This is a genomic window from Micromonospora sp. NPDC005305, from assembly GCF_040607315.1.
Classification (GTDB): Bacteria; Actinomycetota; Actinomycetes; order Mycobacteriales; family Micromonosporaceae; genus Micromonospora.
In genome coordinates this window covers 164,093-253,742 of record NZ_JBEXGL010000010.1, presented here as the reverse complement: position 1 = coordinate 253,742, position 89,650 = coordinate 164,093, and the positions used below count along the sequence as shown (strand labels likewise).

General features: G+C 69.9%; 67 protein-coding genes, 1 tRNA gene and 2 pseudogenes. 38 read left to right on the top strand and 32 right to left on the bottom strand.

Annotated elements, in window-relative coordinates; genetic code table 11:
• Positions 1–77: 77 nt before the first annotated feature.
• On the bottom strand, positions 78–935 hold the full coding sequence (locus tag ABZS80_RS19440; RefSeq protein ID WP_355057617.1) for a helix-turn-helix transcriptional regulator: 858 nt from the start codon (positions 933–935) through the stop codon (positions 78–80).
• A gap of 484 nt (positions 936–1,419) precedes the next feature.
• Here ABZS80_RS19440 and ABZS80_RS19435 point away from each other — a divergent pair.
• Positions 1,420–1,678: pseudogene (locus ABZS80_RS19435) on the top strand (hypothetical protein).
• Between the two features lie 1,026 nt (positions 1,679–2,704).
• Positions 2,705–6,433 (top strand): hypothetical protein, encoded by a 3,729-nt coding sequence (locus tag ABZS80_RS19430; RefSeq protein WP_355057615.1) that lies wholly within the window; start codon positions 2,705–2,707, stop codon positions 6,431–6,433.
• A 376-nt stretch (positions 6,434–6,809) separates the two neighbouring features.
• Here the strand turns inward: ABZS80_RS19430 and ABZS80_RS19425 are convergent, their stop codons facing one another.
• The 7 genes from ABZS80_RS19425 to ABZS80_RS19395 form a co-directional block, all read right to left on the bottom strand.
• On the bottom strand, positions 6,810–7,022 hold the full coding sequence (locus ABZS80_RS19425) for a DoxX family protein (RefSeq protein WP_355057613.1): 213 nt from the start codon (positions 7,020–7,022) through the stop codon (positions 6,810–6,812).
• A 79-nt stretch (positions 7,023–7,101) separates the two neighbouring features.
• Complete coding sequence (locus ABZS80_RS19420) at positions 7,102–8,565, bottom strand: tyrosine-type recombinase/integrase (protein WP_355057611.1); 1,464 nt, start codon at positions 8,563–8,565, stop codon at positions 7,102–7,104.
• A gap of 122 nt (positions 8,566–8,687) precedes the next feature.
• Positions 8,688–8,996, bottom strand: coding sequence for a helix-turn-helix domain-containing protein (locus ABZS80_RS19415; protein ID WP_355057609.1), 309 nt, complete (start codon positions 8,994–8,996; stop codon positions 8,688–8,690).
• Positions 8,997–9,087: 91 nt separating this feature from the next.
• Entirely contained in the window at positions 9,088–9,498 is a 411-nt protein-coding gene (locus ABZS80_RS19410) for a hypothetical protein (protein WP_355057607.1), read from the bottom strand.
• A gap of 352 nt (positions 9,499–9,850) precedes the next feature.
• Complete coding sequence (locus tag ABZS80_RS19405; protein WP_355057605.1) at positions 9,851–10,423, bottom strand: DNA cytosine methyltransferase; 573 nt, start codon at positions 10,421–10,423, stop codon at positions 9,851–9,853.
• A complete protein-coding gene (locus ABZS80_RS19400; protein WP_355057633.1) occupies positions 10,396–11,346 on the bottom strand; it encodes a DNA methyltransferase in 951 nt (316 codons plus the stop codon). Before ABZS80_RS19400 ends, ABZS80_RS19405 begins: the two co-directional genes overlap by 28 nt.
• Before the next feature lie 43 nt (positions 11,347–11,389).
• Complete coding sequence (locus ABZS80_RS19395) at positions 11,390–12,346, bottom strand: hypothetical protein (RefSeq protein ID WP_355057604.1); 957 nt, start codon at positions 12,344–12,346, stop codon at positions 11,390–11,392.
• A gap of 861 nt (positions 12,347–13,207) precedes the next feature.
• On the opposite strand from ABZS80_RS19395, the gene ABZS80_RS19390 reads away from it, so the two are divergent.
• Positions 13,208–14,071: a hypothetical protein gene (locus ABZS80_RS19390; protein WP_355057602.1), complete on the top strand. Its 864-nt coding sequence runs from the start codon at positions 13,208–13,210 to the stop codon at positions 14,069–14,071.
• A 301-nt stretch (positions 14,072–14,372) separates the two neighbouring features.
• Here the strand turns inward: ABZS80_RS19390 and ABZS80_RS19385 are convergent, their stop codons facing one another.
• The gene (locus tag ABZS80_RS19385; protein ID WP_355057600.1) at positions 14,373–15,116 is read right to left on the bottom strand and encodes an SDR family NAD(P)-dependent oxidoreductase; all 744 of its coding nucleotides are present in this window, start codon (positions 15,114–15,116) and stop codon (positions 14,373–14,375) included.
• A gap of 103 nt (positions 15,117–15,219) precedes the next feature.
• Between ABZS80_RS19385 and ABZS80_RS19380 the strand changes: the two genes are divergently transcribed.
• Positions 15,220–16,035 (top strand): helix-turn-helix transcriptional regulator, encoded by an 816-nt coding sequence (locus tag ABZS80_RS19380; RefSeq protein ID WP_355057598.1) that lies wholly within the window; start codon positions 15,220–15,222, stop codon positions 16,033–16,035.
• A gap of 204 nt (positions 16,036–16,239) precedes the next feature.
• Here ABZS80_RS19380 and ABZS80_RS19375 read toward each other — a convergent pair whose 3' ends face one another.
• A complete protein-coding gene (locus tag ABZS80_RS19375; protein WP_355057596.1) occupies positions 16,240–16,800 on the bottom strand; it encodes a GNAT family N-acetyltransferase in 561 nt (186 codons plus the stop codon).
• A gap of 669 nt (positions 16,801–17,469) precedes the next feature.
• The gene (locus ABZS80_RS19370) at positions 17,470–18,189 is read right to left on the bottom strand and encodes an AAA family ATPase (RefSeq protein ID WP_355057594.1); all 720 of its coding nucleotides are present in this window, start codon (positions 18,187–18,189) and stop codon (positions 17,470–17,472) included.
• Positions 18,190–18,893: 704 nt separating this feature from the next.
• Here ABZS80_RS19370 and ABZS80_RS19365 point away from each other — a divergent pair.
• Genes ABZS80_RS19365 through ABZS80_RS19345 form a run of 5 tightly spaced genes read left to right on the top strand, consistent with a single transcriptional unit; the run spans position 18,894 to position 25,498 of the window.
• Positions 18,894–19,277: a pilin gene (locus tag ABZS80_RS19365; RefSeq protein WP_355057592.1), complete on the top strand. Its 384-nt coding sequence runs from the start codon at positions 18,894–18,896 to the stop codon at positions 19,275–19,277.
• Positions 19,278–19,279: 2 nt separating this feature from the next.
• On the top strand, positions 19,280–20,200 hold the full coding sequence (locus tag ABZS80_RS19360) for a hypothetical protein (protein WP_355057590.1): 921 nt from the start codon (positions 19,280–19,282) through the stop codon (positions 20,198–20,200).
• On the top strand, positions 20,197–21,153 hold the full coding sequence (locus ABZS80_RS19355) for a PrgI family protein (RefSeq protein ID WP_355057588.1): 957 nt from the start codon (positions 20,197–20,199) through the stop codon (positions 21,151–21,153). The genes ABZS80_RS19360 and ABZS80_RS19355 overlap by 4 nt, the downstream gene beginning before the upstream one ends.
• Positions 21,150–22,952 (top strand): DUF87 domain-containing protein, encoded by a 1,803-nt coding sequence (locus ABZS80_RS19350; RefSeq protein WP_355057586.1) that lies wholly within the window; start codon positions 21,150–21,152, stop codon positions 22,950–22,952. The genes ABZS80_RS19355 and ABZS80_RS19350 overlap by 4 nt, the downstream gene beginning before the upstream one ends.
• Positions 22,949–25,498: a DUF87 domain-containing protein gene (locus ABZS80_RS19345; RefSeq protein ID WP_355057584.1), complete on the top strand. Its 2,550-nt coding sequence runs from the start codon at positions 22,949–22,951 to the stop codon at positions 25,496–25,498. Before ABZS80_RS19350 ends, ABZS80_RS19345 begins: the two co-directional genes overlap by 4 nt.
• 219 nt (positions 25,499–25,717) lie before the next feature.
• Here ABZS80_RS19345 and ABZS80_RS19340 read toward each other — a convergent pair whose 3' ends face one another.
• From ABZS80_RS19340 to ABZS80_RS19330, 3 genes are all read right to left on the bottom strand, one after another.
• Complete coding sequence (locus ABZS80_RS19340; RefSeq protein WP_355057582.1) at positions 25,718–26,155, bottom strand: hypothetical protein; 438 nt, start codon at positions 26,153–26,155, stop codon at positions 25,718–25,720.
• Entirely contained in the window at positions 26,148–27,155 is a 1,008-nt protein-coding gene (locus ABZS80_RS19335; RefSeq protein ID WP_355057580.1) for a hypothetical protein, read from the bottom strand. Before ABZS80_RS19335 ends, ABZS80_RS19340 begins: the two co-directional genes overlap by 8 nt.
• Before the next feature lie 346 nt (positions 27,156–27,501).
• A complete protein-coding gene (locus tag ABZS80_RS19330; protein ID WP_355057578.1) occupies positions 27,502–28,284 on the bottom strand; it encodes a hypothetical protein in 783 nt (260 codons plus the stop codon).
• Between the two features lie 486 nt (positions 28,285–28,770).
• Here ABZS80_RS19330 and ABZS80_RS19325 point away from each other — a divergent pair, with 486 nt between their 5' ends.
• The 16 genes from ABZS80_RS19325 (at position 28,771) to ABZS80_RS19250 (ending at position 44,691) form a co-directional block, all read left to right on the top strand.
• Positions 28,771–29,682: a replication-relaxation family protein gene (locus tag ABZS80_RS19325; RefSeq protein WP_355057576.1), complete on the top strand. Its 912-nt coding sequence runs from the start codon at positions 28,771–28,773 to the stop codon at positions 29,680–29,682.
• 485 nt (positions 29,683–30,167) lie between these two features.
• Positions 30,168–30,995 (top strand): hypothetical protein, encoded by an 828-nt coding sequence (locus tag ABZS80_RS19320; RefSeq protein ID WP_355057574.1) that lies wholly within the window; start codon positions 30,168–30,170, stop codon positions 30,993–30,995.
• Positions 30,996–31,486: 491 nt separating this feature from the next.
• On the top strand, positions 31,487–32,299 hold the full coding sequence (locus ABZS80_RS19315) for a MarR family transcriptional regulator (RefSeq protein WP_355057572.1): 813 nt from the start codon (positions 31,487–31,489) through the stop codon (positions 32,297–32,299).
• Between the two features lie 91 nt (positions 32,300–32,390).
• Entirely contained in the window at positions 32,391–33,029 is a 639-nt protein-coding gene (locus ABZS80_RS19310) for a GGDEF domain-containing protein (RefSeq protein ID WP_355057570.1), read from the top strand.
• A 105-nt stretch (positions 33,030–33,134) separates the two neighbouring features.
• The gene (locus tag ABZS80_RS19305) at positions 33,135–33,974 is read left to right on the top strand and encodes a hypothetical protein (protein WP_355057569.1); all 840 of its coding nucleotides are present in this window, start codon (positions 33,135–33,137) and stop codon (positions 33,972–33,974) included.
• Positions 33,971–34,753, top strand: a complete 783-nt coding sequence (locus ABZS80_RS19300) for a DUF6283 family protein (RefSeq protein ID WP_355057567.1) — start codon at positions 33,971–33,973, stop codon at positions 34,751–34,753. The genes ABZS80_RS19305 and ABZS80_RS19300 overlap by 4 nt, the downstream gene beginning before the upstream one ends.
• Before the next feature lie 141 nt (positions 34,754–34,894).
• Positions 34,895–35,362 carry a hypothetical protein gene (locus tag ABZS80_RS19295; RefSeq protein ID WP_355057565.1) on the top strand — a complete coding sequence of 156 codons (468 nt, stop codon included), beginning with the start codon at positions 34,895–34,897 and terminating at the stop codon, positions 35,360–35,362.
• Complete coding sequence (locus ABZS80_RS19290; protein ID WP_355057563.1) at positions 35,359–36,474, top strand: C40 family peptidase; 1,116 nt, start codon at positions 35,359–35,361, stop codon at positions 36,472–36,474. The genes ABZS80_RS19295 and ABZS80_RS19290 overlap by 4 nt, the downstream gene beginning before the upstream one ends.
• Positions 36,475–36,683: 209 nt before the next feature.
• A complete protein-coding gene (locus ABZS80_RS19285; protein ID WP_355057561.1) occupies positions 36,684–37,775 on the top strand; it encodes a DUF4314 domain-containing protein in 1,092 nt (363 codons plus the stop codon).
• 47 nt (positions 37,776–37,822) lie between these two features.
• Positions 37,823–38,125: a hypothetical protein gene (locus ABZS80_RS19280; RefSeq protein WP_355057559.1), complete on the top strand. Its 303-nt coding sequence runs from the start codon at positions 37,823–37,825 to the stop codon at positions 38,123–38,125.
• Positions 38,126–38,397: 272 nt separating this feature from the next.
• Positions 38,398–39,531, top strand: a complete 1,134-nt coding sequence (locus ABZS80_RS19275; RefSeq protein ID WP_355057557.1) for an AAA family ATPase — start codon at positions 38,398–38,400, stop codon at positions 39,529–39,531.
• Between the two features lie 26 nt (positions 39,532–39,557).
• Positions 39,558–41,156: a VWA domain-containing protein gene (locus tag ABZS80_RS19270; RefSeq protein ID WP_355057555.1), complete on the top strand. Its 1,599-nt coding sequence runs from the start codon at positions 39,558–39,560 to the stop codon at positions 41,154–41,156.
• Positions 41,157–41,353: 197 nt separating this feature from the next.
• Complete coding sequence (locus ABZS80_RS19265) at positions 41,354–42,352, top strand: DUF4192 domain-containing protein (protein ID WP_355057553.1); 999 nt, start codon at positions 41,354–41,356, stop codon at positions 42,350–42,352.
• Between the two features lie 25 nt (positions 42,353–42,377).
• Positions 42,378–42,869: a hypothetical protein gene (locus tag ABZS80_RS19260; RefSeq protein ID WP_355057551.1), complete on the top strand. Its 492-nt coding sequence runs from the start codon at positions 42,378–42,380 to the stop codon at positions 42,867–42,869.
• Complete coding sequence (locus ABZS80_RS19255; RefSeq protein ID WP_355057549.1) at positions 42,869–43,393, top strand: hypothetical protein; 525 nt, start codon at positions 42,869–42,871, stop codon at positions 43,391–43,393. Before ABZS80_RS19260 ends, ABZS80_RS19255 begins: the two co-directional genes overlap by 1 nt.
• 980 nt (positions 43,394–44,373) lie before the next feature.
• On the top strand, positions 44,374–44,691 hold the full coding sequence (locus tag ABZS80_RS19250) for a hypothetical protein (RefSeq protein WP_355057547.1): 318 nt from the start codon (positions 44,374–44,376) through the stop codon (positions 44,689–44,691).
• A gap of 225 nt (positions 44,692–44,916) precedes the next feature.
• On the opposite strand, the gene ABZS80_RS19245 is transcribed toward ABZS80_RS19250, so the two are convergent.
• Positions 44,917–47,361, bottom strand: coding sequence for an NB-ARC domain-containing protein (locus ABZS80_RS19245; protein WP_355057632.1), 2,445 nt, complete (start codon positions 47,359–47,361; stop codon positions 44,917–44,919).
• A gap of 1,066 nt (positions 47,362–48,427) precedes the next feature.
• Here ABZS80_RS19245 and ABZS80_RS19240 point away from each other — a divergent pair.
• A complete protein-coding gene (locus ABZS80_RS19240; protein ID WP_355057545.1) occupies positions 48,428–48,889 on the top strand; it encodes a DUF4262 domain-containing protein in 462 nt (153 codons plus the stop codon).
• Positions 48,890–49,048: 159 nt separating this feature from the next.
• Here the strand turns inward: ABZS80_RS19240 and ABZS80_RS19235 are convergent, their stop codons facing one another.
• Positions 49,049–49,933: a DUF2637 domain-containing protein gene (locus ABZS80_RS19235; RefSeq protein WP_355057630.1), complete on the bottom strand. Its 885-nt coding sequence runs from the start codon at positions 49,931–49,933 to the stop codon at positions 49,049–49,051.
• Between the two features lie 62 nt (positions 49,934–49,995).
• Complete coding sequence (locus tag ABZS80_RS19230) at positions 49,996–52,953, bottom strand: BTAD domain-containing putative transcriptional regulator (protein ID WP_355057543.1); 2,958 nt, start codon at positions 52,951–52,953, stop codon at positions 49,996–49,998.
• A gap of 901 nt (positions 52,954–53,854) precedes the next feature.
• Between ABZS80_RS19230 and ABZS80_RS19225 the strand changes: the two genes are divergently transcribed.
• Positions 53,855–54,019 (top strand): hypothetical protein, encoded by a 165-nt coding sequence (locus ABZS80_RS19225; RefSeq protein ID WP_355057541.1) that lies wholly within the window; start codon positions 53,855–53,857, stop codon positions 54,017–54,019.
• Positions 54,020–54,425: 406 nt separating this feature from the next.
• Here ABZS80_RS19225 and ABZS80_RS19220 read toward each other — a convergent pair whose 3' ends face one another.
• Positions 54,426–56,495: a BTAD domain-containing putative transcriptional regulator gene (locus ABZS80_RS19220; protein WP_355057539.1), complete on the bottom strand. Its 2,070-nt coding sequence runs from the start codon at positions 56,493–56,495 to the stop codon at positions 54,426–54,428.
• Between the two features lies 1 nt (position 56,496).
• The gene (locus ABZS80_RS19215) at positions 56,497–58,416 is read right to left on the bottom strand and encodes an Hsp70 family protein (protein ID WP_355057537.1); all 1,920 of its coding nucleotides are present in this window, start codon (positions 58,414–58,416) and stop codon (positions 56,497–56,499) included.
• Positions 58,417–58,627: 211 nt separating this feature from the next.
• Here ABZS80_RS19215 and ABZS80_RS19210 point away from each other — a divergent pair.
• Positions 58,628–58,719, top strand: a tRNA-Ala gene (locus ABZS80_RS19210).
• 71 nt (positions 58,720–58,790) lie between these two features.
• Positions 58,791–59,738, top strand: a complete 948-nt coding sequence (locus ABZS80_RS19205; RefSeq protein ID WP_355057535.1) for a hypothetical protein — start codon at positions 58,791–58,793, stop codon at positions 59,736–59,738.
• 408 nt (positions 59,739–60,146) lie between these two features.
• Here the strand turns inward: ABZS80_RS19205 and ABZS80_RS19200 are convergent, their stop codons facing one another.
• Positions 60,147–60,671 carry a hypothetical protein gene (locus tag ABZS80_RS19200; protein ID WP_355057533.1) on the bottom strand — a complete coding sequence of 175 codons (525 nt, stop codon included), beginning with the start codon at positions 60,669–60,671 and terminating at the stop codon, positions 60,147–60,149.
• A 90-nt stretch (positions 60,672–60,761) separates the two neighbouring features.
• Entirely contained in the window at positions 60,762–61,028 is a 267-nt protein-coding gene (locus ABZS80_RS19195) for a transposase (RefSeq protein WP_355057531.1), read from the bottom strand.
• Positions 61,029–62,079: 1,051 nt separating this feature from the next.
• Between ABZS80_RS19195 and ABZS80_RS19190 the strand changes: the two genes are divergently transcribed.
• Both ABZS80_RS19190 and ABZS80_RS19185 read left to right on the top strand, forming a co-directional pair.
• Positions 62,080–62,490 (top strand): hypothetical protein, encoded by a 411-nt coding sequence (locus ABZS80_RS19190; protein ID WP_355057529.1) that lies wholly within the window; start codon positions 62,080–62,082, stop codon positions 62,488–62,490.
• 129 nt (positions 62,491–62,619) lie between these two features.
• The gene (locus tag ABZS80_RS19185; protein ID WP_355057527.1) at positions 62,620–63,429 is read left to right on the top strand and encodes a hypothetical protein; all 810 of its coding nucleotides are present in this window, start codon (positions 62,620–62,622) and stop codon (positions 63,427–63,429) included.
• 145 nt (positions 63,430–63,574) lie between these two features.
• On the opposite strand, the gene ABZS80_RS19180 is transcribed toward ABZS80_RS19185, so the two are convergent.
• Positions 63,575–64,138 (bottom strand): hypothetical protein, encoded by a 564-nt coding sequence (locus ABZS80_RS19180; RefSeq protein WP_355057525.1) that lies wholly within the window; start codon positions 64,136–64,138, stop codon positions 63,575–63,577.
• A gap of 739 nt (positions 64,139–64,877) precedes the next feature.
• Complete coding sequence (locus tag ABZS80_RS19175; RefSeq protein WP_355057523.1) at positions 64,878–66,530, bottom strand: hypothetical protein; 1,653 nt, start codon at positions 66,528–66,530, stop codon at positions 64,878–64,880.
• A 633-nt stretch (positions 66,531–67,163) separates the two neighbouring features.
• Here ABZS80_RS19175 and ABZS80_RS19170 point away from each other — a divergent pair.
• Together ABZS80_RS19170 and ABZS80_RS19165 are read left to right on the top strand one after the other, a co-directional pair.
• A complete protein-coding gene (locus tag ABZS80_RS19170) occupies positions 67,164–69,140 on the top strand; it encodes a hypothetical protein (RefSeq protein ID WP_355057521.1) in 1,977 nt (658 codons plus the stop codon).
• 116 nt (positions 69,141–69,256) lie between these two features.
• Positions 69,257–70,843 carry a hypothetical protein gene (locus ABZS80_RS19165; protein WP_355057519.1) on the top strand — a complete coding sequence of 529 codons (1,587 nt, stop codon included), beginning with the start codon at positions 69,257–69,259 and terminating at the stop codon, positions 70,841–70,843.
• A gap of 286 nt (positions 70,844–71,129) precedes the next feature.
• On the opposite strand, the gene ABZS80_RS19160 is transcribed toward ABZS80_RS19165, so the two are convergent.
• Positions 71,130–71,813: a hypothetical protein gene (locus ABZS80_RS19160; RefSeq protein ID WP_355057517.1), complete on the bottom strand. Its 684-nt coding sequence runs from the start codon at positions 71,811–71,813 to the stop codon at positions 71,130–71,132.
• A complete protein-coding gene (locus tag ABZS80_RS19155) occupies positions 71,806–75,975 on the bottom strand; it encodes a CHAT domain-containing protein (RefSeq protein WP_355057515.1) in 4,170 nt (1,389 codons plus the stop codon). The genes ABZS80_RS19160 and ABZS80_RS19155 overlap by 8 nt, the downstream gene beginning before the upstream one ends.
• Positions 75,976–76,080: 105 nt before the next feature.
• Between ABZS80_RS19155 and ABZS80_RS19150 the strand changes: the two genes are divergently transcribed.
• Both ABZS80_RS19150 and ABZS80_RS19145 read left to right on the top strand, forming a co-directional pair.
• Positions 76,081–77,262 carry a toll/interleukin-1 receptor domain-containing protein gene (locus ABZS80_RS19150; protein WP_355057513.1) on the top strand — a complete coding sequence of 394 codons (1,182 nt, stop codon included), beginning with the start codon at positions 76,081–76,083 and terminating at the stop codon, positions 77,260–77,262.
• A gap of 290 nt (positions 77,263–77,552) precedes the next feature.
• Entirely contained in the window at positions 77,553–79,898 is a 2,346-nt protein-coding gene (locus tag ABZS80_RS19145) for a hypothetical protein (protein WP_355057511.1), read from the top strand.
• 335 nt (positions 79,899–80,233) lie between these two features.
• On the opposite strand, the gene ABZS80_RS19140 is transcribed toward ABZS80_RS19145, so the two are convergent.
• The gene (locus ABZS80_RS19140) at positions 80,234–81,409 is read right to left on the bottom strand and encodes a metallophosphoesterase (protein ID WP_355057509.1); all 1,176 of its coding nucleotides are present in this window, start codon (positions 81,407–81,409) and stop codon (positions 80,234–80,236) included.
• Positions 81,410–81,535: 126 nt separating this feature from the next.
• Here ABZS80_RS19140 and ABZS80_RS19135 point away from each other — a divergent pair, with 126 nt between their 5' ends.
• The 3 genes and pseudogenes from ABZS80_RS19135 to ABZS80_RS19125 all read left to right on the top strand — a co-directional run bounded on the left by ABZS80_RS19135 (position 81,536) and on the right by ABZS80_RS19125 (position 84,555).
• Positions 81,536–82,084 carry a hypothetical protein gene (locus ABZS80_RS19135; RefSeq protein WP_355057507.1) on the top strand — a complete coding sequence of 183 codons (549 nt, stop codon included), beginning with the start codon at positions 81,536–81,538 and terminating at the stop codon, positions 82,082–82,084.
• A 754-nt stretch (positions 82,085–82,838) separates the two neighbouring features.
• A pseudogene (locus tag ABZS80_RS19130) lies at positions 82,839–83,025 on the top strand (IS5/IS1182 family transposase); the annotation flags it as partial.
• Between the two features lie 87 nt (positions 83,026–83,112).
• Positions 83,113–84,555: a Rieske 2Fe-2S domain-containing protein gene (locus ABZS80_RS19125; RefSeq protein ID WP_355057505.1), complete on the top strand. Its 1,443-nt coding sequence runs from the start codon at positions 83,113–83,115 to the stop codon at positions 84,553–84,555.
• Between the two features lie 12 nt (positions 84,556–84,567).
• Here the strand turns inward: ABZS80_RS19125 and ABZS80_RS19120 are convergent, their stop codons facing one another.
• The 6 genes from ABZS80_RS19120 to ABZS80_RS19095 all read right to left on the bottom strand — a co-directional run bounded on the left by ABZS80_RS19120 (position 84,568) and on the right by ABZS80_RS19095 (position 89,537).
• Complete coding sequence (locus ABZS80_RS19120) at positions 84,568–85,788, bottom strand: MFS transporter (protein ID WP_355057503.1); 1,221 nt, start codon at positions 85,786–85,788, stop codon at positions 84,568–84,570.
• Entirely contained in the window at positions 85,785–87,041 is a 1,257-nt protein-coding gene (locus tag ABZS80_RS19115) for an ATP-grasp domain-containing protein (RefSeq protein ID WP_355057501.1), read from the bottom strand. Before ABZS80_RS19115 ends, ABZS80_RS19120 begins: the two co-directional genes overlap by 4 nt.
• A gap of 97 nt (positions 87,042–87,138) precedes the next feature.
• Positions 87,139–87,738, bottom strand: coding sequence for a GTP cyclohydrolase I (folE, locus tag ABZS80_RS19110; RefSeq protein ID WP_355057499.1), 600 nt, complete (start codon positions 87,736–87,738; stop codon positions 87,139–87,141).
• Positions 87,738–88,463 carry a 7-carboxy-7-deazaguanine synthase QueE gene (locus tag ABZS80_RS19105; protein WP_355057497.1) on the bottom strand — a complete coding sequence of 242 codons (726 nt, stop codon included), beginning with the start codon at positions 88,461–88,463 and terminating at the stop codon, positions 87,738–87,740. The genes folE and ABZS80_RS19105 overlap by 1 nt, the downstream gene beginning before the upstream one ends.
• Positions 88,464–88,503: 40 nt before the next feature.
• Positions 88,504–88,866: a 6-carboxytetrahydropterin synthase QueD gene (gene queD / locus ABZS80_RS19100; RefSeq protein WP_355057495.1), complete on the bottom strand. Its 363-nt coding sequence runs from the start codon at positions 88,864–88,866 to the stop codon at positions 88,504–88,506.
• The gene (locus ABZS80_RS19095; RefSeq protein WP_355057493.1) at positions 88,863–89,537 is read right to left on the bottom strand and encodes a 7-cyano-7-deazaguanine synthase; all 675 of its coding nucleotides are present in this window, start codon (positions 89,535–89,537) and stop codon (positions 88,863–88,865) included. Before ABZS80_RS19095 ends, queD begins: the two co-directional genes overlap by 4 nt.
• Positions 89,538–89,650: the final 113 nt, after the last annotated feature.

Genomic DNA, 89,650 nt, shown 5'->3' with positions numbered 1-89,650 from the left:
CTCGCGACCTGGACCGGCGCCTGCATCACCTGCCACCAACGCGTGAAACCGCTACACCTCAACAAACGCCGCCGAACCTAACAAAGCACTACTAGGTACAGCGCACCCGTCAGCGTGTCGACGTAGACCATCCGCTCCTCGGCGGCGTCAGGGTAGGGCTCGGGAATCGGCGGGAAGTCGAGGATCACGAAGCTCCCGTCGAAGCCAACTCCGGCGGAGTACGGAAGGAGCTGGATCTGGACGTTGCTCTTGGTCGAGGCCTCGATCAAGCGGTTGAGTTGCCTGTGCAGCACCTCGGGCCCGCCGACCATCCGTCGAGCTGCTCCCTCGTCGATGACCACTCGCAGCAGAGGCGGATCGTCACCAGACAGGATGGCCTGCCTCTCCATCCGCAGCGCGACTTGACGCTCTACCTCGTCGTCGCGCATCGGGACCGGCGCACCCTCAAACGCGGCCCGCGCGTACTCCTCGGTCTGCAACAGGCCAGGCACCATCTGGCATTCATAGGTGCGGATGACCGACGCCTCGGACTCCATCCCGACGTACGCGGCGAACCAGTCCGGCAAGACGTCGCTGTAGCGCTGCCACCAACCGCGCTGCTTCGCCTGGCGCGCTACCGCGATAACGGCTTCCGCTTGGTCGCCTTCCACTCCGTACAGCGCCAGTAGCGCCCGCACGTCGTTGGGATGGGGCCGTACCTCTGCCGTCTCGATACGACTGAGCCAGCTCGCATCGTGGTCCACCCGTCTGGCCGCTTCGGCCGAGGTGATGCCAGCCCTGTCACGGAGCTGCCGCAGGGTCAGCGCCAGTCGTCGGCGCCTGACGGTAGGGCTTTGGCGTTGAGGCACCTGGTCATCTTGCCATGCGGAAGACCCGACTTCCGTTCGCAGGCGCGCGGAACGCAGGACAGGAATCCGCATATTGCGGATCGCCATGATGCATGGCAACGTGTTTGCCGGGTGTGGTGGTCGGATGACCGAGCGTGGCCCGGCTGCCATGCCCCCTATGCGAGAGGGGTCACGGTGGGCAGGCAGGTCTCCTACGACCAGTATGTGATCGCAGTCGCCCTGACCTTGGCGCGTCGACATCGGCCGGTGTGGTCATGGAGGAGAGCCCGGAGGATTTGTCGCTGCGGCGGCGAGCTGCCGTGCCGATCGAGACACCGCATCCCCATAGGCCGCCGGCATTGGCCAGGGGAGACGGGATGACATCTCACGCGCCTGTTCTGCCTATTTGGAGTTGCGGCGGGTGCGGTGCCCCTTGGCCGTGCCGCACCCGGAGGCAGGAGCTGCAAGCCGAGTACGAAGACGCGCCCATATCCCTAGCTCTATACATGGGGTCGTGCCTGGTGGCAGCGAGCCAGGACATGGGTTGGGCCCCGGCCGGGCTCCTCCATCGCCGGTTCCTCGGGTGGGTGCGGTGACCGCACCCCGCTCCGGTGACCTTCTCTACGTGACCCGATCGGCCAGCGTGCAGTTCATCAACCCGATCTTCTTCCGGGCTCGGCTGGCGGACATACGACGGGTGGCTCTGGCTCGAGGGCTACCAACTCAACATGAAGGGCGATGCTGTCGCTCGACGAGCAATATTCGTGCAGCAGGGCGGGCTGCGATCCGGTGAGACATCTGGGGCTGCCGGCCAAGCCCGTCAGGTAGGGCAGAGGGCGACAGCGGGGTGAGGGCGACCAGGGCTTCAGGTTCGAAGGGAACACAATAATCCGCACTATTGCCACATCATGCTCAGCTTTCGGTCGCCGGACGCTCAAGGGGCCGCGTCATCATCTCTTCTCTGGCCGGCCTGCTGCTCGGCATCGCGAGGCTGGACCTTGGGCTGGCCGAATTTAGGAGCCCGATCAGGTGTCGGGGTGGCGCTCGGCGTCGAGCCATCCGGTGTGGTTCCAAACCGGGCATTGCCCCGCCCGGGCGGATGACGTCACCCCGCGCCCCCGGTTCACGCGACCATGCTCGGCACATGCGGCGGCAGAGTCATGGCACCAGCTACAACTCGTCCCGGGACTATCGTGTAGTTGGGTTCGACTCGTGCCAGGGCGGCCTGCGCGTCGCCCCCCTCGGTGCCTAATCGCCACATCCGCTACGGTCGGCCGACCTCCGTCGTCCCTACGGCTGTGGGCCTTCCAGCCGGCACCCGAAGGTGTCCACCTTCGGGACGGACGTTCGGGGTAGCGGATCGGCCGGGCTGGACGGACCGCAGCGGCCTCCCCGGACCGGATCCGGCAGGCCACAATGGCGGGATGAGTGCGCGACGGGTTGTGGTTCTGGGCACCGGGGTGGTGCTGGCGGCGCTGGCCGGGGTGTTCGTGGTCGTCGGGTGGGATCGGGCCATTCGGATCTCCACGGTGGTTTCGGCCTTGGCCGCCGTCGCGGCTGTGGGGGTGGCTGTCTGGGCAGCCTGGCCCGTGGTCAGGTCGAGGTCCGACCTGTCACGACGGCCACGGTCAGAGCCGGAGTTGACGGTCCGGGTTTCCGGCTCTGGGACGGCCACGGCCCGAGGTCACGGCTCGTCGGTCAGTGGGGCCTCCGGCCCTGCCACGTCGGCGCCAAACCGGGTCGAAGCGGTGAAAACCGGGGATGCGGACGCCTCCGGCGGCGGGGACGCCACCTCCGGAATCCGGTGGACGTGAGCGTGTGGCCCGGAACGCTAGTCCCGTGCGGCGCATGCACCGTCGCCGCCTGGGGGCGGCCTCGTGGTCAGTGATCGGCTGCATCGCTGGCAGCTCAAGGTTCGTGACACCGGCACCGCCATCGCCACCGGTGGCGGCGTCGCGGTCAGTGGCGTCGTTCTCGGCGACATCATCACGAACGTCGCGCCGGTGCCGCGATCGGATTATTTGTCGCAGGTCGTGCCGCAGATCGCCCCTGAGGAACTGGTGGGCCGGGACCCGGAGCTGGCGGCGCTGGCGGCCTTCTGCACCGCCCCAGACTCGCAGCCGGACGGTGCCGCGACGGTGTACCAGTATTGGCGCGCTCCGGCGTGGGCAGGCAAAACTTCACTACTGTCGTGGTTCGTGCTGCACCCGCCGGACAGGGTGCAACCGGTGGCGTTCTTCGTCACCGCCCGCCACGCAGACCAGAACGACCGGCGCGCATTCACCGACGTGGTCCTTGAACAGCTGGCCGAACTGCTCGGCGAGCCGCTGCCGCCGCTGCTGACCGACGCCACCCGCGACGCCCACCTGCGTGGCGCGCTGAACCGCGCCGCAGCCCACTGCCATGAACAGGGCACACGGCTGGTGCTGGTCATCGATGGGCTGGACGAGGACCGCGGGGTGACGGCCGGCCCGGATGGGCACAGCATCGCGGCGCTGCTGCCCGCCCGGCCACCGCACGGCATGCGGGTGGTCGTGTCGGGGCGACCAAGTCCGCCGATCCCGGACGATGTGCCAGACGATCATCCGCTGCGGGATCCGCGCGTGGTGCGGGGGCTGTCCCAGTCGGCGCAGGCGCGGGTGGTGAAACAGGACGCGCGGCGAGAGCTACGGCGCCTACGGTACGGAAGCGCGGTGGAGCAGGACTTGCTGGGTCTGCTTACCGCCTCTGGCGGTGGCCTGTCAGCCGCCGACCTGGCTGCCCTGACCGGCCTGTCGGAGGTGGACGTCGGCGAGCAGCTGGCCGCCGTGTCGTCTCGCACCTACCTGCAGCGGGTTGGACGCTGGCGACCAGACACGACAATGTACATCCTGGGTCACGAGGAGCTGCAACAGCAGGCCGTCCGCTCGCTCGGCCCGGGCCGGCTCGCTGACTACCGAATGCGGCTGCACGCCTGGGCCGACCGCTACAGAGACCAGGGCTGGCCACTGGACACCCCGGACTATCTACTGCGCGCTTACTTTCGGCTGTTGCACGACACCGGTGACCTGTTGCGGATGTTGGCCTGCGCCACCGACACGGACCGGCACAACGGAATGCTGAACATCACCGGGGGTGACACCGCTGCCCTCGCCGAGGTCACCGCGGCTGCCGCACAGGTTCTTCATGCTGACCGCCCTGACTTCTCTGCGGTTGGCCGCCTTGCCGTGCACTACGAAGCCCTCACCCGGCGCAATAGATACGTCCCACCCGACATTCCGGTGGCCTGGGTACGGCTCGGCCGCCCCGACCGGGCGGAGGCCCTGGCCAGCTCGATCATGGACCCAGGCGTGCGCGCGACGGCGTTGATTCACGTTGCCGCCGCTCTAGCCACTACGGGAGACACAGACCGGGCCGAGGCCCTGGCCCAGGCGCATCCCGACCTCGCCCAGTCGTCGCTTGGCCTGGACCAGGAGGCGCTGGCCGCCGTCGTCCACGTCCTGGCCCAATCCGGCGACCTGGACCGTGCCGAAGCTGTCGCCCGGTCGATCGCCCGCCCGGACCAACGAGTGGCGGCGCTAATCGACGCCACGTATGCGGCGTGCCGGGCCGGGGACCCTGTCCGCGGTCAGTCGCTGGCCGCGCAGGCCGCGGCCGCAATCGCCAATCCCGACTCTGAGCTGGATCACCAGATGCGGGCCGACTGGCCGGAGACCAGTTCAATCGCGCTGGCCGCCGCGTTCGCCCGGGCCGGTGCCCCGGATGCTGCCGAAGCCATGGCCCGATCCCTGACCGACCCGGACCAGCAGGTCGACGCCCTCGTCGGGATCGCCCGCGCGGTGTCCCAGGCAGGGGACCCGAGCCGCGGCCGGGCGCTGGCCGCGCAGGCGGAGGCGGTGGCCCGCACGATACCGACGGTCGCATGGCAGCCGTATGCATTGGCCAGCGTCGCCGCAGCGGTGGCGGCGGCAGGCGATTCCGGTGGCGCACGGCGCCTGGCATGCTCAATCACCAATCCAGGCATGCGGGCAAAGGCCCTGGTGCAGGTGGTCAAAGCGCTGGCCGCCGCCGGAGACTGGCGCAACGCCCAGGCGGTGGCCTACTCGATCGATGGCGCGTACCGGCGCGCCGAAGCGCTCGCCAGCGTCGCCGGTGCTCTGGCCGGTGCCGGGGAGTTGCCCCGCGCCGAGGGCCTGGCGTGGCTGATCACCGATCCGTTCCAGCGGGCCCGCGCTCTGGTGAGCGTCGCGACGGCACTTGCCGCCACCGGCGACCGCGACCATGGTCGGGCTGTGGCGGCACAGGCCGAGGCGGTAGCTCGCACGATCAACGCGGTCGACCCACAGGCGGAAATACTGGCCGCGATCGCCGAGGTCCAGGCTTTCGCCGGCGCCCCGGACCGCGCCGTGTTCTTGGCACATTCGCTGATCAGCGCGGGCTGGCAGATGAAGGCACTCACCGCCATCGCCCAGGCTCTCGCCGACGCCGGGAACCTGGACCGCGGGCGGGCCGTGGCCGCGCAGGCGGAGACGGTGGCCCGCTCGGTCACCGATACTGATTGGCAAGCCCGGATGCTGCGTGCCGCCGTTGATGCCCTCATCACGATCGGCGACCTGAACCGGGCCGAGTCCGCGGCACGCTTGATCACGGAGACCGTCTGGCAGGCGTCCGCGCTGTCGACAGTCTCCGAGGCCATGATGCTGGCCGGTGAGCTGGCCCGGGCGGAGACCGTCGCCGGATCGATAGCCGATCCGGCGTTCCAGGTGCGAGCGCTGGCCGAGCTCGTGCCCGCCTTAGTCGGGTTAGGCGAACCGGAACGTGGCCACGCCGTCGCCACGCGCGCCGAAGCCGCGGCCCGGTCGATCTCGGATCCCGAGGAGCGGGTGGAGGCGTTGGCAAGGGTGGCCAGCGCCTTCGTCAAGGTGGGACAGGGGGATCATGGCCATGCCCTAGCGGCGGAAGCCGCAGCGGGGGCGCGAACGGTCGACCTTGTATGGCGGGAGGCAGCGGTGTCCCGGGCCGCGATCGACCTGGCGGGCGCCGGGTACGCCGACGTCGCCGACGCGCTCGCTGCATCCCTCACCGAGCCGAGCCAGGCCGCGCCAGCGCTGCGGGCTGTCGCCGAGGCCTTGTCCATAGGCGGTAACGCCGACCGTAGTCAGGCTGCCGCCAGGCAGGCCGACGCGATGGACCGCCGCGTCCTCGACGGCGGCCAGCCAGCGCAGTCGCTGGCCGAGCTCGCCCGCACACTCGCTGAGAAGGGTGACGTCAATGCTGCGGTGGCGGTCACCCACACCAGTACGGACCCAGAGCAGCGGGCGTGGGCGCTCACCATGGTCTCCGCCGTCCTTGCAGCGCGCGGCAATCTGGACCGCAGCAGAATCCTGGCTGAGCAGGCGGAGGCGGCGGCAGACGCGATCATCGCAGCGAACGTGCGGGCCCGAGTCCTGCTGGTGCTGTCCACGGTCGTCGGGCCACCGGACGCGACGCGACTGTGCGCCGAAGCGTTGTGGCTTGACTGCGCTGAGGTATTGCCCACCGTGGCGGAGGACCACCCGGCTGCGGGCGCAGCGATCATCGATGCCTTGTTGCGGGAGTTTCGCGCGGAGCCGCCGGGCCATTGGTAGGCGGCCCTTATGGACACGCCGGCCGCTGCGGCGCCATTGTCTACCGTGGCCTGGCCCCCTGCCGGCGACCTGGTCGGAGCCGTGGAACCGCCGGAGCCGCTGCGGCGCACCTGCATCGGCGACAGCTTCGGCGCGTGCGGCGGGTCGTCAGCCGGGTTCCGGAACGGTGAGCGTGCGGATTACTGCCCCCTGTGCACCCAGCGCTACCCGGTGACCTTGCCCAGTCGCAGTGATCCGGCCCAGGCCACGAGTCCGGTGATCGCCAGGAGAGACAGGGCGCTCAGCGGTGAGGTGCGGAGTAGGAAGAGGTTCGTGACGACAGCTCCGGCCAGCAGTGTCAGAAGGCCGAGCGCCGCATACCGGGCGAGCCGGGGATTTAGGGCCCGATTCCGCCAGCGACCTCCAGGGCATCGACGAAGTAGCCGAACCAGTGGCCGGTGTCGATGTCGTCGAACATTCGTATCATGGCCGGCTCGCCACCGAGCTTGGCCGAGCCGGCGCCGAGCATCGCAAGCGCCAGAGCCACCTGCGGGATCCACCACACGTGGCGGAGGCGGCGATGCGGCCTGCTGGTTGCGGTGATTGTCATGATCATCGTTTCGACGACGATGACTTCTCTGGGTATGTCGGAGCAGAGACGCCGTAGCGGACCCCGTTGTGGGGGCGTATCAGGCGGTATGGCCTCGCTTGTTCTTGATTTTGTCGGCGACGGCGGTTGCGGCTTCGTGGTGCAGCCGCTTGACGACGCTTTGGTAGGTGTCGCGGGTGAGTGTGGTGGTGGAGTGGCCGAGTTGGTCGGCAACGACTTTGATGTCGACACCGGCGTCGAGGGCGAGGGTGGCGGCGCCGTGGCGCAGGTCGTGCAGACGGATGGGTGGCAGGCATGCTCGTGCGACGAGTCGGCGGAAGCGTTGGGTGACCGAGTTGGGGTGCCATGCTCTGCCGTCGGGACGGACGAAGAACAGCCCGGTGTCGGGCCAGTCCTTCCCGGCGGCGAGACGCCAGGCGGCGCGGCGGGCCTTGTAGGCGGTGAGGACGGCGACGGTGTCGGGGTCGAGGATGACCTCGCGGTTGCCGGCGTCGCTCTTGGGCCGTTTCTGGTGGGTTTCGTAGCCGTGGGTGGCGATCTGGTTGACGATGCTGACCTCGCCTTTGGCGAGGCGGACTTCGGCGTCGAGGAGTCCGCAGGCTTCGCCGCGGCGGGGTCCGCGGTAGGCCATGAGGTGCAGCAGGGGGTGCAGGTCCGGGGCGTGCTCGGCGGCGTAGTCCAGGAACTGGATGAGAAGGTCGTCGGTCCAGACCATGACCGGGCCGGGGACCTTCCCGGTGGCCTTCCACCGGTCGACGCGTTCCGGTTCCCACACGATTGGTTTGGCTCGAGCGTTGGGGGTCTTGACGAGGGTGGCGGGGTTCGTGACGCCGCTGACCACTTCTCGGGCGAGGGCGTCGTTGAACGCCTTGCGGAGGGTGGCGCGGATGCGGGCGATGGTGGCGGGTCCGGTGGGTCGCATCCCTCGGACGCTGGCGCGGGTGTCGGGGTCGGGGCTGGCTTTCGCGGTGGCGATGTCGGCGTTGCGTTGTTTGATGTTGTCGATGAGGTCTTCGATGTGGTGGGGGCGCAGTTTGTCCAGGACGACGTCGCCGATGTGGGGGATGAGGTGGACGCGGACGTGGGATTCGTAGCCGCGGCGAGTGTTGTCGTCGACGGTGAGCCGGTGCAGCCAGGTGGTCAGCCAGTCAGCGAGGGTGGGCACCCCGACCAGTGGGGTGTCGGTGCGGAGCCGGTTGCGGACGGTGTCGATGTCGGGCAGGGTGCCGCCGGCGCGGAGGGTGGCTTGCAGCAGGTCGCCGATCTCGGTGCGTTGGCGGCGGTTGCGTCCGGCGAGGTCGAGCAACTGTCGGGCGCGGTCGAGTTCGTCGGCGGCTTGTTTGTGGGTGTCGAAGCCGGTGGGGCGTAGCTGTCGGCGGCGGCCGTCGGCGGTGGGTGGGAGTTCGAGTTGGTAGGCCCAGTGGCCGTGGTCGGGGTTCCAGGACCGGTTGGCGCGTCGGAGTTTCGGGCAGTGGTTGCCGAGGGGTTTGCGGGTGCGCGGGTCGCGGCATCCGCAGCGTTTGAAGATCGATCCGTGCGACATGGGCGGGTTCTCCGGGTGGGTTGGGGTGGTGGCTGTCGGGGCAGCGGTTTTGTCGATCGACATGCACGCTCGACTGCCCGCGACGATCAAGTCGTCGCGGGCAGTCGCCGCTCGGTGGGTGTCTACGGTGCGGGTGGGTGCGGGTCGTCGCCGTCGGGTGTTGCCGGGGTGGTGAGGTGCAGGGCGGTGAGGAGGCCGGCGACGGGTATCCGGTACTGGTGGCCGGCCTGGATGACCGGGACGGGGAAGGTTCCGGCGCGGGCGAGGCGGTAGGCGGTGTTGCGGGACAGTCCGAGGATCTGTCCGGCGGTGACGACGTCGGTGGTCACGCCCAGCGCGCGGACATCCGCCTCGGTCCAGCGGGGTGTGGCCGTGGGTTCGGCTGGTGGCGGGTTGTATGAGGCGGTGCGGGTGCGTCGCCGGTCGCTCATGACGCGGCACCCTTCGTGGCGACGTGAGCAGTCCTGCTCGCCGGTGAGGGCCGGTGGCCCTGCCGGGGGTGGCACGGTGGGGTGCGGCTGGTCACGTCGTCACCTGCCAGCGTCTGGGGCAGAGCAGCAGCTGGAGCGCTGCCGCTGCTTGTTGGGGGACGACGCCGTTGCCGAGCACGCGGAGTGCGGCGGTGCGGGGCAGGTCGAGGTCGGTGACCCAGCCTCGTTCGAGGCCCATGAGCCATTGCACGAACGGTGGCGCGAGGACGGGTTTGCCGTTGCGGCCGGTCTGGGTCGGTTCGGGGACGGGCTGGGCGAGCAGGAGTTCCCATCGGGCGATCGCGGCGGCATACGGCCCCCAGCGGGTGTCGTCGCGCGCTCCGAGTTCGCCGGGGAGGCCGGCGATGGTGGTGCGCAGGTCCGCGCCGCCGGCGCCGTGGGCGCCGGGGCCGCGCCCGTCGGACGCGCGTGGTGTGGGCAGCGTCCGGGCGGGGACCTGCACCGCTGCAGACGGCAGGGTCAGGTCACCGTGAGAGCCGCGCTGTCCGGGGCAGCCTTTGACGCCGTCGGTTGCCCTGGGGGTGGGGAGCAGGACCTGTGACAGGGGCGGCCGGAACGCTTGTCCGGCGCGCCGTCCGGCGGTGCCGGTGTCGCTGGCCCTGGGAGTGGGCAGCAGCCAGTCGGCGTCGGCGAGGACAGGCGCGACGTCTTTGGTGTTGGCGCCGCTGGGTCGGGCAGTGGTGTCGGCCGGCGGACGGCGGTCGACTGGCGTCGCGGTGGGCAGGAGACCGTGGCGAGTGCCGCCGGGCTCGATGAGGTCGGGCAGTCCGTACTGGTGTCCGGGGCCTTTGCCGTCACGGGCGCAGGGCGTCGGCAACGTCCGCATCCCCGGTGAGTCGTTGGGTGGGGGCGGCGAGCAGGAACAGCCGGTCGCGTCGGTGGGCGGCGCCGATGTCGGATGCGCGTAGGCATAGCCAGCTCGTGTCGTACCCGAGCGCGGCCAGGTCGGCGGCGACGACGTCGAAGCCTCGGCGGAGGAGCGCGGCGACGTTTTCCACAAACACGAGTGGCGGTCGAAGTGCGCGAACGCCGTCAACGATGCTTGTCCACAGGCTGCTGTGGATACCGATGATGCCGGCCCGTTTGCCGGCGTTGGAGATGTCCTGGCAAGGGAACCCGGCGGTGAGGACGTCGACGGGCTCGACTCGGGTCCAGTCGACGATGCGGATGTCGCCGAGGTTCGGCACGCCGGGCCAGTGGTGCTCGAGCACGGTGCTGGCGTGCCGGTCGGTCTCGGCGTACCAGGCGAGCCGGCCGCCGAGCACCAGCTCGACGGCCAGGTCGAGGCCGCCGTATCCGGTGCACAGGGATCCGATGCGCGACGCCGTGGGATGGGCATTCAACCTCCCTCCCCCGGGTTCGAGCACGCAGGCTGGACGGGCGAATCCTGGTCACGGCCGAGTTCCCCGAAACTCGATGAGCCGGGCCGGCGGAAGATCAGCACGTCCTCGTGGGCGATCAGGTGCAGTGGGGTGCCGGCGGTACGGGCCTTGCGGACGGCTTGGAGTTGGAAGAACGACGGGCGGGCGACGAGGTGCCCGTCGCGGACCGCGGCGAGCAGGGCGACGCACCGCTCGGTCGGTACCAGGCCGGCGCGGACGCCGGCGGCGATGACGGCGGAGGGCAGATCAACGAGTTGGCCGTTCTTGCGCCACGGTCGGGCGGTGACCACGACGGTGCCGCCGGGGCGCAGCAGCGTGGCGCAGCCTGCCAGGATTTGTTCAAAGCCGTCGGTGAGTCCGGTGAGGTCGCGGTAGGCGAGGTTCCCCTTGTCGGTGCCGTCGTTGTAGGCGTTGTCGAACTTCGCCACCCCGCCCGCGCCGGGCCGGACGAGGCCGTGCACGGTGGGTCCGTAGGGCGGTGAGGTGACCACGAGGGCGACCTGCCCGGTGAGGGCTGCGGGCAGCAGCGATCGCAGGCGGGTGGCGTCGCCGCGGACGACGGAAGCGCGGCCTGTGGCGCCCTGGTCGTGCGCGTGGGTGATGTTGGCGTCGGCGATGTCCGACCACCGCGACTCGTACTCAACGCCGATAGCGTCGCGGCCGGCGTGCACCGCCTCGACGAGGGTGGTGCCGATCCCGCACATCGGGTCCAGGACGAGGTCCCCCGGCCGGGTGTAGGCGTGCACGGCGTGCGCGGCGATCGCGGGCAGCATCCGGGCGGGGTGCTTGACCGAGTCGGGCACGTACCGGCCGCGGCGCTGCACCGGTCCGGTGCGCTGGGCTGTCGTCCACACCGACAGCCCGTCCGGACCTGGTTCGGGGCGGTGGTGATCCAGGTGGGCTGGCATGGCGGTGTGCGGCTGGTTCTGCTCGTGGCGGTCAGGCGCGTGGTTAGTCACGGTGGCCGCCTTTCGGGCGGCGACCGCGCTGCGGCTGGTCCGACGGCGGTACGGCAGCTCCGGCAGTGTTGTCTCGACGCCCCGCTGGTTTCTGGGAGCTGGCGGAGGTCTGGTGCTGGCTGAACACGAGCAGGTCGGCGTGCACCCGTAGGTACGCGGTCGTCCACTGCTGCTCGCCGGTCTGCTGGGCGAGGGTGAGCAGTTCCTCGTCGGTGACGTGGTAGACGAACGTGTCACCGTCGGTGTCCGCGGTGACCGCGACGATGTGCTGCAGGTAGCCCAGGCCGACCGACGCGGCGACGGTGGCCAGCGGGGTGAAGTCCTCCGGCCCGCCCGTGCCGGCGGCGGGGACGGTGACGACGAGGACGAGGCAGCCGCCAGGGCGCAGCAGCCGCGCGCATGCGGTCAGCAGCCACGCCAGCCGCACCCGGTTGGTCGAATCGGCGGGGTCGAGCGGCCAGGTGGCCACAACGAGGCTGGTGGCGGCTTGCGGCGAGGTGCCGTCGGACGGAGGGGTTGCCGGGTGGCCGGTCGGGGGCAGGTCGGGGTCGGTGAGGTCGTCGCCGAACCAGGTGCTCAGCTCCGGCAGCTCCGCGTCGGGCAGGGCGGCCGGGGCCGGTGGGGTGGCCGGGCCGATGATCAGGCTGGCTGCGTCGGTGAACCAGCCGGGGTGGTGGCGGCGTCGGCCGGCCGTGCATGCGCCGGTCAGGGCGTGGTCGGCGGTGAGGTCGACGATGGCGTCGCCGGGGTGGCTGTAGGCGGCCACGAGCCGGTAGGCCAGGCGGGCGCCGATGCTGCCGCCGGTGTCGGCGTCGGTGCGGGCGGTGCGCCAGACGGTGATCGGGACCGGCGGGTCGCCGGCCACCAGGTCGATCAGGGTCGGGTCGACGCCGGGCGGGTCGACGGGGTGGGCAGGGCGGTGGTGGTGCTGCGGCGGGTGCTCGCTCATGTGGTGTCGGCTCCGCGCCGCGCGTGTAGTGCGCTGACGCCCTCAAACCGGAGTTTGTGTGCTCTGGCGAACGCCTGCCGTTCTCACAGCCACTCACAGCGATCCGGAAGCGCCGCTCGCAGCGCTCGCCGCAGTTGCCCGGCGGTTCGTCGGCAATCGCGCCTCCAGGAAGGCTCGGGATGCCGGCCGCCCGTTGTCGGGCTCGGCCATCGTGGCGGCGAGGAGCCTGATGGGTTGTCGTCGACTGATGCACAGCGCGTCAGGGCGGCCACCACGCGCGATGGCAAGGGGCGTTTGTCGATGACATGACGTGGGCGGGGCGCCTTGTCAGACACGCCCTGTCCGTGTCGTCGCCGCTCGTGCCATGGCGCGGGCGACAGGACGTTCGATGGTGACATCGGCGCCGATGGTCATGACATCGCCCCGGCGGAGCGGTGTGACATCGCCGCCAGCGCCGGCTCCGACGTGCCTGACACCGAAGCGCGCCGATGTCACAGCCGCCACCGGGACCTCCCGTGAGTCGCTGTGAGTGGCTGTGAGTGTCACGCCCCGGGGGCTGCCGCCGTCGCGCCGCCGCGGTTGCTGCCGGTGGCGCACACACCCGCCAGCGATGACAGACCCCTCGATCGGCGGGTCACAGTCCAGCTCAGCGACGTTGTCACCGGCGGATGTCAACGACGGAAGCCGATGCCGGGGATCGAGTGTGAGACACGGCGTCGTGGCGGGCGGGCTGTTGTCAGACCGTGCCCTGGCCTGCGCTGTGAGGGTCGTGTGTGCCGGTCGTGGCGCAATCGGGTCCCGGCACCGCCGCGACACCACGGCGATGTCCGCCGACGATCTCTCTGACTTTGGAGTGGTGACATGAGCGTGTCCGACACCGACTGGCCCGCCTCCCCGCTGGACGCCGCTGACGCCGCCTTCGTGGCGCTGACAACTGACCCGGCGCCCCTGTCCATCGACCTTGACATGTTCGACCCGGACGACGGCCTACCGACGGGTGTGATGCCCTTGCCGACGGTGCGGGACTGGCTGCTGCGACATCCGCGCGCCTACACAGCCCGGGACGTGTTGTGGCGGGAGTTGATCCGCCGCGCCCGCTTGTGCGGACCGCAGTGGGTGATCGCCGCAGTCGGGATGGCGATGCCGGCGCTGCGCCGCTACGCCCGGCAGCTGTGCGCCGGTTACGGCGGCGACCCGGACGACATCGGCGCGGAAATCCTGACGGGTTTCCTTTCGGCCCTGCGTGACCACGTGGACCTGGCACGACCTGCGCCATACGCGGCGTTGTGCCGGGCCGGGTGGCGGGCCGGTCACGAGCTGCGCCGGCAGGCGGGCGAGTTCACGCCCTTGCAGGACGTGGACCACGTGCCCGGGCCGCGCACCCCGCAGGTGCCGTACGGGCATCCGGACGTGCTGGTGCGCCGCGCGGTGGGCCTGGGGATCCTCGACCCCGTCGACGAAGAGCCCTACATCGACGTGCGGCTGGGGCGGCGGGCCCTCGAGCCCATCGCGGCTCGGCTCGGTATCACCGCCGATGCCCTGCGGATGCGGCTACGGCGCATCGACACCCGCATCGCCGACGCCCTGGCCCGTGGGCTGCTCACCGGAGTGGCGGCCGTGCAGGCCGCGAACGAGCCGGGGGCCGCCGCCCGGCGACGGGTCGCGCTGCGCCGGGCCTGCGAACGCCGCGCCACCGCTGGGGCGGCGACGGCGCGAGCCGCGTAGACAGCAGCCCTTCCGCTTGTCGGCGTACGGGCTGCAGCGCAGAACCGCGTACGCCACCGAGTACACAACGGCCATCGACATCCGCAAGCTCAGCGGCGGGCTGACCGGCCGAGTCGCCGCCAGCACACAGAAATCATCGACTACCCACAGTGATATTCGCCGGGCCCCGGTGGTGTCCGGATCTGCCGATGACAGTGTGCGAGCGGTGCGATCTGTTGCCGCCGAGGGGACCCGAGCCCGGCGTCGTGTCCGGGGCCGCGTGAGCGGTTGCTGCCGTCGTTACCGGTGGGAAGCGGCGCTCTCAGCGCCCCGGCAGCGTCTTGAGCGCCTGGGACCGTTGCGCCACCAGATCGGCGTAGGTGCCGTCGCGCTCGGCCCAGCGGTGCTGCAGCACGCCCTGCACGAGGATCTCGTCCGGGGTCGGGTCCTGCCCGAGCAGCCCCAGCACCTCGTCGAGGTAGTCCTCGAGGTCCAGCGCGCGCGGGTTCAGCCGCTTGTGCTCCGGCGTGGTCGCCACCGCCGGCGGCACCAGCTCGGTGACCTCCACGCCGGTGCCGGCGAGCTGCGCGCGCAGCGCCTCCGTGTACGCGTGCACGCCCGCCTTCGTGGCGGCGTACGTGGGCATGAGCGGGAACGGCAGGAAGCCGATGCCCGAGCTGACCGTGACGAAGGTGCCCGCGCCGCGCCCGAGCAGGTGCGGCGTGAACGCGTCGAGCACCCGGATGGTGCCGAGCAGGTTGGTCTCGACGGTGGTCTCGGCGGTGGCGAAGTGCTCGGGGTCGCGCAGGTCCTCCGAAAGCTGGACCCCGGACATGGTGACCACGACGTCCAGGCCGGGGTGGCTTTCCAGCACGCTGTCGCGGGCGCGCCGCACCGAGTCCGCATTGGTGACGTCGATCTCGACGGTGTCCAGCCCGTCGAGGGAAGCGGCCCGGCGCCCGCCGACGGTGACGGTGCCGCCGGCGGCGGCGAAGCGGCGGGCGAGGCCCAGGCCGATGCCGGAGGTGCCCCCGGCGATGAAGACCGTGCGGTTCGTGATGTTCATGAACCGATGGTCGCAGCGTCGCCGGGGCCCAGGAAGTGCTTTGCGAATCCGGGGAGTGACAGGACCCCCTGTCCGGGCCCGCGCCGGTATTAGCCTCGGCCTCATGAGCGGCGACGACGGCACCAACCGGCTGGGCGACTACCTGCGGGCGCGGCGTGAGCTGGTCACGCCCGAGCAGGCCGGCATCCAGCCCGGCTCCCGCCGCAAGGTCCGGGGCCTGCGCCGCGAGGAGGTGGCGCTGCTCGCCGGGATCAGCGCCGACTACTACCTGCGGCTGGAACGCGGCCGCGACAAGAACCCGTCGCCGCAGGTGCTCGAGGCGCTCGCCCGGGTCCTGCACCTGGACGACGTCGAGCGCCAGTACCTGCTCGACTTCACCGCGCCCCGGCCCCGGGCCCGCCCGCGCCGCCGGCCGGAGCACGTGCCCGCGCGGCTGCACCACCTGCTGGCCGCGGTCGGGGTGCCGGCCTTCGTCGAGGGCCGCTCGTTCGACGTGCTGGCGGCCAACGCCCTGGCCACGGCGCTGTCACCCCGATTGCGCCCGGGCGAGAACCGGCTGCGCTCGATGCTGCTCGACCCGGAGGAACGCGAGTTCCACGCCGATTGGGAACGCTCTGCGGCGAGCTTCGTCGCGGCGTTCCGCCAGACCAACGGCGACGTGCCCGACGACGCCCGGGTCGTCGAGCTGGTCGGCGAGCTGTCGCTGTCCAGCGCACGGTTCCGCTCTTTGTGGGCACGCCACGATGTGCGCCAACTGCAAGGTGGTACGACCACAGTCCGGCACCCGGTGGTCGGCGAGCTCACGCTGCACCGCGACAAGCTGCCGGTCGATGGTCTGTTGTTGGTGCTCTACTACCCGGACGAGACCGGCGACAACGCCGAGAAGCTGCGCCTGCTAGCCTCGCTCGCCGCGTCCTGAAGGTGACCTCGCAGCGGCGTCTGCGCGCCAAGTCTGATGCTCGCCGAGCATTGATGCTTTGCCGTGATCAGACATCCGCTACTGCCGCCGTCCGTGCGTGCTGACCGATCAAGAGCGCTCAGGCTCGGTAGCTGGCCACTGAGTCGAGCGGGCATCCTGATCTGCCGATGTGAGGGCGTTGTTCGACCGAGGGCTCGACCGGGGTCAGCGAGCGACTTCGGTCGCCTCAAGATCTGTCGCGATCATCGAGAAGACGGCCAGGTCATGCGCCTGTTCGCCGTCCCATTCGGCCATCCGCAGTGTGCCCTCCCGCTGGTATCCGGCCTTTTCGGCGACCCGCACGGAAGCGACGTTGTCAGGACGGGCGTGCAACTGGACCCGCCGCATCCCGCCGTCAGTGAGCGCCCATCGGCCGACCGCGCGGGCCGCCTCGGTCGCATAGCCTCGACCGCGCCGACTGGCCCGCACCCCATAGCCGATTTCGCTGCGTCCAGCCTCCCAGTCGGTGTCACGCAACCCGATGCTGCCGACGATCTCGCCGCTGGTCCTCTCCACTATCGCCAGGTGCACACCCCCGCCGTCCAACCGCCGCTGGTGCACCGTCTCAGCCAGCCACCCGTCCACGTCAGCGACGGCCCCAGGGGAGCCCGGCGGCAGCGCCGTCCGATCCCCGGCCGCCACGAATGCCACCACCTGAACCGCGTCCTGCGACCCGAACTCACGAATCTCCAATCCACCGGAGACGATCTTCACTGGAGGGAACATGGCGAGCAGCGTAAACCCCGCCCATCGGGGCGTAGTTGGACCCTGTGGTGCCGGCTGGGGCTGAGCCTGTCCGCGGGACGGTGTGAGTGCGGTGGGTAGCTGCCTTGGCGTGTCGGCGCGGACGGTCGAGGCCATCGACGGAGTGTGCCAAGTCTTGATCCACCGCGCATCGGGTTTCCGTTGGTATGGCGGTCCCGGCGCACTCAACTGCCGCGCTCCGGGCGCCAGCTCACGTCCACCGATTACTCATCGTGAGTAGCGGACGTGGGTAGTCCGGCCGACCGCCGTCGCAGCGTCCCGAATGCTTCGCGCCCCGACCTCTGCACGTCTGGCGTACCCGACTCTGCACCGGAACCCGTAGGCCGACACCGCTGGAACCGGCGACGGACCGAACAGCTGCGGCGCCCTCACCGATGGCCATGGCGAGGGCGCCGCGGCACGTTTCCGGGTACGCGCTCCCGCGCGAGTCGGTGACCCTGCCGCCGGTCTGGCCTGAGCTGGCCAGACCAACCTCCGGCGGCTGCGGCGTCGCCGCCACCACTACCAGCTTCCGCAGTCAGAGGAGCTGACAGCGGCTCACCGCGCTCGGGGAGCCCGGCGACACGATGTCCACCCTTTCGGGACCTGCGGGGCTGGGCGGCGCTTGCAGGTTCTGGTCCGGCGGTGGGGTCAGTGGTCGTCGCTGAACAGGTAGTGGAGGTAGCGCTGCGGGTCGGCCAGAAACGAGCGAGTCAACACCACCGGCTGCGCCTCGTCGTAGCGGACCTCGCGGATGGTGCCGGTGGCGTCGATCTGCAGGATCCGCGCGTGCGGTACGGCGAGCAGGATCGGTGAATGGGTGGCCACCAGAAACTGCGAGCCGGTCTGCGCGAGGTCGCGGATCCGGGTGAGCATTGCCAGGCAGCCGTGCACTGACAGCGCCGCCTCCGGCTCGTCGAGCAGGTACAGTCCGTGCGACCCAAACCGGTGGGTGGCCAGGTCGAGGAACGACTCGCCGTGGGATCGCTCGTGCAGGCTGCGGCCGCCGTAGCTGTTGCCGACACCGAGGCGGTCGATCTCGGTGGCCACGTTGTAGAACGACTCGGCGCGCAGGAAGAACCCGGTGCGTGGCTTTCCGATCCCGCGAACGAGTCGCAGGTGCTCACCGAGCCGTGATTCGGTGGCGCGGGTGCTGAACCGGAAGTTGGTTGATCCACCCTCGGGGTTGAACCCGGCCGCCACCGCGATCGCCTCGATCAACGTCGACTTGCCGGTGCCGTTGTCACCGATCAGAAACGTCACCGCCGGATCCAGGTTCAGCCGGCCCGCCGCCCGCAGCCCGGCGACGACGGGCAGCGTGAACGGATAGCCCGACAGGTCGGCGTCGGCGTCGGCGTCGGCCAGCTCCACCCATCGCAGGAAACCGCCGCCCTTTCGACGTCGCGCCGACGCGTTGGGGCCCGTCACCACCACGCGACCCCCTGCTCCGCCGCCCTGTCCTCCACCAGGTCAACGGTAGTCGGCCGGGCCGCCTGCCCCGCCGTCCCCAGCGCCTGACGCGACCACCTCACGGCTGCTGGGGCGCAGCAACCAGTGCAGAGCAACCTCGTCCCGCCCGCTGTGAGGTGGCACATCAACTCCCGCCAACGGACCCGACGCAGCAGTGGCAAGAGTTTCCAGGGCTGCCCGCCCACCTGGCATCTCGGTGTCCGCTGGCGCCGCATGCGCGGTGACCTGCGCTGTGAGCGTCGCGGTAGGCGTGGTGAGCGGATGTGAGGTGCGCAGGCGTTCGCCAGAGCACACAAACGGCGGTTTGAGGGTGCGGAACCACCACGCCCCGTCGTGGGCGTCGCTGGTCCGCCCGCCGCCGGGCCCGGGACCACGTCGGGCCGCCGTGAGCCGGACGCCTCGGGTGCCGCGCAGTGCTTGGTGCGCTGACACCTCATCGAACACACACCCGACAAGGGAGGAGCGCTCCTCCCGAGGACGGACGGTTGACGGCGTCCCCCGTACCCGCGCCCGGCGGCGGTCTCCCCCCCCCCCCCTTCCTGACCACCCGCTACCGCCCCGCCGCATGCCGTTGCACGGCGCCGGGGCCGGAGGTGAACCCACCCATGTCCCGCATCCCGGCACGTCGTCGTGCCCTCACCCACACCCGGACCGCCCGTTGGGCGGGCCGCGCCCCAGCCGTCACCGCTGCAGTGACGCTGTTGCTGCCGGTGCCCGCCGCCGCGTACGCCGACGCCGGCGTGCCGGCGCTGGCGGTGAACTCGCTGCCGGTCGTGATCGCGAATCTGCAGGCGTGGCTGATCGGCATCCTCGCCGCGCTGGCCACCCTGTTCCTCGTTCTGGCCGGTGTCTACTGGGCGACCGCCGGGGGTGACCCGGCGCAGGTCGACAAGGCCAAGGGAGCGTTGAAGAACGCCCTGGTCGGCTACGGCCTGGCCGTCCTCGCCCCGGTCCTGCTGGACATCGTCCAGGGCATCGTCGGAGGCTGATCATGAACTGGCTGCTCGACCAGATTCTGGACTGGCTGGCGGCGGCGATCCTCGCCAGCCTCGACGCGCTGTTCGGGGTGATCAGCAGCGCGCTGCTGATCACCCCGAACGTCACCGGCCTGCCGCAGGTGCAGGCGCTGACCGGCCGTTCGGTCCTCGTCGTGGACACCGTCTTCGTCCTGGCGTTCATCGCCGCCGGGCTGCTCACCATGACCGCCGGCGGCAGCGAAACCTCCCGCTACACCGCCAAAGACCTCATCCCGAGGCTGATCGTGGGGTTCGTCGCCGCGCACTTCTCCCAGGTGTGGTGCGGGATGCTCATCGACCTGGCCAACGCCCTAACCGCCGCGCTCACCACGCCCGACGGCGACAGCGACGGCGCGCTGCGGGCGATCAAAACCCACATCACGGCGGGGCAGGACAAGATCGCTGTCCTGCTGTTCGTCGTCTGCGTCGCGATCATCGCGGTGCTGCTCGCCGGCACCGCGTTCAGCGTGATCGTCCGTTTCGCCGCCGTGCTCGTCCTGACCGCCTTCGCTCCCCTGGCGCTGGCCTGCCACGCCCTGCCGCAGACCGATCCGATCGCCCGCCTGTGGTGGAAGGCCTACATCGGCACCCTGGCGGTGCCGGTGGTGCAGGGGTTTACCCTCTACGCCGGGCAGTGGATGCTCACCGACCCGGAGCACCTGCTGCCCACGCTCGGGCTGCCGGTGGAGCCGGGCGGGGCCATCAACCTGTTCGTCGTCATGGTCATGCTGTGGACCACGCTGCGGGTGCCCGCCCTGATGCGCCGCTACGTGGCCGCGGGCGGCGGTGGCCGGGGCTCGAACATGATCGGCGCGGCGGTGCGGGTCATCGTCGTGCAGCAGGCCACCCGGGCCATTCCGGGCCTCGGCCGTGGGCTGCGGGCGGTCGGCCGATGAACGCCCACGAGGCCAGCGGGGCGGGGCGGGCCCGGATGCCCGCCGACGTCGACGCACCCGACAAGGTCCTCTACGGGCTGACGTTCCGGCAGCTGGCGATCCTCGCCGTCGCCGCCCTCGCCGTCTACGGCGCGTGGCGGGCCCTGCACCAGGTCATTCCCGCACCGGTGCTCGCCGGCGCCGCCGTCCTGGTCGGTGGCCTCGTCTTCGGTGTCGCGGTCGGCCGCCGTGACGGCCTGCCGCTGGATGTGTGGCTGCTCGCCGCCGTCCGCCACTCACAGGCCCCGCACGCGCTGACGACCACCGACACCACGTCGACGACGCCGGACTGGGTGCAGCCGCCCACGAAGATGATGCTGCCGGCGCCGCTGAAGCTGCCCGCCGACGCGATCGACGACGGCGGGGAGATCCGCATCGGCGCGGCGCGGGCGGCGATGGTCGCCGCGACGAACGTCAACCTCGCCCTGCGCACCGCCGACGAGCAGGCCGCCCTGCTCGACACGTTCGGCCGCTGGCTGAACTCCCTGTCGACGCCGACGCAGATCGTAGTGTCGGCGCAGCCGGTGGACCTGCACTCCCGGGCCCGCACCCTCGCCACGATGGCGGGCGCGCTGCCGCACCCGGCCCTGGCCGACGCGGCGGCCGATCACGCCCGGTTCCTCGACGACCTCGCGACCCGGCGGGACCCGCTGCGCCGACAGGTCCTCATCGTCACCCGCACCAGCCCCGGCGAGCGGGGCGAGCACGCCGCGCGTCGCCGCGCCGACGACACCGTCCGCGCCCTGTCCGGCCTCGGCGTGACCACCCGCGCGCTGGACGGCGCGGCCGTCACCGCCGCGATCGCCGCCGCGGCCGACCCCTACCGGCGAGCCCGCCCCGGCGGGCTCGCCGCCCCCTACACCGTCATCACCGGACCCGGCAACGACACCGGCAGAAAGAAGGACCCCAGATGAGAATCCGCAACGCTCCCCGCACGCCCACTGACCGTGGCCGCCAGTCCTCCCGCCTGGCGGCCACCGTCGCACCCGCCTCGGTCGAGGTGACCCCGCGCATGCTGCGCGTCGGCGACGGCTACGCCGCCACCCTCGTGGTCACCGGCTACCCCGCCGAGGTCGGCCCCGCCTGGCTCGAACCCCTCCTGTCCTGGCCCGGCCGCCTGGACCTGGCATTGCACATCGAGCCGCTGCCCGCACCGGTCGCAGCGTCGCGGCTGCGCACCCAGCGCGCCCGCTTCGAATCCTCCCGCCGCGCCGACGCCGAACGCGGCAAGCTGCCCGACCCCCACGTTGACGCGGCAGCCGACGACGCCGCCGACCTCGCCCAGCGGCTCGCCCGCGGCGCGGCCAAACTCTTCACCGTCGGGCTGTATCTGACCGTGCACGCCCGCACCGAAGACGAGCTCCTCGACGCCTGCGCCCAGGTCAAAGCAGCCGCCGCCTCCACCTTGATCGAGGTGCAGCCCGCGACGTGGCGACACCTCGCCGGATGGACCACCACCCTGCCCCTGGCCACGGACTCCCTGCAGATGCGGCGCACCATGGACACCCAGGCCCTCGCCGCCGCGTTCCCCCTCGCCTCGGCGGACCTGCCCGCGCCGCTGCCCGGCGACCCCCACGCCGACGGCGGCGTGCTCTACGGGGTCAACCCGGACTCCGGCGGCATCGTGTGGTGGGACCGGTGGGCCCAGGAGAACCACAACTGCGTCGTCCTGGCCCGCTCCGGCGCCGGCAAGTCCTACTTCGTCAAGCTGGAGATCCTCCGCAACCTCTACCAAGGCGTGCAGGTCGCGGTCATCGACCCCGAAGACGAATACCTCCGCCTCGCCGACGCCGTCGGCGGGACAGCGGTCCGCCTCGGCGCGGCCGGGGTGAAGATCAACCCCCTCGACCTGCCGGCCGGCGACACCCGCCCCGACATCCTCACCCGCCGCGGCCTGTTCCTGCACACCCTCACCGCGGTGCTGCTCGGCCAGCAACCGCCACCCGCCGAACGGGCCGCCCTCGACCGGGCGATCCTGGCCACCTACCGACAAGCCGGCATCACCGCAGACCCCGCCACCCACCACCGCCCCGCCCCACTCCTGGCCGACCTCGCCGCCACCCTCCGCACCGACGACGACCCGGCGGCAGGCCAGCTCGCCGCCCGCCTCGCACCCTGGGTGGACGGGTCGTTCTCCGACCTGTTCGACGGGCCCACCACCACCCGCCCCGACGGGCACCTGATGGTGTGGTCGCTGCGGCACCTGCCCGACGAGCTGCGCACCGTCGGCACCCTGCTCGCCCTCGACGCCATCTGGCGCAGCGTCGACGCCCCCGACCCGTCCCGGCTGGCCACCCGCCGCCTGGTCGTGGTCGACGAGGCATGGCTGCTCATGCGCGACGGCGAAGGCGCCCGGTTCCTGTTCCGCATGTCCAAAGCCGCCCGCAAACGCCACGCCGGCCTGACCGTCATCACCCAAGACGTCGCCGACCTCCTCGGCGCCGACCTCGGCCAAGCCGTCGTCGCCAACGCCGCCACCCAGATCCTGCTCAAGCAGGCCCCACAAGCCATCGACGCCATCGGCCACGCGTTCGGCCTCACCGCCGGCGAACGGCGGCTACTCCTGTCCGCCCGCGTCGGCAACGGGCTGCTGATCTCCGGCACCAACCGCACCAGCTTCGAGGCCATCGCCTCCGACACCGAGCACCTGCTGTGCACCACCCGCCCGGCGGACCTGGCCGCACTCGACACAGACGAGGCAGTCGACCTATGACCCCACGAGACATGACCCTCGCCGCCGCGCCGACTCCGACTCCGTCCGGCCCAGGCGCCAGCTTCACGGTCACAGCGACCGGACCTGCCCGCTGGCTCGCCGACACGGCCGGGTGGGCGCTGCAGCGGCCGTGGCTGCTCGCCGTGGCCGCCGCGACCCTGCTCACCTACGTCGCGGCCCGCAACCTCCTCGACGTGTGGGGGCACCGGCGACACGCCCGCGATGCCCGCCTGATCACGATCGCCCCGCCACCCGAGGTCGACCCGCACAGCGCGGCGGCGCTGTGGGCCAACCTCGCCGGCACCCTCACACCCTCCCGCCGACGGCGGCTGGTCTACGGCAGCCCCCACCTGGTCTGGCAGTACACCTGGACCGGGCGGCGGCTGCTCATCTCCGTCTGGGTGCCCGGCACCGTCCCACCCGGCGCCGTCGAAGCCGCCGTACGCGCCGCCTGGCCGGGAGCCGCCTGCACCACCGACGACACCACCCCACCCCCGATCCCCCTGGACACGGCGGCGGCGGTAGGTGGGCAGCTGCTGCCCACCGCCGCGGAATGGCTGCCGTTGAACACCGACCACAACAACGACCCGCTGCGGGCCCTGATGTCCGCCGGCTCCGGGCTACGGGCCGACGAGCACGCCTGCGTCCAGATCCTCGCCCGTCCCGCCACACCCCGCCGGGCCCTGCGCGCCCGACGCGCCGCCGCCCGGCTGCGCAACGGCAGAACCGCCACCCCCACCATCAACCCGGCCGCACCGCTGCTGTGGCTCACCGAGGAGTTCCTGCCCGGGCGCGCCAGCCCAGCCACCCGGCCCGCAACGGCCACGGCACGGCGAGACCCGGGGGTGGAGCGCGACGTGCGGGCGATCATGGACAAGACCTCCCACCCGCTGTGGCAGACCGGCATCCGCTACGCCGTCGCCAAAGACACCCGCCGCGGCAGCGCCAGCCCGCTGAGGCGGCTGCGGGGCATCGCCGACACCATCGCCTCGTCGTTCGCGGTCTACTCCGGCCGCAACCGGCTCACCCACCGCACCCACATGCCCGCACCCCTGGCCGTCCTGGCCGGCCGGCGCCTCGGCGCGGGGTTCCTGACATCCACCCCGGAACTGGCCGCCCTCGCCGCACTGCCCCGCGACCTCGCCGTTCCCGGCCTCGACCGGGCCCGCGCGAAGTCCATGCCCACCCCCGTCGCCATCCCCACCGGCGGGCGCGGCACGAAAATCCTCGGCGACGCGCAGGTCGGCCGCCACGGCGTCGCCCTGTCCGTGCCCGACGCCCGCTACCACCTGCACGTGATCGGATCCACCGGCTCCGGGAAGACCACACTGCTGGTCAACATGGCAGTCGACGACATCACCGCCGGCCGCGGCACCGTCGTCATCGACCCCCACGGCGACATGGTCCTCGACATCCTCGACCGGCTCCCCGCCACCGTCGCGGACCGGGTGGTGCTGTTCGACCCCGACCAGCCCAACCCACCCACCCTCAACCCGCTGTCCGGCGACGACCCCGACCTCGTCGTCGACAACCTCGTGTCGATCTTCGGGAACATCTTCGCCAAAGCGTGGGGACCCCGGATGGACGACGTCATGCGGGTCGCCTGCCTGACCCTGCTGCGCCACGCCAACGTCACCCTCCAACACATCCCACCCCTGCTCAACAGCAAGCAGTTCCGGTCGGCGATGACGGTCAACCTCGACGACCCGGCCGGCCTGTCCGGGTTCTGGCAGTGGTACGACGAACTCAACCCCGCCCTACGCTCCCAGGTCATCGGCCCGGTCCTCGCCCGCCTACGCGCGTTCCTGCTCCGCGACTTCGTCAAACGCACCATGCGCTACCCGAAATCCAGCTTCGACATGGGCAAGGTCCTCGACGGCGGGGCGCTGCTCGTCCGCATCCCTAAAGGGCAGCTGGGAGAGGACACCAGCAAGCTCCTCGGCTCCCTGGTCCTGGCGCAGGTGTGGCAGGCCGCCACCGCCCGCGCCAAGATCGACCCTGACAAGCGGCGCGACGCCACTCTGATAATCGACGAGGCGCAGAATTTCCTGACCCTGGCCAACAGCCTGGACACGATGCTCGCCGAAGCCCGCAAGTACAGGCTGTCTCTCGTCCTGGCCCACCAGGACCTCGCCCAGTTCCCTAGAGACCTCCTCGCGGCTGCGTCGGCGAACGCCCGCAACAAGATCTACTTCTCCTGCGCGCCCGAGGACGCCCGCGTCCTAGCCCGGCACACCCTGCCCGAACTCGACGAGCACGACCTGACCCACCTCGACGCCTACACCGCCGCCACCCGCCTCGTCGCCGACGGACGGCAGACACCAGCGTTCACCATGAAAACCCGCCCACCCAAGCCGGTCGCCGGGGAGGCCACCGCGATCCGACAGGCCGCCGCCGCGGCGACCACACCACAGGACGCCAGCGCCATCGACACCCTCGTCGACCGGTACTCCCGTCCCGAGCAGGCCGACGCCAGCACCAGCACGGCCAGCCGCAGAAACGGCGACACCGCCAAGCGGGGCAGCGGCAAGACCGGCAACTCCTAACCACGTCCCCTGGCAGCCCTACCAGGCGGGCCGGCTGATTCTGTTGGTCCCAGCCGGCCCACCTGGACGGCTTGAAAGCGGCCCGCCCTGAAGGCAACCCGACGCCGACTTCAATGACACTCGGTTACAGCGCTCGTTAGCTTGCTGCCCCGTCGCCATTGTCGCGGACACACCTCCACATGCCGATGAGCGGGCGTTCGGAGTGCGAGCCCAATCGCGCTACAACTCGAACACGGTGTTGGGATCGTCCATGGCGCGCCTCAGATCGCCGAGGTTGCCGATATCGGCGAGCGGTGATGTGCGTGCCACTTCGACGATTCCGCCGACAACGCTCTGGATCGCTGCGACGTCGCCGGATTCCAGGGCCCGGTCAAGGCTGGCGAACAGTCGATTGTGATTCTCGCGCCGCTCTTCAAAGATGCGGTCGAAGTAGTCCCGCAGAGCCGTCTCAGAGGCCTTGATCCGCGCGATCTCAGTCTCTCGGTACGCCCGGAGCTTCTCGCGTTTCGTGCTCTCCGTTTCGTGGACCTGGATCGAATCGCGGACAACACCGACGATCAGGTTGAGTGCGTTGAACGCGTCTGCCGCACCGACCCGTAGATCGGCTTTCTTCGCAGGTATGGGGGTGCCTTCGAGCACGTCCTTTTGATCAGGCATCCGCTGTCTCCTTGCGCGCGTTGCGGTACTTGAAGATGAGTTTCTCGGTGTTCGGGTCGAGGTTGCTGTCTTCGTCAGCGACGGGTGCGGCGGCTACCTCTTGCACCGACTTGACCAGGATCAGAGCCGTCTGGAGGCGCTCACCGTGAACGGCCATGTCGAGACGTTCGGGTCCGAGCTGGTCGAGGGCTCTCGTTGCCTTTGCAGCCAGCCGAGTTACGACGTCGTGCTTTTCCTGGGCTCGTTTCCTCACCCCACCGAAGAGTTCGTCGCGAGCGTCGAGTTGCGCGATGGCGATGCCGACTGCTGTCCGGTACTCGTCGGCCTCAGTTCGTGCCTTGGTCCCTTGCATCATCGTTGTGAGGCCCGCGACGAGGAGGACCGGGCCTGCGACTGCGACTTTCTGGACCGTAGCTCCGAGCGCCATTCCGCCGCCGCCCGAAGCGAGACTTCCGCCGCCGAGGTACGCAAGCCTTGCACGCTCCGCCGCTATTCCGCGGAGTGCCGAGAGCGGTGTCCCCGTGCTGGCGTTCGCGAACTGTTTCACGCCATCATGGAGGGCCGCCCACGTCGCGCCGCCGGCTACGGCTGAGCGGATGACGCCTTGGGCCCAACCCTCGACATCCAGATCAAGCTTCGCCAACGCTACGACCTGAAGGGCAGTGGAGAAGTCGACTCCGTCGAGGATGAGGTGCTCACGCACCAGCACCTGCTTGCCATTGCGTTCGAGGATGTCTCGCATCCGCAAGACGACGTCACGATGTACTCGTTCGTGCGTCCGACCGAACGACTGAAGTTCCGCGTTCGTCCGGCCGCGTTCCGAAAGGTGAGCGTTGTGGCGATCCTCGTAGGTTGCCCTGTGATGCCGTTTTTGCGTTTCGGCCCGCTTGATCTGAACACCGCCGACGGCGCCCGCCACCAACCCGCCTCCACCGGCGATAGCGCTGCTGGCCGTGATGAGGAGCGGAACGCGCGGCAAGACCATCGTCGGTACCTCCATAGGGGCCTGTAAGACGACGCGTAAGTCTCGCGCTCGTCTCGCCCGCGGATGGTATCGCCCCGTGTCACTCGAAAGGCACTCGAAAGGCCGATAGGTGAAGCGCTTCGCCTCGGTGTAACACCCTGCCGGCGGCTTACAGCTTCTGTACGCGGTAGCGCCGCCGCGGTGAACGCCTGAGCTGACCTTCACGTCGAAGCCGCTTACAAGCGGTCACCAGAAACGCCCGCAACTGCCGCGATCCGCTCGCCGCCGGCCTCGAGACGTGTCGGGCTGGCTGGCGGCCGGGCATGCCGATGAGCGGGTGTGACCAAGTTCTGGACTTCGGCGGGGCATATCCGGTGGCTGATCAGCGGCAAGCTTCAGGCCGCGCACGTAGGGGTGCTGCGAGCACGGCGAACCGGGCGGCCGTGTCCATTTCGTTCGGCAGATCGAGGATTGGGCCGAGCACGGCGGCCCAACCGTGGCAGAACAGTTGCCAACCGTCGTGTACGACCAACCCATCTTGAGCGCGGGCTTGCCGCAGCATGGCCAGGTCACCCCGGTAGTTCAGGTCCCACACCAGGGCAGCGGGCGGGAACTCGACGACTGGCGACAGGGGGTTACCAGGACGGTCCTTGCCGAGTCCGGTGGCGTTGACGACGAGCGTTGCGGGCGGACCGGACGCGACGAGGTGATCCCACGGCCCTGCACCGAGATGCACCTCGAGGCGCACTCGCCGGGACTCGGCCCACGGACCGAGCACGGCCTGCAGATGGCGGCCGGCCGCACCGCTCCGGTCGGTGAACACCAGGCGGGCCGGCGGCACGGGACGGGCAAGCAGATGACGGCCGAGCGCGATCGCGCTACCGCCGGCTCCCAGACATACGACGTGTTCTCCATCGGGCCAGATTTCGTCGACGACTCGCCCGATCGAGATCGGGTCACGGGCGAAGCCGGCCAGCCTGCCCGCCTCACGACGTAACGCGTTGACCTCTCCGCACTCGGCCGCCAACGGGTCGAGTGTCAACGGCCATTTGGATCTCCCCGTAGGCGGCCAGTCGACCAGGTCGCCAGCCTCGCGCAGTACGGCCACCTTGTGCGTCGTGATGACCGCGCCGAGCACCTCATCGCTGCCGGCCAGGTCGGTCATCAAGGCGCGGTACGCCGCACCAGGGGCAGCCAAGGGCACATCGCGGCCGACCAGACCGAACCTCAGCAGCGGCCCCCTCCACCTGTGTTGAAACCAGCGCCTCGTATCCGCACCTGCCGCTTTCCGCGCGATGGCCTATTCAACCTGCCAGGGGGTCACCGGATTGACGTGACGGAACGTCACGTTGCGGCGGGTGCTGGCCGCTTGTTGGTAGGGCCAGTTTTGGCCGTCCGGGTGGGGCCATCTGAAGACCGTCCGAACCAGATGGCGCTGTCGTGGCGGATTACCGGGTTCCGTGACGTCTTCCGCCGCGGCTTCACCGCGCCTTCACCACGTCTCACCACCGCGCCCCGCTGACAGGCGCCCGAATGCGGCTGTCCGCGCAGCAAACCGCCCGTGACCAGCCTCCTTGACCGGCGGCGAAAGTTCCAGACTCCCTCCCCACGGGAGGGAACCCCTTCCTTCTACTCCCTGAGGAGATCCCTGATGTCCAGCGAATCCTCCCGCTCCGCGTCCCGTCCGTCGTCGCCCCGCTCTCCGTCCAGCAAGGCTCACCGGCTGTCGCAGCTGCGTCGGCTGACCCTGCGCGACCGTCAGCTCCTCGCGTGGCTCGCCGAGCACTACGTGCTGTCCACCGGCCAGATCACCCAGGCGCTGTTCCCCTCGCAGCGCTCGGCTCGGCTGCGCCTGGCCACCCTGCACCGCATCGACGCCGTGCACCGGTTCGTTGACGTCACCACCGGCGCCAGCCAGCACCTTTACACCCTCGGCCCGCTCGGCATGCTCGTGCACCCCACCACCTACACCGACCCGCAGCGCCCGGATGCCCGACCGCCGCGCAGCAGCATCGAACGCACCGAACGCATCATCGGCAGCCCCCGCCTGCGGCACCTGCTCGGCACCAACCAGCTCTTCGTCGACCTGCACGCCTACACCCGCACCGACCCGCACGCCCGCCTGCTGCGCTGGTGGTCCGAGCAGCACGCCACCGCCGCGTACGCCTTCGCCGAGATCCGCCCCGACGGCCACGGCATCTGGACCGCCGCCGGCCGGACCGTCGGGTTCTTCCTCGAACACGACAACGGCACCGAACCCCTCGCCACAGTGCTGCGCAAGCTGCGCGCCTACGAACGCCTCGCCGAGTTCGGCCCCCGCTACCCCGTCCTGCTGCGCGTACCGAACCGGCGCCGCGAGGCCAACCTGCTCGACGCCCTCGCCGGCGTGCCCACCGCCATGCCCGTGGCCACCGGCCTACACGACGAGCACCCCGCCGGCGCCGCCTGGACGCTGAGCACCGACCCCGGCCTGCGCCGGTGGCTGCACGAGCTGCCCTCCGACCACGGCCCCCACAACACGGCCACCAATCCCCACCGCTTCACCGACCCCGACACCTACTGACACCGCGCTCCTGACGCTCTCAGTCGCTCACACCGCAGGTCAGCAGCCCGGGCACGCCGCACCACGATCCGTGTCTGTCAGACAACAAGATCACCTGTGAGTGCGTCTGTGCTCACGGCACCAACCTCCCCGACCCGCCCGCCAAGCCCTGTTGACCGCTCACAGTGCAGGTCAAAGCCCTGCATCGCGGATTTCCGGTCGGGAGGCGCTGTGAGAGCCGGCCGCTACCGTTCTCGGCAACACCACACCCCACATATCGCTCCACCCGGTTCGGTCCCACCTCAGGGATCCCTCGCCGCACCCCACCCGGTGCGCCACGCCCACCCGCTTCGGCCGGTCGGCACGCCCACCGCGCGGCGACCCCTGACGGTCGCACCCACCACCCGCACCACCGAATCCCGTCTTTCCCTGACCTGACCCACGTACCCGGTGGGCCGGTCACCCCTGCGCGCCTAAGCGCGCCCACCCGAAGGAGGAACCTCACCTTGGCCGACATCGTCAACGGCACCGCGCTGACCCGGCATGGCAGCCGCGTGCCCACCTTCCCGCCCAGGCCGTCCCCCGACAGGGCCACCACGGCTCCCACGCCGCGGCCCGCTCCCGCCCGGGCCGCCGCTACCGTCCCGCGCCCCACGGTCACGCCGGCGCCGACCATCACCACGATGATCGTGTGCCTGCCCGACGAGTTGCCCGCCGAGGCGCTCACCGCGCATCACCTCGACCGGCACTTCGGTGTCACCGGCACCCTCACGCCCTTGTTCTGGGCCAGGCCGCAGCTGCGACTGTGGCAGCGTCAGCAGATGATCGGCCTGCGCAAGGACCGCCCCGCCTCGTGCGCGGGCGGACCGGTGCGGCTGCTCCACCTGCAGGGCATGCGCCGCGCCGCCGCCGTCGGAGCCGGGATCCGCTACCAGATCTGGCAGCAGGTCGTGCACGGCACCCGCCCGGCCACCCCCTGGCCGGTTTTCGAAACCCGCCACCTCACCGACCCCGACAGGTACCCCTTCGACACCGCGATCGCGGACTTCCACGCCCAACCCCGCGTCAACGCGATGCGGATGCACGCCGCCGCCACCCCCGGCCCGGGGCAGCCCGGCGTGGGTGAGTTGGAGATGTACCAGGCAGGCCCGATGGCCTACCAGCACTACACCGCCAGCAGCGCCGTCGCCGGCGACGCCATGCTCACCGCCGACGGCCGCAAACTCGCCCCCGCCAGCGACGCCCTCACCCACCGGGTGACCTACCTCGAGCAGGCCCTGCGCCACCTCGACACCCTCGAGCCGGACCAGCGGCTGCTCGCGGTCACCCTGTAGTAGCCCCTCACAAGAGCCGGCGGGCGGGCGCGCCGTGATCCCTGCACCCGAGGGTGCTCAGGCGCCCCGCCCGGCCGGGTCCGCGAGCAAAGCCAGTCGAGCCGGATCGGCGGCAGCAGAGGCTGCGATGCGCAGCGTCCGGACACACCCGAGCCGCTACCAGCGCTGCGCCAGGTCGGGCTGCTGCTGTGTCGCCCGCGCGCCCTCAGCGACCCCGTACGCAAGGTGTCGGGCGATTACCACGCCGGGTTCCCCGGGCATGGGGCGCCCATTCCCGCTCGGCCCATCGCAGGCCGCCCTGTTCCTCTTCCACCCGTTCCGCCTGATGGGCACCCGGGCCGCCCGTGCCCGTCGCCGTCCACGGCCCCTGTCCGTGCCACCTGGTTGTCCCGAGATCCGGTCCACGCACTTGATCACTGCCGCCATCGAAGCGTGGATCAGTGCACGGACCGGCACTCCCGCACCCACTCCGACCCGAAAGGACAACGCTCATGACCGACACTCCGCAAGCAACCGCTGCGGCGCACAGCACGATCAGGGTGCTGGCCGCGCTCGCCGAACTCGGCGAGGCCACCGCCGCCGCCATCGCCGAGCACGCCGGAATCGGCTACTCCACCACCACCCCGAAGCTGCGCGCGTGGGAAGAGTCCGGCCAGGCCGAACGGTTCCGCACCGGCGACGGCCGCACCCTGTGGCGGCTGACCGACGCCGGCCGCACCGCCACCGCCACCGCCACCACCTCCCCATCCCGCCCCGACAGCGGGCAACCCCAGCCCCCGCCGGCCACCCCCGATCCGGCCAGTGAGCCGCCCGCCAAGGAGGAGCACCCCCAGGACGGCGACGGCCCGTCCGTCGAAGCCGATGACCCGGCACAGTGCGACGAGCCGGCAGACCGCGGCGCCGACGGATCGGCGGCCCCGCAAGCCCCGACCACGACCGCGACCGCCGGCACCCCTCGGGCGGAGGAATCGCCAGCAGGGACGAGGCCTGAGGACGAGCGGCACGGTTCCGAAGCCGTGGACACGGCGCAGGACGAGGCCCGCCCGGCGAAGGCCCGCCGGACCGGCGGTTCCCTGCGCGGGGCGGTGCTGGACATCCTCGAGGCGCACCCCGACCGGGAGTACAAGACCGGTGAGCTCGCGAAGCTCATCGACGCTGGCAACGACGGCAGCGGTGCGGCCAAGGCCAGCGCGGGCGCGGTCGCCAACGCGGTCACCAAGCTCGTCGCCGACGGCAAGGCGGTGCAGACCGTCGACCGCCCGGCCACCTTCCAACTCGCCCCCGCCGCCGGCAACGGTCGGTAGCCCCACCTGTCAGGTAGCCCGAGGGCGGGCGTCGAAGTTTCCGGCCTCACGCCCGCCCCCGGTGCTCCTTCGTGCAAAGGAGCAGACCGAAGTGTCTCCCATCCTGCAAGCGATCGTCACCACTGTCGGCGGGATCCTCGCCGGTCTCGCCCTCGCCGGCGCCCTGCTCTGGCGCCAACAGCAAGCCCTCGAAGCGGCCCGCTACGACGCCACCCACGACGACGTCACCAGCCTGCCCAACCGGCGGCTCCTGCTCACCCGCCTACGCGCCGCCCTCACCGACGACGCCCCGTGCGGGCTGGTGCTGCTCGACCTCGACCGGTTCAAGACCGTCAACGACACCTTCGGCCACGACACCGGCAACGTCCTGCTCGCCCAGGTCGGGCGGCTCCTCGCCGGCCTCGACGCCCCCGTGCAGCTCGCCGCCCGCCTCTCCGGCGACGAGTTCGCGCTGCTCGTCGACGGCGACCGGGACGACGTGGCCGACGCCGCCCGCGCCGCCTGCCACGCCATCGGCGGCGCCCCCATCCGCCTCGACACCGGCGAAGTCAGCGTCCGCGCCTCCGTCGGCTACAGCATCGCCCGGCTCGGCATGAGCCCCCGGCAGGTCCTCGCTGACGCCGACCAGGCCATGTACCACGCCAAACGCGACGGCAGCGGGGTGCAGGGCCACGACCCGTTCGCCACACCGCACAGCGGCGGACGTAGCCGCGACCGCCACCACCACTGACGACATCCACCAGCCCTGCGCCGACACCATGCCCCGCCAAGGACCCCGCAGCCACCGGCTGCGGGGTCCTTCCCGTTGGCGCGCCGGCACCTTCGAGGAGATGACATGTTGTCCTTCACCGCTATCCATGCCCTGTCCGAGTGCCTGCTGGCCGCGCACGCCGAAGCCGACCTCACCGGCTGGGGTAACGCGCCCACCCTGCTACTCATCCACGACCAGACCGTCGACTCCACCGGGCCCGTGCACCGACGCAGCATGCGCAGCATCGAGTTTCCGCTGCACCCCGACCATCGGCACACCGACTCCGCTGCGCTGCCTGACGTGCTGCACCGCCTCGCCGCCGACCTCGACCAATCCCTCGGCGCGGCCCTCGGGTACCGGGCGACACTCGAGGCGATCGTCACGCTGATCCGCCGCAGCACGCCCGACGCCCGGCTCCACGCGTGGGCGGCCCTCTACACCGATCCCGGTGGGGACACCTCGCTGGTCCGCCGCGTCGAGGCGGTCGACACCGACGGCCGCCTCTACCAGGTCACCCAGGCCCGCGGCGAGGACCAGCCGCTGCTGACCACCACCGATCACCCTGTCCCCGACAGCGCCCCCGCGACATGGCAGGGCCTGGCCGCTCTCCTTGCCGCGACCCTCCGCCACACCGCCACGAGCCCGCCCGCTGGCGCGCCAGCCACCAGCGCCGCGTCCCGGCCCGCATCTGACGAGGAGCCGATCTTCAGCAGCTGGGGTCCGGACGGGGCGTCGATGCGCTGCCGGGTCTGTGGTGCCGTCGACGAGGTCGTCCAGGACGAGGTTCCGTCGATGGCCGGCTACGGCGAGGACACCTACACCCGCTGCACCCGCTGCGGATCGGTGGAGACCAGCGACCCGATCTTCGGCTGGCGCGCCAAACCCGCGGCCTGGCCCGCCCAGCCGAAGGGACGCATCCAGTGAGCGGCCAGCATGCCGGCGTTCGCGGACCGGCGTCGTCCCCGTGTGGGACGTGCCCCTACCGCCGCGATGTTCCCTCCGGCGTCTGGGATGCCCGCGAGTACGCCAAGCTGCCCGCGTATGACGCGCCGACTGCCCTGCAGCCGCACGGTTTGTTCCTCTGCCACCAGGCGGACGGGCGGGTGTGCGCGGGCTGGGCCGGCTGTCACGACACGGACCACCTGCTCGCCCTGCGCCTGGCCGGGCTGAAGGACATGAGCCCGGACGAGGTCGCGGCGACCCGTGACTACGTATGCCCCGTGCCCCTGTTCGGCTCCGGCCGGGAAGCGGCCGAGCACGGAATGGCCCGCATCAGCGACCCGGACGCGCGGGCCCGCCGGGCGATGGACCGCCTGCGCCCGAAGATCACCGCACGCGGCCTCGACGCGGCCGTCGCCGCGCTTGCGGTTCCGCCGTCACCGGTCGACGGGGACTGCCTCACCTGGGCCCCTGCCACCGCCGGGCGGCTGCGGCAGCGGGGATATCCCGCGCAGGTGATCCAGGTGGCCGGCTGGATCAACCGGAAGGGCGCCCTCATCGGCTTCGTCCACCGCACGGTCCTCGTCGCCGACCCCAACGCGGATCCGGATCCGGCGGGCGGCCTTGTGGTCGACGTGACCGCCCGGCAGTTCGACCCGAGCCTGCCCGCCCGCTGGCTCACCGGCTGGCTGGACTACCTGACCGCCCTGACCGAGGCGACCAGCGTGGAATGCGTGACCCGCTGGCCGCAGCCGCCCACCTGACCGCCTCCCCCTCGCAGCGCAGCACCGACCAGCACGGTCCGAAGGCCACGCGGCCCTGCACATCCGCGTGGCCTTCGCCGTGCCCACCACGCCACCCCAGCCCGATGCCCCAGGCCCCCCGCTGTCGAAAAGAGGCTTCTCGTGAGTTGCTACATCGGCACCGCCGACATCCACCGGCCGCACCTGGTCCACGCCCGGTTCGTGCTCTTCAACGGTCACCCGGCCGCCGTGATCCCCGCGCTCGCCACGATCTGGGCCAGCCAGGCCCGCCACGACACCGCGGCGCTGATCACCACGGTCCTCGCCCACGACTGGGCCTACCTCGACCCCACCATCACCGCCGCCCCCACACACGGGCCCGCCGGGCAATATCCCGTCTGCGGCGTCGGCGTGACCCTGGCCAGCACCACCGCCGACGGCGTGGTCGAGGAGCCCGAGCCGGTCGCCGTGTTCCCGCTGTCCCAGGCCGCGCACCTCGACGGGCTCTGGATCTACCTCATCGAGCCCACCGCCGACCGGGTCAGCGTGCACACCGACGACGGTGAACCCGTCGCCCGCTACCACCTCGACACCCACAGCCCGACCGCCGAATTGGCGGTGTCGCGATGAGCGGCCGGGCGCTGGCCGGCGTCGCCGCCGCGGTGGTGGCCCTGCTGGTCATGTGCGCCGCCGCGGCAGGGGCCCTGGTCACCGGTGGGGGCAGCACCACCGGCGGCTGCTACCGCGCTGTCGGCCCCGACGGGTCACCCCACCTGCCGTCGGTCAACCCGACACCACCGCCCGGCGGATACACCGGCAGCCAGGGATGGAGCCGTGAGCAGATGGCCAACGCCGCCACCATCGTCGCCGTCGGCGCGCAGCGGCAGGTCCCGCCGCGCGGCTGGGTCGTCGCCCTCGCCACGGCGATGCAGGAGTCGTCTCTGGTCAACTTGCCCGGCGGGGACCGTGACTCGATCGGGCTGTTCCAGCAACGCCCTTCCCAAGGCTGGGGCACCCCGGCACAGCTGCAGGACCCGCAGTACGCCGCCGGAAGGTTCTATGACGCGCTGCTCGCGGTCGACGGGTGGCAGGCCATGCCGCTGGCCGACGTCGCCCAGGCCGTGCAACGCTCCGCGTTTCCCGGCGCCTACGCCCAATGGGAAGACGACGCGATCGCCCTGGTCCGGGTCCTGGCCGGCAGTTCTTCGACCGGGCCGGTCTCCGGGGATCTGGAGCAGGCGTTGAGCAACCCGCTGTGCCTGATCGACGGTGGAGACGGCCAGTTCGGCGGCGATCAGGTACCGCTACCGCCAGGCTTCACCCTGCCGCCGGGCACCCCGCCGCCGGTCGTCACCGCAATCGGTTGGGCCCTCGCCCAGCGCGGCAGCCCCTACACCTTCGGCGGGGACTGCACCGCCGCGCATTCCGGCATCCCCGCCCACCAGTGCGACTGCTCGTCACTGCTGCAGCAGGCCTACCAGGCCGCCGGTATCCCCCTGCCCCGCACCACCGGCGAGCAGGTCCACGCCGGCAAGCCGGTCGCCGACATGGACCAGCTGCGGCCCGGGGATCTGCTGTTCATCCCCGGCAGCCGCGGCACCGCCGCCCGGCCCGGCCACGTCGGCATGTACCTCGGACAAGGGCTACTGGTGCAGGCCCCGCACACCGGCGACGTCGTCAAGATCAGCCGGCTCTCTGCCTGGCGCGGCCAACTCGCCGCCGCCCGCCGCATCGTCACCTGACCCACCGGCACCCCTGACCCGCCCACGCTGCCGCGCCGGCCACCCCACGGGGCTGGCGGCAGCCGGCCGGCGCCGACGGCGCCACATTCCCTTCCCCACTGAGCACGGAGGTTCGCCGTGAACTGTCCCACCCCCATCCCCGCCATCCAGCCCTCACCACCCCTCACGAAATTCAGCTGCGGTAGCGGCTCGGCAGAACGGACGGCGCGGTGACATACCAACCGGGCGAGCGCGTCGTGCTCGAGCACACCAACGACCCGTACACCCTGCTGCGCCCCGGCGACGAGGGCACCGTCCGCGGCTACATTCCGCACCTGCGGGTCGTCGACGTCGAGTGGGACAGCGGCTCGCGGCTGTCGATGGTCCTCGACACCGGCGACCGCATCCGCCGCATCGCGCCCACCGACACCACAGACGAGGGCTGGGGGCAGGTGCTCGACGCGCTGCGCGACGCCGGCGCCGCCGCCGGACGAGCTGCGGCGCAGTGGTGGGCGCAGGACGCCATCGGCGGCCGCGCCCACGGCGACGTCCGAGCGGCCGCGCGAGCAATCCTGGCCGCGCTCGACGACGGCGACCCCGCGGTTGTCGACGCTCTTCCCGCCGCTGACCGGTACGACGACGCTGCGGGCCGCGCCCGGTATGCCGAGGCCTCACCGGACGGGGCGCCGCCCTGGCAGAGGCTTCCGGCGGATCGCTGCGACCAGGCGCGGTGGGCGTGGGGCGACGGCTTCGACACCGCGGTTACCGACGAGGTCGCCCGCCAGTGCCGCACGGCCCTGCATCCGGGCGGCGATGACCGCGACCTGTCCCACCTGCACCCGGACCAGGTGCGCCTCGGCGGGCCCGGGGTGTTCGCCGGGGACTGGGCGTGGGCGCCCGGCGACGACGGGCAGCTGCGGGTTCCGGTCGGGTTCGTCGGAACGTTGGTGGACGCCTGGAACGGGTGGGCGGTGTTCACCTGCACCCGCGGTGTGGCCGAGGCGATCGTCGCCGACCAGCAGGCCGCCCGCGACCGCTACCGGCGTGATCTCGCCGTCCGCGGCGTCAGCGGCGCCGCCCAGGACCGCATGGTCGATGAGGCCCTCGCGCGGATGCGTTTCGACGGGGATGTCATCCACGTCGACCAGACCGTCGCCTACGGCGATCCGGACGCGGTCGAGCGGATCGCCCCGGACACCCAGGGCCGCTATGTGGTCATGGGTCGCTCGTGGACCTGGATCGCGGTGCACCCCTACGACTGCGACCGAATCGTCGGTGACCTTCCCGACCCGCCCGGGCAGCCGCCGACGCCTGCCACCTGACCCGCCCCCTGCGTCACAACCGCCTACCACTGTTGAGGAGCAGCACCATGCGCGATGACACCGACGACGAGTTCGGCGAGTACGCCCACGAGGAGATCCTGCAAACCCTGGTGCGGCACCTGCTCAGCACCGACGACCTGGACCAGCTCTGCGACGACGCCGACCTGCCCCAGCTCACCCACGACGACGGCACCCCGGTCACCATCACCTCCGCCCGCGTCTACCGCGACGCCGGGGTGCTGACCCTCGACCGGGGCGTGTGGCTGGAGTTGTCCGACGGCAGCGTGTTCGGGCTGACCGTGCAGATCTCCCGCCGACCCCGCGGCGAGGTCACCGTCCGCCGCCGCTAACCCCACGGCCGCGCGCCGCCGCGGCTCGACTTGATCGATGCCGGGTTCGGTGCGTTCCTTGTCGTCGCCCACCACCGCTGGCGGCGACACCGCCGATCCGGCAGCCCTCCGGGCTGCGCCTACAGCAGCTCACGAACGGTCGCTGGCCGTCCCTGCCACGGGATCAGGCCCCGTCCACCGCCCGTCTCTGCACCGCGCGGACACCGCACCAACTCCCCCGCGCACCGGAGACGGGGTGCGCGGGCCCAACCCCCTACGACAGGAGGCCTCGCATGGACCCTGCAACCCCACCCGACGGCAGCAACCACCCATCCCCCACCCCGGATTCGGGCGGCGGCCGCCGGCCCGGCTACCTCTACCGCCAGGTCGCCGCTCACCTCGCCGCGCACCCCGATCAGGTGTTCAAGGTCGGAGAACTCACCACCGCGATTGCCGCCCCCTCTACCGGGGCGGTGTTCGAAGCACTCAAGAAGATGGCCGCCGCCGGATACGCCACCCACACCACGGGCCCGCACCGGTTCCAGATCACGCAGGCCGGTGTCGACGCCGCCGGGACTTTGCCACCGCCCGCCCCGCGTACACCCCGCCAAGGACGTCGCGGGGCGGGTCGGCGGCAGCCGGTCACACGCCCCAACGGGGACCTGTATTTCCCGCGCAAGCTCGCGGGGGCAACCGATGTGGACGTACTGCGCCGGCTACGCGAAAAGCGTATACCGGTGCTGCTCTACGGCCCGCCCGGCACCGGCAAGACCGCCCTGGTCGAGGCCGCCTTCCCTGACCTGCTCACCGTCGCCGGGACCGGCGACACCGTCGTGGAGGACTTCCTCGGCAACTTCATCCCCATGCCCGACGGCGGCTTCGAGTTCGTCTACGGACCCCTCGTGACGGCTATGCGCGAGGGCCGGGCGTTGCTGGTCGACGACGCCACCCTCATCCCCCCGAAGGTCCTCGCCGTGCTCTACCCCGCCATGGACGGACGGCGGGTCATCACCATCCCCGGCTACCGCAACGAACGCGTCGACGCCGCCGACGGCTTCTACGTCATCGCCGGCCACAACCCGGGCGTGCACGGCGCCATCCTCACCGAAGCGCTCGCCTCCCGGTTCGACGTGCACATCGAGGTCACCACCGACTGGGACCTCGCCCGCCACCTCGGCGTCCCCAACCCGGCCGTGGCCGCCGCCGTCGCCCTCAACGGTGACCTGGCCGCCGGGCGGGTCAGCTGGGCACCGCAACTACGCGAGCTGCTCGGCTTCGCCCGCGTCCGCAAAACTCTCGGCCTCGCGGCGGCGGTCGCCAACCTCGCCGGCCGCGCACCTGAGGAGGACCGGGAGCAGGTCCTCGCCGCGCTGCGGCGGCAGTACGGCACCGAGATCACCGCGCTGACCCTCGGCGAACAGCGCTGACCCCCTCCCTGAAAGGAGAACCCCTGATGCCTCACCCTCGCAGTCACCTGCAGCCTGGCCCGGCAGCGCCCGCCGCCGCCGACCCGGACTGGCAGGTGTGGAGCGACGCCTGGACACGGCACATCCCGGTCCTGACCGACCGCACCGACCTGACCGTGACCGTCGCCCCCGGCGCCGGCGGCGGCGCACCTGCCTGCTGCTACCCCGACGCCGGCCGCATCGAGGTCGACGCCACCTACATCGGTGCCCCCGATGTCGCGAACCCCCGCCGCGCCAGCCACAAACGGCTCGTCCCGACCGCCTACGGGCTGCTCGTGCACGAGGCCGCCCACGCCGCCCACAGCCGCTGGCGCACCCCGCCCGGCACCCCGCCCGTCGTCGCCGCCGCCGCCGAACTCCTCGAAGAGTCCCGCATCGAATACCGGCAACGCACCAGACGCCGTGGTGACCGCAGGTGGCTGCGACACACCGTCACCACCCTGATCAGCCCCGACGACGCCGCCGTCGACGACCCCTGGCACGCCGCGCACCTCGCAGGGCTGCTCCTGGCCCGGGTCGACGCGCGCATCCTCACCGCCAAGGACACCAAGGGGATCCGCGCCGCCGTCACCACCGTTCTCGGCCGCAAACGGCTGCTGCAGCTGCGCGACCTCTGGCGGCAAGCCCACACCACCGATGACACCGACGCCGACACCATGATCGACCTGGCGTGGCGGTGGTGCCGGATCCTCGGCATCGACCCGCACCGGCAACCGCAGCGCCCTGCCGCGGACGCGGGCGTGTTCGCGGGCCTGCTCGCCCAAGCCCTCGCCGACTATCTCGCCCACACCGCCGGCCTCACCCCCGCCCAATACCGCGACCAGCAGCTCACCGCCCGGTTCTCCGCGCCCACGTCGTGGACCCGCCGCGACGCCAGTGACGGCGAGCGGGCCGCCGCCCGGCATCTCGCCGCCCGACTGCGCCGCGCCCGCACCCACCACCGCGAACCCGACACCCGCCCCAGCCCGGTGCCGCCGGGCCGGCTGCGCACCCGCCACGCCATCACCGCGAGGGCACAGATCGCCGCCGGCGCCATCCCCACCGCCACACCATGGGCCCGCCGCGCCCCGCTGCCACCGCCGAAACCGACCCTGCACCTGGGCGTCATCGTCGATGCCTCCTTCTCCATGCACCCGTGGGCGGCACCGATGTCATCGGCCGGGTGGATCCTCGCCCACGCCGCCCACCACAACCAGGCGGTCACCGCCACCATCGCCTTCGGCAGCGACGTCACCCTGCTCGTCCCACCCCGCCAGCACCCCCAGCAGGTCCTCGAGCTGCAAGCAAACGGCGGCAGTACCGCGTTCACCGACGCGGTGAAACTCGCCGACCAGATGCTGCAGCTACGTCAGCCCGGCCGGCTGCGGATGCTCACCGTCGTCTCCGACGGCGACCTGCCCGACACCGACCCCGCGCAACGCCTCATCAGCACCCTGCACCAGGCCGGCTGCCCCGTGCTGTGGCTGCGCCCCGCCGACCTGACCGGGCACACCTTCACCGACACCACCACCATCCTCGTGGCGGACCCGGTGCAGGCCATCGGCCACATCGCCGACGCCGCCGTCACCGGCCTCGAACACGCCTGATCACCCCGGGCCTGATACCGGGCGCCGAGCCGCCGCCCGCGAGGCGGCCGCGCACCGCGTCGACCAGCCGCCCGACCGAGATCCCTGACCGCACCGCCACCGGCCGCCGTGCCCGGCCAATCCCGCGCACTCCAGCGCCGTCCCCGGGCACGGCCGATCAGCCGTGCCCGGGGCCCGACCCGACAACGGGAGACATGATGAGCAATCCGCACCACCCCCGCCTGCCGATCACCTCACCCACCGACCTGCTCACCGCCGTGCCCTACCTCCTGGGCTTCCACCCCGCGGACAGCCTCGTCATCGTCGGCCTCACCGGCACCCGGGTCGCCGTCGCCAGCCGCGCCGACCTCCCCGCCGACGTGGCCGGGTGGGCTGACGACTATCTGCTCTCGCAGATCCGCATGCTCCGGCACGCGGCAGCCACCCGCGCCATCGCCGTCGGCTACGGCCCCGCCACCACCGTCACCCCCGCCATGGACGTCATCCTGCCGCGGCTGGCCGTCTCCGGCGTCGACGTCTTCGACGCCCTGCGCGTCACCGACGGCCGCTACTTCTCCTACCTCTGCCAGGACCCCGCCTGCTGCCCCACCGACGGGACGCCCTTCGACCCCCACCGCAGCGACATCACCATGCACGCCATCGTCGGCGGCTGCCACGCCCTGCCCGACCGGGCCGCGCTCGTCGCCAGCATCGCCCCTACCACCGGCGCCGCCCGCGTCGCCGTCACCCGCGCCACCGCCCAGGCCAGGGCACGCCGCCGCGCCCTCATCACCCAGGCCGGACGTGACGGCCTGATCCGCGCCGGCGAAAAAGCGGTAGCGGCGGCCTTCGCCCGCTACGCAGACGAGCAAACCCTCACCGACGACGAACTGGCGTGGCTGACCGTCCTGCTGCCGACTCCGGTGATCCGGGACGCCGCGTGGCAGGCCACCAACGACATGCCCCGGCACGTCGCCATGTGGGCCGACATCACCCGACGTGCCCACCCGCCGCTGGCCGCCGCACCCGCCAGCCTGCTCGCCTTCGCCGCCTGGCGACGCGGCGAAGGCGCCCTCGCCTCCGTCGCCATCGACCGCGCCCTGGCCGCCAACCCCACCTACAGTCTCGCCCGGCTCATCGACCAGGCCCTGCGCGCCGGGCTCCCCCCGTCCGTGCTTGACAGCTGGCCCCACCCCGGCCAACCCACCACCCCCTGACCCAGCCGACCCCTTGGAGCCACCAATGACTGAGTTCCACCTCGCCGTCTTACGCCGGCTGCTGCAGGACCAGGGCTACGCCCTGGACCCGGACCAGCTTGCCGAAGCCTGCGCCCACCACCCCGATCACGTGTGCGCGCTGCTGTCCGCAGCCGGCGCCGTCGCCGCCACCGGCGCGCAGATCACCGCCCTGACCGACGCCGCGAACCTGCTCTGCGACGCCCATGCCAACGGCGGCACCGACACGACGCTGTCCGCGCGCGAACGCCTCGACCAGGTCACCGACGCCCTCACAGCCGCTCTCGCCCAGCAGGACAGGGCAACCGCCGCCCTCCGGCGCGCCTGCGAGGCCCTCATCCACACCGGCACCGCCCTGGTTTCGATCCCCGACGGCGGCAGCGCCGACGCCAACCCGGCGGGCGACACGACGGGCCGCCTGACCGCCACATCCACGACGTCACCGTCGGACCGCCGGGCAGCGGGGCGGGCTCTTGCGCAGGCAACGGAGGAACCCTGATGACGGAACCGACGGCAACCATCACCCCAGCTGCGACCCTCGAATCCGTCCTGCGGCACGCCTGGGACGCCTTCCACCCCGGGCAGCCCGCCCCGCTGGGCTGGCTCACCCACACCACCACGAAGATCCATGACTACCTGCGCGACCATAAGGACGATCCGCAGCAGCAGCCGCCGACCGTGGCAACGGATTCGCTGGCGCAGTTGCGCAGCCGCGTCTGGCAGGCGCTGCGCGACGCGGTCACCGAACACGACATCGAGGTCGACGCCGCCAACCGGGTTCTGGACGCCGTCGACCTGCCGCTGCTGCCACGCCGCTGGCAGGTCCGCCTCACCCTGCCCGTCCTCATCGAGGTCACCGCCACCAGCCGCGACGACGCCTTCGACACCGCCGAAGCCGCCATCGAAACCGCCCTCATCGGCAACGGGCTCGACGTGCGCATCGAATGGGACGGACACGAACGCGATGACACCGAGCCGGGCGACTTCGACCCCCATGCCGCCGAACACCAGCCCGGCCCGTAACGACCCCACCCCACGGCCCAGACGCCCGAGCAGAAGCGCCCAGTCGCGGCGTTGGCCATGCGGCGGGAGGTTCGTCAGCGCCCCGACAGGCAGCACGGCGTGCCAGGGCCGCGGCGGCGGAAGGTTCGGTGATGCCGGGACTGCTGCCGGCGCCGCCGGTGCCCTCTCTTCCCGTCCGCGCAATACCGGCCGCCGGCACCTCAGAATCGTGCGGACGTAACGGCGCCTGCGAGCAGCACGCCGTATGACGGACGCGGTGCCAGCGTCCGTAGCGACAGGGGCGGGAAACCCGACCCCTCCCCCACCCCCCAAGGGGGGGTGCCCGCCCCTGTCGCTCGGGCGATCACCGCGGAGAAGGCAGACCGACGCCCGGCTTTTACCCGAATCAACACACCTGGGTGTAACGCCCCAGGGAGGGACAGCGCCTGTTCTCACGGAAGCGCACCGCCCTCAAACGCGGACGGGAACCGTCCCGACTCACCGGGTCAAGCTCGTCAAAGCACAGCCAACGCTCTCGTTGGAGGCTCAGGTCGTGGCCAGCTCTACACCGCGCACCCCACCGGACAGCCCCACCCGAAAGGGGTCTCCGCATCTTTCGGCTGGAATCTGCCTACCCAGCCGCTGGGCCAGGTGGAAGGGCGCTCCGGCGAATGGTGGCCGTATGCCCTGTTCGGCGCAGTCACGCTGCTGATCGGTTGCGTCGCCGTAGTCGTGGTGACCCTGGCCCGATGACCGGCGGGCGGTGGCAGACCAGCACCCGACGCATCGACGTTCGGCGCTACCAGTGCGCCCTTGACTCCTACCCGCGCCGCCACCGCCGACCGCCACGACGCCGCGACCACCGTTTCCGAGGGTGGGGACAGTCCGGCCGCTGAACCTGAGTCCACCAGGAGCCGGGCCGCCCCCCATGGTGTCGCCGTGGTGGCCTGCGCGGCCGGCAACCTCCGAGGTGCCGGTTCAGGTGCAGGTACGGTCGGACGGTGGTGAAGGTGGGGAGTCTGCCGCAGGAGCAGCGGCTGGTACTGGCCGCGCTGTCCGGGGTCGCCGGACGGTACGGCAGCGGCGCTGATCGGAACGTGCCCCGCGCCGAGGCGATCGCCGCGGTGCACGAGGTGACCAGGGACCCGCGGCTGCTCGGCATTCAGGCCGGCGTGGCGATGGCGGACCCGACCGGCGTCAGCGGACCGACGGTGGAGCTGCTGGAGGCGTCCGGCGCCGACATGCAGGTGGCCGCCGAGCACGCAGTCGAGGTGCGACAACGGTTCGAGCAGCAGGGTCTCAGATACGACCGGACATAGACCCCTCGCGGCAGGAGGTAACGCCGATCGGCAGGCGCGAGTGAGGTGGCGGCCATGTGTCGGTGTGTCGGCGCCCAACCAGGCACGGCCGGGCTGGAACGCATCATCGACGGTGGGGCGCCGTACTACGGCTATACCTCAGAGTGGGGCGAGAACAAGGCGACGCTCTTACGTTTGGGCGGCAGGCGCCACCGGTAGCTTCGCCTCCGTGTCGTTCGGGTCCGGCTATCGTCCAGCTTGGTCGGGCTCGCCAAGCAGGCCGACTAGTTGACGGCACAGGTCCAGTTCTTCCCGCATGCCCATGAGCGTCGCCAGGCTCTGGGCTTCCGTCGCCGACGCGTATGCTTCCTGTAGGCGACCTTGATCGATGCGTACCGAGGCGAGGCGGACCAGCAGCGTGGCGGCGTTGGACAGACTGCCGCGCGCCCTGGTGAGGCGCAGGGATCGCTCGAGCATATCCGCTGCGGCAGCGAGATTTCCCCGGCGGTGCTCTACGACAGCGCGGTTGCCAAGCAAACCGAGGGCTCGCTCTAGGTCGTAGGTCAATCTTTCGCCGTCGGCGATCGCGTTCTCCGCCCGCTCGACGTCGAAAACTTTACTTGCCTCGCTGAACCAACGGTCAGCCTCTTCCCAGTCGCCACGATCACGAGCGATCTTGCCCAGCTCGAACGCGATGTTGCCGCGGAATACCCCTGCCATTGCGTTATCGATCGATGGCAGTTCCGCCATCGCCGTATCGGTGTACTGTCTCGCTTCGTCCAGTCTGCCGGCCCGCCGGCTGGTCTGGGAGCAACCGACAAGATAGTTGATCCGGTTCATCGGGCTGATGGCTAGGCCCCTTGCCCGGTCCAGAGAGGCCCAGGCCAGGTCAAGCTCGCCGCGCTGACCGTGAACCCAGTTTTGGTGCCACACAGCGTCGGCGACTGCTTCGGCGTCGGACACCGCCCGCCCGTAGTCTTCCAGCTCCGAGGCGACGAGTAGCAGGTCGTCCCAACGGCCGACGGTGTCGAAATAGGCGATAAGTGCTATGGCGAGGTCGGCGACGGCATCCGTTCGGCCCTGCTCGCGGGCCATGACGTAAGCGGTTTCCAGGTGAGGTCCGACGATGCGTAGCTGTGCCCGGTCCCGCCACACCAGGTCCGGGCCGCCGTAGCCGGCCGCGATCGGCAGCAGCGCCTTGAACCAGTTGTCCTCCACGGTGCGCCGAAGTTCCGGGCGCTTAGCGAGGAACTCGCGGGCGTACGTCCGCGTCAATGGCAGTAGATCGAATAACCCTGCCTTGTGGTTGATCAGCGACAGCTGAATGAGCATCTGCAGAGCGTCGTCGCGGCCGAGGAGGTCCTCACCGAGGCCGGCAGCCCGCCCGAGCAGATTGCGGTCGACGGGCGTCTCGAAGAGAGAGGCGGCGGCGAGCAGCCGTCTCGCGTCGCCGTTGCCGAGCGCTTCGACACTGCGGGCGAAGCAGAACTCGGCGATGTCTCCGGTGCCGGAGCCCAACTGGCGTAGGACGGACTCTGTGCTGTGACCGATACTTATCAACCCCAGGCTCCAGACGATAGCCAGGGGCACGCCACCACTCCGGCGGGCCAGGCCGGTGACCTCGGCGTCGGATAGCTTCACCCTACGAGTGGCTGCCTCGGTCTGGATCAATTCGGCTGACTCGCTGGAGCTCAGGCCTTCCAGTCGGATCGAGAAGGCGACGTCGATCCGGTGCCTGGAGGTAACGATCGCCTTCGCGGGTTGCGGCAGCTCTCGCAGGAAGCTAGTGAGCTGTTCGTCGTCTACCGTTTCCATGTTGTCGAGCACCAGAAGCACTCGACGCGGGCCGCTCAGAAGATCTCGCACGAGTATCCGCTGCTGCACCTCTGGCATGTGTGAAATGTCCGGCCTGCCGCAGACCGCTCCGATAACCTCGAAAACGTCGCGGAGAGTCTCGAAATCACTCGCTCGGCTAAGGATCCCGTGAGCGGTCAAGGTGTCCCGCTTCGCCGAGACCCAAACCACCGAGTCGAAGAGTGGTGACGCCGTCTGGTCCGTGAGCCGGTAAGCAGCCTCCAACGCTAGGCTCGTCTTGCCGACTCCGCCGATGCCGTCGATGACCAGCACCCAGGTCCGGTCGCCCGGACGCATCTTGTCCATGATGGTCGCTAACTCAGTCGAGCGCCCAACGAAACGCTCGTAATGCCGGTGCGGAAGCCTACTGGACGGGGATGTTCCTGTGCTGGGTGCTGGCGACGTCATCGCAGCTAGCAGCTCGGTCTGTTGCTGCTGGTACATCAAGGAGAACAGCGGTTGGAGCTCGGGGAGATGCTGAAGCTCGTCGCGTAAGCAGCGGACCAGGACAGTGATCGACTTGTTGAGCCGGTCGCGCGGCACCGTCGGAGCGAACCGACTGACGACGGCCAGAAAGTCCTCCTGCGCCTGATCCCTAGCACGGGCGGGCTGAAGAACCAGTTCTCGCAAGGCATCCCGCACCGCAGGAAGGTCAAGAACCGGGGCGTCCTGCAGGAGGAACGAGACGATTGTAGGGTCCATAGTCGACATCTGGGCACGGAATCGGTCCACCGCACGGCCCACTGCTTTGTCGAACCGGCGGTTGAAGTCAGCCTTACGAATCTGCTTGTTGACGACCGGCTCGAGCGTTTTGATCAGCAAATCGGCGAGCACCATCACAGCGCAACCGTACCTACTGAGGTCGACATTCGTCGCTCGGCGACCTGCAGCCAGGGTCAGCGATGGTCAGCGAGTGCACTCTCGTCGGCAGAAGCGGATGCCCACACGGTCGATGCCGGGTCGCTGGAACGGAACGTCAGGGCGGCCGTCGACTCGTTCCTGTGGGTCTCGCTGAGTCCGCTGGTCGGCTCGGGGCGGTTGAAGCGGCGGACGTGCCTCCACTCGTCTCATCGTTCATCTACGCGGCGCTGTGCACGTTCAGCTGCACCTGGCTGTGCACCCTGCCCCGTACGCCGACACCATGGTGAGCGGCTGTCGACAGCAGTGCGGGAAGAAGGACTTACCGCGCTCCCCCCGCCGGACCTTACCAGCGCCTATAAGGGACAGCTCGCTGGCCGACTACCGCCACGATGTTTCCTCAAGGCGGAACTGCCAAGTGAAAATCACGCGGAGAGCGCGGATCACCGAAATATCGCCTCGTGCCGGCGTCGGTGGTGAGGCGGCGACTTGATCTAAGCGGAAAGTCGAGCGTCACTGCTCACGGCCGCCACCTCGGCGGACCCGACAGCGGCATCCCTACACCCGCTGGCCGGGGTGGCGGCCACCCCGACACCGCTACCCCGAAGGCAAACCCCGATGACGCAGCCGCACCGACGGGCCGTACCCCACACTGTCACCGACGTCCCGCTGTGGCTGCTCGCCGCCGACGTCGCCGCCGCTCACCTACCCGACCCCGATCGCCCCGGCCGCTGCGCCAACCTGCGCTGCATCGGCGAGGCGTACCCGTGCCCGCCCGCGCGCGACGCTCGCCGCGCCTGCCAGGCCGCGACCCGACCCCGGCCGTTCGCCAGAGGCCGGGCGCGGGTCGCCGCGCCGGCTGCCAGTGCGGTGGCGCGGTTCGCTGGCTGGTTCCGGCCAACTCGGCCGATGGCATCTCGGCAGCGGCCCATGCCGTCGCCGCGCGCTGCCTGAGTCCGGCCTGCAGCCGACTTCGCCGGTGGGTTGCCGCCTTCGGCGATGCGCCGACCCTGGTCGCCCTATCTTTGACCGAAGGAGTCTTCCCATGACTGGTTTTGACGGCGTTTTGCGCCGCCAGACAGAGATCATCGACAGGGTGGGCTGGGCCGTCACTCTCGTCCTGCCCACCGATCGCGATCCCGACAACTTCTCAGCATTCGCCTACACCGTCGGCTTGACCGCTCACAACTACCCCGAGCTGCTCATCGCCGGACTCGACCCCGCCACCTCGCAGGCGCTGCTCAACGACCTGGCAGGCAGGGTTTATGACAAGGCCGAACGCTTTCACCACGGCCAGCGCATCGGCGACCTCATCGCCGGTTACGACGCCGTCGTCGTCGCCGGCGACCCGACCGATCAACTGCACCCGGGCGCCGCCTTCGGCCGCTACGGCCGCGACCGCGTCCGCCTGCAGCAGATCGTGTGGCCTGATCCGGACGCCCGGTTTCCCTGGGACAGCGGCTACACCTATCCATCGCAGGTGCAGCCGCTGATCGGGCAGCTATAGTCGCGCTCCGCGTGGGGCTGGATGTGCTCGCGTCCAGCCCCACGCCACACGCCTCGTATCCGGCGCTGCCGATCGCTGAGAAGGAGCAGCAGAGCAAGAAGCGAGGCCTTTTGTCGTTTGCGGTGGTGTTACCGCTGTTGGTCTAGGCAAGCAGGCGGTCTACGAGGTCAGGGCCTGGTCGCCGTCGGCCTGCGGTGATGCGACCGCACGTGGTGGCCAGTATCGGCGGACGGTGCGTTCGGAGCGGCCGATCCGCGCCGCGATCTCGGCAGGGTGCAAGTCTGGGTCGCGTCGATGCCAGTAGGCGATGGCAGCAGCGGTTTCCGACGGCACCGGCTCGTCGGTCCGGTTGTCGCCCTTCATCGGCCCGCGGGAGGGCCGCTGCGGCGGCTGCGGGGTGTTGGCACGCGGTCTGGCGGAGTCCGGCCGAAGATCCCATGACGTGTGCTCGGTCTCGACGGTGTCGGGCTGCGGGTGACGCGTAGATGTGCCGGCGAGCGGGTCGGCCTCGGTTGGAGCTTTCGTGCCGCGAGGTGTCGTCGTACCGATGCTGCTCGTCGCCTCGTCTCTCACCACCGCCGCTGAGGACCGCGGTCCCGTCCGTGTCGCCACCTGGCTACCTGGCGCCGCCGCCCGCTCGGGATGCTGGTGGGCCTGCTCGGTGCGGATCCGGGCGGTGAGCTCGACGAGGCTGACGCTGGCCACGATGACCAGCCCGTCAACGGAGATGGGCAGCAGGTACGCGGCTGCGGCGTCGGTTTCGCCGTAGCGGGCGGCGACGCCGACGAGATGCGAGTACGACACCCAGGTTGCGATGGCCGCGATGACGGCGGTGGCCGTGATGCGGATGGCGCCGAGGGATCGTCGGTGGTGAGGGACGCGGGAGATCAGCTCGACGGTGAGCAGCAGCGCCAGCGGCGGCCAGGCGGCGATGATCTGGCTGATCGGGTTCGGTCGGGCGTGCAGCACGTTCGCGGCCACCGACGCGGCGACCCCGAGGGTGAGGGTGGCCCGGACTGCCCACCGCAACCGCCTCAGGTGCACCCCGGTTCCGGCAGCTGCCGCCTCTGCCCCGCCGGGGCTGGCCGTGATGCGGGTCGGCGCGCTCACGAGCGGGCTCCCTTCGGTGCGGGTGGGCGGCGTGCGCCGGGGCTGGGGTGCAGGTCGGTGATGAGCCGGTGGGCCAGGGTGAGGGTCTCGTCGCTGGGCTCGACGTCGATCTCGGCGAGCTGGCGGGTCACCGTGCGGCGCAGCGCGCGCACGCCGTCGACGTCGCGCAGGTACGCGCGGGCGCGCATCGCCGCCTGGTACAGCGCCTCGGCGTAGGGGTGGTGGGGGATCGCCGCAGTGAGGACGGTGAGCTGTTCCGACGGTTGGCCGTCGAGTTCCTCGGTGAGGGCGATGACGGCGTCGAGGGCTTCCCGGCGCACGGCCTCCCGGTAGGGGTCGATCCACTCGTAGCCGCAGCCGTCGGCCAGGGGCGCGCGGTAGGTGTCGACGGCGCGGCGCAGCGCGGCTAGCCGCTCGACGTTGCTGGTCGCGGCGTGGGCGGCGCGGATCGCGGTGCGCATGCGCCACAGGTCGATGTCGAGGCGGTCGGGGTTCAGCTCGTAGCGGTGGTGGGGGTGGGTGAGGTAGGTGCCGGGGCCGCCGTGGTGGCGCAGCACGCTGCGCAGGTCGGATACATAGGTGTGCAGCCGGTGCAGGGCCTTGCGGGCGGGGGCGTCGGGGAGCAGGTCGTCCAGGATCGCCTCCGTGGGGGCGCTGCCGTCGCGGACGGCCAGGTACACCAGCAGTTCGAGGGACTTCGCCCGCAGCGTGCGCCCCCGGTCTCCCCCGGCGATGCCGGGAGCACCGAGAACCCTGACCCCGACCGGTCCGGGGATGCCCGCCGCCGGTTCGACGACGCCGGCCCGCACGGGGCTGCTGGCGGACGCGGTGCTCGCGATGGGAGCTTCATCGACCTCTGTGGGGCTGGTGTCGGCATCCTGCATCCGGCTTTCACCGGAGCGTGTCGGCGGGTCGACGGCCTGCGCCCCTGCACGCGCTGCGCCTGCCAGCGGTGTCGGTTGGTCAGGCTGCGTCGGCGCGAGGTACTGCCCAGGGGTGGTTTCGGGCGCGATCGGCGCCAGGGCGGGCGCTTCGCCGGCGTGGGCCTCGGCCAGCGTGGCGAGCAGGTCGAGGGCTTCGGCAGGGTTGAGGACGGAGAGCCGGCCGACGTCGGCGGGATCCGCACGGTGGCCGGCGGTGGTGCTGTCGATGGGTGTGGTGGTGCCCTCCTCGTCGACGGTGACGGTGGTGCCGTCGGGCCAGGCGCCGAGCAGCACGCCGTGGATGTCCAGGCGTTGGCTTTGGGTGAGCAGGGCGGCGACGCGAGCGCGTTCGTCGTGGTTCGGGGCGTCGGCGAGGAGCATGACCGGCGGGAGTGGCTCTTCGAAGGCGTCGGCGCGCAGGTCGGCGACCGTGGCGACTTCATGCTGATCGACCAAGCGGGCGCGGTGCAGCGTCAGGGCCTCGAGGATGTCCACGGCGTCGTTGAGGCCGGTGGCGATCCTCAGCCGGGGTGTGCGGGGCAGGCCAGCCGCGGCGCCGAGCAGCGCCGCCGCCGTCGCTGCTGGGATCACCACCTGGGTGCGGGCGTCGGGGTGCTCGTCGACGTCCGCAGCGAGGGCGGCGGTGAGGAAACCGCGGGCGGCCGCGTGCGTGCCGGCTCCGGTAAGTCCCAGTCCTGCGGGCGGCCACTTCACGGGCAGCGAACCTGCCAGTGCCGGTGCCGCCTGCCCCAAGTCGCCGCTGTGGGTACTGGGGGCGGCCGGGTGCGCGACGGTGACGGAAGAGTCCCCTGCTGCCTCGCGTTGGCTGTTGCCGTTGGCGAGGTCGGCGTCGTCGGTATCGGGCGAAGCACGGTGGCGGTGAGCGCTTCGGCCGTCCCGGGCGCGGCGCAGCGCGCGCTGAATCTGGCCAACCACACGGGGCAGAGGTGCGGGCATGTCTGGCCCCCGGCGCGCCGGGGTGAGGGGCTCGCCGGGGGTGTAGCGGCGTTGCCGGTGTGCCCACAGCAGGGCCACGGCGGCAGCAATGGCCAGGGCGAGGCCGAGGTTGACCCAGCTGCCGGTGGGCAACGACATGCCGGGGGTGTGCGCCCCGGTGCGAGGACCGGGCCGCCCGGTGGCGGCCGTGTCGCTGCCTGTGGTGGTGCTGCTGGTCGGGGCGCAGGTGCCGTGGTTGCCGGTTGTCGGTGTGTGGGTTGGTTCGGCCGGCGTGGGCGTGGTTGCCCCGGTCGTGGCGGGGGTGGGTGCCGGGGGCGACGGATCAGCGGTCGGTACCGGCGCCGGTGCGGGCTTGTCGGGGGCGGCCGGTGGCGGGGCGGGCCGACGCGGCGGTGCCGCTGGCGCGGTGGCGTCGTCGGGCAGAGTGAGATTCCAACCGGGGTAGATGATGTTCGGGTTGCGCAGCGTCCCCCCGGCCTGGGTGAAATGGGTGCCGCGGTTGAGGGCGAAGATTTCGGGCCAGCGGTCCGGGTCGCCGAGCCGCTCCGCAGCGATCTTGGAGAGGGTGTCGCCCCGTCTCACGATGTGTGTGTACGGCTGGCCGGCCGCGAGCAGGGTGGAGTTCTGGCTTGCAGTCGTGTGAGGAGCGGCGGCCGTGGTCGAGGTTCTCGCTGTCTCGTGTTCGGCGTCGTGGGCTGCTCCGGCTGCGGCGGCGGCGTGGGCGGGCGTAGCCGCGGCAGTGGTCGTGACAGCTGTGGCGCCGAGAATCGCGGCCGTGAGGCCTTGGAGAGGCCCGGGTAGGCGCAGCGCGGGCAGCCAATGGCGGCGGGCCAGCCATGTGTAGGCGTGAGTCAGAACGGCAGTAGCCAGAAGCAGCCACAGCGCCCCCGCGCCCACGTAGGCCAGGGCGATCACGAAGTCGCTAGTCATCGGTTGGTGAATCCACTGCCGCGTTGCGGCCAGCGAGGGCGGGCGAGGTTTCCAGACACCGATGATGGTGAGACAGGCGGGAACAGAGGCCGTGGTCACGACGGCGGTAGTGACCGCGGCGATGTTGGCTGCCCTGGATCTCACACGACCTCCTCACTGCGCGGGAGGCCATCTACCAGCCGAGCAGCTATGAGCGCGCTCGGGACCGGGAGGGTCTGGCGGATGGCGATGGGTTGGGGATGCTCTGACGCTACGGCCACGACAGACGGCGCGGATGGCTGAGGCAGCTGACAGCGCCTTACACGACCTCACACGCCCTTACAACCGCAGGTCAGCGGGTTTCCGCCGCCAGCCTTCCCCGTTCAGGACGAGCAACGATGAACGGCGCCCGGGGGGATGGAGCCTTCCGGTAACGCTATGACCGTCGATGCTGATGTGGACCGCAGTGACGGCTGACAGAGGCGCAGACCGCGTCGCATGACCTCACACCCGAAGCTCAGCGCCGCGGCTGACGCTGACAGCAGTAGTCGCGACCAGGACCTTTGCGAGCGCATCGGACTTCCCCGCCGCGTTGGAGGGCAAGCGACCGTGGCGACGACCTGCCCGCCGTGCCGTCATGCCCTCCGCCATGAGCTCATTACCTCACTGCGGAGAAGCACCAGACACGCCTGGCTGACGTGCGGCCCAACCGTCGGCTGACGGATCACACCCGGCCGATGGCGGGTCGACCGTCTGGCGGGTCTCGCATCGGCAGACGGTCAGCTACGGTCGGGCAGTACCTGACCAGCGAAAAGGACCAGTCACGTTGGACACCGATCCGGGCGCCTACCCGCATCCACAGCCTCAGCAGCCGCCATACCCGCCGCAGCAGCACCTGCCGCAGCCTTATCCGCCCCCGGGTTACTCGCCACAGGGCACCCCACCGCTGCCGCCCTATCCGCAGCAGCAGCACCTGCCGCAGCCCTATCCGCCGCAGGGTTACTCGCCGCAGGGCGGCCCACCGCATCCGCCCTACCCGCAGCAGCACCTGCCACAGCCTTACCCGATGGTCGTGTACCCGCCACCGTCGCAGCCGGTCGTCTCCAAGACGTCGCTCAGCACCGGGGCCCACATGGTGCACCTGGTGCTCACGATCTGCACGTTCGGCGTCTGGGCGCCGGTGTGGATCCTGCACGCGATCTTCGCGCAGCGGCGTACGACGACCATGTGACTGGTGCCACCAGCCCGCGGGGCTGCAGCCGGTCGTAGGACGGAGCCCGCGGCAGCACCCGTCGCGGCCGACCGCACATTCCCGTACTGCCACGGGCGGATCATAAGGTTCGCACCGCCGTGGTCCAACGTATCCCGCAAACCAACAAAGTCGGCCGTTGCCTAACAAATCGCCCGGTCAGGTGCTCGGCGAGGCCGCGTCAGTCGTGAGGACCGACGCCCACCTGGACGTACCTGCCTGCCTCCCCACGACACGGGACGCCGTGCAGCTAGGCCCAGTCGTAGACCGTTGCTTGGGCATCACACCATCACGCCAAGGCGGCGTAGTGCAGGCCATCTGCGGGGAGCAGTGATGACGCGAGCGGACAGAAGTAGTCACGCCGCCCGCCGAGCTTCTGGCCAGACGTTCATAGATGAGGCTTCACCGGCACGCCCGTGCCGACCAGCCGGGTAGCCGTGTGGTCGACCTCGTCGCTGGCGTCGAGGCCGGCCTCGGTGAGGCGGCGGGTGTAGGTGTGGTGGAGATCGGCGACCGCCTGGTGGTCGCCGAGGGCCGCGAGGACGTTCATCGCCCGCAGGTGCAGGTCCGTGTTGTAGGGGTCGATGCGGATGCCGTGTTGCAGCACGTCGAGGGCGTGACGCGGGTCGGGTGCCGTGGCGGAGAGGGTGACGTGGGCGTCGATGACGCGTCGGCGGATGGCTTCGCGGATCGGGTCCGCCCACGGCCACGTGCGGCCGGCGGCGAGGTCACCGGTATAGGCGTCGATCACCGCCTGCCAGGCGCTGGTGGTGTCGGTGACGGCGGTGGCGGCCTGCTGGACCGCGGTGTGGAAGCGCCACAGGTCCACGTCCAGGTGGTCTCGGTTGAGGCGGTACCGGTCTTCGGTGTGCTCGGTGATCGTCAGCCCGCAGGCGGCCCGGACGGCGCCACGAAGGTCGCTGAGTGTGGTGTAGAGCCGGCCGGTGAGCGAGTGTCGGGGCAGGCCCGGCCAAAGGGCGGCAACGAGTTCGGCGCTGTCGGCCCCGTCGGGGTGGGCGGCGAGGAACACCAGGGCTTGCATGCCGGCGCTACGGCGAATGGTCAACGGCTGACCGTCGACGGCGAGAACGGGCTCCCCGAGGATCCGCAGCGTCAACCGCCGCTCGGCGGCATGCGGGCGCTGGTGATGTCGGGTCGCCTGGCGTGGCACCCGCGGACCGGACCGGACCGGATGCGGGGAGGGATTCGGCGCCGATGGATTAGCGTCGGCGATGACGGTGAGCAGGTCTGCTGCCGCTACCGGGTCCAGGACGCACAACCGCGGTCCGACCCAGCCGGGCTGGCCGGGGTCGTGTGTGTGGCCGGCGGCGTCGACCTGCCACGTCACGCCGACCGGCCATTCACCCAACACCGCCACCGTGACGTCGGCGGTGAACCGTTCGCTGATGCCTGACGGCGGTTCGTCGGTGATCAGCAGAACCGCCGCCGGGGTGGCGACAGCGGGTGGGTCCTCGGGCTGCCGAGGTTCAGGCTCGTCTGGGTGGCCGGGTGTCCGCAATTGCGCCACCCGCAGTGCCTCGTCGGCGTCGGCGACGACCTCGATTCGTGGCAGCCGCTGCCGCAGGTCGGCCGCAGTGCCGAGCAGGCTGGCTAACGCGCTACGGGTGACGACCAGCGACACGCCGTGCTGGCGCCGCCCGGTGAGCAGGACGGTGACCAGCAGTCCCCTTCCTGCGGCCGCGGCACCCGGGCCGGTGAGCCCCACCCCGCCGCTGGGGAGACCGCAGATATGGGATGCCACCGCTGCGGGCGGTCCGTCGGCGGTGGGGGTGGATGGTGGTGTCGGGGGCTGGTCGGCGAGGGCGGCTTGCACGGTGACGGCGGTCGCGGGCAGTGGGTCCAGGTCGGCGTCCTGGCGGGCGGTGCTGCCGGGATGTTGTGGCAGGTAGGCGAGGCGGCGGCGTAGCCAGACGAGGGCTCCGGCGGCGGCGACCTGGTCGGCGACCTCGCGGGGCAGCCACCCGCCGCGCACCACCACGCCGTCTTCACTGCGGACCTGGTCGTAGGGGTCAAGGCGGGTGGCGTCGCCGAGGGTGTCGAGGGTGCCGGCGGTGGCCGGGAGGTTGGGCGCCGGCGGGGCGGCGACCGCGGTGTTGGCGCCGGCGGTGAATACCGCGGCTCCGGCCATTCCGCTGGCGGTGGCTTGCAACGGCGTCGGCAGCGGCATCCGACGCAGCCAGGCGACGCTGGCACGCAGGCGGGCCATGGCCCGGACGGTGACCGTGTAGGCCAGCACCAACCACACCAGCCACGCCCCGAGAGTCAACGCGGCGACCAGCGTTTGCTCGGTCAGAGGCTGCTCCACCCATGCCCGTACCTGGTGCGCGTCCGGCCATCCCCGCACCGGTGGGCCGACTCCGTACACCAGGGCCACCGGCACGCCGACCAGGAGCAGCAGGACGAACAGCAGCCACCCGACCTGCCGCGGCCACCGCACCTCACCCACCTCCCCCGGACGGCGCCGCCCTTCCCATGTTCAGCGGCGGCGCCTGCCCGATCGGGGTGGAAGGGGCGGGGCGGACGACGCGAGTCCACAGGCGGGCAGCCCACCACACCGCGACGGCCACGGCGTAGAAGACACCGAGAACCCCGGAGGCCGGCCAGCTCACGATCGCCGCGCTGATCACCGCGAGCGGCGCGGCGAGGATCAGGCGGAACACCAGCGGTGTCACCAGCGCCATGACCACCGCCACGCCGAGCAGCAGACCACCGACGCGGCCGGCGAGATCAATCCACAGCACCAGATGCGGCCACCGGTCGGCGGTCAGCGAGTACTGGACCAGCAGCATCCCAAGGGCACCGCTGCTCACCGAACCCGTCGGCACCGTCAGCAACGCCGACCAACCCCCACGCGGAACCCGCCACTGGCGGGCGGCGACCACCGCCATCGCCACCGCCATCACCACGATCGGCGTGACCGGCCACAACGCCCACCGGAGGAACCCACCCACCGGCAGCCCGAAATACTGACTGGCGACCACCGCGTACAGGCCGGCGGCCGCCACCCCCAACGACACCGCGGCGAGGATCCCCACGCTGACCTTCCCGCCCTCTGATCTGATGTCGGTGCTGGGGCTGCGGGCCGCGATCAGAGACCCCAGGACGGTGCCCGCCGCCAGGCACGCCACCACGGCGAACACAGCTGCGACCGCCAGTTCCCCCCAGTTCAGCACCACCCAGTAGTGAAGGCCCGGCAAAGCGCGGCTGCCGTTGCGGTAGTCCGCCGTGAGGAAGAACTGCCCGATCAAGGCCAGAGACGCCAACCCGGGCACCGCGATAGCCACCGCCCGCCGCACCGGCGGCACCGCCACCTCCACCGCCCCGGGCGTGAAGGGGCTGCCCGCGCCGGCGTCCGCGGCACCCAGAGCAGCAGCCAAGCCAGGCTCCGCCACCAGCATGGGGGTGACCCCGGCGTGCTCGGCGATGACCGCAGACAGCTGCGGCAGCGGGGCGCTGCCCCCGACGCAGTAGATCCCCGCCAGGTCGGCGGCGGTGAGCTCGGCGGCGGCGATCGCCTCGCGGGCCAACGCCCCTACCCGCTGCAAGGCAGGGCGGGCGGCGTCCTCAAGCATCGCGGTGTTCGCGATGACCGGTGGACGGTCGGGAAGCGGCACCGTAACGGCGGGATGAGTGGCCAAGGCCTCCTTCGCGGCACGGACGCTCTGCGCGACCGTCCACTGGCCCGCCCCTTCCTCGGGCGCGTCCCGCTCGCCGGTGACGGCGACGGTCAGGGCCTGGTCGATGGCGACGCCGCCAGCGGCCGGATCGGCCAGGGTCGCGAGCACCTCAAAACCGGCAGGGCCCCGCCGCAGGACCGTCACCTCCGCCCCCGCGCCGACGTCGCACACCCCGACGAACGACCCGACCGGCCACTGCACACCGGTGGCAAGCAGATGCTCCGCCACGGCCACCGGGGCTTCCACCAGACGCGGCTGCAGCAACCCGGCCCGGTGCGCCACCTGCCGCATCCAGGTACGCCGCCGTGGCCCCCACCCCGCCGGCACCACCAGCCGCACGTCCCGCACCGGCCCACCCGCGACCCGCTCCGCCTCGGCCGCCACACGACGCAGCGGCGCCGCCGCCAGGTCCAGAGCATCCACACGCGCGCCATCGGTGGAGAGATCGTTGTCGGCGGGGCGGCGAGGGCTCGGAATGAGCCTGCTCGGCTGCTCTGCGGCGGCCTGCCACGCCCGCTGCCCCGTCCACACCTGCCCATCAGCGCCCACGAACACACTGCTCGGCAGATATGGCGACCCGTCGAACGACAACGCCGACGCGCTGCCCTCAGCCCAGGCCAGAACCGCCACGGTGGTAGCACTGCCGCAGTCGATCGACAGCCGCGCATCCCCCGCCCGCATACCCATAGTCAAACATGAGGATCACCGCCGCGTCACCTCCCAATCACTCACAGGGAGTCGAGGCTGGGCCGGGCCAAGTCGTGCTCGACCGAACCACCAGCGGGCCTCCTCTCCGAAATTTCTCGTGCCGGACGGCCTCCCACCCGTGCCTACTCGACTACCGGGCCCGCAGTGTCGCCGCCCGGTACGCGACAGCAAGGTCATTGACTCCAACGCCAGTCGCCGACATTGACCGGCAAGCGCCCGCTGTACCGAGCCGCCTTTGCAAGGCGGATGTCCGGGGTTCGAGTCCCCGTGGCTTTACATCGATGGTAGTCGTTTTCTTGGGCTGAGCACCGCTACTGAAAGTTGGTGCCCGGTTCCATACTGGTTGCATGGACGCTTCGGGTACCGGGGAGGATCCGGCGCCTTCACGGCGTCTTGGGCTCCGCGACGTCGGGTTCTGGATCTTTGGCTTGATGACGTCTGTCGCCATGAACCTGCTCTCCGGCAACGTCTCGGTCGGGCTTCGGGTGATGCTGGCGGGGTTCACTGTCGTTGGTGTGTTGTTCGCGACGGACCTGATCCGGCGATTGGACCGCACTGGCACGTCGACACTCCGACGAGTTGCACCGGATGTGCTACTGGCGGTGGCAGCGCCGCTGATCCTCATGTCCGCCCTCGGCGAGTGGGGCGGCTATGTCATGTTCATCGTGGCTGCGCTTGTCGCTATCGCGGTGTCCAGCGAGCAGGCGGTGCCCAGGGAGCAGAAGGTGCGGATCGCGCTCGTCAGGCTTGGCGGCATGGCGCTGATCGCTGCCGGTCCGGCGTCGATCCTCGCCGGACTGCGTGGCCTCGAAGATGATGGCCTTCTGCGTGCCTACCTGGTGTTCGGTGGTTTCGCCGAGATCGCCGTCGGTACGGCGCTGTTGTCGATCCGGCGTATGCACCTTCCGGTCCAGTTCACGCGGTTCGTTGACCAGGAGGTGGCGATTCGGCTTGTCGTGGGCGGGGGCGTGGGCTTGATATTCGGCGTCGGCGGGTTGGGCGCAGTGTTTCGCTCGCCGAGCGTGGCCACGGCCGTTCTGCCCGCGATCGGCCTTGCTGTCGCGTTGACCGGTTGCGGTCTCGTCGTGCTCTTGACCTCCGATCGGGTCGGTCGGATCAAGGATGGTTGGCGCGCCGTGGTTCGGGCGCGGGGACCGGATGATCCGGCTCCGTCGTTCGGGCAGCTCGTGCAGCGCTTCATCGAATGGCTCGGAGAACGCTCCGGTATGGGGCCGCCGCCCTGGTCGCGTCCGCCGCGGGTCCCTCCGGACGCTGATTCCCCGCCGCCGTCGTAGGGACCGGCACCCCGCGCCCGTCTACCACCGTCCAGGTCGTCCTGCCGTTTGTTGTGGGTGGGCGACGCCGGGTACCTGGCTGACGGTACTTCTAACTGGTATGGGTTTTACGGGTCGACCAAGTCGCACCGCACCAAGCCGGAGGCAGCTGCCTGGTCGGCAATTCGCTGAAGCAGCCGCCCTTTGATCGACAAATGGGGATACGCTTGTCTCCGAGGAGGCACGTCATGACACACCACCTCCCGTGGGAGAGCTGCGAATGCGGCAAGACGATCCCCACCAAGAGCCAGCGCCGGCGCAAGAAGCCGAAGCCGCCTGTAGTGCAGCCGGTTGACCGTGATGTCAGCGTCCGCGCTGTTCCATCGGCGGTCGAGAGCAACAGACGTAGGCACTAGGCGACGAGGACATCTAACCGCAGGAGTCGCAGACGCCCGTCCGAGGAAGTTGGACGAAGCAGCCGGGGCACGATGGGCGGGGTGCTGGCACGGAGGGGCGCTTCCTGCTAACCCGTTCCTGCAGCGCAGGAGCGAGCGCCGGCGAACCGCCGTCAGGGGGCAACGCCGCGCCAAAGTACCGGTAGCAGGCGAGGCGTGCGGCGGCGGCGTGGTACTCGCGTTCGAGGTCGTCTGTGATGGGGGGCTCGCCCGCTACCTCAAGCACCGCCTTGTAGCCCTCGCCGACCCGGCCGTCATGGCGGTGAACCACCAGCGCGGTCAGTGGCGGCTCGCCGCGACGGTGACCCTCCAGCACGACGAGGTAGAGGACTTTCCCGATCCAGTGGCGAAAGGGAACCGACGTGCGGATACCCGATGCACGCTGGAGGTCCTCGGCAAGACCGCCGTATACGACCAGGCCCCCGTAGCTGCCGGACACCTTGGCGAGGAGTGGGTAGGCATGGCTTGCCCAGACAGCGATTGCCTCGCTCTGAGGCACCCGCGCCCCATCATGCTCCCGCCAATAACCTCGCTGCGTCATGAACCGTCCTAACGCCGACCGCCGCATGTGAGGCTAATCGATCTCCGGTCAGAGGACGCCTCCAGGATGTGCCTCCCACGCGAGGGGGCATCGCCCGACCGGGACCGCGCTGACAAGCTCCGCGCGCTCGTCCTCATCCAACCCGCCGGCAGCCTTACCACGAGCCCGCCGGTCCTGCGCCACCCAATTGGCCAGGGTGCCGTCGTTGATCCCCAAGTCCCGGGCCACCTGCGCGATCGGCTTGCCGGTCTCCCGGACGATCCGCACGGCGCCCTCGCGGAACTCCCGGTCGAACCGTCTCCTCTTCTCAGCCATGACCATCTATCCCCTTAGGTCTGGCCTCCACGCTATCGGGGGAACCTCAAAGGCCCTCGGCACTCGGGGCGTGGTCGGAGTCTCGGGAGTTGCTGCGCGTTATGGAGTGGCCGGCGGCTGAGTGCGGCCTGCGGTCGACGATCATTTGGTTCCGGGCCAGCTCAATCCAGCACCGCCCGGACGGGCAGCGGGGGGTCAACGGGCTCGGCGACCTGTGCGCTGACGTGGCCGCCGGAATCCGGCGCCGGTTCGGGCGTCGCTGAGACGTCCTCAGCCGCACCCAGATGAGCGACGCGCTCCTCCAACGTAGGCTCGCGGGGTGCCTCGAACTCAGGTCAGTGGACCGAGGGGCCGTGCACATGACCGAGGGCATCTGCACAGACGACCTCGGGACCGGACCTCGGGTACGAAGCTGAAGAGTTCCTGGTCTCCGGCGCCGACCCTGCAGGTGGACCTTCCCGACAGCCGGAGCACAACCGATCTGGCGGTCGCGGTCGCCGGGGATCGCACGATCGGCGACATGTTCGCTTCTCGGCCCGGCTCCGAGGGCCGTCGCTGACCGGCGCCCGCGTTTCAGGTCATGGCCGTGAACAGCGCTGCCGGGCGGGCGCGCGGCTCGGCACCGGAGGGCCTCCGGGCGTCTGATGCTCTGGTGGTCGTCCGGGACGAGCCGGCGCAAGTTGGCGCTGGACCGGCCGGCCACCGAGCACATGGAGCCCTGGAGCAGCCGCGACTATGGAGTGGCGGCGTTGTGTCTGTTGTCCGTATCACACTTGAGGAATCAGCGTGCGCGGGTTGAACGGATCACTCACACTGAGATTCCCCATTACTGGCAGTGAGGACTGCGATGACTGCTTCGCCTCCGTCGTCGGCTCCACCGCCTAACGCCGAGCCATCAAAATCGGCCGGCTCAGCACCTGTTCCATCCAACTCTCCGTCCGCTAGCCCTGTGCCGACGCCACCTTCCTCCACCCCGTTGCCCGCGCCCACTCCCGCTCGTCAGCGTGGCTGGAGCTCCTGGTCCGACGGCACCAAGCAAGCGGTTGCCGCTGTGCTGGCCGCCGCAATCCCGGTGGTCGCCACAATCGTCATTACCTGGTGGCCGAAGGATGACGCCCCGGCCTGTGCCTCACCTCCCTGCGGAGAGAGCATCGGTGTCGACGTGAAGATCGTCAACACCTGGGAGGCGTCGCAGCAGCGACTGATAGGCGTCAACTTTTACCCGAGCCCGCACAGCAATGCGCGCACCGACGCCGACGGCTCCGCTGCTGAGGGGGCGATCGCACGGGTGGTCTGCCAGGAGCGCCACGGCCGCCTCGTCAAGGACACCCCCTACGGCACCCGGCCCACCCGGTCGACGGTGTGGAACAAGACGAACACCGGCCGCTACTTCTCCGACATCTACTCCGATCTGCCCAAAGTCGACGGCGACACCCCGCCCCGAGGGCTACCGAACTGCTGACAACACGCCCGGAACCCACATCCACACGGCGAAGCCTTCACTCGCCCACGAGCTGGACGCGGCACCGTTCACGTTCCTGTCTCCCGCGTAAAGGGCTGCATCTGTAGGTTCGCACCAGCGGAGGTCCATGTGCTCACCCGTCCTCGCCGCGCCGCCGCCCTCGGCGGGCTGCTCCTCCTCGCCGCCGTCATCCCGGCCGCCGCTTCACCGGCCGCCGCAATGCCCGTCCCCTTCGACATCTACCAGGTCATCGCCCCCGGCCAGGCTGGCACCCACGCCCACACCGCGCCGAGCTTCGGCAGCCCTACCACTGCGTTCCTGCCCAACGGCACCCAGCTCGACGTGAACTGTCGGAGCCGCGGCGAGTCCGGACAGACCCGCGTCCTAGTCGGTGCCACGACGGACAACCCCGAGCCGCACTGGGCCGACAGCACCACCTCGGACTGGGTGCGGCTCGCCGACGGCAGCTGGGTCTTCGACGGCCACACCAATACCGACCCCGTCGACCCGTCCATCGGATCCTGCGACACCACCCCCCTGCTCACCGCCCCTAACTGCCTCACCGGGGAGTACGACTGCAACGACCACGATCCGGAAGTCTCCCGCTGCGTCACATCCGGACTGGTGAAGCTCGCATCCGCGCCGATCGGTGACGCCAACGGTGGCACGGTCGAGTTGTGGTACTCGCGCGGCTGCCGAGCAGGGTGGGTTCGTGCGAAGTGGCCGCAGCCGACCACCCACTTCACCGGACGGACCGACGCGGTCACCCTCACCGTCTGGCGCCAGGACAACAATCCCGTCATCACCGAGGGCCGGCCCAGCAACCTGCTCTGGAGCCGGATGGCCACCGCCCAGCGCGGCGAGTGCATCTTCGGCCAGGTCGAGATCACCACCGCCGCCGGAACCCACACCTCGCCGGAACTCCACGACTGCTCCTGACCGGGCTCGAACCCCGCGACCCTCCACGAGCGCGACGTCATCGGCTGAACTACACACCCCGAACGGCCCGAGAGCAGCATCTCGCACTCGGGCCGTTCGGGGGTGCCTGCTCCTACCTTGATCTTTAACCTGCGGTGGCATGACCCTACGGCGAGGTGTACGGGAACCGGAACGATTCGAGGCCGTAGGCGCCGCCACTGCCAGCCGGCGCCAGGCGGAATCGCCAGTAACTTGGCCGTTGCAAGTACGTCCGGGCGGCATCGAGGTTCGCATCGTCGACCACGCATGTAACAAAGGCGTTCGACGGTACCCCGCCGTCCAATTCTGCACCCGCGGCGATGGGCTCGTCCGGACCTCCCGACCCCATGCTGAGTGACGCGCCGAGGCCGCAGTACTTCCGCCCATCGATCTTCACGTATGGGTTGTGGCAGTCCCGACCGCGTCCAAGTGTGGCGCCGGGCCCGGCACTGAATGGCACCGCCGACAGGTCATAGTAGAAGTCAACCCCGTACCCCCACGCCGGAGTTGGCCGGTCGGTCAGCTGGTTCTTGACGATGATCTTGAGTTCGTACCGGATCCTGGTGTATCCCGGGTCTCCCAGCTCAGTCCCGATCTCGATCGGAAACAGGGTGACCTCCAGCGGGTATCCGCGCTTGGTCTTAATTACTTGCCGGTTCCCCGCCGGCGGCGCCGTGGATGGAGCAGGCATTGGCGTCGATGGAGCAGGCACTGACGTCGATGGAGACGCCGGCGCAGGGTTCGTTGCGCCCTGCGAGGAATCCGTGGCGCTGGAGCAGCCCGCCAGGACAAACCCCGCAAGTAGAGCCGATGCATAGATGCAGGAGAATCGAGGGGCCATCGTCGTATACACCATCCTCTGCGCGTGTGCCTTCCCTCGCGGATACCGCGGACTTCGACCGGGGTCATCACATCATGCAGTGCATCCAACACGGCTGGTATCGCACGATGTGCTGCCGGCGTGCCAATGATCGCCTTGAGTGTCGGCTTGCGGTGGCGCCGTTGCAGGCCATGGCGGCGTGTGCAATAAATCGCCGGTGGGTACCAGAGGTGGACAGGGGCCGGCCGCATCGTTTGGCTCACCCGGTGGCGGCGCTGGCGGGTTGCTCCGGTGCAGCAACGCCGGGCGGCTTGGCGGCTGCGCGTCAACCGCTTGTCCGGGCCGGACGAGCGGTGACGGCGAGACGCAGTGGCTGCTGATGCTTCCATAGGTCGCTGTTGGCCGAACGCACGAGCGTGTACCGGGTCTCATCGGTCTTCCCTCATAGCGCGGATCGCCGCCTCGTGGCGGCGCAACCTGCCGCGGGCTGTGTCTACGCGAGGGCGCCACCCAGTAGTTCCCCTTCGCCTACCAGCGGTTCGGGAGGTCGGTCTGCAGCGCAGCGCGCGTAGCCCAAACCAGTGCTGGCGATTAGAGAAGGCTGGTTCGTCTACCGAGCCGCGCTGTCGTATATCGACGAGGGTAGGTTCAGCCACCAGGCGGCCGCGGTTCGGGTGGGCGGAGGGATGTCAGGGCGGGTGCGGATGCGCCGGAGGATGGCCTTGTTTCGGGTGATGCCGAGGCCGTAGATCAGCGCGTCCAGCGCCGATGCACTTGTTCTGCCCCTGTTGTGGTGCCAATGTCGAGCATGCAGATCGATGGCGCCCATCCAGTAGTGGTCGGAGCTGCTCCCGCCGATGTGTCCGATCGCCGAGGCCGCAGCGAGGGTGACCGGGGGCGGCAGGCCGGGCGCGACGGTGAGTCGCTCGACGAGTGGACGCTGCTTCTCGCTGCCGAGGATGCGCAGCGCCTCGATCAGGGCCCGGGCAGCCTCGCTGCCGCCGCTGCCGACCTGAGTGACAAGTTCGACTGCTAGGGCGGCCGCCAGTGGCGCACGGTACGGCGTGCCGAACAGCAGGAGCTGTGCGTACAGACGCACGTCGAAGACCGGACTGAATACCATCTCCTCGATCAGGTCGGGCAGCAGGTTGTCCGGGAACCGCGGAGCCTCCCTGACCATGCTGGCCACGGTCGTGTTGGCGATCCGCTCCGCAAAGGCGCGCTGCGGGTTGGTCTCGGGCAGCGGGCGGAGTGCCACGGCTTGGGTGGCCGCGTGGCGCAGCCGCCGGCGGGCGTCGGACGCCAGGTCCGCCGGGATCCGCCGCAGCAGCTCGGCGGCCAGCAGCCGCGTGTCTTCGAAGTACGCGGGATCGGTGGCGAACTCGTTGACGATCGGCACCAGCCGTCGCACCTGGGGCTCGGTGAAGTGCCCGTAACGCAGCTTGCGGACGCAGGCGAGCAGGGCGCCGTACTGGGCCCGGTAGTTGGTGGGATGGACGAGCTGCTCGAGGACATGTGCGGCTGCGTCAGGGTGGGGACTGCCGTCGAGCACACTGACCGTCTCCACGAACACCTGGTTGGTGCGGTCGGCGGCGAGGCTGGCGCAGGCCGCGACCGCCGGCTGCTGGCTGAGCGGGTGGGCGAGCAGCCGGTTGAGTGCCTCGTAGCGCTGGGCCCAGGACACGCCGTCGGCCACGATCATTTCAGCCAGGAGCCGCTCCCCCAATCGCACCCAGGTGGGGCGGGGCAGCATCACCTGACTCGCCCCGGTGAGCAGGGCCGTCAGCTCGTCCCAGTCTGCCCCGGTGACCACAACGTCGGATTGCACAGCTTCCAATAGCTCGCCTATCCGGTCGACGTTGGCCGGACCGTCCCGGTACTGCTGCCGCTGTAGCAGAGGCGCGGCTCCCGGGATCGCTGCCGAATAGCGGCAGATGGTGTCGATCAGCACGACCAGCCGGTGTGCCGGCACCTGCAGCAGTTCCTCGTACCGCCGAACGGCCAGGTAGGGCACACGGACCTTGGCCGTCTCCCACCGGGAGATCTGGTAGACGCTCGTCCGCTCTGGCCAGCACCCTCCCTGGAAGTCGGCGGCGAACGCCGATTCCCGCCTCCACCGCTCCTCGGGGCCGTAGAGGCGGTTGACCCGGAGCAACCAGCCGAACCGGTGCTGCTGCGGCGACCAACCGGCTCGCACCGGCACCGCTCGCGGTGAACGGTATGGCCGACCGCGACCACGCCCGGAACCGCTCTGCTCGCCCATCAACCATTTATTGCACTCAGCGGGTGGACGTGCAATCAACCGGCCGAACCCCGCCCGCTCACTCGATCATCTGATGGAATCTGCCGATGGGTCTGGAGGGCTGATCTATGCGTCGGGTCAGAGACCCCTCCGTGCTGTGCTGCCGCTGTTGTTCCTGGCACTGGCACGAGCCGCTGCAGTAGCTCCGGAGGCACCGCCGTTACGATCCCAGCACCACACCATCGGAGCAGGCGACGACGACATCCCCGTCTTCCTCCCCGAGCAACGCCGGACTCTCCGGCATGGTGATGGCGGAAATAACCGAGGTTCAGGTCCGTAGGGGTGATTGACGCGGGGCAACCAGCCGACCCGTGCTGCTGCTCCCACCAGCCGGACCCTGCGAGCGCCGTTCGTGGCGAATGGTAAGGCCGACCACGAGGGCCCGGTCACCACTCTGTTTGATCAGCAATTTATTGCACTCACCAACTCGAGGGTGCAATCAGCCGGCCGAACCCCGACCGCTCATCCGATCATTGGCGGTGACGGATCCGCCATATTTGATCACGCAGAGGACCCGGCATGAACGAGTTAACTGGATCGGTTCGAGCGGGGGCACGTCGACCCGTCCCGAGGCGACGCCGAGCGGCGGCAGAGATGGTTGCCCTTCTGCTCGCCGGCCTGCTGGTCGTCTCGTGCTCGCACGCGCCAGGGCGGCCTGCGTCGGTGGACGGATCCACATCCGCGACGGTCACACCGGTCGGGGACGCGATCGACGTCGCCGTGGGCCCGGGCCGGGCGCTGTCCGTCGAGGTACCCGACGTGGGGCGGATCACCGGGGCGGTGGGCGCGTTCACTACGGCGGGGACCGTCCAGATCCGCCGGCAGCGCACCATGTTCGCCGTCTCCACGGGTTTGGAGTCGGCCGGCCTGGGCGTCGATCTGACGTTCCACGACACCCAGCTGCGGAAGCCGCTGAGGCTCGAGTTCCGGGCTGGCCAAAGTCCCAGCCCGCACGCGCTGCCTGTCGTCGCCCACAGGGCGGACAATGGTGCGTGGGATGTGCTTCCCGCCAACCGTGACAGCTCTGGCACCTTCACAGTTGACGCCAGACGGTTCTCACTGAACGTTCCCGGCTGGGCTAACCCGGTCGCGTGGTGGAAGACCCTTACTGCCAAGCTCGCGTCCGGCATCGGAGGGCGGACCACGCCCTTGAGCTGCTCTGGCACTCCGACCTGGTTCCACCTGGACGCCCGCCACAGCGACCTGGTCCACACCTGCGCGACCACGAACCACACGAATGACGGCACAGAGGTGGCCGAGGTACGAATCAAATCCAATCGTGGAGTGTCCGTCGAGGTCGCGGTTCCGGGGCGGCCAGCGTACGTCTGGGTGGAGGGCATCCCTTGGTCTGTGCGGAAGTGGCAGGCCGACCGGCTGCACTTCGATGCGAATCAGCGGGTAATCCTTCCCGCCGGCGCCACCATGACCGTCGGCTACCCCCGAGAACACACATCGGCACCCTTCTCCTTCTTCGTATCGGGTAGCAGCTGGCTGGCCGCCGCCGACACGCTGATCCGAAACCTGGTCGACCTGATCGGGCAGGTTGACAAGTACGGCGTCGGTGTCGCGTACACCGAGGTGAAGTGCGCGACCGGCTTCGCGGTCGGCCCCGCCGGCCTGAACTTCAGCGCCGCAAGCCTGCTCGATTTCCTCACCTGCTGGACCGGATCGTTGTCGCAGGAGCTGAGAGACATCGACAACGCCAGAAAGGTCATCTCCCAGCTCGGAACTGGCGACGCGGACGCGCTGGTGCGGCAAGCCAAGGCCGCGAACGCTCTCGGCTGGCTAGTTGCGCTGTGGCCGGCGTATCAGCTCGGGTTCGGCAACGTCGCCGACAAGATTCGAGAGCTGATCACCGAGGGTCGTAGTGCGCAGATCAGCTACCACATGGACCCGCCAGCCGCTCCACCAACCGGAGACGACGGCCATCCTGGTCGCACCAGCGGCGGCGGTCCTGCCGCGGGCGATGGGCCGGGGGGCGAGGAAACTGCGAGCGTCACCCTGGCACGCGGGCCGGCCGCGCCGCACGGATACCGGTATGCCGTCCGGCTCAGCGGCTTCCCGGCCCGTTCCTCGGTCACCGTGACCTGCTTCGACTCGGTCAGCACCGGCGGCTTCTACACCTTCACCATGACGACGGACGCCGCAGGAGACGCATTCACCCAGAGCCAGTGCTACTCCGCGGACGGCCCGGAGCACTGGGTGACCGCCGGCGGCAAGAGCTCGAATCACGTCACCTGGAGCGGTGCACCGGCCGGTCCCGCCGCACCACCTCCCCCAGCGGTCCCGACTCATGCCGAGACGGTTGGCCTTGCCACCCACACCTGGACCAACTACACCAATGCTGGCGGCAGCGCAGGGCCGGTCATCCCCAGGTACACGACGGTGCAAGTCGCCTGCCGGCTCCCGGGATTCGCCGTCGCGGACGGAAACACATGGTGGTACCGGGTGGCCTCACCGGGCTGGGACAACCAGTTCTACGCCTCTGCCGACGCCTTCTACAACAACGGAGCGACAAGCGGGTCGCTGCACGGCACCCCATATGTGGACGAAGCTGTGCCGTTCTGCTGACGAATGGGCCTGGCCCAGGTAGCCATATGCCAAGAGCCATTTCGGCAAACTCACCTTCCTCACTAACGAGATGGAGGCTAGGGATGCGACATCCCCTCATTCCAGCATGCGCTGCGATGCTGGCGGCCACATTGGCAGCTAGCGCCTGCTCTGCATCCAAGCCAAAAAAGGTTGAGCTGGCACCCGCCAACAACAAAGCCGTTGGCGAGAACATCACGGTCACGGGAAACGTGCCCGTGAACCTGAAGGTCCAGACGGACGAAAAGGTGGGCGCCAAGTTCCAGGCGGTCATGCCAATGGGCCCCGCCGTACACCTAGAACCCGTAACTGACCTTCCAGAGGCCGCCACTATCACCTTCCCGCTCGCCAACGCTCTAGCGCCCGGAACCACCCCACTGGTGGCAACTGCAGACACGGACAAAGGCCCATGGCAGCTGGTGAAGGCCGCCCTGTCCGCCGACAGGCAGTCGGTGATCGTTCAGGAGAGGCACCTGGCCAAGTGGTGGCAAATCCTCATGCCGGACGTCCCAGCCCTGCAAGGCCTGTTCGTAAAGGAACTCAACGCCGCTATGCAGGGCGACATGCTTACCGACGCTCCGCAGCCCAAGTGCCAAAACGAGGACCAAGCCAAGGCCAACCTCGAGGTCAACGTAATCACCAAGGACAGCCTGTCCTGGTGCCTCGGCATGGAGAAAGGCAAGCGGGTACTGAAGGCAACCAACCGGACCAAGTTCCCCTTGCGGATCATGGTCACCCTGTCGCCAGGCAACGGCCAGACGGGCAAGATACTCGGTCCAATCAACATTAAGCCAACCCCCTTCACCGCACTCAACGACCGTGCGGCTGGCCTAATGCTCTTGACACCGTTCCAGGAAGTCGCCTATCCAATTGACGTAAAACCGGGCGATCGGATATCTCTGTCCACGGAGTTCGAAAAGGCCGGCTATAGCCTCGGGACACTGCAGACAACGGTCATCGCGCTGTTGAACATCGAGGCCGACTTCGGCGCCAAAAGCAGCAAGATCGGCGAAGTGAAAACTGAAAGCTTCACGGACGTTGCAAAAATCATTGATGGTCTCATGAAGAATGACGCCTGCGCTTACGCGGTCACGCAACCCGCATACAGCACAGACGTGCGACAGATCGACTTCACCAACATCGTTCGAGCGTGCTTCACCGGGCAGCTCGCGGCAAAAGCCTTCGGCTGGCAGTCCAGCCTCGTACTGCCCATCATGACCGACCAGGCAGCCCAGGGCTACTACACCGAGGAGTTCCACGCCCTAGGCGACAAAGTCAACGGACAGGTCCACTCCCGCGCGCTCTTGTTCGGGAGTAACGGCCAGCGGCCGCGCCTGAATCCCGATACGCTCGTGGGTAGATGGACGTACGACTGCAATGACAACAATTACCACATCGTCGCTGTCATCACGCCCGATCACAAGGTCGAGTGGACCCTGAACAGCGGCGAGAAAGCCGCTACTCTACGCTTCATCGATGAAGGGCCAAGTCTTGCAGCAGTAGTAGAGTCAACCTTCTACCAGGGCCAGGAGATCTTCCGATACAGCAAGGCAGAAGAGGTCGACTGGATGCGCCCCTTGGCCACTTACGGCGTCCATATGGATGACGAAGGGCGCTTGGAGTTCTCCGGCACCAACGGCCTCGACACCCTCTACAAAGAGGGTGATATCCAGACCCAGTGCTAAGTCACTGAGGTATCCGGGCAGCGACAGGGCCGGCACGACTTCTCGCGCTGGCCCTGCTTCTTTCCACCCTGGCCGACGGCTTCAAACTTGGAGCAGGACTGCCACCTCTACATGCAGGCGATGCCCCCCTCTTCCCGCCACCCGAGGTCATGGCCGTGCTATCCAGCGCCCAACCAATCTCCGAACCGCAGTGGGCGACTCAGCCCTCACCCACAGGCGGCGGACGCACAGAATAAAGTCGTGGGCGGTCAAACCGAGCCCGGCGGTCCCTGCCCGACAGTTCGGGTCACATGGCTGGCAGATCAACAGTCCGTACGACAGGCGGTAGGTCCGCTCGGTACGGGAGCAACCCGAGCCGGCGGTGTTTGACGGTGGCGGCCACCGTAACGTCCGCTCGGGCGGGAGTGCCGGCTGGCGTCTTGACCACGATGGTGAGTTCTTCGTCGCCGATCAGCGGCGCGCCGCTTACCGCTCGGAAGCGCCATTCGGGGTCGCTGTCGTGCTCGCCGATCCCGACAACGAACAGTTCCTCACCGCTGCCGTTCGGTGCGTACTCGATGGTTGATTCGATGATCGTAAGTTTGGCCGTGAGTGAGACCCGACCGGGCCGGGGCACAGCGTGGGAGCGTCGCTTCGGGTCGATAGACCAAGCGATCGGTTGCCGATCGGCGGGCGCGTCCGGTGCTTTCAGATGCACCCCGACGGCCGCGTCGACGATTGAGTCGCTGCCGGGTGCGGCACGAAAGGTGCAGAACAGGCTCAGCATGAGGTAGGTGCTGTGCTCCGCCTCAGCCTCGAGGAACTCCCGCCAGTCTGGGTCCGAGGTCGCCGAAGCGGCGGTCAGTTGACGCACCACCGGACGACCGAGAGAGACGCGACCGAGAACACGCGATGGCGCATCGGGCGCGTGTAGCCGTGGCTCCAGTACGAGGTCGACCTCATGAAGTGGGGCGGTGGAGTGATCATCCACTTGTTCGCTCCTCGGTGGTCGCTATGGTGCGCCAGTCTCCTATGAAAACGAAGGCGCCCCAGTCACGGTAGGCGGGATGGCGGTCACGGGTAGCGCGCCGGGCCGCGTCGAAGGCGGCGCGTCGATCCGGGTCGGCGGCGAGCCGTTGGTAGAGATGGCCGAAGAAGTCGGTGGCAACCTGGGGATGCACGGGCCACAGGCAACCGATGACGGCCGCCGCGCCAGCGGACAGCAGGGCGGCCGGCAGGCCGCGGAGGTTGTCGTTGGGGTCGAATCGGCCCAGCGCCGACTCGCAGGCGCTCAGTGTCACCAGATCCACGCCGCGCAGGTCGGCGCGCAGGATGTCGTGGGCGAAGACGCGACCGTCGTCGTCGGCGCCGGGTGACAGATACAGGCACTGGAACCAGGGTGCCCATTCGTTGTGGGCACCGTGGGCGGCGACGTGGATGTACCGTGCTTCGGCCAGTGCGGCAAGGAAGCGCTGTGGGGTGGCGGAGGGACCGAGGATCGCCTCGCCGGCCATTGCCTCGGCGACCTGTGCGGCGTGAACCTCCAGCGCATCCTCGGCCGGCAGGCCATGTCGGGTGCCGCCGGCCGCAGAGGCAAACGCGAGGAAGCGGCGGCGGGCCGAGGGTGAGCGCCCACGCAGCAGTTCGGCACTGGGAACCTGAGTAACGGTCCAGTCGTCGGCGAGCGTGCCGCTGCCGGCGGCGAGCAGGTGGAACGGGACGTAATGAAGTGGCCCGTCGGCCCAGACACACAGGTGCCGGCGGCCTTCCGCGTGCCAGTGCGGCACACGGTCGAGGAAGCCGGCGAGGAACGTGTCAGGCCGTTCGGCCAGAGTCTGCTGGGCGTCGCGGGTTACGACGCGGTGCAGTGGATCAGCGGTGATGGCGCGGCGAAGGTCGGCGACGCGCAGCGCGAGCGGGGACAGCGTGAGGTGGTGGGTGCCCCGATAAAACCTGATCAGGCCGCCGGCGAATTGTGGGAGCAGCATGCTGCGGTGCTCGACGCTGTCCCGGGTGATCGCCAGCCCATGCAGCGCGGCGACCGGCGGGCTTGCCGCGTCGCGGCGGCCCTCACCGAGCATCAGCGACACGAGCACGGTCTCCGGTGGCAGGAGCGCCTGCACTTCGTCGAGCGCGAGCAGGGGCAGTCGCCACGGGCTGCGGGCGGCCGTCAGTTCGTCGCTGACGCGTCGATCGGATGCCCGCTGCCGGTTGCGATGCACGGCATCGACGTCGGATTCGGCCTCAGCCTCCGCAGAGCCGGCGTAGCAGACCATCGCCGTCTCCGCCCCGCCAGGCAGCTCGAAGTCAGGCGGCGGGCTGGGCAGCAACGCCTCGTCGGCCCGGGTCCGCTGCAGGTCCCGCAGCAGGCGAGGGGTAGCCGTCAACGGCCCGCACGAGTGCAGCGCCGAGGCGAACCCGCGGCCCTTCGCGGCCTGGTGGACGACCGCCACCGCGGCGACGTCGACGCTGGATCCGATCAACCCGAACAGCAACCTGCGGTAGAACTGGTGCAGCGTCCAGGCCACGGACTCGTCGGCTCCGGCGCCCAGCCCGGCAACAGCGGGCAGCAAGGCGATGGCCGCGCCGCCGGCGGCGGTGGCGTCGTTGCAGGCGAACACCTGCTGCAATCCCGCATCGAGGCTGTTCAGCGCGAGGTCGAGCTGTCCGCACAGGGCATAGCGCAGTGCCGCAGCGCCGTACTCGCGCGCCGCGCCAGCGTGCGCGTCGGCGGTGTCGGCTTGCATGCCGAGGTCGTATGCGAGGCCTGCGTCGAGATAGTCAATGGCGTCGTGGTGCCAGTCCCACAGCTGCGGCGCCACCTCGTGCGCCTCTGCTATTAGATCCCGACCGAGTTGGTGGGCACCGTCAACGGGTGAATGCGCGGCCAAGTGAATGAGCGTGGCGGCCAGCTCTGCACCGCTCCAGCTGTCCTCATCCGCCAGGGCCCGCGCCTGCTCGACCAGTTCCGGGATCTCGCGCAGCGCTGGTGAGCAGGGCAGGTGCCCGTCGACGAGCAGGTGCACCTCGCTCATCCAGCGCTGACGGCGCTGCGCGTCGTTCCACAGGCGAGGCAGTTCCTCGTCCGCTGCCGCCAGCAGTTCCGCCTCCAGATCCGGCCGCACCGCCTCTGCGGCGAGTGTGAGGGCCTCGGCGAACGTAGAGGACGCCTCGTTCAAGCCGTAGCGGTCTCGCATCGTGGCAAGTGGGACCGGTAGGAGGTCGACCAATTCGTCAGGCAGACCGACCTCGCCGAACCGGTTCAGGATCCGCAGCAAGTACAGGTAGCCGATCACGTCGTCGGCCGGATTGAGGAGGGCCAAGGCCTCCCGGCACGCCAGCCGGATCTCCTCGTCGGCCGATTCCTGTCGCAGCCCGGCCAGGAAGGAACGAGCCTCCGCGAGTGCCCTGAGCGCCCGGCCGCGTTCGTGCCCGCGAGCCAGTTCAGCCGCCCGCTCCAGGTACCTGACGGCCTGCTCGGCGGCGACCATCGGCGATGGCAGCGGGCTCGGGTCGACATCGTCGGACCGTTCGGGGTAGGCCATCGCCTGGCGCCGATGCCGGGCCAGCCACAGGCTATGCGCCCCGTCGAACGACAACCCCGACGTATGTGCCATATACGGGGACAGATGCAGCAGGCCAGCGGCGAACAGGGTCCCAGAGAGTTCGTCGCGCTCCTCAGCTTCGTGCGCTTCAAGCAGCGTGAGCTGCCGGGTCAGCACGTTGTGGGCATCGGCGAGGCGTTCCCCACTCGGAGTATCAGCGAGGCTGTGCCGCACCGCTTCGACATAGGCATCTGCGACCCGCCACCAGGGGCCGTCCACAGTGGCGCCCCAACGACTCTCCGCAGCCGCCAAGGTCAGCCGAAGCAGAAGCACAACGTCGGCGGGAACTTCATCGCGGTGCCTATTGATGGCTGCCTCGACAACCAGGTCAACGGCGGCGGCGGACAGCACGAACGCCGGATCGACGACCCGGCGGAACCCCTCGGTCTCCGGCAGCACCCGGGCGCGGACCTGAACACTGAGCTGGGCCAGCGCGTTGGCCTGCCGAACGTCCGCCTCGCCGGCATGCGGCGCCGGCCGGTCGCCGTCCCCGACAGGGAGCGCCGCCGGCACGGCAGAGTCGGCCTCGTCGGTCGCGCGGACGGTGCGAGCATTCTCACGGATCCACAGGGCCATGACCCGACGCAGGTTGGCCAAGGCCGCCTCGCCGTTGTGCGACAGATCCCCGTCAGTCGCTCGGCGTAACCAGTCGGCGGCCTCGCGCAACAGTGGCACTGCCTGCTGTTCTGCCCGCGTGGCGACCTCGGCCCGTCTCCCGAGTGCCGTCCCTACCCCGGCGCAAGCGTTGGCGTATTCCCGGGAATCGGCGGCCACGTCAGCCAGCGCGGCGCGATACGCCGACTCGGCTGCCAGCAGGTCACGGGGATCTTCGGTGACCGCGAACCGCGTCAGGTAGGCGTTGCCGAGTGCCGACTGGCGCGTGGACCGAAGCTCCGCTGTCGCCTCGGAGCGGGCGGAAGCGGTACTCAACGCATCAACTGCCGAATCGGCATCGGCGCGCCGACGGGCGGCCGGCGCGTCGGTCGCACTGGCACGCAGCAGCAGTGCGTGTCCCAGCAGGGTGTCGCGGGCGCCAGTGTCGCTGGCATCGGTGAGCGCTCGCAGGAGGACGATTGCTTCGTCGACAGGAACCAGGTTCCCGGACTCTTCCCCATCGATGATCAGATCAGCCGCGCGGTCAAGAGGATCTCGCCATGGGTCGTGTCCGGTCGCGCGGATGACGTAGGGCCACAGGTCCCGCGGTACCCGCCTATGGTCGGCCAGGAAAAGTAGCCCATACAGGTTGAGCGCTATGGCCAGATCGTCCCTGGCACTACGGTGCGAATCCTCGGCGGACGGCGCATGTGAGTCGCGTTGGACGGACGTTACGAGGTTTTGCCAGGCGACAGAACGCGCGTGGTAGTACGCTGCGGCCGCGTAGAGAGCGTCGGTGTCGACAGACTCGCGGTCGGTCACCTCATCAGCCCCAAGCCGCAGCAGATCGACCGCGACGCCCAACCCTTCGGCATCCAATACCCGCTGCGGGGGTCCGCCCGCCTGGAAGTCGCTGACCCGACCTACGAGATCCGCGAGCAGGACATCCCGCACTCCCGGCACCTCCGTAGTTACGACCCGGACCAGTGTATTGAGAGGCGGCAACTATCGCGGCGGTCCGCGACGGGCGATGTCGCCGCCTGTACCTATCCTGGCGAGGTGGACGTTGTAGCGAAGGACTTCTTTATCTCGTATACGGCCGCTGACAAGGCGTGGGCCAGCTGGATCGCCTACATCCTCGAGGCGGACGGCTTCGCCGTGACGATTCAGGAGTGGGACTTCCGGCCAGGCAGCAACTTCGCCGTCGAGATGGACAAGGCCCTGAAGCAGTGTCCCCGGATGATCGCTGTGCTCTCCCCGGCCTACCTGAAGGCGCCCTTCCCAGCCTCGGAGTGGGCAGCCGTCTTCGCCAGTGACCCGGAGGGCGCGAAGAACGCCCTCGTACCGATCATGGTGCAGGAGTGCCAGCCGGAAGGGCTGCTCAGTCAGGTGGTGCAGATCCGCATTCACGGACTCGACGAAGCCGCTGCACGGAAGCAGATCCTCGAAGGCGTCCGCCGGGAACGGAACAAGCCCGCCACACCCCCGCCGTTCCCGGGTACGCAGGCGGCGTCCACCAAGGCGCCCGCCCTGGCTGTGCCATATCCGACAGCCCGCGCTGCCGCGCCGGCCAGCCCATCGCGGCTGCGCTGGCAGAGCCCGGCACCGCCGGTCAGCGTCTCCTGGCGCAGCGACCTTGACCGAGGTGCGCAGGACCGCAGGCTAGGCACCGCAGCCGTCGAGGTGCACCTCGCCTTCGCCGCCGACGATGCGCGCCTGCAGGTCAGTGAGCTGGCCGCCCTCGCCGACCTGCTGCCCGACCATGGGCGGCAGCACGGCATGTTTACCCGGCTGGAGGCCCTGCACGCGCACGCCGACTCCGCCGTCGCCCGGGCGACGAGCAGCGGTCGGGACAACGAAAAGGGGCTTGTGATTACCCGATCGGGGCAGCGGTCGGCGTGGGCCCCGCTGCCCCGAGGTCAAATGGGCGCAGTGCTCGACCGGGATGACCTGATCAAGCAGCTCGCTGCCATGCTCAATACGCTGACGGCGCTGGAACTACCTCACGGTGACCTCGTCGTGCCCGCCATCGGGCTCGACCCTGCCACCATGATCTCCTACGGCAGGGTCAACGTGCCGAGCAACACCGCCACCTACGGGTTCGGGCAGGCAGACCACATCCACGTCTCCCCGGACGAAGCCATCGACTACGGCAGCGTCGTCGCCCGCCCCGCCGACGTGGCCGCCGAGCTTGTCGCACGTCTCATCGCCGACCACCGGGCCGCCACGGGCCTACGCTGACGATCCGCTGATCTTGGTAGGAGGCCGTCCGGGAACTCGGCCGATGTCCCTCAGCTTCATGGATGAGGCTGATGCCGCTGGTTCGGGTTCTCGTCGCTGGGGAGTTAAGACCGTTCGATCTCGCCGGCTGCCGCTCGTTCGACTGCGCGTGCTTCGGCAGCGGCGAACGGATCTCGTGGTCAACGCTCTGCGGATCTGATGGCATCCCTCCTCGGGATCGATACGTCGAAGCCGCACATGCGCTGACCGGACGATTGCCATCTGCCCGCAGTGGCGTGGGATGATCCACCGTGTCGCGGGCAGACGATCAGGTCAGGTACGACCCGGAAACGGGCATGGTGATGATTCCGCCACGACACGGCCGCTGGCCGTTGCCGTTTTCCACCTGGGACGACTCGCTTGAGACCATGAGGCGATTCGTCCTGCGCCAGCTAGCTGATCGGCCGCGACTTCTCGAGGTCGCGGGTGAGGACGGACAGGTCCAACTCCGGGCACCGGTAGTCGTGAACCTCGTTCCCCGCCCAGATAATCCCTACAATTCAAGGGCGATCTCGGTAGCCAGTGCGCCCGCAACCGGCGGATCGCACCGCGATCGGCACCTTGGTTATCTCTACGACCGGATGCTGGGGCTCGCGGGCGCGCTCCACACACTTGCCGATGCGGCATCACCCACTCCGATCGGCTGCCATGGTTGGATCGCCCTACGACAGATTGATAGTGCTCAGGTTAAGCGCGGTGGGCGGGTATTCGATCCCCGCGAACTGCAACCAGGGGAACCGCTCTGGTCCTGGTGCTCTTGGGATCACGACTGGGACGTGAGCCGGGAAAGGCCGTTCTCGCGGGCAGAGCTCGTCCAGGTCGGCTACCGCATTGAGCGTATCTATCTTGACCTTCCACTGTGGCGGCGGCTTGACGCACTTATCTATCCGTATATCAACCGGCCGCTGCCGACCGATGACTACTACGCGATGTACGAGGATCGGCGGGGACGTGTCCGGTTGGGGGCGACGCCATCAACGGGCAGGGTCGTGACGGCCACCGGCGCTAGACAGCCGGAGCAGCGAGCCGGCTCCGTCATAGCTGCGTCTCGATCCCCTCGAGCTGCGGCAAAGCTGGGCCGTGAGCAGAAGAAACGCGACGCGGCCGCGAACGAGGATCTCGCCGCCTGGCGCATGTTTCGCAGCGTCCCACACGACTACCAGGGCATCCGAGCCATTACCCGGGCCGCCTGGGGTAACGACCGAGTACTCATCACCGACCGGCAAGGTCTTGAGATCGGTCTGTACCGACCATCAGACGGGCTGCTCACGCTGGTTGACGAGCGTACGAGGCCGGATGCGGTCGAGGCATTGCGTGCCCACGGGATCGAGCCGCCCTTTGCTAACGGACTTGATCATCTGACCGACTACCCGGACGCCCTCATCAGAACTAAGCATGCCGGGGATGACTCGGCCGATGGTAACGGGATATGGTCGATCCTACTTCTACGGGACGAGGCAGACTTCCTTGCGCTGCCAGAAGCCGGCTGGTATGACTCGGGGTCCGGCAAACTGGCTATCTACGCTCAGCCCCACGTTGAGCCTCTCACCACGTTGCTGCGCCGTCACGGGATCGAGCCGTCGTCGATAACGCAACGCCCACCGGATCAGTCGATCGTCGAACGCAACGCACGTGCGGAGGCTTACGCAGCAGCGCAACTCGGGCCATTTCGGCTGGCGGACAAACTGTTCCGTGACCCCAACGAAGGCAAGCGCGACCTCGCGCAGGCATCCTGCCGACTCACCAGACGTGCCATCGATCTCGTGCCGCAGGCGCACCGCAGATGGCTCAACGCCGAGGTCGTGGAAGGACCGTCACCTCAGATTCGGGACTTCCTGTCGGACATCCAACGCAGCACTCTGTCGCGGAAGTTCAACTCACCCGACACCGAGGATAAGATTCGCGCCTGCCGCCTGTGTGGAGCCGACTGCCACGGGACGGCCTCGGGTATCGCCTACTGTCTGGACTGTCTCACCCTGTCCAGCCTTGGGATCCTGCGCGACAGCGGTACGGACGGGCCATGGACCGACGCAACCATCTGGGCACTACGCAAACTCGCCGAAATCGAGTTCGGTGGGCCGCCGTCGCGCAGCCAACTGACGAGGATCCTGCTTGCCGACCCTGACCTGGCCGACCTCGCTATGCTGTGCCGATTCCTCATCCCGCTTGAAACATCGTCAATCGCCCGGCCGGCTCGTAAGCCCCGGAGGTGGGCTGACTGGGTCAGGTTGGCCGGTCTGACGCCAGACGCTACCCGGCGCTCACGCGGCACAGAGACCGTAGCCACCGATGGCCATCCGTGCCGATCCATGCTCGAACGCCGCATCGATGACTTCCTCCACCAGCACGGCATAGCGCACGAGATCGAACCACACTATCCGCGCCACCCTGTACTCAACACAACGGGTCTGCGTGCAGACTGGCTTCTCGCAGACGGCACCTACATGGAGGCGCTCGGCATGATGGAAAACAGCACCTACGCCGCGAAGGTTCAACGGAAGCTCCGTCTCGTGGAAGTGACCGGAACCCGAATGGTCATGATCCGGCCCGAAGACGTCGGCCGACTTCCAGAGCTGCTCAGCGAGTGGATGACCTAACGACAGCAGCCGGCGGCCGGTCTGTCAGTGGAGTTCGCACTCCACCGTTGCTGGCCGGTGGGTGGTAGTCGGTGGTGAGGCCGAGGGCGTAGGCGCCAAGCTGGTTGAGCCGGATGGCGAGCAGCCCGTCGTAGCGGCTGAGGTAGCCGGCGTGCCCACGTCCCCGGCCAACACCTCGGACACGAGGTGCGACAACCGGAGCAGGAAGGTCTTACCCGGGAGGCTGGGCATCGGGTGCATGCGGGTGGATCCCGGCGCCTGGGGGATAGCCAGCGGGGTTGACGGGGGCATCCCGTCACGTTCAGGTGGGGGCGGTAGGTCTAGGCCCGGTCGGGCTACCCCGCCCGGAGGGTGAGCAGGGTGATCTCGCTCGGCGCGAAGATCCGGAACGGCGGCCCCCAGAAACCGGTCCCCCGGCTCGTGTAGAGCTGGGTCCTGCCGTGCCGGCTGAGGCCCTGCACGACCGGCTGGTCGAGCCGGACCAGGTAGTGGAACGGCCACATCTGACCGCCGTGGGTGTGCCCCGACAGCTGCAGGTCCACCCCGGCCGCCACCGCGTCGCCGATCTGCTTCGGCTGGTGCGCCAGCAGCAGCACGGGCAGCCGCGGGTCGGTGCCGGCCAGCGCCGCCGCGTGGTCGGCCCGATGACCGGCCACGCCGGACGAGGCTGCCGTCACATCGTCCACCCCAGCTACCACGAGCCGAGCACCGCCCCGCTCCACCACCAGGTGCCGGTTGTGCAGCGGCTCCCAACCGAGGGCCCGCATGTGCTCGACCCAACCCTGCGCCTCGCCGTAGTACTCGTGGTTGCCCGTCACATAAACCCGGGCCAGCGGGGCCTGGACGGCGCCCAGCGGCGCGGCCTGCGCCCGGCGCTGCTCGACCGTGCCGTCGGCGATGTCGCCGGTGTGGCACACGATGTCGGCGGCCAACCCGTCGACCACCTCGATGGTGCGGGCGGACCAGCGCGCCCGGTCGATCGGGCCGTAGTGGGTGTCGGTCAGCAGCACCACCCGGACCCCGTCGAGACCGGCACCGAGCCGGTCGACGGTCACGTCCACCCGCCGGACCCGGGGCACCCGCATCGCCTCGGCGTACCCCCAGACCGCCAGGACGACCGAGACCACCGCGACGCCGACCGCCACGGCCCGGGACCGGACCGGGCCGGCGACGCCCGCCGCGGCCAGCCCGAGCCGAGCCACGTTGCCGATCAGCGCCCAGACGAACAGAATCCAGACCAGGCCGAGGAGGGTGTCCCCGGCGCGGGCCGCCGCGTCCAGCCGCCGGCGGCCGTGCCCGAGATACATCAGGGCGGGGAACGCGACCAGCGCGACGGCGAACACGCTCGTGCCGGCGGCGACCACCGGCGCCGGCCACCGCGCCGCCACCATCAACGTCCACCACGGCAGCCCGAACAGCAGCACCAGGACCGCGACCAGCGTCGCCCCGGACGCGAGCGGGCGCAGCGACCGTCGCGCCGGCCGCACCTGTACGGCATCGCCAGCAGCCATCGTCGTCCTCCCGTCGGGGGTCCGTGCAGCATGACACGGTCCGGGCCGGATCGACCACGCCCGGAACCGGGACCGATCCGGCCCGCAGGTGATCGATCCGTGCCTCGGCTCGGGTACGGTCAGCGGGTGGCGTACGACGCCCTGGCAGAGAGCCGGCGCCTGATCATCTCAAGGTTGCCGGACGGCCCCGTGCGGTTGAGTCGGCGCCGTCGTTTCGCGCCGGTCGCGGTCGACGTGGACGGCGACGTCGCCGCCACACGGTTCCTACGGCGAGGCGTTGGCTGTTACTGGGACGAAACGCACCTGCTGGCCGTCGACAACCACGGAGCCTGGCGAATGCTCGGCGGCGGCGGATCGTCGGACGACGAAGACCCCACTGCGGAACAGTTCGAGCGGGCCCGCGCGGACCTCGCGCCGTTCCAGGTGGTGCTGAGTGGAAGCGCTGGCGTCGTGCGGGACGGCGACCCCCTGCTGCCGTGGGGCACGCGATGGGTGCGCGGGTCGGCGGTGCTCGTCGGCCACGGGGTCGCGGAACTGCATGTCGACGGCCGCCACCTACCCGTCCCGTACCACGGTCACCTGATCGTGGTCTGGGACTCTCACCGGCCGCCGACGGTTACCGCACATGACGACGCCGGGGGCACGGTTGCCACCGCCACTCTGTCTCCCGCATAACGCGGCGCGACAGCTTCGCAGGATCTCGGCAGGGACACGTCGGACCAACCGAAGCATCACCTGAGCAGTCGAGGGTTCCGGGGCGACCGCGTCCGACGTCGACTTACGCCTGTTCTGCTGATCTTCGGCAAGCGAGCACAGCAACGCGCGTGTGCGACCCACTAACGTGAAAACAGAATAGGAACCCGCAGGTAGCGAGCCTCTGGGTACAGATAGAGCGTCGTCTTAGGAAACCGATGCTCTATCCCCTGAGCTACGAGGGCGCGAGGCCCTAGGGTACCTGCCAGCGGTTAGCCACGAGTGCCCAGGAGGGCCCAGCCGCGCCTACCGCTGTCACCCGCCGTTGCTCCGACCGCTGTAGCACACACCGAGCAAGCGATCATCGCCCAGCAATCTCCCATAACCCAATGCGGCCCTACCATGACCAGAGCTACCCTCGCCTGCCCAGGACTCACCGAGCACATTCCGAGGGCTGCCACCGATGCGACAGCCCGGCCGGCGGCAGGGTTTCGGGAACGGGCACCCTTCGGACTACGGATCAGAAGGTTAGGGGTTCGAGTCCCTTCGGGCGCACCACGTGATCAAGGCCGTGACCAGCGGAAATGCCCAGGGCTCGTGCCGGTGGGTGCCGACCAGTGCGTTTGTGTGCCCCGCTTCGTCGATTCAGGTGTGACCGGCGCGTCGCAAGCTGTCGATCAGCGTGGTCTTGCCGGCTCCGGGTCCCCGGTGCGTGGATGAAGATGATCTTTGCGAGCCCCTACTGGTTCTCGCATTTGTGCGCCGGCCAGTCGACCAGATCGCCATCGTCGACGGCACCCGCCTGGTCATCGCCATCGGCGACCCCGGCCGGGCAACCGCAACGACACGATCGTCTACCGCACCTCCGGCATCGACCAGAAACTGGCCGGACGGCCATGGCCGGCGGCGGCTCCCGCGGCAACCCCGAACGGACCGGCCGAACCGGCGGGGCAACCCGGATGTGAGATTTGATCTATCCTATGAGTGGGCACAATGGACACCGGCCAACCTTGAACCGCGACATCCCCGAGGCGCAGACCATGCGCCTGTTCGCCGTGAGCAGCGAAACCCGGCACTCCACACCGGGATGTGCGTCCGGTCTCGAATGGAAACGAAGGATCCGCATGCTCTCAGCTGAGAAGAACACCTTACTGACGCAGGTGGGCGCGGGGTCTCCGATGGGCGAACTCCTGCGGAGGTACTGGCATCCGGTCGCTCCCGCCAAGGAGCTCCGGGACCGCCGCGTGAAGCCCGTGCGGCTGCTGGGCGAGGACCTCGTCCTCTTCCGCAGGACCGGTGGTGGCTACGGTCTCGTCTCGCGCTCCTGCCCGCACCGGGGGACCGACCTGAGCGTGGGGTGGGTGGAGGAGGACGTGCTCGTGTGCCCCTACCACGGCTGGGCGTTCGACTCGGCCGGACGCTGCGCCCGGCAGCCGTTCGAGGAAATGGGTCCGGCCGGCGGTTTCCGCGACAAGGTAGGCGTGGCGGCGTATCCGACCGCCACCCTCGGCGGGCTCGTCTGGGCCTACCTCGGCCCGGAACCGGCCCCGCTGCTGCCGAAATTCGAGCAGTTCGGGTGGTCGCACGGCTTCGTGGAAATTGTCATGACAGAGCTGCCCTGCAACTGGTTCCAGTGCCACGAGAACGCCGTGGACCCCGTCCACTTTGAGTGGCTGCACACGAACGGCAATGCCGTCCGAGTCAACCCCGACGCCCCGGTGTACGCGCCACGCCACCAGAACATCGGATTCTCCGAGTTCGAGTTCGGCTTCATCAACCAGCGTGAGGTCCAGACGGAGTATGACCCGAGCGGTTCCTTCGCCCGGTCGAGCCAGCTGACGGACGGCGGGATCCTGTGCCTGTGGCCGTACTCCCTGGCCTCCGGAAACACCTTCGAGTTCCGGGTTCCCGTCGACGACGAGACCACCCTCAACATCACCTGGCAGTACTCGGTCCTCCCCTGCGACGTTCAGGCCGCGATGCCGGAGTGCGACGACACACCGTTCTGGTACGGCCCGCTGCGGGGCAGCGACGGGCGGATCATCGTGTCGCACACCGGAAACCAGGACTTCGCCGCCTGGATCGGCCAGGGTGTGATCGCCGACCGGACCAGGGAGCAGTTGGGCCGCAGCGACAAGGGCATCACCCTGCTTCGGCGGCGCTTCCTCGAAGCGATCGAAACCGTCGCCGACGGCGGAGATCCCCCGGGGATCGTGCGTGACCAGGAGCGGCACACCATTGAGCTGCCGCTGCTGAACAAGTCGATCTACACGGAGGGCGTTCCGCGCCGGACGTTCGAGGCGAAACTGGCGGCCCGGCGGAAGAGCCGCCTGTACGGGATCGGCGGCTACTTCGCGGTGCAGGCCGGCCGGCCCGCGGAACTCACCGAGGCATACGAGCGGGCGGCCCGGATCAGTCCCGGAGCGGCGTCCGACCAGGAACCCGAGGCGTAGGAGTCGGAGAGGTCACGCGAAGCGTGGTCGCATCCGCCAGCACAGGGCGGCCGCCGCCAGGGCGATCACTGGGATGAGGGCCAAGGCGGTCCGGGTGCTGACCGCGACGGCGAACCATGCCCCGACCGCGGATCCGGCCTGGAGAATGCTGCTCAGCCATGCCTGCGTCTCGGTGGCGGTCCCCTCCGGTGCGAGGTCACCACCCATGGTGAACAGGGTGGCGAAGGTGGATCCGTACGCAAGGCCGGTGATCGGGCAGGCCAGGGTCATCGCCAGCGGGGAGATCTCGGCCGCCGCCCCGAGCACCGCCACGCCGACGGCGAACACCCCCAGGAGAACCGAGAGCTTGGGACCGCGGGCGAGGAATCCGGGCATCGCGCCGATCACCAGGCTGCCGACGATGCTGCCTATCGACAAAGCGCCGATCTGCACCCCGGCGTACGCCTGCGTGTGCCGGAGCCCGTTGATCAGGACGATCACCACGTCAACCCCCGTGATCAGCGCGCTGAAGGTCGCATGGACCAGGAGCAGGCGCCGGAGGGCGGCCGAGCGCAGTGGGCCCATCCAGTGCAACCTCGGTCGGTCGGCGACGGCGGCGGGTGCTGGTGGTGATGTCGCGGACGCGACCCGCAGGGTGAGCACCAGGATCGCCGCGACCACCGTCAGGACGATCGTGATCGCGATCGTGGAGACGCTGGTGATGGTGAGACACAGGAAGGCGGCCAGCATCGGGCCGCCGACGTGGGCGAGGTCGCTGGTGGTGGCGTCGAGTGCCATGGCCGTGACCAGACGCTGCTCCCCGGCCAGCGACCGCCACAGCGTCCGCATCATGATGCCGGTGGGCGGCACGCTCAGGCCGGTGAGCGCGGCGAGTGCGAGCACGGCCGGTTTCGGCCCGTCGATCGAGGCGACGGCGAGCAGGGCCGCCACGCCGGCGACGTTGACCAGGAGGCAGCCGAGCAGCACCGAGCGGTACGGCACCCGGTCCATGAGGCGCCCCCGAACCGGGGCGGACAGTCCCTGACCCACCGCCATGAAACCCGTCGCCAGGCCGCCCACCACGTAGCCGTACCGCGGACTCAGGAACAACAGCAGGCTGAGGTTCAACATGGTGGGCGGCAGTTTGGCGGCCAGGCTGGCGAGCAGCATCCGGCCGACTTCCGGGACACGCAGCAGCTCCCGGTAGCTGGTCAGCGACAGGGACCGGCCCCGGCGCACCCGGGTCGCGGTCACCCGCGCTCCGTGCCGTCGTACGCGATCTCGAGCGACACCATGCGCCGCAACTCGCCCATGACCCGCAGCAGGGCGCCCTGGTCCGGCGCGGAGACCCACGCACCGACGGGGATGGTCTTGCTGTCCTGCGTCAGCGGGATCCGGTCGCCCGGAGCGTAGCCGACGAGCACCTTGGCGACGTTCGGATGAGCCTCGAGTTCCGCCAGCCCGTGGATGTCGGTCAGCGTGCCCGGCCCCACATCGTTGCGGATGGCGATGGCCCCGTACGCCGCGTAGGTCTGGACCACGCCGTCCATGATCGTGGGACGGCGCCCCAGGTAGCACTCCAACGAGTCGTGGTAGGGCCGGAACGAGGTGTGCGCCGACCACAGGTCGGTGGCGGGCCCGCCCGCCAGCCGGGCGCCGATCTCGATCAGGAAGACCCCGTCGGCGTTGCACTTCACCTCGGTGTGGCTCGGGCCACGGCTGATCCCGTACGCCCGGAGCACCTGCGCGACGAACGCCTCGACCCGCGACCAGTCCGGATCGTCGGGCGTCAGCTGGACCGTGTTCCACAGCGGGAAGTCGTAGTCGCGGCCGTCCGGTTGGCGGTACTCCCACATGTCGATGACCTGATGGTCGCCGTCGCTGCTGAGGCAGTTGACGGCCAACTCCCGGCCACGGACGTACTGCTCGACGAGCCACTCCCGGACCGGCCAACCGAACAGGTCGGTGGCGTCGGTGGACCGGAGGTTCGCGGCGTCCGCCGCGGTGCTCAGCAGGGTGACGCCGTGTGAGCCGGCGCCCGTCGTCGGCTTCAGGATCACCGGGTAACCGATGGCGGCCGCGACGCCGGGCACCTCCGTCAGGTCCTCCACCCGCTGGAACCGGGGAATGGCCAGGCCCGCCTCCGCGGCCCTCGCCCGCATCGCCGCCTTGTTCCGGCGCGCCCGGGCCAGGGACACGTCGTTACCAGGCAGTCCGAGCATGTCGGCGAGCACATCGGCCAAGTGCACGCCGGCCTCCATGGCCGGGACGACGGCGACCACCCGCAGGCCGGCCTCCGCGACGGCCGACACGATATCGGCCGGCGCGGAGGCGTAGAGCGAAACGTCGTCACCGTCGGCGTGCGTCGGCCACCGACCGTTCAGCTCGCTCTGCTCGACCGTGTAGAGCGAGATCACCCGAAGACCCAGGTCCCGTGCGGCCTGCTTGTAACCCTCGCCGGTCTTGACCGGGTCGAGCAGCAGCACCGCCTGCGCTTGGTCACTCAATGGGATCGGATCCTTTCTGAGGTGGGCGGGCGGCACCCGTTCCGGTGGGAGAGGTCGGTGACCGGCCCGGTTCGATCCGTGTCGCGCGGCGTGCGTGCTAGGCGGTGGCGGCCCGGTGCGCCCACAGTTCGTTCCGCAGCTCCGGGTCGTACTCGAACCGGCCGTGCAGGGACGTGGAGGTCATCCGGGCGCTCGTCTTGATGCCGCGCATGGTCATGCAGAGGTGCTCACCGGTCCCCACCACTGCGACATCGCTCGCGCCCGTGATCCGGATGACCTCGCTGCTGATGTCGGAGACGAGCCGCTCCTGGATCTGGAGCCGGTGGGCGAATTGGTGGGCGATCCGTGCGAACTTGGACAGGCCCAGCACCTGGCCCTCCGGCCGGTAGGCGATGGTGAGCGAGCAGTTGAACGGAAGGAGATGGTGTTCGCAGAGCGACCACACGTCGATTCCCGAGACAATGACCAACTGCCCGGTGGTCGCCGACTCGAACGTCATCTCGGTCTTGCCCGGGTCGTAGTCGATGAACTCCCGCCACCACTTCGCGTACCGCGCCGGGGTGTCCTTGATCCCGTCCCGCGACGGGTCCTCTCCGATCTCCTCAAGGAGACGCAGCGCCAGACCCTCGATGGGATCCGTTCCCACGACCCGCTCCTCCAGGAAGCGGATCTCCTCGTCGATACTGTCGATACCCATCAAACACCCCGTGTCTTTCCCCAGATCATCGTGTGCAGCCGAGTGGTGACGTTCCACCCCCGTCGGATCGCCGCCTCGGCGAGGTCCGGCAACCGACTGTCGATCTCCTCGCGGCTCTGCCCTTCCGGCATCACGTACACCGAACCGGCTCCTGCGACCTTCACCACCGCGGACACTTCCTCGAGGTCCGCCACGTCGCGACAGACGAACTTGAACGACGTGTCCGGGACGGCCGCCAACCGCCGCAACGCGGCCGGCACGATCCGTTTCTCCTCAGGGTCACCCGCGTGCGCCAGCTTCGGCGAGACGTTGAACCGCACGCCGAGCGCGACCAGTCCCGCGTCCGGTGCCCGCGTACCGTTGGTCTCGACCTCGACGTCGATCCCGCGCTCCACCAACTCGGTGACCAGCGGTAACAGGCGGACCTGCTGGTTGAGGGGCTCACCGCCCGAAATGACCACCAGGTCGACATCACACGCCAGCAGTCGATCGAGTACGGTCGCGACGGCCATCCGGTGCAGTTCGGCCTTGGGATCGAAGGGCACGCCCGAGTCGCTGGCGCCCGTCCAGTCCCACGTGTAGGGCGTGTCGCACCATCGGCAGGACAGATTGCACCCGCCCAACCTCAGAAACGCACATCGGCGGCCGAGTGAGCGGCCCTCGCCCTGTACGGCTAGGTAGGACCGAAAATTTCGTTGACAACGAGTTCCGGATCCATGCGGCATCACCTCCTTGGTCAGGAATGAAAAGGTCGAACAGTTCGTGTCAGGGCCGGTATTCGGCCCAGGTCTTCGGGGTTTCGGAGACGCGGACGGCGGAGAGCTCCGGATATTCGCCGACCCACTCCTCGAAGATCCACATGGCCAGGTTCTCGGCGGTGGGGTTCCCCGACATCAGGTCGTTCAGATGGCGATGGTCCAGGTTGTCGTCCAGCCAGGTCTTCAGCCGCGACAACTCCCCGTAGTCCCGAACGAAACCGGGTTTGGTCAGGGCCTCGCGCTGCGCGCTGAGCTCCACCTCCACCCGGTAGTTGTGGCCGTGCAGCCGGCCACACTGATGCCCTTCGGGAAGTTCATCGAGCTGGTGGCTGGCCGAAAAGGAGAACTCCTTGGAAATGCGCAGTGTCATGCGCCACGCTCCTCGTAACGGGTGGGATCGGTGATGCCGGTGGCGGTGAACGCCTCTCGACGTTCGGTACAGGCGGCGCATCGGGCGCAATGAAGGTCGCCGCCCCGGAAACAGCTCCAGGTGTCGAGCCAGGGCACGCCGAGCCGCTCGCCGATCTCGATCACGCCGGTCTTGCCCACGTGGGACAGCGGCGCGAGGAGGTCGAGTTCGGGTGAGGCGTGGCCGGCGGTGGCGATCCGCTCCATGGCGATGAACGACTCGAGGAACTCCGGTGTGCTGTCCGGCACCGAGGCATGGTCGTTGGCGACGGTGCCGATGGCAACGGCGTCGGCCCGCTCGGCGACGGCCACGGCGAAGGCGACGGAGAGCAGGAGCGCGTTCCGGTTCGGCACGATGTTGGGGCTCTCCCCGAAGCTCGACCAGGACCGCTCGGGGACGTCGACGTCGGGGTCGGTGAGCGACGAGCCTTTCAGGAACCGTGCCACCGGGCTCAGGTCGGCGACCTCGTGGCGTACGCCCAGACGTTGCGCGGTGGCCGCAGCGAACCGGTGCTCCTTCAGGTGCCGTTGACCGTAGTCCACGGACAGCAGAAAGAGGACGTGGCCGTCGGAATGGAGCTGATGGGCCATCGTCACCGAGTCCATTCCCCCGGAGACGACAGCGATCACCATGTCCACAGTTCCTCCATCTCCAAGCGTCGATCTGTCGGCGCGCCGGGCGCGACAGGGCTGACCCCGCCCAGCGGGGCGGGTGTGAGATCGGGTATGCGCCGCCGCCGGTGCGG

Bases quoted from the DNA above. Each gene is read 5' to 3' on its own strand.
- ABZS80_RS19355 (WP_355057588.1), top strand. From the start codon at position 20,197: ATGAACGCCCACGAGGCCAGCGGGGCGGGGCGGGCCCGGATGCCCGCC.
- ABZS80_RS19325 (WP_355057576.1), top strand. From the start codon at position 28,771: ATGTCCAGCGAATCCTCCCGCTCCGCGTCCCGTCCGTCGTCGCCCCGC.
- ABZS80_RS19425 (WP_355057613.1), bottom strand. From the start codon at position 7,022: ATGACAATCACCGCAACCAGCAGGCCGCATCGCCGCCTCCGCCACGTG.
- ABZS80_RS19265 (WP_355057553.1), top strand. From the start codon at position 41,354: ATGAGCAATCCGCACCACCCCCGCCTGCCGATCACCTCACCCACCGAC.
- ABZS80_RS19345 (WP_355057584.1), top strand. From the start codon at position 22,949: ATGACCCCACGAGACATGACCCTCGCCGCCGCGCCGACTCCGACTCCG.
- ABZS80_RS19165 (WP_355057519.1), top strand. From the start codon at position 69,257: ATGCTGGCGGCCACATTGGCAGCTAGCGCCTGCTCTGCATCCAAGCCA.
- ABZS80_RS19365 (WP_355057592.1), top strand. From the start codon at position 18,894: ATGTCCCGCATCCCGGCACGTCGTCGTGCCCTCACCCACACCCGGACC.
- folE (WP_355057499.1), bottom strand. From the start codon at position 87,738: ATGGGTATCGACAGTATCGACGAGGAGATCCGCTTCCTGGAGGAGCGG.
- ABZS80_RS19195 (WP_355057531.1), bottom strand. From the start codon at position 61,028: ATGGCTGAGAAGAGGAGACGGTTCGACCGGGAGTTCCGCGAGGGCGCC.
- ABZS80_RS19380 (WP_355057598.1), top strand. From the start codon at position 15,220: ATGAGCGGCGACGACGGCACCAACCGGCTGGGCGACTACCTGCGGGCG.
- ABZS80_RS19280 (WP_355057559.1), top strand. From the start codon at position 37,823: ATGCGCGATGACACCGACGACGAGTTCGGCGAGTACGCCCACGAGGAG.
- ABZS80_RS19105 (WP_355057497.1), bottom strand. From the start codon at position 88,463: ATGCCGCATGGATCCGGAACTCGTTGTCAACGAAATTTTCGGTCCTAC.
- ABZS80_RS19420 (WP_355057611.1), bottom strand. From the start codon at position 8,565: ATGTCGCACGGATCGATCTTCAAACGCTGCGGATGCCGCGACCCGCGC.
- ABZS80_RS19315 (WP_355057572.1), top strand. From the start codon at position 31,487: ATGACCGACACTCCGCAAGCAACCGCTGCGGCGCACAGCACGATCAGG.
- ABZS80_RS19350 (WP_355057586.1), top strand. From the start codon at position 21,150: ATGAGAATCCGCAACGCTCCCCGCACGCCCACTGACCGTGGCCGCCAG.
- ABZS80_RS19375 (WP_355057596.1), bottom strand. From the start codon at position 16,800: ATGTTCCCTCCAGTGAAGATCGTCTCCGGTGGATTGGAGATTCGTGAG.
- ABZS80_RS19340 (WP_355057582.1), bottom strand. From the start codon at position 26,155: ATGCCTGATCAAAAGGACGTGCTCGAAGGCACCCCCATACCTGCGAAG.
- queD (WP_355057495.1), bottom strand. From the start codon at position 88,866: ATGACACTGCGCATTTCCAAGGAGTTCTCCTTTTCGGCCAGCCACCAG.
- ABZS80_RS19180 (WP_355057525.1), bottom strand. From the start codon at position 64,138: ATGCCTGCTCCATCCACGGCGCCGCCGGCGGGGAACCGGCAAGTAATT.
- ABZS80_RS19395 (WP_355057604.1), bottom strand. From the start codon at position 12,346: ATGAGCGAGCACCCGCCGCAGCACCACCACCGCCCTGCCCACCCCGTC.
- ABZS80_RS19275 (WP_355057557.1), top strand. From the start codon at position 38,398: ATGGACCCTGCAACCCCACCCGACGGCAGCAACCACCCATCCCCCACC.
- ABZS80_RS19205 (WP_355057535.1), top strand. From the start codon at position 58,791: ATGGACGCTTCGGGTACCGGGGAGGATCCGGCGCCTTCACGGCGTCTT.
- ABZS80_RS19225 (WP_355057541.1), top strand. From the start codon at position 53,855: ATGGTCGTGTACCCGCCACCGTCGCAGCCGGTCGTCTCCAAGACGTCG.
- ABZS80_RS19390 (WP_355057602.1), top strand. From the start codon at position 13,208: ATGAGCGTGTCCGACACCGACTGGCCCGCCTCCCCGCTGGACGCCGCT.
- ABZS80_RS19245 (WP_355057632.1), bottom strand. From the start codon at position 47,361: ATGGTGCTCGCCGATTTGCTGATCAAAACGCTCGAGCCGGTCGTCAAC.
- ABZS80_RS19240 (WP_355057545.1), top strand. From the start codon at position 48,428: ATGACTGGTTTTGACGGCGTTTTGCGCCGCCAGACAGAGATCATCGAC.
- ABZS80_RS19260 (WP_355057551.1), top strand. From the start codon at position 42,378: ATGACTGAGTTCCACCTCGCCGTCTTACGCCGGCTGCTGCAGGACCAG.
- ABZS80_RS19255 (WP_355057549.1), top strand. From the start codon at position 42,869: ATGACGGAACCGACGGCAACCATCACCCCAGCTGCGACCCTCGAATCC.
- ABZS80_RS19290 (WP_355057563.1), top strand. From the start codon at position 35,359: ATGAGCGGCCGGGCGCTGGCCGGCGTCGCCGCCGCGGTGGTGGCCCTG.
- ABZS80_RS19170 (WP_355057521.1), top strand. From the start codon at position 67,164: ATGGTTGCCCTTCTGCTCGCCGGCCTGCTGGTCGTCTCGTGCTCGCAC.
- ABZS80_RS19360 (WP_355057590.1), top strand. From the start codon at position 19,280: ATGAACTGGCTGCTCGACCAGATTCTGGACTGGCTGGCGGCGGCGATC.
- ABZS80_RS19140 (WP_355057509.1), bottom strand. From the start codon at position 81,409: ATGGCTGCTGGCGATGCCGTACAGGTGCGGCCGGCGCGACGGTCGCTG.
- ABZS80_RS19415 (WP_355057609.1), bottom strand. From the start codon at position 8,996: ATGAGCGACCGGCGACGCACCCGCACCGCCTCATACAACCCGCCACCA.
- ABZS80_RS19175 (WP_355057523.1), bottom strand. From the start codon at position 66,530: ATGGGCGAGCAGAGCGGTTCCGGGCGTGGTCGCGGTCGGCCATACCGT.
- ABZS80_RS19385 (WP_355057600.1), bottom strand. From the start codon at position 15,116: ATGAACATCACGAACCGCACGGTCTTCATCGCCGGGGGCACCTCCGGC.
- ABZS80_RS19440 (WP_355057617.1), bottom strand. From the start codon at position 935: ATGGCGATCCGCAATATGCGGATTCCTGTCCTGCGTTCCGCGCGCCTG.
- ABZS80_RS19215 (WP_355057537.1), bottom strand. From the start codon at position 58,416: ATGCGGGCGGGGGATGCGCGGCTGTCGATCGACTGCGGCAGTGCTACC.
- ABZS80_RS19330 (WP_355057578.1), bottom strand. From the start codon at position 28,284: ATGACCGACCTGGCCGGCAGCGATGAGGTGCTCGGCGCGGTCATCACG.
- ABZS80_RS19270 (WP_355057555.1), top strand. From the start codon at position 39,558: ATGCCTCACCCTCGCAGTCACCTGCAGCCTGGCCCGGCAGCGCCCGCC.
- ABZS80_RS19400 (WP_355057633.1), bottom strand. From the start codon at position 11,346: ATGCCAGCCCACCTGGATCACCACCGCCCCGAACCAGGTCCGGACGGG.
- ABZS80_RS19335 (WP_355057580.1), bottom strand. From the start codon at position 27,155: ATGGAGGTACCGACGATGGTCTTGCCGCGCGTTCCGCTCCTCATCACG.
- ABZS80_RS19095 (WP_355057493.1), bottom strand. From the start codon at position 89,537: ATGGTGATCGCTGTCGTCTCCGGGGGAATGGACTCGGTGACGATGGCC.
- ABZS80_RS19305 (WP_355057569.1), top strand. From the start codon at position 33,135: ATGTTGTCCTTCACCGCTATCCATGCCCTGTCCGAGTGCCTGCTGGCC.